This window comes from Spirosoma aerophilum, from assembly GCF_054782495.1.
In genome coordinates this window covers 352,551-467,893 of record NZ_BAAGSJ010000009.1, presented here as the reverse complement: position 1 = coordinate 467,893, position 115,343 = coordinate 352,551, and the positions used below count along the sequence as shown (strand labels likewise).

94 protein-coding genes and 1 pseudogene (2 of these 95 cut by a window edge) are annotated in these 115,343 nt (G+C 51.3%); 29 read left to right on the top strand and 66 right to left on the bottom strand.

Annotated elements, in window-relative coordinates:
- Window positions 1-244 carry the 3' end of a M4 family metallopeptidase gene (locus ACYVK4_RS09660; RefSeq protein WP_461127287.1) on the top strand. The gene continues 3,047 nt to the left of window position 1, outside the view, so the window shows 244 of its 3,291 coding nt (coding positions 3,048-3,291); its start codon lies off the left edge, out of view; the stop codon is at window positions 242-244.
- A 373-nt stretch (window positions 245-617) separates the two neighbouring features.
- Here the strand turns inward: ACYVK4_RS09660 and ACYVK4_RS09655 are convergent, their stop codons facing one another.
- Both ACYVK4_RS09655 and ACYVK4_RS09650 read right to left on the bottom strand, forming a co-directional pair.
- The gene (locus tag ACYVK4_RS09655; protein ID WP_461127286.1) at window positions 618-1,025 is read right to left on the bottom strand and encodes a Dabb family protein; all 408 of its coding nucleotides are present in this window, start codon (window positions 1,023-1,025) and stop codon (window positions 618-620) included.
- A gap of 89 nt (window positions 1,026-1,114) precedes the next feature.
- Entirely contained in the window at window positions 1,115-2,332 is a 1,218-nt protein-coding gene (locus tag ACYVK4_RS09650; RefSeq protein WP_461127285.1) for an NADP-dependent isocitrate dehydrogenase, read from the bottom strand.
- A 499-nt stretch (window positions 2,333-2,831) separates the two neighbouring features.
- On the opposite strand from ACYVK4_RS09650, the gene ACYVK4_RS09645 reads away from it, so the two are divergent.
- Together ACYVK4_RS09645 and ACYVK4_RS09640 are read left to right on the top strand one after the other, a co-directional pair.
- Window positions 2,832-3,590, top strand: coding sequence for a GLPGLI family protein (locus tag ACYVK4_RS09645; RefSeq protein ID WP_461127284.1), 759 nt, complete (start codon window positions 2,832-2,834; stop codon window positions 3,588-3,590).
- Window positions 3,591-3,617: 27 nt separating this feature from the next.
- The gene (locus ACYVK4_RS09640; protein WP_461127283.1) at window positions 3,618-6,314 is read left to right on the top strand and encodes a hypothetical protein; all 2,697 of its coding nucleotides are present in this window, start codon (window positions 3,618-3,620) and stop codon (window positions 6,312-6,314) included.
- 83 nt (window positions 6,315-6,397) lie between these two features.
- Here ACYVK4_RS09640 and ACYVK4_RS09635 read toward each other — a convergent pair whose 3' ends face one another.
- Window positions 6,398-6,814, bottom strand: coding sequence for a hypothetical protein (locus tag ACYVK4_RS09635; RefSeq protein ID WP_461127282.1), 417 nt, complete (start codon window positions 6,812-6,814; stop codon window positions 6,398-6,400).
- Window positions 6,815-7,169: 355 nt separating this feature from the next.
- On the opposite strand from ACYVK4_RS09635, the gene ACYVK4_RS09630 reads away from it, so the two are divergent.
- Together ACYVK4_RS09630 and ACYVK4_RS09625 are read left to right on the top strand one after the other, a co-directional pair.
- On the top strand, window positions 7,170-8,876 hold the full coding sequence (locus ACYVK4_RS09630) for an amidohydrolase (RefSeq protein WP_461127281.1): 1,707 nt from the start codon (window positions 7,170-7,172) through the stop codon (window positions 8,874-8,876).
- A 123-nt stretch (window positions 8,877-8,999) separates the two neighbouring features.
- Window positions 9,000-10,706 (top strand): peptidase dimerization domain-containing protein, encoded by a 1,707-nt coding sequence (locus ACYVK4_RS09625; RefSeq protein ID WP_461127280.1) that lies wholly within the window; start codon window positions 9,000-9,002, stop codon window positions 10,704-10,706.
- Between the two features lie 244 nt (window positions 10,707-10,950).
- Here ACYVK4_RS09625 and ACYVK4_RS09620 read toward each other — a convergent pair whose 3' ends face one another.
- Window positions 10,951-11,793, bottom strand: coding sequence for an endonuclease/exonuclease/phosphatase family protein (locus ACYVK4_RS09620; protein WP_461127279.1), 843 nt, complete (start codon window positions 11,791-11,793; stop codon window positions 10,951-10,953).
- Between the two features lie 283 nt (window positions 11,794-12,076).
- Complete coding sequence (locus tag ACYVK4_RS09615; RefSeq protein WP_461127278.1) at window positions 12,077-12,424, bottom strand: hypothetical protein; 348 nt, start codon at window positions 12,422-12,424, stop codon at window positions 12,077-12,079.
- Window positions 12,425-12,797: 373 nt separating this feature from the next.
- Here ACYVK4_RS09615 and ffh point away from each other — a divergent pair, with 373 nt between their 5' ends.
- Window positions 12,798-14,117 (top strand): signal recognition particle protein, encoded by a 1,320-nt coding sequence (gene ffh, locus ACYVK4_RS09610; protein ID WP_461127277.1) that lies wholly within the window; start codon window positions 12,798-12,800, stop codon window positions 14,115-14,117.
- A gap of 96 nt (window positions 14,118-14,213) precedes the next feature.
- Here the strand turns inward: ffh and ribB are convergent.
- The 15 genes and pseudogenes from ribB to ACYVK4_RS09535 form a co-directional block, all read right to left on the bottom strand.
- Window positions 14,214-14,849 (bottom strand): annotated as a pseudogene (ribB, locus tag ACYVK4_RS09605) (3,4-dihydroxy-2-butanone-4-phosphate synthase); the annotation flags it as partial.
- A 69-nt stretch (window positions 14,850-14,918) separates the two neighbouring features.
- On the bottom strand, window positions 14,919-16,430 hold the full coding sequence (locus ACYVK4_RS09600; protein ID WP_461127276.1) for a DUF1593 domain-containing protein: 1,512 nt from the start codon (window positions 16,428-16,430) through the stop codon (window positions 14,919-14,921).
- A gap of 1 nt (window position 16,431) precedes the next feature.
- A complete protein-coding gene (locus ACYVK4_RS09595; protein ID WP_461127275.1) occupies window positions 16,432-16,569 on the bottom strand; it encodes a hypothetical protein in 138 nt (45 codons plus the stop codon).
- Window positions 16,570-16,576: 7 nt separating this feature from the next.
- Window positions 16,577-18,067 (bottom strand): FGGY family carbohydrate kinase, encoded by a 1,491-nt coding sequence (locus tag ACYVK4_RS09590; protein ID WP_461127274.1) that lies wholly within the window; start codon window positions 18,065-18,067, stop codon window positions 16,577-16,579.
- A gap of 5 nt (window positions 18,068-18,072) precedes the next feature.
- A complete protein-coding gene (locus ACYVK4_RS09585) occupies window positions 18,073-19,053 on the bottom strand; it encodes an ABC transporter permease (RefSeq protein WP_461127273.1) in 981 nt (326 codons plus the stop codon).
- A 19-nt stretch (window positions 19,054-19,072) separates the two neighbouring features.
- Window positions 19,073-20,605 (bottom strand): sugar ABC transporter ATP-binding protein, encoded by a 1,533-nt coding sequence (locus ACYVK4_RS09580; protein ID WP_461127272.1) that lies wholly within the window; start codon window positions 20,603-20,605, stop codon window positions 19,073-19,075.
- A gap of 8 nt (window positions 20,606-20,613) precedes the next feature.
- Window positions 20,614-21,237, bottom strand: coding sequence for a DUF2291 domain-containing protein (locus tag ACYVK4_RS09575; RefSeq protein WP_461127271.1), 624 nt, complete (start codon window positions 21,235-21,237; stop codon window positions 20,614-20,616).
- Entirely contained in the window at window positions 21,234-22,184 is a 951-nt protein-coding gene (locus ACYVK4_RS09570; RefSeq protein WP_461127270.1) for a substrate-binding domain-containing protein, read from the bottom strand. The genes ACYVK4_RS09575 and ACYVK4_RS09570 overlap by 4 nt, the downstream gene beginning before the upstream one ends.
- Before the next feature lie 13 nt (window positions 22,185-22,197).
- Window positions 22,198-23,610 carry a DUF1593 domain-containing protein gene (locus ACYVK4_RS09565; protein ID WP_461127269.1) on the bottom strand — a complete coding sequence of 471 codons (1,413 nt, stop codon included), beginning with the start codon at window positions 23,608-23,610 and terminating at the stop codon, window positions 22,198-22,200.
- 24 nt (window positions 23,611-23,634) lie between these two features.
- The gene (locus ACYVK4_RS09560) at window positions 23,635-25,062 is read right to left on the bottom strand and encodes a DUF1593 domain-containing protein (RefSeq protein ID WP_461127268.1); all 1,428 of its coding nucleotides are present in this window, start codon (window positions 25,060-25,062) and stop codon (window positions 23,635-23,637) included.
- Between the two features lie 64 nt (window positions 25,063-25,126).
- Window positions 25,127-26,089: a transketolase family protein gene (locus ACYVK4_RS09555; RefSeq protein ID WP_461127267.1), complete on the bottom strand. Its 963-nt coding sequence runs from the start codon at window positions 26,087-26,089 to the stop codon at window positions 25,127-25,129.
- 20 nt (window positions 26,090-26,109) lie between these two features.
- Window positions 26,110-26,937 carry a transketolase gene (locus ACYVK4_RS09550; RefSeq protein ID WP_461127266.1) on the bottom strand — a complete coding sequence of 276 codons (828 nt, stop codon included), beginning with the start codon at window positions 26,935-26,937 and terminating at the stop codon, window positions 26,110-26,112.
- Window positions 26,938-27,011: 74 nt separating this feature from the next.
- Complete coding sequence (locus tag ACYVK4_RS09545; RefSeq protein ID WP_461127265.1) at window positions 27,012-28,187, bottom strand: esterase; 1,176 nt, start codon at window positions 28,185-28,187, stop codon at window positions 27,012-27,014.
- Between the two features lie 42 nt (window positions 28,188-28,229).
- The gene (locus ACYVK4_RS09540; protein WP_461127264.1) at window positions 28,230-29,654 is read right to left on the bottom strand and encodes an L-fucose/L-arabinose isomerase family protein; all 1,425 of its coding nucleotides are present in this window, start codon (window positions 29,652-29,654) and stop codon (window positions 28,230-28,232) included.
- Between the two features lie 6 nt (window positions 29,655-29,660).
- The gene (locus ACYVK4_RS09535; RefSeq protein WP_461127263.1) at window positions 29,661-30,425 is read right to left on the bottom strand and encodes a DeoR/GlpR family DNA-binding transcription regulator; all 765 of its coding nucleotides are present in this window, start codon (window positions 30,423-30,425) and stop codon (window positions 29,661-29,663) included.
- A gap of 387 nt (window positions 30,426-30,812) precedes the next feature.
- Here ACYVK4_RS09535 and ACYVK4_RS09530 point away from each other — a divergent pair, with 387 nt between their 5' ends.
- The 4 genes from ACYVK4_RS09530 (at window position 30,813) to ACYVK4_RS09515 (ending at window position 34,262) form a co-directional block, all read left to right on the top strand.
- Window positions 30,813-31,313, top strand: coding sequence for a vitamin K epoxide reductase family protein (locus ACYVK4_RS09530; RefSeq protein ID WP_461127262.1), 501 nt, complete (start codon window positions 30,813-30,815; stop codon window positions 31,311-31,313).
- A gap of 33 nt (window positions 31,314-31,346) precedes the next feature.
- On the top strand, window positions 31,347-31,679 hold the full coding sequence (locus ACYVK4_RS09525; RefSeq protein WP_461127261.1) for an arsenosugar biosynthesis-associated peroxidase-like protein: 333 nt from the start codon (window positions 31,347-31,349) through the stop codon (window positions 31,677-31,679).
- 118 nt (window positions 31,680-31,797) lie between these two features.
- The gene (arsS, locus tag ACYVK4_RS09520) at window positions 31,798-32,844 is read left to right on the top strand and encodes an arsenosugar biosynthesis radical SAM (seleno)protein ArsS (RefSeq protein ID WP_461127260.1); all 1,047 of its coding nucleotides are present in this window, start codon (window positions 31,798-31,800) and stop codon (window positions 32,842-32,844) included.
- Entirely contained in the window at window positions 32,841-34,262 is a 1,422-nt protein-coding gene (locus ACYVK4_RS09515; RefSeq protein ID WP_461127259.1) for a dihydrolipoyl dehydrogenase family protein, read from the top strand. Before arsS ends, ACYVK4_RS09515 begins: the two co-directional genes overlap by 4 nt.
- 89 nt (window positions 34,263-34,351) lie before the next feature.
- Here the strand turns inward: ACYVK4_RS09515 and ACYVK4_RS09510 are convergent, their stop codons facing one another.
- Complete coding sequence (locus ACYVK4_RS09510; RefSeq protein WP_461127258.1) at window positions 34,352-35,119, bottom strand: TIGR04283 family arsenosugar biosynthesis glycosyltransferase; 768 nt, start codon at window positions 35,117-35,119, stop codon at window positions 34,352-34,354.
- A gap of 258 nt (window positions 35,120-35,377) precedes the next feature.
- Here ACYVK4_RS09510 and ACYVK4_RS09505 point away from each other — a divergent pair, with 258 nt between their 5' ends.
- The 3 genes from ACYVK4_RS09505 to ACYVK4_RS09495 all read left to right on the top strand — a co-directional run bounded on the left by ACYVK4_RS09505 (window position 35,378) and on the right by ACYVK4_RS09495 (window position 37,982).
- Window positions 35,378-36,952 (top strand): hydroxymethylglutaryl-CoA reductase, encoded by a 1,575-nt coding sequence (locus ACYVK4_RS09505; RefSeq protein ID WP_461127257.1) that lies wholly within the window; start codon window positions 35,378-35,380, stop codon window positions 36,950-36,952.
- Window positions 36,953-36,970: 18 nt separating this feature from the next.
- Window positions 36,971-37,558: a TIGR04282 family arsenosugar biosynthesis glycosyltransferase gene (locus ACYVK4_RS09500; protein WP_461127256.1), complete on the top strand. Its 588-nt coding sequence runs from the start codon at window positions 36,971-36,973 to the stop codon at window positions 37,556-37,558.
- Between the two features lie 163 nt (window positions 37,559-37,721).
- Window positions 37,722-37,982, top strand: a complete 261-nt coding sequence (locus ACYVK4_RS09495) for a hypothetical protein (RefSeq protein ID WP_461127255.1) — start codon at window positions 37,722-37,724, stop codon at window positions 37,980-37,982.
- Window positions 37,983-38,007: 25 nt separating this feature from the next.
- Here the strand turns inward: ACYVK4_RS09495 and ACYVK4_RS09490 are convergent, their stop codons facing one another.
- From ACYVK4_RS09490 to rplM, 22 genes are all read right to left on the bottom strand, one after another.
- The gene (locus tag ACYVK4_RS09490; RefSeq protein ID WP_461127254.1) at window positions 38,008-38,415 is read right to left on the bottom strand and encodes a hypothetical protein; all 408 of its coding nucleotides are present in this window, start codon (window positions 38,413-38,415) and stop codon (window positions 38,008-38,010) included.
- Between the two features lie 42 nt (window positions 38,416-38,457).
- Entirely contained in the window at window positions 38,458-39,360 is a 903-nt protein-coding gene (locus ACYVK4_RS09485; RefSeq protein WP_461127253.1) for an alpha/beta hydrolase, read from the bottom strand.
- A 79-nt stretch (window positions 39,361-39,439) separates the two neighbouring features.
- Window positions 39,440-41,083, bottom strand: a complete 1,644-nt coding sequence (locus tag ACYVK4_RS09480) for a S8 family serine peptidase (RefSeq protein ID WP_461127252.1) — start codon at window positions 41,081-41,083, stop codon at window positions 39,440-39,442.
- A 402-nt stretch (window positions 41,084-41,485) separates the two neighbouring features.
- Complete coding sequence (locus tag ACYVK4_RS09475) at window positions 41,486-41,947, bottom strand: response regulator (RefSeq protein WP_461127251.1); 462 nt, start codon at window positions 41,945-41,947, stop codon at window positions 41,486-41,488.
- 301 nt (window positions 41,948-42,248) lie between these two features.
- On the bottom strand, window positions 42,249-43,004 hold the full coding sequence (locus ACYVK4_RS09470) for a porin family protein (protein WP_461127250.1): 756 nt from the start codon (window positions 43,002-43,004) through the stop codon (window positions 42,249-42,251).
- Window positions 43,005-43,179: 175 nt separating this feature from the next.
- Complete coding sequence (locus ACYVK4_RS09465; protein ID WP_461127249.1) at window positions 43,180-43,896, bottom strand: DNA alkylation repair protein; 717 nt, start codon at window positions 43,894-43,896, stop codon at window positions 43,180-43,182.
- A 67-nt stretch (window positions 43,897-43,963) separates the two neighbouring features.
- Window positions 43,964-45,400 (bottom strand): cell division protein FtsZ, encoded by a 1,437-nt coding sequence (gene ftsZ, locus ACYVK4_RS09460; protein ID WP_461127248.1) that lies wholly within the window; start codon window positions 45,398-45,400, stop codon window positions 43,964-43,966.
- Between the two features lie 81 nt (window positions 45,401-45,481).
- Window positions 45,482-46,879, bottom strand: coding sequence for a cell division protein FtsA (gene ftsA, locus ACYVK4_RS09455; protein ID WP_461127247.1), 1,398 nt, complete (start codon window positions 46,877-46,879; stop codon window positions 45,482-45,484).
- On the bottom strand, window positions 46,876-47,649 hold the full coding sequence (locus ACYVK4_RS09450) for a cell division protein FtsQ/DivIB (protein WP_461127246.1): 774 nt from the start codon (window positions 47,647-47,649) through the stop codon (window positions 46,876-46,878). The genes ftsA and ACYVK4_RS09450 overlap by 4 nt, the downstream gene beginning before the upstream one ends.
- 37 nt (window positions 47,650-47,686) lie before the next feature.
- On the bottom strand, window positions 47,687-49,072 hold the full coding sequence (gene murC / locus ACYVK4_RS09445) for a UDP-N-acetylmuramate--L-alanine ligase (protein ID WP_461127245.1): 1,386 nt from the start codon (window positions 49,070-49,072) through the stop codon (window positions 47,687-47,689).
- A gap of 74 nt (window positions 49,073-49,146) precedes the next feature.
- A complete protein-coding gene (gene murG / locus ACYVK4_RS09440) occupies window positions 49,147-50,238 on the bottom strand; it encodes an undecaprenyldiphospho-muramoylpentapeptide beta-N-acetylglucosaminyltransferase (protein WP_461127244.1) in 1,092 nt (363 codons plus the stop codon).
- A gap of 128 nt (window positions 50,239-50,366) precedes the next feature.
- Entirely contained in the window at window positions 50,367-51,488 is a 1,122-nt protein-coding gene (locus ACYVK4_RS09435) for an FtsW/RodA/SpoVE family cell cycle protein (RefSeq protein WP_461127243.1), read from the bottom strand.
- 61 nt (window positions 51,489-51,549) lie between these two features.
- Entirely contained in the window at window positions 51,550-52,899 is a 1,350-nt protein-coding gene (gene murD / locus ACYVK4_RS09430) for a UDP-N-acetylmuramoyl-L-alanine--D-glutamate ligase (RefSeq protein WP_461127242.1), read from the bottom strand.
- A gap of 91 nt (window positions 52,900-52,990) precedes the next feature.
- Window positions 52,991-53,323, bottom strand: a complete 333-nt coding sequence (gene mscL / locus ACYVK4_RS09425) for a large-conductance mechanosensitive channel protein MscL (RefSeq protein ID WP_461127241.1) — start codon at window positions 53,321-53,323, stop codon at window positions 52,991-52,993.
- A gap of 105 nt (window positions 53,324-53,428) precedes the next feature.
- On the bottom strand, window positions 53,429-54,385 hold the full coding sequence (locus ACYVK4_RS09420; protein ID WP_461127240.1) for a DUF3078 domain-containing protein: 957 nt from the start codon (window positions 54,383-54,385) through the stop codon (window positions 53,429-53,431).
- A gap of 32 nt (window positions 54,386-54,417) precedes the next feature.
- On the bottom strand, window positions 54,418-55,254 hold the full coding sequence (locus tag ACYVK4_RS09415) for a mechanosensitive ion channel family protein (protein WP_461127239.1): 837 nt from the start codon (window positions 55,252-55,254) through the stop codon (window positions 54,418-54,420).
- On the bottom strand, window positions 55,251-55,454 hold the full coding sequence (locus ACYVK4_RS09410; RefSeq protein WP_461127238.1) for a hypothetical protein: 204 nt from the start codon (window positions 55,452-55,454) through the stop codon (window positions 55,251-55,253). Before ACYVK4_RS09410 ends, ACYVK4_RS09415 begins: the two co-directional genes overlap by 4 nt.
- A 12-nt stretch (window positions 55,455-55,466) precedes the next feature.
- Window positions 55,467-56,081 carry an RNA polymerase sigma factor gene (locus ACYVK4_RS09405; protein WP_461127237.1) on the bottom strand — a complete coding sequence of 205 codons (615 nt, stop codon included), beginning with the start codon at window positions 56,079-56,081 and terminating at the stop codon, window positions 55,467-55,469.
- Window positions 56,082-56,579: 498 nt separating this feature from the next.
- On the bottom strand, window positions 56,580-57,413 hold the full coding sequence (gene tsf, locus ACYVK4_RS09400; protein ID WP_461127236.1) for a translation elongation factor Ts: 834 nt from the start codon (window positions 57,411-57,413) through the stop codon (window positions 56,580-56,582).
- Window positions 57,414-57,635: 222 nt separating this feature from the next.
- Window positions 57,636-58,469 carry a 30S ribosomal protein S2 gene (rpsB, locus tag ACYVK4_RS09395; protein ID WP_461127235.1) on the bottom strand — a complete coding sequence of 278 codons (834 nt, stop codon included), beginning with the start codon at window positions 58,467-58,469 and terminating at the stop codon, window positions 57,636-57,638.
- Between the two features lie 159 nt (window positions 58,470-58,628).
- The gene (gene rpsI / locus ACYVK4_RS09390; protein ID WP_012929223.1) at window positions 58,629-59,015 is read right to left on the bottom strand and encodes a 30S ribosomal protein S9; all 387 of its coding nucleotides are present in this window, start codon (window positions 59,013-59,015) and stop codon (window positions 58,629-58,631) included.
- A gap of 6 nt (window positions 59,016-59,021) precedes the next feature.
- Window positions 59,022-59,465 carry a 50S ribosomal protein L13 gene (gene rplM, locus ACYVK4_RS09385; protein WP_012929222.1) on the bottom strand — a complete coding sequence of 148 codons (444 nt, stop codon included), beginning with the start codon at window positions 59,463-59,465 and terminating at the stop codon, window positions 59,022-59,024.
- 167 nt (window positions 59,466-59,632) lie between these two features.
- Between rplM and ACYVK4_RS09380 the strand changes: the two genes are divergently transcribed.
- Both ACYVK4_RS09380 and ACYVK4_RS09375 read left to right on the top strand, forming a co-directional pair.
- Window positions 59,633-59,845, top strand: coding sequence for a hypothetical protein (locus ACYVK4_RS09380; RefSeq protein ID WP_461127234.1), 213 nt, complete (start codon window positions 59,633-59,635; stop codon window positions 59,843-59,845).
- The gene (locus ACYVK4_RS09375; protein WP_461127233.1) at window positions 59,838-60,302 is read left to right on the top strand and encodes a nucleotidyltransferase; all 465 of its coding nucleotides are present in this window, start codon (window positions 59,838-59,840) and stop codon (window positions 60,300-60,302) included. The genes ACYVK4_RS09380 and ACYVK4_RS09375 overlap by 8 nt, the downstream gene beginning before the upstream one ends.
- A 29-nt stretch (window positions 60,303-60,331) precedes the next feature.
- On the opposite strand, the gene mraY is transcribed toward ACYVK4_RS09375, so the two are convergent.
- The 6 genes from mraY to ACYVK4_RS09345 all read right to left on the bottom strand — a co-directional run bounded on the left by mraY (window position 60,332) and on the right by ACYVK4_RS09345 (window position 68,177).
- Complete coding sequence (gene mraY / locus ACYVK4_RS09370) at window positions 60,332-61,540, bottom strand: phospho-N-acetylmuramoyl-pentapeptide-transferase (RefSeq protein WP_461127232.1); 1,209 nt, start codon at window positions 61,538-61,540, stop codon at window positions 60,332-60,334.
- A gap of 113 nt (window positions 61,541-61,653) precedes the next feature.
- Window positions 61,654-63,123 (bottom strand): UDP-N-acetylmuramoyl-L-alanyl-D-glutamate--2,6-diaminopimelate ligase, encoded by a 1,470-nt coding sequence (locus ACYVK4_RS09365; RefSeq protein WP_461127231.1) that lies wholly within the window; start codon window positions 63,121-63,123, stop codon window positions 61,654-61,656.
- 86 nt (window positions 63,124-63,209) lie between these two features.
- Entirely contained in the window at window positions 63,210-65,327 is a 2,118-nt protein-coding gene (locus ACYVK4_RS09360) for a penicillin-binding protein (RefSeq protein WP_461127230.1), read from the bottom strand.
- Complete coding sequence (locus ACYVK4_RS09355; protein ID WP_461127229.1) at window positions 65,317-65,715, bottom strand: FtsL-like putative cell division protein; 399 nt, start codon at window positions 65,713-65,715, stop codon at window positions 65,317-65,319. The genes ACYVK4_RS09360 and ACYVK4_RS09355 overlap by 11 nt, the downstream gene beginning before the upstream one ends.
- A gap of 93 nt (window positions 65,716-65,808) precedes the next feature.
- Window positions 65,809-67,302 (bottom strand): M20/M25/M40 family metallo-hydrolase, encoded by a 1,494-nt coding sequence (locus tag ACYVK4_RS09350; RefSeq protein WP_461127228.1) that lies wholly within the window; start codon window positions 67,300-67,302, stop codon window positions 65,809-65,811.
- A 191-nt stretch (window positions 67,303-67,493) separates the two neighbouring features.
- A complete protein-coding gene (locus ACYVK4_RS09345; protein WP_461127227.1) occupies window positions 67,494-68,177 on the bottom strand; it encodes a DUF3431 domain-containing protein in 684 nt (227 codons plus the stop codon).
- A 140-nt stretch (window positions 68,178-68,317) separates the two neighbouring features.
- Between ACYVK4_RS09345 and ACYVK4_RS09340 the strand changes: the two genes are divergently transcribed.
- A complete protein-coding gene (locus ACYVK4_RS09340; RefSeq protein WP_461127226.1) occupies window positions 68,318-70,435 on the top strand; it encodes a S9 family peptidase in 2,118 nt (705 codons plus the stop codon).
- 94 nt (window positions 70,436-70,529) lie between these two features.
- The gene (locus ACYVK4_RS09335; RefSeq protein ID WP_461127225.1) at window positions 70,530-72,059 is read left to right on the top strand and encodes an FG-GAP repeat domain-containing protein; all 1,530 of its coding nucleotides are present in this window, start codon (window positions 70,530-70,532) and stop codon (window positions 72,057-72,059) included.
- A gap of 115 nt (window positions 72,060-72,174) precedes the next feature.
- Here the strand turns inward: ACYVK4_RS09335 and ACYVK4_RS09330 are convergent, their stop codons facing one another.
- Window positions 72,175-73,473: a Gfo/Idh/MocA family protein gene (locus ACYVK4_RS09330; RefSeq protein ID WP_461127224.1), complete on the bottom strand. Its 1,299-nt coding sequence runs from the start codon at window positions 73,471-73,473 to the stop codon at window positions 72,175-72,177.
- 593 nt (window positions 73,474-74,066) lie between these two features.
- Between ACYVK4_RS09330 and ACYVK4_RS09325 the strand changes: the two genes are divergently transcribed.
- From ACYVK4_RS09325 to ACYVK4_RS09315, 3 genes are all read left to right on the top strand, one after another.
- The gene (locus ACYVK4_RS09325) at window positions 74,067-76,031 is read left to right on the top strand and encodes a glycoside hydrolase family 127 protein (RefSeq protein WP_461127223.1); all 1,965 of its coding nucleotides are present in this window, start codon (window positions 74,067-74,069) and stop codon (window positions 76,029-76,031) included.
- Window positions 76,032-76,172: 141 nt separating this feature from the next.
- On the top strand, window positions 76,173-77,342 hold the full coding sequence (gene lepB / locus ACYVK4_RS09320) for a signal peptidase I (RefSeq protein WP_461127222.1): 1,170 nt from the start codon (window positions 76,173-76,175) through the stop codon (window positions 77,340-77,342).
- 170 nt (window positions 77,343-77,512) lie between these two features.
- Window positions 77,513-78,370 (top strand): peptidoglycan-binding protein, encoded by an 858-nt coding sequence (locus ACYVK4_RS09315; protein WP_461127221.1) that lies wholly within the window; start codon window positions 77,513-77,515, stop codon window positions 78,368-78,370.
- A gap of 172 nt (window positions 78,371-78,542) precedes the next feature.
- On the opposite strand, the gene ACYVK4_RS09310 is transcribed toward ACYVK4_RS09315, so the two are convergent.
- The gene (locus ACYVK4_RS09310; protein WP_461127220.1) at window positions 78,543-79,070 is read right to left on the bottom strand and encodes a hypothetical protein; all 528 of its coding nucleotides are present in this window, start codon (window positions 79,068-79,070) and stop codon (window positions 78,543-78,545) included.
- A 638-nt stretch (window positions 79,071-79,708) separates the two neighbouring features.
- Here ACYVK4_RS09310 and ACYVK4_RS09305 point away from each other — a divergent pair.
- The 3 genes from ACYVK4_RS09305 to ACYVK4_RS09295 all read left to right on the top strand — a co-directional run bounded on the left by ACYVK4_RS09305 (window position 79,709) and on the right by ACYVK4_RS09295 (window position 88,186).
- Complete coding sequence (locus ACYVK4_RS09305; protein WP_461127219.1) at window positions 79,709-83,875, top strand: PAS domain S-box protein; 4,167 nt, start codon at window positions 79,709-79,711, stop codon at window positions 83,873-83,875.
- 730 nt (window positions 83,876-84,605) lie between these two features.
- Window positions 84,606-86,972 (top strand): choice-of-anchor Q domain-containing protein, encoded by a 2,367-nt coding sequence (locus ACYVK4_RS09300; protein WP_461127218.1) that lies wholly within the window; start codon window positions 84,606-84,608, stop codon window positions 86,970-86,972.
- Window positions 86,973-87,184: 212 nt separating this feature from the next.
- Window positions 87,185-88,186: a glycosyltransferase gene (locus ACYVK4_RS09295; protein ID WP_461127217.1), complete on the top strand. Its 1,002-nt coding sequence runs from the start codon at window positions 87,185-87,187 to the stop codon at window positions 88,184-88,186.
- 169 nt (window positions 88,187-88,355) lie between these two features.
- Here ACYVK4_RS09295 and ACYVK4_RS09290 read toward each other — a convergent pair whose 3' ends face one another.
- From ACYVK4_RS09290 to ACYVK4_RS09265, 6 genes are all read right to left on the bottom strand, one after another.
- On the bottom strand, window positions 88,356-89,795 hold the full coding sequence (locus tag ACYVK4_RS09290; RefSeq protein WP_461127216.1) for an MOP flippase family protein: 1,440 nt from the start codon (window positions 89,793-89,795) through the stop codon (window positions 88,356-88,358).
- 44 nt (window positions 89,796-89,839) lie between these two features.
- Complete coding sequence (locus ACYVK4_RS09285) at window positions 89,840-90,712, bottom strand: alpha-1,2-fucosyltransferase (RefSeq protein WP_461127215.1); 873 nt, start codon at window positions 90,710-90,712, stop codon at window positions 89,840-89,842.
- A gap of 33 nt (window positions 90,713-90,745) precedes the next feature.
- Complete coding sequence (locus ACYVK4_RS09280) at window positions 90,746-92,248, bottom strand: O-antigen ligase family protein (RefSeq protein WP_461127214.1); 1,503 nt, start codon at window positions 92,246-92,248, stop codon at window positions 90,746-90,748.
- A 51-nt stretch (window positions 92,249-92,299) separates the two neighbouring features.
- Window positions 92,300-94,519, bottom strand: coding sequence for a GumC family protein (locus tag ACYVK4_RS09275; RefSeq protein ID WP_461127213.1), 2,220 nt, complete (start codon window positions 94,517-94,519; stop codon window positions 92,300-92,302).
- 3 nt (window positions 94,520-94,522) lie between these two features.
- Window positions 94,523-95,284, bottom strand: coding sequence for a TolC family protein (locus tag ACYVK4_RS09270; protein WP_461127212.1), 762 nt, complete (start codon window positions 95,282-95,284; stop codon window positions 94,523-94,525).
- Window positions 95,285-95,629: 345 nt separating this feature from the next.
- The gene (locus ACYVK4_RS09265) at window positions 95,630-96,622 is read right to left on the bottom strand and encodes a hypothetical protein (protein ID WP_461127211.1); all 993 of its coding nucleotides are present in this window, start codon (window positions 96,620-96,622) and stop codon (window positions 95,630-95,632) included.
- A 287-nt stretch (window positions 96,623-96,909) separates the two neighbouring features.
- Here ACYVK4_RS09265 and ACYVK4_RS09260 point away from each other — a divergent pair, with 287 nt between their 5' ends.
- Window positions 96,910-99,309: a right-handed parallel beta-helix repeat-containing protein gene (locus ACYVK4_RS09260; RefSeq protein WP_461127210.1), complete on the top strand. Its 2,400-nt coding sequence runs from the start codon at window positions 96,910-96,912 to the stop codon at window positions 99,307-99,309.
- A 74-nt stretch (window positions 99,310-99,383) separates the two neighbouring features.
- Here the strand turns inward: ACYVK4_RS09260 and ACYVK4_RS09255 are convergent, their stop codons facing one another.
- The 3 genes from ACYVK4_RS09255 to ACYVK4_RS09245 form a co-directional block, all read right to left on the bottom strand.
- Entirely contained in the window at window positions 99,384-100,376 is a 993-nt protein-coding gene (locus tag ACYVK4_RS09255) for an aldo/keto reductase (protein ID WP_461127209.1), read from the bottom strand.
- 264 nt (window positions 100,377-100,640) lie between these two features.
- The gene (locus ACYVK4_RS09250) at window positions 100,641-100,781 is read right to left on the bottom strand and encodes a hypothetical protein (RefSeq protein ID WP_461127208.1); all 141 of its coding nucleotides are present in this window, start codon (window positions 100,779-100,781) and stop codon (window positions 100,641-100,643) included.
- Between the two features lie 262 nt (window positions 100,782-101,043).
- Entirely contained in the window at window positions 101,044-102,390 is a 1,347-nt protein-coding gene (locus ACYVK4_RS09245) for a Gfo/Idh/MocA family protein (RefSeq protein ID WP_461127207.1), read from the bottom strand.
- 221 nt (window positions 102,391-102,611) lie between these two features.
- Between ACYVK4_RS09245 and ACYVK4_RS09240 the strand changes: the two genes are divergently transcribed.
- Window positions 102,612-104,723: a CehA/McbA family metallohydrolase domain-containing protein gene (locus ACYVK4_RS09240; RefSeq protein ID WP_461127206.1), complete on the top strand. Its 2,112-nt coding sequence runs from the start codon at window positions 102,612-102,614 to the stop codon at window positions 104,721-104,723.
- Between the two features lie 35 nt (window positions 104,724-104,758).
- On the opposite strand, the gene ACYVK4_RS09235 is transcribed toward ACYVK4_RS09240, so the two are convergent.
- Window positions 104,759-105,799 (bottom strand): TIM barrel protein, encoded by a 1,041-nt coding sequence (locus ACYVK4_RS09235; RefSeq protein ID WP_461127205.1) that lies wholly within the window; start codon window positions 105,797-105,799, stop codon window positions 104,759-104,761.
- A gap of 219 nt (window positions 105,800-106,018) precedes the next feature.
- Between ACYVK4_RS09235 and ACYVK4_RS09230 the strand changes: the two genes are divergently transcribed.
- From ACYVK4_RS09230 to ACYVK4_RS09215, 4 genes are all read left to right on the top strand, one after another.
- On the top strand, window positions 106,019-107,206 hold the full coding sequence (locus ACYVK4_RS09230) for an alginate lyase family protein (protein WP_461127204.1): 1,188 nt from the start codon (window positions 106,019-106,021) through the stop codon (window positions 107,204-107,206).
- Window positions 107,207-107,520: 314 nt separating this feature from the next.
- The gene (locus ACYVK4_RS09225; protein WP_461127203.1) at window positions 107,521-108,006 is read left to right on the top strand and encodes a GNAT family N-acetyltransferase; all 486 of its coding nucleotides are present in this window, start codon (window positions 107,521-107,523) and stop codon (window positions 108,004-108,006) included.
- A 19-nt stretch (window positions 108,007-108,025) separates the two neighbouring features.
- Complete coding sequence (locus tag ACYVK4_RS09220; RefSeq protein ID WP_461127202.1) at window positions 108,026-108,418, top strand: hypothetical protein; 393 nt, start codon at window positions 108,026-108,028, stop codon at window positions 108,416-108,418.
- Between the two features lie 77 nt (window positions 108,419-108,495).
- A complete protein-coding gene (locus ACYVK4_RS09215; RefSeq protein WP_461127201.1) occupies window positions 108,496-108,921 on the top strand; it encodes a hypothetical protein in 426 nt (141 codons plus the stop codon).
- Window positions 108,922-108,946: 25 nt separating this feature from the next.
- On the opposite strand, the gene ACYVK4_RS09210 is transcribed toward ACYVK4_RS09215, so the two are convergent.
- From ACYVK4_RS09210 to ACYVK4_RS09190, 5 genes are all read right to left on the bottom strand, one after another.
- Window positions 108,947-109,240, bottom strand: a complete 294-nt coding sequence (locus ACYVK4_RS09210) for a hypothetical protein (protein ID WP_461127200.1) — start codon at window positions 109,238-109,240, stop codon at window positions 108,947-108,949.
- 132 nt (window positions 109,241-109,372) lie between these two features.
- Window positions 109,373-111,391, bottom strand: a complete 2,019-nt coding sequence (locus tag ACYVK4_RS09205; protein ID WP_461127199.1) for an alpha/beta hydrolase domain-containing protein — start codon at window positions 111,389-111,391, stop codon at window positions 109,373-109,375.
- Between the two features lie 78 nt (window positions 111,392-111,469).
- Window positions 111,470-112,426 (bottom strand): D-2-hydroxyacid dehydrogenase, encoded by a 957-nt coding sequence (locus tag ACYVK4_RS09200; RefSeq protein WP_461127198.1) that lies wholly within the window; start codon window positions 112,424-112,426, stop codon window positions 111,470-111,472.
- Window positions 112,427-112,561: 135 nt separating this feature from the next.
- Window positions 112,562-114,346, bottom strand: a complete 1,785-nt coding sequence (locus ACYVK4_RS09195) for an L-lactate permease (RefSeq protein ID WP_461127197.1) — start codon at window positions 114,344-114,346, stop codon at window positions 112,562-112,564.
- Window positions 114,347-114,478: 132 nt separating this feature from the next.
- Window positions 114,479-115,343: the 3' portion of an NAD(P)/FAD-dependent oxidoreductase gene (locus tag ACYVK4_RS09190; RefSeq protein ID WP_461127196.1), read on the bottom strand. 98 nt of this gene lie beyond the right edge of the window; 865 of the gene's 963 nt are visible here — the last part of the coding sequence; the start codon falls outside the window, past its right edge — the gene reads right to left on this strand; it ends in the stop codon at window positions 114,479-114,481.

Below are 115,343 nucleotides of genomic sequence, written 5' to 3'. Positions count from 1 at the left end.
GTCCGAAGCCTTGGTCGTGTACCCGAATCCGGTGAATACTACGCTCACCCTTGAATTACCCGGTACCGAAACCCTCGAACGGGTATTGCTCCAGACCATTACCGGGTCTACGGTCATTCAGCCGGCCATCCAGGCCCGCCAGCGAACGGCCACGCTCGAGGTAAGTCATCTGCCCAAAGGGATGTATTTCCTCCAGATTCAAACGCCAACGGGTACGGCCAGCCGGAAAGTGGTGAAGGAGTAACTAAATAACGTGAATAATGGATGCCTCTGTGTTAAAATTAGCTCGACTTAAGTTCGTAATACTCGCGCAATAGAAAAGTTTTAACCACAGAGACGGTCCGCCGTTGCGGCACAAAGAGCACAGAGGTTGATGGGGGAAGAAAGTGCCCTAATAAACCTCTGTGCTCTTTGTGCCGCAACGGCGGACCGTCTCTGTGGTTAAAACTTTTCTACACGACGCGAAGCAAAACGGTGTCTGAACTAAATTACCCAACCCATTATTCACGTTAAATAGGTACAAACAAACAGAGCGATGCACTCCTTTTAGTGCATCGCTCTGTTTGTTTGTACCAGACAGCAAGCCGGGGGCCGGTGTCATGCTGTCAGGTACGGTCTTATTTCGCCTGATCCGTGAAATCAACTACGGTCACATCGGCCAGCCACGCACCAACGATGCCGCCAAACGCTTTGTGGGCGGGGTGGGGTAGGTAAGCATCCCGGTCCTTCTCATTATCGAAGGTCAGGATGAACGCGTGCGTTAAGCCTTTGTTCAGGTTTTCGGGGCTGTTGTTGGTGCCCCATTTGAATCCTTTGATTTCCTTGATCTTAGACGGCAGTGCTTCAAAAGCGGCTACGATCTCTTTCACTTTGGCCGGTGTTGTCTCGGGCTTGAACTTGAAGAGCACAATGTGCTGAACAGAAGAGCTTTTCATTGTTTTGACAGGGGGTTCCTCGATTGGGGTATGCGCGTACGTTGTCAGCGCGAACAACGACAGCAAAGCGATGGTTAGTAGGTATTTCATAAAGCGATTACAGGTTTGGAGACAAAAGGTAAAAAAAGTGCCGCCCTACTATGGGGCGGCACGTGTCTGAACCGCACGGGCGGTTCGGATTAAGCTAGTTTCGCCTGCAGATTCTCGTTCAACGCTTCGAGGAAATCTTCGGTGTTCATGTAGTGCTCACCAGCCGTTAGCTTCGTGCCGGCTGGATAGGCCGACAGGGCCAGATCCTTCGTCATTTTGCCGCTTTCAACGGTTTCTACGCAAACAGCTTCGAGAGCGTTGGCGAAGTCGATCAGGGGCTGGTTGCCATCTAACTGACCCCGGAAGGCCAGACCACGCGTCCAGGCGTAGATCGACGCGATTGGGTTAGTCGACGTTTTGTTGCCTTTCTGATACTCGCGGTAGTGACGTGTAACGGTACCGTGAGCGGCTTCGGCTTCCATCGTCTTGCCATCGGGCGTAACCAATACCGACGTCATCAGACCCAGCGAACCAAAGCCCTGCGCTACGGTATCCGACTGAACGTCGCCATCGTAGTTTTTGCAGGCCCATACAAAGTTACCTTCCCATTTCAGGGCCGAGGCCACCATGTCGTCGATCAGGCGGTGTTCGTAATGCACTTTACCGGCAAATTCGGCGTCGTAGATTTCCTGGAAAATATCCTTGAAACGACCGTCGTATTTTTTCAGGATCGTGTTTTTGGTCGAGAGGTATAACGGCCAGTTTTTCTGCACGGCCATGTTGAAACAGGCTCTGGCAAACCCACGAATCGACTCATCGAGGTTGTACATACCCATCGCGACACCAGCACCGGGGAAGTTGAATACGTCGTATTCGAGTACGGTACCGTCTTCACCTTCAAATTTCATGGTCAGTTTACCCTTGCCCGGTACCAGGAAATCCGTAGCGCGGTACTGATCACCAAAGGCATGACGACCCACAATGATAGGGGCTTTCCAGTTGGTTACCAGACGGGGTACATTGTTCATAACGATAGGCTCACGGAAAACCGTACCGTCCAGAATATTGCGGATCGTACCGTTAGGCGACTTCCACATCTGCTTGAGGTTGAACTCTTTAACGCGATCTTCGTCGGGGGTAATGGTCGCACATTTGATACCGACACCATATTCTTTAATGGCATTAGCCGCATCAATCGTTACCTGGTCATTGGTTTCGTCGCGATACTCGATGCCCAGATCATAGTACTTAATGTCAAGGTCAAGGTAAGGAAGGATCAGCTTGTCTTTAATGAATTTCCAGATGATACGGGTCATTTCGTCGCCATCCAGTTCGACAACCGGATTTGCCACTTTAATTTTTTCCATCAGACTTGATTATAAACGATTGAAAACGATACGAAAACTTAGCCGCAAAAGTAGTGAATCTAGCCTAAACATGGGTACTTCCTATCCATTGGCTTTGTGAATGGCCTTGCTTGGTCGATTAAAAAACGTATCACAGGTAGTGGCAAGTTGTATAACGATTAACTGTATTGACGGGTAGCCAGATTTTAGGTTAAAGTTTGCTACGCTCGGGGGAACTAAACTATTCAGCGTTATCTGTGTGTGTTGCCTGTTACACGCAATGTGGTTGTTTTGATAAAAGATTTTCTTAATTATATATTGATTATCAACCACTTATCTCCTTTATTATGCGCTAAAAACTGCGGTAAGTATCTTTCATAATAGATGTCTAATAAAAATATTTCATGTTCAGGTATATTTAATTAGTATCTTTTATGCAATATGTCGTATACAAACATCTACAGCTTATAACACAAGCATTGGTGTAAATACGCAACATGAATTAGATATCATTTAAACAATGAAAAGAGAACGATCATTACTTCTTGTTACATTCTCTATTCTCTGCTCAACAAGAATTTTTGGACAGGCCCCATCAGGCATATTAGCCTATCAGCAAATCACCGCTTTTGTAGATACCGCTAAACGATATGCTATTCCGTTTGAATTACGATTTAATCAGCATCAATCAGTATCTATTCCAACGGGTTTAATTAAGAAATTAAATCCTCTAGATTCGTCAAAAATTTTTGGCAAACTTGATAATTTTAAAAGAATCTGGGTTTACAAAGATCTACTTACAAAACGAATAGTTTCTCAACAACGAGCCGATATGGAAAATGTAGTTGTCGACGACACAATAACGCCTATCGACTGGAAAATTATCAACCAATTTCGGACAATTGGGGGAATGAAATGCCAGAAAGCTGAAGCAACAACACGGGGGCGGTTTTATACGGCCTGGTTTACAACCGAGATACCCGTAAGCGCTGGCCCCTGGAAATTACATGGGCTACCCGGGCTGATTCTGGAAGCTTATGATAACAAAGGTGCGGTTACGTTTCAATTCGAATCCTTACGAATGCCGGCACCCTCAGGTACTAGTATTGAAATTCCTATCATTAAACCTGGTATGAATATTTTAACTGAAGAAGCTTTTCTAAAAAGACGTCAAGATAACAACAGTAGGTTCGATAAGATGGCAAGTTCCCAACCGGGTATGGAAGGGACGCAAGTAAAAACAGAAGTTATAGGTATTGAAAGATTTCCTAATCCCTGATAAACCTTGCTTAGGCCCTATAGTAACTTGTTCATTCTCCTTGTCAGCTTTTTGCTGCTGAATAATTATGCATTTGGGCAGCTAACCATACAAATTAAAGGGCATGTAAGTCAAAAAATTACGGGCCAACCTATCCCATCCGTTAGTGCTACACTCTACCGGCTAAAACCTGATACAACGCTGATCGCCTTTGCCTCTACAGACATAGCGGGTAATTACTCGATCAAAACGAGTTCACTGTCAGATTCATACAAGCTGAGTATTCGAGGTTTAGGCTTCGAAACAATTGATACGCTGATTACACCCGAAAAAAACGCCCTGTTCATTCAACTGAATTTCAGTCTAACGACGAAAGCAATCGAGCTGAAAGAAGTATCTGTGAAAGCCATCATTCCAGTACGGAGCGATAATGATACAACAACCTACGCTGTCAAGGCATTTGCAAATGGAACGGAACATTCTGTTGAAGATTTATTGAAGAAACTTCCGGGTATACAAGTAAGCGAAGACGGGAAAATCAAAGTAAACGGTAAAATTGTTGATAAAGTACTGATTGAAGGGGAGGATTTATTTAGTAAAAAATACCAACTTATCACCCGCAATATGGGGGCCGATGTTTTGAAAAATGTACAGGCTATTGATAATTATTCGGAAAATAGTTTATTACAGGGAATTGAGAAATCAGGGCGTCTGGTACTTAATTTAACGATTAAAGATGATATAAAAGTAAAGGTCTTCGGAAATGGTGGTATTGCTGCTGGTACAGCCAAACGATATGAAGGTAATTTAAGCTTATTCTCGCTTTTTAAACGATTAAAGGTAGGCGTAATTGGGAATGCCAATAATGTCGGCACAGATCCTATTGTCAACGCTCAGTACGAACTGGAGTCAGATCAACAAAATGTAAGTTCGATAGAATCGGTTTCGACAAAACCTATTGTCGATAATCAACTTACAACGGTACCAGATTTAGCGGTAAATCGCTATAATTTTAACCGGGTAAGTCTGGTTGGTGCAACGGTAAGCCGAAAACTAACGGAGAATCTCAAGGTTCGTGGCTTTTATTATTTCAGTAGTGATAAGCAATATAACCAGGCCAGTAATAGGTTTAGTTATTTGTTAGACAACAAGGCAATTAATGTGTATGACTCACTAAATAATGTTCGTACGCCAATCGTTTGGGCCGGGAATATCAGAATGGATTATAAAGTAGATGCAAAGACATTAATCACTTTTTCGTCAGATATAAAAAGAACAGTAGCTTCTCTGAAATTTAATACAATTTCAAAAAATGAAATTCTCTCAGAGAAAATTAGTAATGAGGGAATTGAGAAATCTCAGCTAAGTAATCAGCACCTTAGTATTACACGAAGGCTACCCGGAAAAAACGCTTTACTAGTTGACTTAAATTACATTTATAACCAGCTACCACAACAAAATATCTACAATAGCGCACGATACAATTCTTTTTTTGGTGTGTCGCCGGATTACAACCAATATAACCAGGCCATTGCCCGTACCAGCGCCGAAATGAGTGCAGGGCTACGATGGAAAGGCTCATCGGATACCAGGAAATATTCGATAGGGTCAAGCCTGGTCGTTAGAAATGAAACAGCCTCTATTTCGGCGCAGTTACAAACACCGGATCAACAGCCAATCGTACCAATAGTGCCTGATAAAAGCTTCACACGGTACGAAAGCGTGTATTTGACGACAGAAGGGCATTACTTTCAAAAGTGGAATCGTTGGGATTTATCCGCAGATGCTGCTTTACAACATGTAAGGGCCTCTGTTTCTGATAGTACGGATGTGTTGACAAGTAAAAAATTATGGCTAAATCCATCCCTAACAGTTGGGTACGATTTGGGGAAAAGACAAAAAATGCGTTTTACGTATAGCCAGAATAATACCTTGCCAATAATAAACAACCTGATTAGTAGCCGTATTCTGACTGACTACCGAACGTTTAGTCGGTTTATTCCAGCTCTGCCAGTTATTACATCCAACCGGTTGTCATTATCCTATCAATATGTTAACTGGCCTGGTCTATTCTCCTTTTTTACCACAGCCTCATGGGCATCTAACAAACCGCCATACAGCACCCGTTTACAAATTTCAAACACCATTAATCAACAAATAACCAGACCCATAGAAGGCGCCATCGGTCAATGGTTTATTTTTGGGCAATTAGACAAACTTATTGCGCCTATTTCCCTAAAAGTCAGATGGGAGGTAGAGGCTTCGCGAGGTGAACAATTTAACCAGATAAACAGTACAGATCTACAGCGGTCTCAATTTACATCTATTAATAATACCTTCTATTTTATTACGTCTTTTGATCATCCATTCAATGCCGAATTAGGCTTCCGACGGTCTGATTTTACCGTCAGTACGGTGCAGCCTGAGGGGTTACCAGCCTATCAGACAACGCTCATCAAACCTCATGCTGTTTTTACGTTACGTCCCTCAGTTGGATGGTTTTTCAAACTTTCGGCTGAGTGGTATGATTGGCGATTTAAAACAAGTACGAATGCAACTCAATTTGTCGATGCGCTGGTCAGGTATGAGCCCAGTCAATCTAAATGGAGTTTTGGCTTAACAGGTTCAAATTTATTGAACAATCAATACTTGGTTTTCAATCAAGTCAATAATTACTTTATCAGCCAACAAGCCTATACCTTATTACCCAGATTTATAATGATACGTGTCGAACGAAAAATTTGACCTTTGACGCATTCCTTTTATCAGCTGTCAGTTTGTCAGTTAAGCGAAGCTATTTTCCAGGTCCCTATATCAAACCCCATTCCTCAGCGACGGGCCTTAATTTCTACCATACCTCCGCCGGTTTCCGTAGTGGTTTTTATGGCGATGGCTGTGGGGGAAATGGTTCCGATTTTTTCCAGTCCATCGTAAAGACCAAACCGTTGTACACTGTCGGGTTTTAGTTCAACCTGTTTAGGGTCGGAAGTCTGGTTAAAGACTTCTTTGGGCCCTTTTACCTTTACCGAGAATACCATTTTGAGGTGGGTAAAATCGACTTTCTGCATTCGGATCGAGCCCGAGAAGCCCGGCTCGGGCATCACGACGACTTCACCATCCCAGTTCATGTAGGTCATGGCATAAGTACCGACGAGCCCTTTCGTGTAATCGAGGGAGGTGTAGCCCTGGGTTGAATAACCCGACAAGGCAATCGCCAGAGCGGTGAGCAGGTGGGAGCGTTTCATGTTTATGGAAAAAAAGGTGGGATAGAAGCTAAAACAGTCCGTCACAAAACCACAGGTAGTCCTGGGGCGCTTTGTCTTGCTTGCCATGTAAACGTAATGGAAAAAAGATGAGTCGGATTGCATCAGTTCACCAACGGCATGATTGAGTTCACCGTCGGCAGACTTGCTGGCACTTTTCGTGGGTAAAGAAAGAGGAGTCGGCGGCAATACCAACCCCGCTTATTTACTGTGTCCATTCGGCGCATTGATGACTGGCTAACTGTATTTTTATAAAATCATATATGTCTTGCGGGCTATTTTTCAGTACTTTTAGTTGCTCATATCGCAACTACCTAAACAAAATTTGGCAATGCCCATGAAATACTGTACTAATCTGTTATTTGGCCTTGTGCTGCTGCCCGCCCTGCTGTTTGGGCAGACCAAAAAAGGGGCTAAAACGACTGATCGCATCGACAAACTCAAAGCTGAAGCGGTGGCCGCTGTCGAAGCCAACGCCGTGCAGGCCCAGCAAATCAACGACATGCTCTTCAGCTTTTCGGAGCTGGGCTTCCAGGAAGAAGAGTCGTTCAAGTACCTGACAAGCTTATTGGAAAAAGAAGGCTTCACCGTTAAGAAAGGCATCGCCGGTATTCCTACCGCTTGGATCGCTACCTGGGGATCGGGCAAGCCCCTGATTGCCGTGGGCTCCGACATTGATTGTATCCCCAAAGCCAGCCAGAAGCCGGGCGTGGCCTACAAAGACCCCATTGTGGAAGGCGCACCGGGGCATGGCGAAGGCCACAACTCGGGCCAGGCCCTGAACATTGTGGCGGTGCTGGCCGTCAAGAAGCTGATGGAGCGGGAGAAAATTCCCGGTACGCTCATGCTCTGGCCGGGGGTAGCCGAAGAACTGGTGGGCACCAAAGCATTCTACGTTCGGGATGGCTACTTCAAGGATGTGGATGCGTGTATCTTCACCCACGTGGGTAACAACCTCGGCGTTTCCTGGGGCGATAACGGTAATAACGGACTCGTATCGGTTCGCTTTAACTTCGAAGGGCAGGCGGCACACGCGGCCGGAGCCCCCTGGCGGGGCCGCTCGGCGCTGGATGCCGTCGAATTGATGAACATCGGCTGGAACTTCCGGCGCGAGCATCTGGAGCTTACCCAACGGTCGCACTATGTGATCTCCGACGGGGGCGATCAGCCCAACGTGGTGCCGTCCAAAGCCGCCGTCTGGTATTATTTCCGCGAACGGACCTACCCGAAAATCAAGAAACTCTTTGAGACCGGTGTCAAAATAGCGGAAGGGGCAGCCCTAATGACTGACACCAAGTTTACCTACGAGATTCTGGGATCAGCCTGGCCGGTGCATACGAACCGGGTTATCGCTGCTGCCGCTTATGACAACATCAAAAAAGTAGGGTTGCCCACCTGGTCGGATGAAGATCAACTGCTGGCCCGCGCGTCGCAGCTGGAACTACAGGCTCCTAAAGTGGAGGGGCTGGCCACTAAACTCGACTCGATGGGAATGCCGACTTCTTCAGCTCCCGTGGTGATGATGGGTGGTCAGGCCATGACCCCAATGGGTGGCGGCTCCGACGATATTGCCGACATCTCCTGGTCGCTGCCGACCATCGTCCTGCGTTACCCCAGCAACATCCCCGGACTACCCGGCCACCACTGGGCCAACGCCATTTCGATGGCTACCCCCATCGCCCACAAAGGGATTGTCTACGGAGCCAAAGCCGAAGCGATGACTTTGCTGGATTTGTTACTGAAGCCGGAGGTCCTGAAAGAAGCCTGGGCCTATTACAAAGAGGAGCAGACCAAGGACATCAAGTATGAACCGCTGATTTCACCCAGGGAGCAACCGGCCATTTACCTCAACAAGAAGATCATGGCCGAGTTCAAGCCCAAACTGGAGCCCTTCTACTACAACCCGGCCAAGTACAAGACGTATCTGGAGCAGTTGGGTATTAAATACCCAACCGTGCGCGACGACCAGCGCGAAGCGGTGAAGAAAGCCGTCGAAAAAGAGAAGTCGAGTGCGGCTAAAGTTTCCTCGTCCTCTGCGCGGTAGATAGTAGCATGGAGGGGTACTCCGTGCAGCCGCAGGCTAAGTGGCAGCTCATAATTTAGCCTACGGCTGCACAGATGACCTGTCTGCCATACACACTTAACCCAACCTAAAATTCTTCCCCGTATGAAACATTATACAACTTCATTGTTTGCCTTGCTGCTGCTACCGGCTTTGCTATTTGGACAGAGTAAAAAAGGGGCTAAGCCAACTGACCGAATTGACAAACTCAAAGCCGAAGCCGTAGCGGCTGTTGAAGCCAACGCCGTGCAGGCTCAGCAAATCAACGACATGCTCTTCAGCTTTTCAGAGCTGGGCTTCCAGGAAGAGGAAACCTTCAAATACCTGACCAACCTGCTCGAAAAGGAAGGCTTTACCATCAAGAAAGGCATCGCCGGTATTCCTACCGCCTGGATCGCCACCTGGGGATCGGGCAAGCCCCTGATTGCCGTGGGCTCCGACATTGACTGTATCCCCAAAGCCAGCCAGAAGCCGGGCGTGGCCTACAAAGACCCCATTGTGGAAGGCGCACCGGGGCATGGCGAAGGCCACAACTCGGGCCAGGCTCTGAACATCGTAGCCGTACTGGCCGTCAAGAAGCTCATGGAGCGGGAGAAAATTCCCGGTACGCTCATGCTCTGGCCGGGCGTGGCCGAAGAATTGCTCGGCACCAAAGCGTTCTACGTTCGGGATGGCTACTTCAAGGATGTGGATGCGTGTATCTTCACTCACGTGGGTAACAACCTCGGCGTTTCCTGGGGCGATAATGGGTATAACGGCCTAATATCGGCTAAATTCAATTTCGAAGGGCAGGCCGCTCACGCAGCTGGGGCCCCCTGGCGGGGACGCTCGGCGCTGGACGCTGTCGAGTTGATGAACATCGGCTGGAACTTCCGGCGCGAGCACCTGGAGCTTACCCAACGGTCGCACTATGTGATCTCCGACGGGGGCGATCAGCCCAACGTGGTGCCGTCCAAGGCGGCTGTCTGGTACTTTTTCCGTGAGCGAACCTACCCAAAGATCAAGAAACTCTTTGAAACGGGTGTGAAGATGGCGGAAGGCGCGGCTTTGATGACTGACACTAAATTCAGTTATGAGATTCTGGGATCGGCCTGGCCGGTGCACACCAACCGTCCGATAGCCGCTGCGGCTTACGATAACATCAAAAAAGTAGGGTTGCCCACCTGGTCGGATGAAGATCAGCTGCTGGCCCGCGCGTCGCAGCTGGAATTACAGGCTCCCAAAATGGAAGGCCTGGCGACGAAGCTGGATTCGATGGGGATGCCCACTTCGTCGGCTCCCGTGGTGATGATGGGTGGTCAGGCCATGACACCCCTGGGTGGTGGCTCCGACGATATTGCTGACATCTCCTGGTCGCTGCCCACTATCGTGCTGCGTTACCCCAGCAACATCCCCGGACTACCCGGCCACCACTGGGCCAACGCCATTTCGATGGCTACCCCCATCGCCCATAAAGGTGTCGTTTACGGAGCCAAAGCCGAAGCCATGACCCTGCTGGACTTGCTGCTGAAGCCTGAACTAATCAAAGAAGCCTGGGCCTATTATAAGGACGAGCAGACTAAGGACATCAAGTACGAACCGCTGATTTCGCCCAGGGAGCAACCGGCCATTTACCTCAACAAGAAGATCATGGCCGAGTTCAAACCTAAACTAGGGCCCTTTTACTACGACCCGGCCAAGTACAAGACCTACCTGGAGCAGTTGGGTATTAAATATCCAACCGTGCGCGACGACCAGCGCGAAGCGGTGAAGAAAGCCGTCGAAAAAGAGAAGTCGAGTGCGGCTAAGGTTGGCTCCTCACGCTCGGAGTAATGTTTGTGTAGTACCGAGCGTCGGCCCGGCGCTACGTAAAAGCGGCTGGTTGGTGATGTCAGTTTTGAGAAATTGACACCACCAACCAGCATTTATGTTAACGTGAATAATGGCTAAATGCAGGTTAGCATTCGTTTAACTGAAGATCAGAATCCAGGCTAGATCAAAAAGATCTAATCGCTGTATAACGTGGGTGATAACTGCGTATAAGCTAGATTTTAAGCTAATCAACCCATTATTCACGTTATTTTAACACAACCTTGGCCACCACCGGCTGGTGATCGGATGGGTAACGTTGCTCTTTGGCGTCGGTCAAAACACCGTATTTCAACACGTCGAACTGCTTGCTGACGAAGATGTAGTCGATGCGGTTATCCATGGGCGCATCGAACTTGAAACTATTGAACGTGCCTTCAGGACCATAGGGTGGCATTTTTGTGACGTTATGCGCGTCGCTCAGCAGCGTTTGGAGGGTTTTCACCTGCTCTGTTTCGGGGGTGGAGTTCAGGTCGCCGACGAGAATAACCGGCGTATTCTTCGCTATTTCCCTGATCTTCTCCACCATCAGCTTACCCGACTGCCGCCGGGCTTCCACGCCCTGGTGATCGAAGTGGACGCTGAAAAAGTAGAAGTCTTTCTTCGTTTTCAGGTCGTTAAATTTTGCCCAGGAACAGATGCGGTTACAGCAGGTGGCGTCCCAGCCTTTGCCCGGTTTGTCGGGCGTTTCACTGAGCCAGAAGTTGCCGGACTGCAAAACCTTGAAACGGTCTTTTTTGTAAAAAATAGCCGAGTGCTCACCCGCTTCTTTCCCATCATCCCGACCGGCACCCAGAAACGCGAACTCGTTCAGTTCGGCTACGTCATTCAACTGATCGCGGAGGGCTTCCTGTGTTCCGAACAGGTCAAATTCGTGAAACCGGATCAGGGCTTTCACATTTTCTTTCCGGTTTGGCCAGGCATTGATACCATCGCCTTTGTTGTTGTAGCGCAGGTTGTAGGTCGCTACGTTGATGGGGGTGTCTTTTTGAGCAAACGTAGCCTGAGTTAACATCAGGCTGCCTAGTAAAACGAAAATCAGTACGCGCATTCGGTTTGAGTTTAAAATTGTTACTGGTAACGGTTGAGGAGGTGAAGCCGACTTCGGCTGGCGTGGGTTCGAACCGTTCAGGTAGTTCTGCCCTGCCCATCCCACAACTCTATAAACATTCATGAGCCTCTTTTCTACCAGCCGGCCGTTCTCCGGAATGGGGTAGATGTGTAATTTTTTGCGCCATTTTCTCCGGGTAGTCCGATTGTCAATAGCACATAAAACGCCAATGCCCGACAGTCTGATCGACCGTCGGGCATTGGCGTTGGTGAGGGTAGAAAAATTACTTGGTTGTCTTGCTATGGGCGTGTCTTATTTCTCGGGCCATGTTCATTAACCGTTTCCAACACCGGCTAATGGTTTTTTTCTCTTCAACATTTTTTGCTTTGGAAGCTGTCGTGGCTGCAGTGGGCTCTGGCTTAGTAGGGGAGTTGCGAACCAGAACTGCCGTTTTCTCCGCATTAACTGGCCGTGCCTGCGTATCAATAACTGTGCTTTTACCCGATGGCGACTCGATTGTATAGGCATACCGCGAAGCCATCGCGCTTGTCTCCAGTGAGGTCAATGAACAGGCCATCAGCACGGTAATGGCTAAATAACCTGTTTTGTATTTTATTAAATTCGTTCTCATGAGGCAGTTGGATTAAAGTCGCTAAAGAGTACATCGTGACGGCTACAAGTCGGCTGCATTCATCACAAATATATGTAATAGTATTATTGCCTCATATATTTGTATTAAAGTATTTCGAAAGAGCCAATTTTTGAAGACAAAAACAAGGATTGTGCCAATTTATTTTTGCCTAAATGAGCTTATACTTTGTATTTGTTTTGTTAGACCGGCAATAATTTTCGTTTTATATTATCTGGATAGATGTTTGCGCAATTTTCAAATAGCCAATCGGGCCAAATGCATCAAATTAACGTGTAAGTGTGTCGAACTAGTATATCCGGGCAAAAACGCCCGCGAGAAACTGTTATCTTTGTTCCACTGTTTGTGATAGACTATGTTTGAGAATCTTCAGGATAAACTAAATAAGGCCATCAAGACCTTGAAAGGTCAGGGCCGCATTACCGAAATTAACGTTGCTGCGACGATCAAAGAAGTGCGTCGTGCCCTCACCGATGCCGACGTTAACTATAAAGTGGCGAAGGACATAACCGATCGTATCCGCGACAAAGCACTTGATCGGAAGGTGCTGATTTCAGTAGAGCCGGGCCAGCTGTTTGTCAAGATCGTTCAGGAAGAGCTGACCGAGCTGATGGGCGGAGAAGCCCAGAGCATCAATACCAAAGGCGATCCGGCGGTTATTCTGATTGCGGGTTTACAGGGTTCCGGGAAAACAACTTTTTCGGGTAAACTGGCTGCTTTTCTGAAAAAGCAGGGCCGTGGCGTTCAGCTTATAGCCGCTGATATTTATCGCCCGGCAGCTATCGACCAGCTAAAAGTACTGGGCGAGCAGGTTGGGGTTGAGGTATACGCTGAACCGGAGAATAAAAATGCCGTTCAGATTGCTCAAAACGGTATTGCTCTGGCCAAGAAAAACGGGAAGAAGATCGTCATTGTCGATACCGCCGGACGTTTGGCCGTCGATGAAGCGATGATGCAGGAGATCGAAGCGCTTAAAAAAGCCATCGCTCCTTCCGAAACCCTGTTTGTGGTCGATTCCATGACGGGGCAGGATGCGGTCAATACCGCCAGAACATTCAACGAGCGTCTGAACTTCGACGGTGTTGTTCTCACCAAGCTCGATGGTGATGCACGGGGTGGGGCGGCTTTGTCGATCAAAACGGTCGTCAACAAGCCCATCAAGTTCATCAGTACAGGCGAGAAAATGGAAGCCCTCGACGTGTTCTATCCTGACCGGATGGCGAGCCGGATTCTGGGCATGGGCGACGTGATCTCGCTGGTAGAGCGGGCACAGCAGGCGTTTGACGAAGACGAAGCCAAGCGTATCAACGCCAAGATGCGTAAGAATCAGTTCGACTTCGACGATTTCCTGTCGCAGTTGCAGCAGATCAAAAAGATGGGTAACGTCAAAGACCTGCTCGGGATGATTCCGGGTATGGGTAAGATGATCAAAGACCTGGATATCGATAACGACTCGTTCAAGCCGATCGAAGCCATCATCAGCTCCATGACACCCAAAGAGCGCAGCCGTCCCGATATTATCGACGGAAGCCGCAAAAAACGCATTGCTGCCGGTAGCGGCACGAACATTACCCAGGTGAACAACCTGCTGAAGCAGTTCGATGAGATGCGCAAGATGATGAAGAAAATGAACACCATGCAGTCATCGGGTAAGATGAACAAGATGATGCGCTAATACATAGGAGTAGAGTCACTAAAAAAGGGCTGGTCTTTGAGATCAGCCCTTTTTTAGTGACTTGCCGGCCGGGGGCCGTTCTTCGCTGCGTTACGCCTGCTGAATACCCGCCTGTATGTTCTGGCGGTAGGTGATCAACTCGGCAATACTGACCACTTTCAAGCCAAATCGGTCGGCAATCTGTCGTAATTCGGGCAGGCGGGCCATAGTGCCGTCTTTACTCAGCACTTCGATCAACACGCCGGAAGGGGCAAAGCCCGCCAGTTGCGCCAGATCCATAGCCGCTTCGGTATGCCCCGGCCGACTCAATACGCCACCCTCCTGAGCGATCAGCGGAAATATGTGCCCCGGACGACCAAACTCGTGCGGCTGGATGCCGGGGTCGACAAGCGCTTTGATCGTTTTGGCCCGGTCATGAACAGAAATGCCGGTTTCGCAGCCGTGGCCTTTGAGATCGACTGATACGGTGAAAGCGGTTTTATGAGTAGCCGTGTTGGTGGTCACCATCAGCGGAAGCTCCAGTTCCTGACAACGCGCTTCGGTAAGCGATACACAAATCAGGCCCCGCGCTTCCCGAACCATAAAATTCACGATTTCGGGGGTAATGCAGGCTGAGGCACAAATCATGTCCCCTTCGTTCTCGCGATCTTCGTCGTCGACAACGATAATGAGTTTGCCCTGTTGGATATCAGCAATGGCCTCTTCAATACGATCTAATAAACGGTGACTCATAAAAACGTTGACGAATCAACTTGTAGAAACTTGCTGATGATTGATTGAAAAGACAAAGATACGTTACACTCAGTTAGCGACCGTCGCAATCACGCGCTGGTATCGGGTTAGGGTTGGCGTACCGGCATCGGTCACTTCCAGAATCAGGTGAATGGTTTGACCCGGCGCAGCATCGGCAGGTACCGTAAAGGAGGCTTTCGCCCGATTAGCCTGCCGAATGTCTACAGTCCCGGTATAGGTATCCACTTCTTCGTATTGCCACCAGCGGTAGTTCACTGTATGGCCGTCCGGGTCGGTGGCGGCACCGGCGAGGGTCACTGTCTGGCCGGGTTTTACGCGCAGATCGTGGGCCTGACTGAGCGTAACTACCGGCGGGTGATTGGCCTCTTTGTATGATTTGACACACCAGTCGGCGCGGGCGGCAAAGTCATTTTGCAGCACGGGAATCCAGCGTGTTTGCGGGTAAGCGGCTTCCTGCTTTTTCGTAAACGGGTCGTAGTCGGTCACGGTCTTGCCATCTTCCCACCGGTTCGGATTCGCGGCCGACCGAACCATCCGGCCGCCCCATCCGCCGTAGGCCACATCCTCTTTATTCCGCAGGCCAACGTCAATGAGGTAGAAAAACGCGGGCGAATCCCCCTCAGAAATGAAGTCGTACTGGCTGCGGTCGTACTTTTTAGCCTCGGCCATATCGCCATGGGTATGCTCCGGGTCACCGGCTATTTTCTGACCATCGCCCCAGAGGTAATAGGCACTCAGCAGCGGGCCATGCCCGAACTTAATGTTTTGGGCAAACCAGTTGCCGTTCAGATAAGTCTGCAATTCGGCCGGAACCACGCGCGGCCAGAGGTAGGCGAAACTCCAGAATTGATCGGAGTTATACAGTACTTTGATCGTTGGCCAGTTGGGCGCTACGTATTTCTGGTAGGTGGCATCCTGATCGAGCACGGCATAGATGATCGCTTTGTCGCTCACTTTTTTGGCAATAGCCGCCCAGTTCGGTGTGTTCTTGTATTGATCTTCGATGGACTTCAGGGCACGGGCGACGGTGTTGGTGCCGCCCCAGATTTGCAGGTAAACCGGGCTGGGGTCATTGTCCAGCAGGACTTTTTTGATGAGATCCGACCCTTCGGTGTCGTGGCTCATCTCGCCTTCGAAATCAATGTTGCCCACCCGCACCAGACTCTTCAGGTAGGCTGGCGTTGGGAACCCTTTAGCGTGCTTGGTGAGGCTGGTATACACCTGCGCATATTTGTCGATGTACTCCTCCATCCAGGTGGTACCGGGCCAGCGGAGTTCTGTCCGTTCGCCATAGCGCCTGGCTGTACTGGCCATCTCAGAGGTGAATTTAGTGCCTTTTCCATCGCCTTTGTAGTGCCACTGCGAACTGCTGTACACCAACCCGACGAGGCTAAATTCGTTGCTGTACAACAGCAGCCTAATAAACGTGTCAACATCATCGACTTCGCCATCTGTCGTGACAATGGTGCGGGGCTTACCCGAAACGCCCGCGCTCTTCTGGGCCGGTACTGGCAGGGCAAAAAAGGTCAGGATCGTGAATAACAGGAAGTTTTTTTTCATTTTAATGACGGATTGATATGACGAAAACTACGTTTACCTGAACATGCTGCGCCAGCCAGTTACCAGTAATCACCTCTGGCTGGCTGGCGCAATCGGTGGTGTCGACAACCCGAAAGGCTTGACGATGAGGCTGATTCATACGTCTCTTATTGGTTTGTCGAAACGGCCGAGAGCCACCCGGCATACCCTTTATGAACAAGTGAATTATCCGGGCGTGGCTGAATAGCCGAGTGGTTCGTCTCCAACTGTTCCAGATGGGCGAAATCTTTAAAAATACCCGCTTTCAAACCTGCCAGGTAAGCGGCTCCCTTGGCCGACACATCGGGCATGGCTTTGTTGACGACTGGTTTTTCCAGCAAATCAGCCAGAAATTGCAGGACGAAGCCATTGGAAGTTAGTCCGCCATTAACCATCAGTTCAATCAGGGGGATACCGGTGTCCTGCTCCATTGCCAAAACCACGTCGTTAATCTGATAGGGAATCGACTCCAGCGCGGCCCGTACCAGATGCGCTTTGGTGGTGCCGAACGTCAGCCCCGAAATGGACGCTCTGCGATCCATCTGCCAGTAGGGCGCTCCCAGGCCGCTAAACGCCGGAATGAGGTATACGCTTCCGTTATCCGCTACTGAAAGGGCCAGCGCTTCGGTATCGCGGCTTTCAGCAAATAAATCCAGGCTGTTTTTTAACCACTCAATGGTGGCCCCGCAAGTGACAATGACCCCTTCCAGCGCGTAATCGACCCGCTCTTCGGTACTCCAGCAGATCGTGGAGACCATACCGTGACGCGATTCCTTTAGCTCGGAGCCGATGTTCATCAGGATCGAACAGCCGGTGCCCAGTGTCGCTTTGGCGGTACCCGTCGAGAAGCAGCCTTCCCCAAACGCAGCCGCGTGCGAATCGCCGATCATGGCTGTCAGTTGAACGGCATGATCGAAGAGCCCGTTGAATGTAGACTCGCCAAAGAAGGCCGATGAAGGTTTCAGCTCGGGTAGATTGATACCTGATAAGCCGAACAGCGCCAACAGCTCGGTGTCCCAACGGAGGGTTTTCAGATTGAAGAACAGGGTGCGCGACGCATTGGTATAGTCCGTAATGTAGCAGGTACCGTTGGTCAGTTTATACAGTAACCAGGTATCGACAGTGCCGAAAAAAGCGTTTCCTGCCGCCATCGCTTCCCGAACAGCCTCCACGTTTTCGTTTAGCCAGATCAGCTTGGTGCCGGAGAAATAGGGGTCGACAAAAAGGCCTGTTTTTTGCCGGATGAGTGGTTCGTGGCCGTCGGCTTTAAGCCGTTCGCACACGCCGATGGAACGCTTGCACTGCCAGACCAGCGCGTTGTACAGCGGCTCGCCCGCTTTGTTCCACACCACAAAAGTTTCGCGCTGGTTCGAAATGCCGCCCACCGTGATCTGGTGCAGATTACCCCCGGCTGCCGCAAACCCACCCAGGCATTTGCCAACCGACGTCAGTACGTTTCGGTAGATTTCTTCCGGCTCCTGTTCAACGTAACCATCCGGCAGGTAATGCGTTTTGAGCGGCTCCGACGAACGGGCGACAACCTGCCCCACCTGATCGAAAATCAGGGTTTTGGTGCTGCTGGTTCCCTGGTCGATGGCCAGAATATACGATGTTTCCATGCCGACTAGTTCGATTTAGCGTTTGATTTATCGATGATGACGGCCAGTAAAATCACGACGCCTTTGACCACCTGCTGCCAGAATGGCGACACATTCAGCAGCACCAGACCGTTGTTCAGTACGCCAATAATGATGGCCCCCTGCACGGTGCCCAGTATGCTCCCGCGTCCACCCGACAGCGATGTGCCGCCAATAACGACGGCGGCAATGGAGTCCAGTTCGTAACTGACCCCCGCGTTGGGCTGCGCCGAATCGAGCCGGGAAGTGACCAGCAGTCCCCCCACAGCGGCCAGCGCCCCGGCCAGGGTATACACCGTCAGTTTGATTCGGTTAATGTTGATGCCGGACAGGCGCGCGGCACTTTCGCTGCCTCCAATAGCGTATATATAGCGCCCCAGCCGGGTTTTGTTCGTGATGAGCACCGCCAGCGCGACAATGCAGCCCGATAGCCAGACGGGTAGTGGAATGCCCAGAAACCAGCCCGTACCGAGGTAAGTGAACGAGTCGCCCAGGCCCGTAATGGGAAAGCCTTCGGTCCAGAGCATGGTGAGCCCCCTTGCGATGGTGAGCATGGCCAGCGTTGCCACAAAGGGCGGCAGGTTGAAGCGGGTGATGGCCCAGCCGTTGAACCACCCCAGGGCCGAACCCGTCAGGAGCCCGGCCAGCGTAGCCCCCAGCAGTGTAAAGCCAATGAACAGGTTGGCCCCCGGCAGTTCGATACCATTGCGCAGCAGCCCCGCCGTGATGGCACCCGACAAAGCCAGAACCGACCCGACCGATAGGTCGATACCGGCCGTCAGCACAACGAGTGTCATGCCGGTAGAAATGCAGACATTCACCGAAATCTGGCGCAGGACATTCCATAAATTAGCACCGGTCAGGAATTTGTCGGAGAGCAAACTGATACCCAGACAGAGCACAAACAGCGCTATCAGGGATTGAAAGCGAATGAGCGCGGGTCGGTAGGTTTGTAAGGATAACGGCATGATAGGCTGCGTGAACGACTTAAGTTTTAGGAATAGCGGCTTTTAAAATGGCATCGGGCAGGCTTTCGGCCCGGCTGGCATCGTGCAGGTTGATCTCGGCGGTCAGGCTGCCTTCGCAAAGCACCAGAACGCGGTCGGCAAGAGCCAGCAGTTCCGGGATTTCGGAGGAGACCACCACCACGCCCATGCCTTCTTCGGCCAGCTTCCCGATGAGTTTATAAATTTCATTCTTGGCGTTTATGTCGATACCACGCGTGGGCTCGTCCAGCAGCAGAATGGCGGGATGGGTCGCGAGCCATTTCGACAGCACGATCTTCTGCTGGTTGCCGCCACTCAGGTTTTTTACCAGCTGCGTTTCCGACGATGTTTTGATGCGCAAATCAGCTATGTATTTTCTGGCCAGCGTCGTTTCTTTAGCCCGGCTCAGCAAACCGCCCTGTTCGATAGCCGCCAGTCCGGTCAGGCTGATGTTGTTCTGCACATCCATCTCAAGCACCAGACCATCGCGTTTTCGATCTTCGGGTACCAGCGCCAGCCCGGCCTGTATGGCCTGGCTGGGGGCGTTCAGGGTAATGGGTTGCCCGGATACCTGTACGGTGCCGCTGGTCCGTTTGGGATGAAGCCCGAACAGGGTTTCCAGCAGTTCGGTGCGGCCGGCACCCATCAGCCCGAAAATGCCCACCACTTCGCCCCGCTCGACGGTAAAGGACAGGTTTTTCAACTGAAGCTCTTTGGGGCGTATTGGATGGGCGAGGCACAGATTCTCGACAGAGAGCAAGGGCTGCCCGGTACCTGGAATGGCCGGTTGGGTGCCCGCCGACCGGGTCATCAGTGCCACCTCCCGACCGACCATCCGGCGGATGAGGCTGTCGTGGTCGATGTCGTGCATGGCACCGGACTCAATCGACTTGCCATCCCGCAGCACCACGTAGCGATCGGCAATGCTGAACAGTTCGTCCAGTTTATGCGAGATATAGACAATGGCCTTTCCCTTTTTGCGGAGTGCGTCGATGATGCCAAACAGTACGGCAACCTCGCTCTCACTAATGGCTGAGGTGGGTTCGTCCATGATGATCACCTCCGATTCTTCCAGCAGGGCTTTGGCAATTTCAACCACCTGCTGCTGCCCCACTTTCAGGTCGGCAACACGGGTGTCGGGGTCGAGGGACAACTTCAGGTCGTCGAGCAGTTGGCTGGCTTGCTGCCGCATGGCCTTCTGATCGAGCGTGCCCCACCGGGTTGTAATCTCGCGGCCCAGAAATATGTTATCGGTAATGCTCAGGTAAGGAATCAGGGCCAGTTCCTGATGAATGATGGTGATACCGCAGCGCTGGGCTTCCCGGATCGACTGAAACCGGACCGGCTTTCCTTTGTACTGAATTTGCCCTTCGTAATCGGCATACACGCCCGACAGAATTTTCATCAGTGTCGACTTTCCCGCGCCGTTTTCGCCAATCACGGCCGTTACCTTGCCCGCTTCGAAAGTGAGGCATACCCGGTCCAGCGCCGTAACGCCCGCAAATCGCTTGGTGATATTTTCGGCTACCAGCATGCTTGGTCCTAGTTTATGGATATGGGAATCACGGTCAACTCATCCAGATGCAGGTGCGCCCGGTTCAATTCCATCGCCCCGATAAACGACAGTCGGGAGCCGGTTTTTGCCCGGGTTTTTAGTGCCGGAATGACTTTTTTTCGGACGATGTCGTTCAGGTTGGCGGCTACCGCATTGAGGTCGGCAGTGTTGTCGAACTCGGTGATCTTAATAATCCCCGACGCATCGCGCACGGCATTGCCGAAGATAAATTCCGTTGCCAGGTGAATAACAGGACCGGTGGCCAGCGAAACGGTAACGTCGTTTTCGCCAACTGCCGAGACAGTGCCTTCTCCTTTTACCAGAAAATAGCGGATGTTGCCGATACCCAGTGCCTGAGAATGGGTTGCAAAGGCTTTCTCCGGGTCGGATGTCAACAGGGGAAGCAACGTGATCAAGTCCGTAGCCGAGGCTGGAGCCGCCGGTACTAATTTCGCCGACCAGAACGTATCGGCGTAGCGACCGGCATCAAACTTTCCGGTTGCTGCCAGCCCCGTCGCTTTCACGTCATCCAATTTTCGGAAATAGACGGAGTTGTAACCGACAATGCCCAGCAGCAAAAGCCCGGCTACGTATTTCAGGGGCGTGGTCATGGCTTGGCTGTTGTTTGGTAGTCGGCAATATTATTCTGTGTAATCAGTTCGACCGCTACCGGAACGCGCTGGGCAAAATCGCGTTTGCCTTTAAAATAAGCGTCGGCATATTGAGCGGCTGTTTTCGCCATCGTCTGGGGCGATTGAAGCCCGGTGGCTTTGATCTTTTTATCGCGAATGGCGTTCATCACATCGTCGGCCCCGTCGAATCCGTAAACACCCACGTCCTTCGCTTTTCCGGCCGCTACCAGTGCCTGATAAGCACCCATCGCCATCGCATCGTTGCCACAAAAAACCGCGTTGATATCGGGGTGGGCCTGAAGAATAGACTCCAGCACATCCATCGCTTTGTTGCGGTCGAAATCCGCGCTTTGCTGCGCCACCAGATGAAGGCCGGGGTACCGGTCTACCACACTATGAAACCCTTTGGATCGGTTCCAGGTATTGTTGTCGCCCACCAGCCCGAGTATCTCGACGTAGTTGCCTTTCTTATTCAGCCCCCGCACGAAATTTTCGCCGATGGCCACACAGCCCGAGTAGTTGTCGGACAGGATTTGCGACGTTGCCGCCGAAGAGGAGTTCACCTCCCGGTCCATACAGAATACCGGAATACCGGCTTCTTTGGCTTTCAGCACGTTCACGATAGAGCCATCGGAATCAGTGGGATTGAGCAGAATGGCGTTGTAACCCGATACGATGGTATTCTCAAAATGGTCGGCTTCCAGCGCTGTATTGTTTTGGGAGTCGAATATTTTGGTTTCGTAGCCCAACGCTCTGGCCTCGGCGGCCGCTGTTTCGGCCAGCACCACAAACCAGGGGTTGTTGAGTGTCGACACAATAACCGCCACCTTTTTCGGGCCGGTTGCACCCGATTTTGTCCGGCACCCGGCCACGGCCGTAAACAGCAGCAGGAAGAGAAGCAGACTATATGGAAATGGCTTGCTCATGGTTGGAAAATGATCATGGAAAGACGGTCAGGATTACCCGCTGATAGCGCGTCAGGGCAGGAACGCCTTTGTCGGTTACGGCAAGGATAATGTGGATCGTTTCGGGTTTATCGACTTTTGGGGCGACGAAAGTGGCGTTTCTGCGTTGCCTGTCCTGTATGTCCGGCACCCGGTTACTATCAAAAGTGCCCACTTCGCGGTAGTAGATCCAGTCGTAGGTCAGCTCGTTACCATCGGGGTCTGTAGAGCCTTCGGCGCTCAGTTTGACGGTTTCGCCACTCTTTGCCCGTAATTCGCCAGCGTGATTAAGCTTGGCGATGGGTGGGTGATTAGCATCTTTATAGGGCTTGGTCGTCCAGTCCATGCGGGCCGCAAAGTCATGCTGGTAGGCTTGTCGCCAGCGCCAGATGGTGGCTTTGTTGCTGTTATGCCAGGCCCCGTCGATGCCCTGCACTTCATCTTCTGCATCGGTCCAGATGGGGCGGGTTTCGGGTTCCAGAAACCACTTTCGGGTTCGGGGGGTGTAGCGTTCGTAACGTCCGCCCCAACTTCCGTAATTTGGATGTTCAGGATCGTTCAGTCCGTTGTTGACCAAACCCAGAAAGCTCGGTGTATCGCCTTCCATGATGTAGTCCGTATGCGGATGTTCGGCGCCCAGCGGTCCGTGATTTTGGCGAATATTTGCGTCCAGCCAGGCGTTATTGACCAGGCTGGAGTCGGCTCCGTCGAACCCCCGCGTAAAGCCGTCGCCACTGATGCCCCGCCAGGTTGAGTAGTGGTAACCGCCCAGCGCATGAAAGCCTGGGCTAACGATGTAGAACAGGTTAGGAAAGGTTTTCCGAATCCAGGGGCCCGAGTCATCCTGATCGGAGATGGTATACACCCGAAGTTTGGCGACGAATTTGTCAACTTCTTCGGGGGAGCGTGTCTGCCTTACTTTCCAGAGTGCCTGCCCCAGGCAGTTGGCTCCTCCCCAAACCGGTACCCATACCGGCCGGTCGTCTTTCCTGTCGACCACCGAAATGATGTGCTCTGACCCTTCGGAATCGTTGCCCGGCCCAACGGCATTCATGCCATACCGGGGAATGGCCGATTTAATGACACTGAGCAGGTAGGCCGTTTCGGGATACCCTTTTTCGTGTAGCAGGAGGTTCGCTCTGACTTTGCCGTAGGCTTCCACAATGCGCCGAATCCGCTCGGGAGCTATCCGGTTGCGTTGGTGCACGGACGTTGTCGCAACCAGACCTTCCACATCCCATTGATTGGTATAAGTCAGAAAGCGCACCATCGACTGGGCATCGTCCGGCTCGTTTTCAATATCGGTCAGGACCAGAATCCGCAGCTTCGGGGAGCCCGGCTGGTTCTGCCCTAAAGCCGGTGACAGGCACAACAGGCCAAGCAGCGTAAAGAGGTAGGGAAGTTTCATGAGGGTTCAGGTTTTAGGATGCGGTTACGGCACTACGGTAACGATGATCCGCTTATAGCGCGTTAGGGCTGGTTTGCCTTTGTCGGTCACCTTCAGGATGAAATGAAGCGTTTCCGGCTTTGTCACCTTGGGGGCAATAGGCCGGGCTTCATAAATATTCGAGACATAGTTTTCGTACAGAATAACGCCCTGGTAGGTACTGGCTTCGGGATAGAACATCCAGCGGAAACTCAGCGCATCGCCATCGGGGTCGGTGGATTCGGAGGCTACCAGATAAAATTGCTCGCCCGATTTGACGGTCATGTTTTCGGGATGCGACAGCTTGGGTACAGGTGGGTGATTGGCTTCTTTATAGGGTTTGACACACCAGTCCATGCGGGCGGCAAAATCGTTCTGGAATTCGGTGCGCCACCGCCAGATGGTAGCCTGAAGGCTCTTCCGGGCTTTCGGTCCGCTGTTGGCCGAAGCGTTCATAAAGGCAATGGGTGCCAGGACCGAATCGGCCGAGTTGCTCCAGATCGGCCGCGTTTCGGGTTCTTCGGCCGGGGCACTGGCGGGTTTATTCCTGCTGGGCACCAGCGTGGGGGTCTGCAGAACATACCGTCCACCCCAGCCGCCCCAGTCGGGGTGTTCCGGAGCGTTCAGGCCGTTCGGAATCAGGCCCAGAAACGAGGGGGTATCGCCCTCCATACCAAAGGCGACATCGGGGTACAGGGCCCCCATTGGTCCATGCCCCTGCTGGATATTGTCGGCCAGCCAGGCTTCGCTGACAGATTCGGGGTGGGTACCGGGTTCGCCCGTGTTGATACCCCGCCAGGTAGCAAATTCGTAACCGTAGCCGGGGCTCACCACATAAAATACAGTCGGGAACGTTTTCCGAATCCAGGGGCCGCTATCGTCCTGATCCGAGATGGTGTACACCCGCAGTTTTCGGTAAAGCCGCTCGGCCTGCTCAGGGGTGCGGGTTTTCTGAATGGTCCACAAGGCCTGGGCCAGCGTATTCACCCCGCCCCATGCCGATACCCATATCGGGCGGTTGTCAGGTTTTTCCAGTTGCCGGATTATCCAGGCTGAGCCTTCGGACTCTTTTCCCTCGCCCACACCGCCCATGCCGTACACGGGCAGGCCTTTTTTGATCAGTGTTTTCAGAGCCTGCGCAGTCGGGTAGCCGGGCTCGTGTTTGAGCAGGTTGGGCTGCACCCTGCCGTAGGCGTTCACCATCTTGTGAATGGTTTCGGGGGCCACGCGTTTTTGCAGATGAATGGAGGTGGTGGCAATCAGCCCTTCAAGATCGAGGAGGTTGGCGTAGGTCAGCAGCCGCACCAGCGACTGCGAATCGTCGGGTTCATTTTCAATATCGGTTAGCACAATCAGCCGTGTTTTGGGACTGTTGGGCTGCGCTACCGCGATGCCGGTCAGGAGGGTGAGCAGAAGGAGCAAAAACGGTTTCATGTGGACTGTAGATAAATGGGTGATTCGTACGCAGACATTCGCAGAGGGCCGGGAAATACGTGGTTTAGGTCAACAATGTGAGGGCCTGAGCCGCAATACCCGCTTCTGATAATCCGTAATGGTTGAAAATCTCCGGTTGCGAGCCGGTAACGGTGTATTCGTCGGGGATGCCCATGATCCGGAACCGGTTTCGGAAGCCGTTCATCAACAGAAACGACGCACAGGCCTCGCCCAAACCGCCATATACGCTATGTTCTTCCACCGTGACAATGGGGCAGCCTTTAGCCGCTACCGTCGCCAGCAAGTCGTAATCCAGCGGTTTAATGGTGTGCATACTGATCACCGTGGCGCGGATGCCGTGTGTGGCTGCCAGCCGTCGGGCGGCTTGCAGGGCCGGGTAAACGGTTTCGCCGGTGCCGATCAGAATCAGGTCATCCCCCTCGCTGACCACCCGCCCCTTGCCGAACGCAAATGCCCGATTCGTTTCCGACAGCAGCGGCATGGGCTTTTTCCCGAACCGCAGGTAAACGGGCGTATCCATTTGGGCGGCCTGCCGAATGGCCTGCCCGGTTTCAAAATTATCGGCCGGTGCAACGATCGTCAGATTATGAACGGCCCGCAACGCGGCAAAATCATGCAGGCTGTGGTGCGTAGACCCTAAAGCCCCGTAGCTGACACCCGCGCTGATGCCCACCAGCCGAACCGGATTGTTGGAGTAGGCCACATCGGTTTTGATCTGCTCAAACGAGCGGGCGGTCAGGAAACAGGCAGGCGAAACGGCAAATACATTCTTGCCTGTGGAAGCCAGACCCGCAGCGACGCCCACCAGATTCTGCTCGGCAATCCCAATTTCAATCAGTTGCTTTGGGTATTTCTGGGCAAAAGGCACCAGCTTCCCCGACCCGCGCGAATCGCTGGTAACGACCAGCAGGTTACGGTCGGTGGCGGCCAGGTCCTGCAATGTAGCGGAGAAAATATCCAGATTTGCCTGGGCTTCCCGTACTGTTGGCGTCGCAACGTCTCCCATAATGTGTTCAGATTTATGGTTTATTGAATGGCTGAGGCTACTTCGTTCAACTCGGTTAGTGCCTGCGCATACTGCTCCTCGTTGGGTACGCCGTGGTGCCATTTAAGCTGATTTTCCATATAGCTCACGCCCTTGCCTTTTACGGTATGGGCAATGATCAGGCTTGGCTTGCCTGCTTCGAACGGTAAAGCATCGAAAGCCTCCTGAAGAGCTTCTATATGGTGCCCGTCTACGTGGCGAACGGCCCAGCCGAAGGCCTCGAATTTCTGGTCCAGGGGGTCGGTGCTGCACACGTCTGCCGTGGGGCCGGAAATCTGCAGGCCGTTTTTATCGACAATGGCGCAGAGGTTATCCAGTTTGTACTGTGTTGCCAGCAAGGCCGCTTCCCAGTTGGAGCCTTCGGGTAGTTCGCCATCGCCAAGCAGCGTAAATACCCGGAACGACAGGTCGTCAATCTTTGCCGATAGCGCCGTGCCCACACTCAACGATAGCCCGTGGCCCAGCGAGCCGGTATTCTGCTCGACTCCGTTTACTTTTTTTGTGGGGTGGCCAATGTAGTGGGATTGGTACTGACAAAGGGTTTCCAGGTCGGATTCCGGGAAAAAGCCCTGATCGGCCAACACCGTGTAAAGCGCTTCGACGCAGTGTCCCTTGCTCTGAATGTAGCGGTCCCGGTTTGGCGATTTGGCTGTTTCGGGGCTGACATTCAGTACGCTGTTGTACAACACATTCAGTATGTCGATGCACGATAAGCTACCCCCCGTATGTCCGGCTTTGGCCTTGACAATGTATTTGAGGATGTTTTTTCGATACAAAACCGACTTGCGGGCTAGTTCATCGACAGTCATGCTTAGCGATGTATGGAAGATCGAACCGGATTAGTACTGTACTATTCGCGGGGTCAATCGGTTGGAAATTGGTGTTACCGGAAAAGCTTAGGGGCGAGTTCTGTTAAATACAGCCGCCAGTTGACCCAGGTGTGGCCTCCCTCACTTTCCCGGTATGTGTACGGTAAGCCGACCTGATCGTACAGCGCCCGAAGCCGGGTCACCCCGTCGTACAGAAAATCGTCTTTTCCGCAGGCGATCCAGTAAAGGGTTGGTTTAGCCTGTTTGAGTGCATTGAGCTGGTTGATGTGTTCCTGCCGATTGTAGTTTCGCGCCATGGGTCCGTCAAAAACGCCCATGCTCATGACACCAATGTACTTGAACGTTCCGGGGTTGGCATTGGTAATCTGCTGGGTATGGTAGCCGCCCATCGAAAGCCCGGCAATCGCCCGGTGGGCCGGGTCAGCGATTACCCGGTAATTGGCTTCTACGTAAGGGATAACATCCCTGATCAGGCTCGTCTCAAATTTACCCGATGTCATGGCCTGAATGCCGACCAGTTCGCCGGGTGTTGCTTTGGCAAAGGCGGGCCGTTCGCCCGGAGCGGCTGCCACAGTGGGTACCCCGTTGGTCATGACCACAATCATGGGTTTGACCTTACCGGCGGCAATCAGATTATCCAGAATGTAGTTCGTTCGGCCCCGGCTGATCCACCCTTCCTCGTCACCCCCTCCGCCGTGAAACAGGTACAGGACCGGGTAGCTGGTCTTGCTTTTTCCGTAACCTGGCGGGGTGTAAATCTCCATCCGACGGTCCATACCGATGGTAGGCGATGGATACCAGACCGAGGACAATAAGCCGTGGGGAACGGCCTGCACGTCGTACAACTGCGTCAGTGGACCGGGTAGTATCAGGCGGTTTTCAAAAATGGGGCCGTCGCGGGTGACTACGTTATTGGCGGGGTCGAGCACGGGAATACCATCGACAATAAAGCGGTACTCATACATGTCTGCGGGAATCGGCCCCACTTTCGCTTCAAAGACCCCCGAATCGCCGGGCGTCAGGGCGATGGTGTTTCGCAGATCTTTCAGCCACGTTCCAATCAGGCGAACACTTTTGGCGTTGGGGGCTTTGATCCGGAAAATCACCGAGTTATCGGGTCTAACTTCGGGCGATACAACGGTGTTTGGTCGTTGCTGTGCCCATAAGGTCGAGGTTGAAATCAGGCCTATCAGCCACATCAGGTGCGTACTGATTCGATTGGTTTTCATTGGTCAGGTGGTGAAGGGTTGTGCTTTTTGCGTACTGTATGACTACGACTGATGGGTATGTACCTCCCATCCCATGTAATTCGCCATGGCTTCCTGAAGGATACCCGCTGTTTTGGACGCATTCATTACCACGTGGTGTTCGAACCCGTTGCGGCATACGTACTGCATCAGCCCCTGTAAGTTGTCGATCTTCGCCACGGCCCGGTTCCCGAAGGTGTTGAGCGCATCGTCCGTCAGCATGCCTTCGCCGATGTAGGCTTTCATAATGCCTTTGGGGTCATCGGTACTGATGCGGCCAAAGGTGAGGGGAGATGCGGGCGTGCGACCCGCCAGCGCACCGTACGTGTTCTCTTCGCCAACGGTCGTTCCCAGAATGGGAGCGGTGCTGATCTCAATATCGGGAAGGAAGGATTTGGCCCAGTTGCCGCAGTGAAACAGCACACACTTATCCTCGTCGTCGGCATAGTTGTTGTTCCAGTCGACGAGCGCACTCGGCGAGCCGGAGGCCAGTTGCATGGCGTACATACTCAGCGTTCCCGTTACGTCTACCTCGCAGGCGCTGGGGAGCATGTTCTCGCTCATAATGCTCATGCTGGTACAGACGTTGCAGCCGTAATTCTGCTGAAGCGACGTCCAGCACTGAATCGCCGTAGCATCCAGGGCGTGTTCCAACATGAATTCGTTGAGGACAACGTCGAGTTTGGCAATCTGTACCAGTTTATCATCCGGTGTGCGACCGGTAGGGGTGTAGGCCTTTATGGCATCGAGCCGGTCTTTCACCGACTGATCGTCTTTGGTCAGCTTATTGGCCACACCCAGAATATGGGAGAGGTCGACCGTAACGACCGAAATGCCGTTTCGCTGGAGAATCTTTTCGCTGTACCGTACCGTGTTGAACGCCCCTGGCCGGGCACCTACCGCCCCAATTCGAACATTCCGCAGGCCCTTCACGACCCGGCAAACGCCCATGAAGTTTTTCAGATCGGCGGCAAAGCTGGGGTCGGAGGGGTGCACAACGTGTTTGGTGGTCAGGCTGTATTTGATACCGAACTGATAGAGGTTGTTGCAAACCGAGATTTTGCCGCACCAGGCATCCCGCCGACGGGCTACATCCATCCGGTTGAGGTCGTCGGGGTAAGCCTGAACCAGCACCGGTACATCCAGTCGGGCCAGTTTCAACGTTTCGGCAATCCCTTTCTCATCGCCGAAGTTAGGCAGCACGACCAGCACGCCCATGATCTCGTCGGCATGCCGACGGAAGAGGTCAGCACACTTTTGGGCTTCCTGAAAGGTTTCGACTCCGCCCAGCTTCGTGGCGGCTTCGTCCAGCATGATCGGCTTGATACCGGCCCTGGCAAAGGCATCCAGAAGATCGGTACGGCATTCGCCAACCAGTTTATCGGGGAAGAAATCACGGTTGCCAATAATGACGCCCATGCTGATGAGACCACTCGTTTTTACCTGCATGATGGATTAGCTCGCTATAATGAGTTCGATTTCGTTGTCGCGAAATACCTGTTTATGTTTTTCTTCGATTTCGGCGTCGGTAATGATGTAATCGATAAGCGACAAAGCGCCCAGACTGGCGAGTGAGCTTTTACCTATTTTGGTTGAATCGGCAACCAGATAAGTCGTATCGGCCGCATCGATCATGGCTTTTTTGACGACCAGATCGCTGATACTCGGGTAGGTGAGCCCTGACTTGAGCGAGATACCCGCCGTAGCCAGAAAGAGCTTCTGTACATTGAGCCCCTTAAAAAAATCGGCAGCTTTCTGGCCCGTTAGCGACAGGGTCGGCGGTTTGAATTCGCCCCCGGTCATAATCACGTCGATGCCCGGCTCAGCCCCCAGAATCAGGGCAATGTTGAGCGCATTGGTAATGACAGTCAGGTTTTTATAGCCGCGTAATTTCTTGGCAATCTCCGTAGTTGTCGAGCCGGAGTCCAAGATAATGCTGTCGCCACTCTCGATATAGTCCAGGCACCTGGCGGCAATCCGTTCTTTCTTGGCAATGTTTTCCTGATTCGCCAGCGAAACCGTACGAACCTGATCTTCGACATTTTTCAGGTAGGCTCCTCCGTGCTCTTTGACAACCAGTTCGTCTTTCTCCAGTTTGTCGAGGTCCTGCCGAATCGTTACCTCGGTTACCTTAAAGAGTTTGGCGAGGTTAACGACCTTCGCGGAGCCGTCTTCTTTCAGTAATTCGAGTATTTTTTCCCTTCGTTGATTAGCCAGCATAGCAAGTACTATTTCTACTAGTTTCGATTTTTCCGGTAAAAATAAAGAAAACGTAAGTCGTTACGCCAGCTATATCACTCACTTGGATATTGATCCGAAATAAGTGGATTTATCTATGGGCAAATGTACGGTTTTATTAAATAAAAGAAAGTAAAAGAAAAAAATAAAAGAAAATACAAAGTAACTAAAGGGTTAATACTTCGTGACGTGTTACAAATCGTGAGCAGGAGTTTAGGGTCAGTTGAGTCGTAGGAACCCGCTTATGGCTGATCATTTGTCAGGAGTGGACTGGTCGCTAGCTATAGCGAACAATTGGGAAAAACAGCCGGTTATCAGACCAAATCGGCTGAAATCTGGTCGCGATACCTGTAAAAACAAACGAACGTTATGAACCCAATTCAATTAAGTCACGAGTTACGACTGGAGCAGACCGATGATTTGAATCGGCGACGCTGGCTGGTTGGTTTATCCCTGGTTGGTGCCACTCTTGGTCAGGTGGTAAGTCTGTATCAACTGGGCATTATAAAACATCTGCCTGACCCGCCCATTCCGTATATTGACTCAGAGAAGGTAGATGCTTCGGCCTATGCCTACAAACGGTTCGACATTCCCGATGCGCTGCTGATGCTCGTAAATTACGGTGTAACCGCTGCGCTGGCCGGGGCCGGTGGCAAAAATCGGGCAGAAACCAACCCGGCATTACCGGTGGCGATGGGGGTAAAGATGCTGGCCGACACAGCCCTGAATATTCAGCTGGCGCGCGAAGAATGGAAGGACAACAAGGCGTTGTGTTTTTATTGCCAGACGGCAACCGTCGTATCGATTGCTTCGGTTGCCCTGGCTGTGCCGGAAGTAGTAAAAGCCGTTCGCAAGTTGTTCGGGCGGTAGAAACCTGTATATTGATCAACTAAATCATACCTCATGGGTACCTATTACGATCCTGCGGATCTCAAAAAGTTTGGCAACATCGGCGAGTTTCAGAAAGAAATGGCCGATAAATTTTTCTCATATTATGGTGCCGTATTTGCTGAAGGTGCCCTGACCGCCCGCGAAAAATCGCTGATCGCGCTGGCAGTAGCTCACACGGTACAATGTCCCTATTGCATTGACGCCTACACCACCGACACGCTGGAAAAAGGCTGTTCAGAAGCCGAAATGATGGAGGCTGTTCACGTCGCTGCGGCCATTCGGGGTGGTTCGTCGCTGGTACACGGGGTGCAGATGATGAACAAAGCAAAAGAAATATCCATGTAACGAGGGGTGAAAGAGTGAAAGAGTGAAAGAGTGAAAGAGTGCCATGACGTCACGTTAGCAAGCCGCTCTTTCGCTCTTTCACTCTTTGGCTCTTTCACTCTTTGGCTCTTTCACCTTTATGAAATCACTCAAAGCCAGTGGTCATCAGCTGGCCAGCACCGCCCTGCAATTGCAGTCGCTGCACGACGAAGTCGCCGATACATTGCAACTACCGCTGTTCCATCAGAAACTGGATGAGGCCGGGCTGTTTCCGCTCCGACCGGTAGACCCCGTTGTGTTTCAGATCAACGTCGGGAAGATGTGCAATCAGGTTTGTCGGCACTGCCACGTCGATGCGGGACCGGATCGGAAGGAGATCATGACTCGCGAAACGATGCAGCAATGCCTGGACGCGCTGGCGAAAACGGCCATCCCAACGGTCGATCTGACGGGCGGGGCGCCGGAAATGAACCCGGATTTTCGCTGGTTTGTGGAAGAGATCCGAAAACTGGGGCGGCATGTCATCGTTCGCTGCAACCTGACCATCATCGTTGCCAATCCAAAATACCACGACTTGCCCGAGTTTTTTCGTCAGCACCAGGTCGAAGTAGTGAGCTCGTTGCCTTTCTACAACGCGGATAAAACCGACCGGCAACGGGGAAAAGGCGTATTCGAGGACTCAGTGAAGGCGTTGCGCATGCTCAACGCGGTTGGCTATGGCCAGCCCGATACGGGTTTGCGGCTCAATCTGGTCTATAACCCCAACGGCGCTTTCCTGCCGGGAGCGCAGGCTGGTTTGCAGCGCCAGTTCAAGCGGGCGCTGCTCGACGAGTTCGGTATCGTATTCAACGACCTGTACGCGATTACGAACATCCCCATCAGCCGCTACCTGGACTACCTGATCTCATCGGGTAACTACAATGGCTATATGGAAAAGTTGGTGAATGCCTTCAACCCGACTGCCGCAGCTGGGGTCATGTGCCGCAACACGCTGTCGGTTAGCTGGGATGGCTATTTGCACGACTGCGACTTCAACCAGATGCTCGACCTGAAAGTGGCCAGTTCGGTGCAGCATGTGCGCCAGTTCGATCTGGATACATTGAACCAGCGGGCTGTTGTCGTTAATCAACACTGTTATGGCTGTACGGCCGGGGCGGGCTCAAGCTGTGGAGGTACCACCGCATGAGCCGCTATGATCTGATCGTGATCGGTACCGGTTCGGGCGGGCTTAGCATTGGCCTGACCATGTATGAACTGGGCTTTAAAATCCTGTTTATCGAGAAGGATGAACAGAACATTGGGGGCGAATGCCTGAATACGGGCTGCGTTCCCAGTAAGGCCCTCATTCACGTATCCCGACAGGTTCATCAGGCAAAAGCCGCTCAAGCATTCGGTTTAACGGATGGCGGCAAACCCGATTTCGGTCTTGTCAAGCAATACATTCAGGAGCGAATCTCCCGGATCAAACAACACGAAAACGCTGATTTCTTCCGTCAGCAAGGCATTGATGTGGTGATTGGTACGGCTCGGTTCACGGGCAAAAACACCCTCGAAGCGGCTGGTAAAACCTTCACCGCCAAACGAATCGTCATTGCCACGGGCTCTCAGGCAATTCCGCTCAAGGTGCCCGGCATTGAGGCCGTCGCCTTGTACGATAATCACACGATTTTCAATCTGGACGCGCTGCCAAAGCGTTTGTTGGTGGTTGGGGGCGGACCCGTGGCCGTTGAGCTTGGGCAGGCGCTTCATCGGCTCGGGTCAGCGGTGACCATCGTCCAGTCGGCGGGGCGTATTTTAGGAAAAGAGGGCCCCGAGGTTTCGGAACTGTTGATGGAACGTCTTTCGCTGGAGGGCATCGACATTCGGGTAAACACGAAACTGGTTGCTTTTCCATCGGCCACGCTGGCGACGATTGAAGATGCCGCGGGCACACAAAGCCAGTTGGGCTTCGATGCCGTGCTGGTGTCTATTGGCCGTCAGATCAATGTGGATGCGTTACAGCCCGAAGCTGCGGGCATTGCCACTGAATCCGGCAAGCTCAAACTGGATGCCTATCTGCGCACGACCAACCCGCAGGTCTACGCCATCGGTGATGTAACGGGGCAGCTTTACTTTTCGCACACGCCCGAAATGCAGGCGCCCATTCTCATGAATAACTTCCTGTCTCCGCTCAAAAAGAAAGTCTCCTACGAGAATTTTTCCTGGGTCACCTTCACCGATCCCGAAGTGGCGACCTTCGGCCTAAGCGAAGAGCAGTTGACAGAGCAGGGCGTTGCCTATGAGAAGATTGTGTATGGCTTCGGCGAAGATGACCGGGCCGTTATCGACGATTATCAGTATGGCAAACTATGGCTGTACCTGTCGAAAGGGCACAAACTCTTTGGCAAACGCAAACTGCTGGGCGGGAGTCTGGTGGCTCCTCAGGCCGGCGAAATGATTCAGGATCTGATTTTGGCCAATACAGCGGACCTGGGTGCGGGAGCCATCCAGAACAAGATTTATCCCTATCCGGTAGCGTCCCGCGTGAGTAAAATGGCGTTGCTGGAACAGTTGAAAGGCAACATTCCCGGTTGGGTCAAGCAAGTGGTTCGACGGTTGTACTGAGTGGGGGCGGTTGTGTTGAAGTGACTGATGTAAACGCCATATCTTCAAGATATGGCGTTTACATCAGTCACTTCAACACAACCGGTACACTACCGGATATCTTCATATAACTGTTTCAGCTTTTCGGGCGAGTAGCCAATGCCCCACAGCACACCCACATATAAAAACAGGCCGTTGGCTCGCCAGAAGCCCCATTTGGCTACCCGCCGGTCGGAAGATTCGACAATCCGGTTCACCTGCCGAATGCGGCCAAAGCGCACCAGCCGCAGCAGCATGTCGGCTTCTTCCATGATGGGCAGTTCATCGGCAAAACCGCCACAATCAAGAAATTGCTGACGGCGGCAAAAGATGGCCTGATCACCAAACAGCAGCCGGGCCCCGCGTGAAAAAAATAATATCGGCCGGAAAAACAGCGGTGCGTAGTATGTTTTAATGAAGTTGTGAAAAGACGTGAGCCAACTGGTGCGGAGCGGCCCGCGCATGATCGAAATGAAGCCACCCGCTGCCGTTTTGGGTTCAGCCAGCGTCTCGCGAATGACCATCAGGGCATCGTCGGGCAGGGTTGTATCGGCATGCAGAAAGCAAAGGTAATCGCCGGTAGCGGCTCGTGCCCCCAGGTTCATCTGCACCGATCGACGGGCTATGGGGCTTTGTAACAACTGGATGGGCATATCCTGCATCCGCGCCCGTTCCGTCTCCGTATATTGCCTGAGAAACGGAAGCGTTTGGTCGGTACTGCCCCCATCGACTACAATAATTTCCAGCGGTACAGGGTCCAACTGCCGAAGTTGCCGCAACAGGCGTGGCAGGGTTCGGCCTTCGTTGACGGTTGGAATGATGATGGAAATGCTGGACACGGATATAGTTACGAAACAGGGCTTTCTTGTAAAAATGGATTCACCCGATGATGGCTAAAATGGAATCGCGGATAATACAGATCGAACGGATTTGCACTGGTAAAATCTGTAAGCAGCTCGTCTGTTGGTGCAAATCCGTTCGATCTGTATTATCCGTGTTCGTTTCTTTCATAGGAAAACCCTGATTGACCAAATAACCGTTTCACGGCGCAGACGGTTTACGATAACGCGGCTACGACGACGGCCCACCAAAAATAGATGTTTCGATTTATCCCCAATGTACTGCTAAAGCAGCTGTATACCCGCAATAGTCTGCAGAATACACCAACGGGCTTTATGTTTTCGCTGAAGAATCGACTGGCCGACGCCCGCTTTTTGGGCGTTAGCCAGATTCGCATTGACGGTCAATCGTATTCGCCCGACGTGTTTACGCTTGAGTTGGAAGGAAATGCTGCTGTGGAGGTCAGAACGATTTCGTCTGAGAATCCGCTCGACTTTCCCCTGCGCCGGAAGGTAACGGCTTACGCTCAGGCCGCACCACTGCCACCCGGTCGGCATACGATTGAACTGACCCTGCAAACACAGCCGTTTGGTACGTTAACACTGACCGTTGCCGATGAATTACAGGTTCCTAATGCCGAAGCAAAGGCCCTCAATAGTCAACGCCCAACGATTCCGCGTGACCCGGTCGATGACACCTCTTCCGACAGTATCCGGCAGCGACAGAATTTTCTGGCAGACTACACCCAGACCAACCCGCAGTACCTGACAACGTACCCGTTCGACCCGGCGCTCGTTCGGGGCAACTGCGAGCATTTTGTGGGCGTAGCGCAGGTGCCCATTGGTCTGGCCGGTCCCTTGCGCATCAACGGGGAACACGCGCAGGGCGACTTCCTGATTCCGATGGCTACCACCGAAGGGACGCTGGTGGCTTCGTATAATCGGGGTATGAAGTTAATCAACCAATGCGGGGGTGTTACCTGCACGGTCGTCGACGAAGGCATGCAGCGGGCACCCGTCTTTGTCATGCGCGACGCCCGCGCTGCCCGTGACCTCTCCCGCTGGGTCGCCGACAACGAACCCGTCCTGCGACAGGAAGCGGAGTCCACCTCCCGGTTTGCCCAACTGCAATACATAACGCCCCACCAGGCCGGACGCATGTTGTTTTTGCGGTTTGGCTACACCACGGGCGATGCCGCCGGGCAGAACATGGTTACCAAAGCGACACTGGCAGCCTGCAACTACCTCCTGCAGCATGTATCCGGTATCGAGCATTTTTACCTCGAAGCCAACCTGGCCACCGACAAGAAACCGTCGTTTGTGAATACACTGCAAACGCGGGGCAAGCGCGTAACGGCTGAAGTGACCATTCCGAAGGATATTCTTCTGCGCGAGTTGCAGGTTGAGCCGGAGCAACTGGACCGCCACGCCCGAATTGGCAATCTGGGTGCGTTTATGGCCGGAACGAACAACAACGGCCTGCATTCGGTAAATGGGCTGGCGGCTCTGTTCATCGCTACGGGTCAGGATGTGGCCTGCCTGGCCGAATCGTCGGCCGCCATCACCACCTCCGAACTGTTGCCTAACGGCGACTTTTACGGGTCGGTCACGCTGCCTTCGTTGATTGTCGGTACCGTAGGCGGAGGTACCGGCTTACCTACGCAGCAGGAATGCCTGAATATATTGGGCTGTTATGGATCGGGGCAGGTGCATAAGTTTGCCGAAATTGTGGCCGGAGTCGTAGCTGCCGGAGAGTTGTCGCTGGCCGCAGCCATTTCGTCGCTGGACTGGGTGTCGAGTCACGAATCGGCCCGCCAGTCAAAAAATGATTAACGCTTCTTCCGCAAACGTATGGCTTCTGAGCACCTCATTGTTTTTGTGAAAAACCCGATTCCGGGTCAGGTGAAAACACGCATTGCCCGGACGGTGGGCGACGCCAAAGCGGTTGAGGTGTATCAGCATCTGCTTGTGTACACGCAGGAACTGGTTTCCACTTTTTCGGGCCGGTGCGTGATTTATTACGGCGATCACATTAACCCCGACGACGGCTGGAACAACTATGCCAAATACAGGCAGATCGGTGCCGACCTGGGCGAACGGATGCTGAATGCTTTTCAAGAGCAGTTTGCCGAAGGGGCAACGACCGTTGTTATCATTGGCAGCGATTGCCTGACCATCACGCCCGACCACCTACGGCAGGCGTTCGACGCGCTCAAGACCACCGATCTGGTCATTGGCCCGGCCACCGATGGCGGCTATTATCTGCTGGGCATGAACGCTCTGCAACCCTTCGTGTTTGAGAATATGCCCTGGAGCCAGCCCGACCTTTGTCGGAAAACGGAGCAGGTCATTGGGCAAAAGGGCCTGACGCTTACGCGGCTGGAGGCCTTGACGGATATTGACGAATGGGCCGATTATGAACCTTACGCGCATACCTGAGCGGGACTGCTTTGAAAAGCCGTTACCCCATTGAACAGTGGCCAAAGGCAAATGGCGGTGCCTGCCCTCCGTTTACTAAATACACGATGTCGGTGATAGGAATAGAGGAGCCAACCGCGTTAGTATACATGTATTTCCTATTATTCTCTAATTACGTAAGGCCATGAAAGCTACCGACGTTTACAAATGGCAGAAAGTTCGTCGAAAAGGGTTCCCGCGCTACGTGGGTAAATACGGTTCGTTGATTGGTCTGGTACTGGCTCTGAATGACCTGGGCTGGAAAGCAGCCTCCCAATCCCTCACAACGACCGACCTCATCATTAGTGGCTCGGTATGTCTGTTCGGAGGCTTCCTGCTGGCCCCGCTCTTCTGGCTTGTCCACGAATACCAGTATCGGCAATGGTTCGATAAAGATCTTCGGTAAGGCCCTGCCGGGCTTTCACCCCAGGCTAAGCTGTCTGGTCAGCGGGCCCTTCCCCGAGAGGCTCATCCCCACTAAACAGCGAGAAGTTAAGAAGTGGAACGGTTTGGCCGACCGCTGGCTCTGTACCATACTCGAACCAGACCGACAGAGGTTGCTCATTGCGCAGCAGATCGTAGTAAGCGGCAAACTCACTGAGCGGCAGTCGGGCACTCATACGGTAAGCTCCGTTGGCTAATTTGGTCAGGTCGCCCGTATCGGCAAAGGTGGCATCGGGAATAAAGCTCAAAATGAACAGATTATTCGGCTTGTTACCGCTCCCCGCGAACCGAAGGTGCAGAAAGCGGGTACGGCTATGCTGGACAGGACTGCCGGTTCCACGGGTATGGTCAAAGTGAACGTTATAACGCTGAATCAGGTATTGGCTGGATGGCATAAGAACAGGTAGTTTAGCTAGGATTTTGGATGAAACCGGACCTTATCGGACGGCCGCAATTTGTTGCAGTACAAACGTCAGTGCTGGTTTTACCATAGGGTGGTCGGCGCACCAGTACTCCGAAAAATGCCCGGCTTTGGGTTGTTCAAACAGCGTGCTCTTCACACCGGCAGCCTGTAGTTTCTGGTGCATCTGCACACCGTCTTCCCTAATTTCATCGACCTCGCCAACCACGATAGCTGCAGGCGGCATCTTTGCCAACTGCGTTGACGTCAGGGGAGATGCATACGGCTCATTGGCTTTCGACAGGTCCGGCATCCCCCACCGCACAAACATCTCATACGTTTTAAACGTCACTGAGCCGGGCCGTATATCGAGGGCCGGGTTGATGAGCACCTGGGCGGCTATAGGGACCGGCCGGGCTGCTTCGGCGTTCTTCAGGCAGGTCGATGCCACAAAGTTGCCACCAGCGCTGTCGCCCAGCAGGATCAGCGGCCCTTTCGGACTAAGCGTGGCCCGGTTGGCCTGAATCCAGATTAATACAGCCATCGCATCGTCGAGCGATGCCGGGTAGGTGTGTTCGGGTGGACGCCGGTAATCCACCGCCACCACAACCGCGTTGGCATCGCGGCACAACCGCCGACAGATATTGTCGTGCGTATCCAGATCACCCGCCACCCAGGCTCCTCCATGAATTTGATAAATGATGGGGGTGGGCCGTGCCGTGGTCAGGTTACCGGGAGCGGGTCGGTACAGGCGAATGGCTATCGACTGGTTTCCCTGCTTCACAACTTGATTTTCAACAGCCCCAACGGGTATGGGCGGAATTTTTAATTCCGTGACGGACTGGGCAATTGCCTGCCGGACCTGATCGGCCGTAGGGGCCTGGGCTTGTACCAGAGCAATGGTCATTTGACTGATTACCAAAGCAGCTAAGAGCTTCATAAGCAAATAAGGGAGTATAAATTAGACTTGTTTTTGAGGATGCGAGACGTTTGGAGTGGTTCCGCCGGTATGGCTTCCGTTACTTTTTTCTGGCCATCGTTTGTTCGGCCAATGCCCGTTTTACCGCTTCGTACAGGTTAACAATGGCACCGGTATTGGATAGTGTAGCAAAATCGACTTTCTGCTTCGTGCCCGGCTTCACGACCTGCGTATGGTAAGGCACGGCCGATTGTAAAATAATGCGTTTCAGATCGGCCGGGCTTAGTTTCGGAAAATACCATTTTAGCACGGCTGCAATGCCGGCCACTACGGGCGTAGCCATGCTTGTGCCGCTGCTTGGCCCATATGTGCCTTTGGGCGTTGTCGATATAATAAAATCGCCGGGCGCAAAAACATCCACCATCCGCTTGCCATAGTTGGAAAACGGAGCCGCCAGCGTACTATCGTTCAGGCGGCTACTGGCACCTATTGTCATCAGATTCGGGATCGTTTGCCCATTCAGGTATGTGGGTGCAGGATACTGACGGGCGGAGTCGAGGTCCAGATGGTCGTTACCTGCGGCATGGATCAGCAACACGCCCCTGGTATTGGCATACCGGATGGCCTCATCGACTACCGCTTTTTCGGGCGAGAAATATTTGCCGAAGCTCATGTTAACAATGGTGGCGCCGTTGTCGACGGCATACCGGATGGCGTTGGTTACGTCTTTATCGTATTCATCGCCATCCGGTATAGCTACTACACTCATGATTTGCACATGGTCGGTAATGCCTTTCACGCCCAGGCTGTTGTTCCGCTCAGCGGCAATGATCCCTGACACATGGGTACCGTGTCGGGTGCCGCGTTGGGTATAGCCGCCCGTTGCATCGGCGTTTCCATAATACCGTTCGGTCAGGCTGGCCGGGTTGTCCCCTCGCTCATGAGCTGGTTTGTAGTCAGGGTCGTAGTCGTAGTTGAGTCTATTCTTAAGCTGATCGTTGAAGGATGTAAAAACAACAAGCATAGAGTCGAGATCCGCTTTATCAGCTCGTTTTAGAAATTGGTAATACTGCTGCGCATACTGAATCAGAGTAGTATCAGAGAAGGATGGATGGTGGAGCATCGCGGTATCTATTTTGCTCGTACCGAACGCTTTTTTAAGCTTATCAATATGGTCTTTGTCGGCATTCAGCAACTCTGTATCTTTCTGGAATGCCTCGTTGGCTTCGGCTCTTTTTTGAGAGAAGTAAGGCTTCACGATTTGGTAAAGATCGAAATCAGCCCGTTGAGCCGGTAACAGGGATGCCCGGCTTTTTCCTTCATACAGGGGTTTGAGCCGGGCATACAGGCGGGTCTCTTCTTTCGGAAGATAAGCGATGGTGTGCCCGTCTTTCTTCCCCAGGAAGTTCCAGCCATGGCGGTCATCGGTATATCCGTTGTGGTCGTCATCTTTCCCGTTTCCGGCAATTTCGGTTGTATTTGTCCACATCACGGACGTTAGGTCTTCGTGGGCTACATCGACACCCCCATCAATGACTGCCACAATAACGGGACGGGCCGTTTGCGGTGAAGGAAGCGTTTTGAGCAGGTCATAAGCCCGGTCAGTGCTGATGCCTATTACCTGGTCGGTTGCCGGGTCGAGGTGATGCCATTGTGGAGGTAGTGCCGGTTGACGGTCAGGAGCCTGAGCATAAACAGTTAGTGGCAGGATGGCCAGGCACATGAGTGTAGATAAAGCACGCATAAGGGCATCAGGTGTAAATAAAACTAAGAACCGGGTTTAATTAATTCGACGTTGGGAAGCTGTATCTGGGTGCATAAATAGTTGCTCCATTACCTGACCAATAAAGACAGGCATGGTGGTTAGCTTTTACAGTTAAATTCTATCAAGTTCAGACCTTATCGTTGCGGCAAGTGTATAAGTAAATAAGCTGACCTCCGATTCGATGGCCGCTAGTTATCAACAACTCTATAAATATCAATGTATTCTTGATCAGTTGACAATGTCTTTAGGGAACGGTAAATCCGCCCTAACGGCCTGTGGTTATGAACCTCAGCTGTCAGGGCGGATCGGTAACTCCCGGCGACGGGAACAGGAAGATAAGCGGATTGAGTTAAGGCAATCGTATGCAGTTTGCGGGAACGGCTAAATCGTCAGGACATACTTAGACAGTGTTACCGTGCCCAACCAGTATTCGTTGATGGACTGGAATAAAATCTCCCATTCGTCGAGGCTTTGGGGCTTGGCTAAAAACGAATGCGCACCCAATTGATAGGATTTATTAATAACAACGGGTTCTGATTGACTGCTCAGAATTATGACAGGAAGAAGCGGATACTGGGTCCGTAGTTGGCTTAATAACGTAAAGCCATCCGTTAACTCAGGCAAACTGAGATCGAGAAAGACCAGTCTGGGCATATCTCGTTGAAGCGCAAAGGAGCTTTTTAAATAGGCGAGTGTTTCCTGAGCGGTAGCCGCAAAAACGGGTTCAGCCTGCGGAATCTTGGCCCGTAAGCAATAGCAAATAACTAATTGCTGATCTTTGTTGTCTTCTACCACCAAAAGAGGGAAATTTATCTTTTGGTGGCTTCTCTGGTCAGGTTCCATGGGCTAAACTGGATATGAGTTATGACGTACTGATATGGAGCTTTAAAAGCCGATTTGCGAGTTTGACCTATAGATGTGTAAATAGTTTAATTGGATAATATGATCGATTCAATTTCAGGTGCTTGTGGAGTAGTAAAACCTAATTAAACATGCACAGATTTGTTTGATAGAGAGTGACTTATGTTAGGAAAGGGTTAGCCTGTTATGTCTATTGTTTTGGCCGCAAGGCTTTCCTTAACACTTAAGTGATGGTTGGTGATTGAACCGGTGATCTGTCGATTGATTACTACTGTACAAGTATTTAAAAGGTTGCTAAAAGACCTACGGATGCATAGTTGATCCAGGTGAAGTTGTAAATTGTATCTACATCGGCTCCGCCTTCTACCACCCGGTAGCCTCCTTTAACGCCCAACGTTTTACTAAATTGGTAAGCCGCTCCGGCGAAAATATCTTCTGCACGTCCGAATTTGGAGCCTAAGGCGTCTCCTTCCACTATAAAGCGCCAACGGTCCGTGGCCTGATAAGCTACATACAGGTTGACAAGAGGGACGAATCCGACATTGTCGAAGTTGGTATCCTGCTTAGCTGCGTCATTGACGATCCGGACATTGGCATCACGAATTTTAGCCGTCAAGCCCAGGCCAACACGCCAGCGTTGACGGGCTACAATGTCGTACCGATACGTTAGCCGGTATGAATTGAACTGATAAAAAGCCGTTACTGGTTGTTCGGGCGTAAACACCGTATTGTTAAAGTTGACGGGTTGGTCAAAGTTGCCATCGTAGCGGACGGTTAACGGAGCGTAGAGGGCTGATATCGTGTGACGCTTTGCCAGGGTATAACTGAGCCGCAACCGGTAGAATATCTTCGGTTTGATCGTTAGCTCCTTGGCCAGATTAACCAGCGTGCCCCCTGTGTTGGGGATACGAACGTCGTTGTAAGCTGTGCCGGTAACCGCACCTGTTTCAACGTCTGCCACCAGCTGGGCACGGCTCGGCAATACAAGTAGTTGGGCCAGGACTAGGAGTGGTGCCCAGAGGTAGAAACGTTTATGCATCGGTCGTTGTGTATACGACAACTAACTTCAGACAAACGAAATGGTTTGGTGCTCCGGTACCTACAGACTATCCTGCTGCTTTTGTGCCGGGCATCAGTCCACTAGCTGTTTCTCTCGATAAAGCCTTCTTCGTAAGGCATTCTCCGGGAAAGACAAACGGTGTTTACGGGTTACCTCACTTCGTGTGCATGGGATCCAGATAATACGCCCGGCGAGAAGGCTCGAATCGTTCAATAGCGTACCGAAGGGCTGTTCGGGGCATATTCCGGATATGGTCGTGCAGAAACTCCTCCAGGGCGTCCGGGTTCCGCTTGCCAACTTCCCTGAGCATCCAGCCGGTTGCCTTGTGAATAAGGTCATGCCTGTGCGGTAAAAGCAGCTCTGCAATGGCAAACGTATCGCTAAACTGCCCCACCCGAATAAGCGCCAGCGTTGATACGATGGCGATACGCTGGCTCCATAAGTTATCTTCTTTAGCCAGTTCATACAGAATAGCCCGATCTCGGCTGCGAATATACTGACCCAGGATAGCCGGGCACGATACATCCACCAAATCCCAGTTATTGATACACGGGCGGTTCGCCAGGTAGTGGTTCAGGATCAGTGTTTGGTGAGCCGGGCTGGCCTTTTTGAACTGGTCTATCCAGATGAGCAGGCCAACCATCCGGCACTCGTGATAGGGATCGTGAAGAAGTTGTTCCACCTCACTGACCGGAAGGTTAGACCATTGTTTGGCTACGCCATGCTGCTGAGGCATGGAAAGGCCCATAAACTGATCACCTTCGCCATACTGACCCGGCCCTGTTTTAAAAAAGCGGGCGGCCAGAACGGTCCGTTCGGGTTGAGCCAGGGCAAGCAAGGTATTTTTTACGTCGGCAGAGGTGGGTTCCATAGGTGCAAAATAAAAGCAGAGACTCTTATGAATCTCTGCTCAGTAACTGAAATAAGTTTATCGTCGATCAGTCGTTTAATTTTGAGCGGACGAACTCCTGCTCAGACAACATCGGAAGAGAATAAAGCATTGTTTTATTCCGCTCAAACGTGGGCCGGTCGAGGTCGGCTGCCAGGTACTGCCCTTTCACAAAAGCGTCGACTGTTCGCTTAATCATATCGGCATCGCTGGGCCGCTCTTCGTCATCGAAGAAAAGAACTTCTGGCTCTTCGTGCGAAAATGGCCGAATGATACCGGGCGTTTCAGGCCGGATGATCGTTGTCGCGTTATAACCGGTTGGCGTCTGCTTATCGTCTGATTTGACACTGATGCCTACTGGGTTTGGGTCAATCTCATCGCCGTCGGCATCAACCAGTACCAGCTCTTCCTTAGGCTCTTCCTGCTCCAGAACAGACTCCGGCAGTTCGTCGGTTACCACATCAGGACTATCAACGGTATCCTGCACAGTTGTATCCTTAAGTTGGTCCATCAGGGTAGTTGTACCGTCGAAACCAGCCGCAATGATCGTTACCCGCAAGTTCTCGCCAAGGTTATCGTCTGTGATTGCCCCGAACTTGAACATCTTGGCTTCACTCTGAATTCTCTTGGCTACGTGCTCCGAAATAGCCATTTGTTCTTTCAAACGCATGGCGTGTTCTTTGCTCGACGAGATGGTGAGCAGAATCCGTTTAGCCCCCCGAATATCGTGGTCGTTGAGCAACGGTGAGTTCAACGCTGCTTCGATTGCCTTGATAGCCCGATCTTCGCCACCGATTTCGGCAGAGCCCATAACCGATTGACCAGCCTGTTCAAGTACTTTCTTAACGTCGGCAAAGTCAGCGTTTATGTCGCCCTGGGTGGTGATGATCTCGGCAATGCTCTTTACGGCATTTGCCAGCACATCATCGGCATGCGCATAGGCTTCTGTCCAGGTTAGCTCACTATACAACTCCGCGAGTTTGTCATTGAGCACGACGAGCACCGTATCGCAGCTGTTCTTCAGCTTTTCGATACCCTCACGAGCCTGCTCTTTCTTATCGGTACCTTCGTACCAATAGGGCGCTGTCACGACGGCCACTGTTAGCAAGCCCATTTCCCGGGCTACTTCAGCCACCACCGGTGCCGCACCTGTACCGGTACCACCACCCATACCCGCCGTAATGAAAACCATTTTGGTAGGAGGGGCCAGCAGATTACGGATTTCGTCAATACTGGCACGCGCTGCGTCTTCGCCAGCTTTAGCCTCAGTACCCGCTCCTAATCCGTCACCTAATTGTAACTTTGTGGGTACTGGATTACTCATAAGGGCCTGACGATCAGTATTGCACACAGCAAAACTCACATCCTGCATTTTCAGTTTGTGCATGTGCTTGACGGCATTTCCGCCCATGCCGCCCACGCCGACAACCTTTATTATGATCGGGTTGTCGTCTGGAAGTTCGAATCTATAGCCCTGACTATTCATCGTGTGGGTATGTGGTGTCTGTTCGTTATGAAAACTGCCTAATTGCCATCAAACCGGCATAAGGCCGGTTTGTTACGGTCATTAATACGTATCGGTTTCGTTACCTCTGGATGGTTGAAGTGCTTCTTTAAGCTTATCAAACCAACTCTTTTTGGGTTCCGGCTCGGGTGGCTTAATGCCAACCGGCGATTTGGTAACGCTACCTCCTGTTGGATAAACGGGCCGAACGGGACCGATAGGCTGTTCATCTTCTTTATACGCACGATTTGGATCACTGATAAACGAAATACGATTATCAATGGTTTTGTAACCCGCCCATACTAAGCCCACGGCGGTAGCATACGCTGGGTCACCCACCAGGTCGGCGCGGCCATTCGGTTCAAGGTGTTCGGGATACCCGACACGAACCTCCTCTACGCCCGTTACCCGGCCAAAAATATGCTCTACACCCGGAATCAAAGCGGAGCCACCCGTTAGCACAATGCCGCCCAGTAGCTTGCCGTCGTAACCCGACCGGATGATTTCTGCCTGCACAAGTGCTGCAATTTCCCGAAGCCGATCTTCAATAATAACGGCAACATTTTTTAACAGCACATCTTTAGGTTTGCGGTTGCTCAATCCCGGTACGGCTACAACCTCATTGAGGTTATATTCATTGGGATTGGCACTGCCAAATTTTTTCTTGAGAAGTTCTGCCTGGTTCGGAAGGATTTTGCAGCCCGCCTGAATATCAGACGTCAGGCTGTTACCTGCCCAGGGGAAAACGGCTACGTGACGTAAGACGTTACGGTAATAAATAGCCATTTCGGTGGTACCACCCCCAATATCCACCAGAGCGACGCCCGCGTATTTTTCTTCGTCGGTCAACACGGCCAGTCCGGAAGCCAGGGCCGAGAGCATCATCGTATCCTGCGCCAGATTATTGCGTAGAATACACTTGCGGATGTTGCGGGCTGCGTTGGCCTGGGCCGTGATAAGTTGAAAATCGGCACCCAGTTTTACGCCATTACGGCCAACGGGCTGATTGACGCTCGTTTCGTTATCGACCACAAAATCCATTGGCAGCACATGGATAATCTCCTTGTCGGCTGGAATGGAGGTACGATACATATCATTGAGCAGGTGATCGATGTCTTCCGTCTGCACCTCATCACCCGATGATGAGCGAGTGATGCTGCCGGTTGACTTTACCGATGTGACGTGCGACCCGCTAAAACTAACATTGACCAGGTGAATGTTCAGGTTCGACTGGTTCGATGCGTCGGCTACAGCACGTTTAATGGCATTCACCGTGTTATTGACATTCACAACGGAGCCTTTCGCTACGCCATCCGTCAAATTCGTTTCGCCCACACCCAATACCTCGAGTGTTTCCTGTTCCTTATTATTTCGAATCAGCCGTCCGGCCACGGCACACACTTTCGTACTGCCAATGTCCAGACCCACCACTATTTTCTCGTCCATGCCCGTTGATGTCATTCGCAAACTATTTGATTTTTATACTGAACGCTTACCCGACTGTAGTGATCCCAGCCTTTGGCTGGTAAAACGTCTGTATAAACTAGTTTCAATTTCTTAAATTTTTCGTCTAATTCAGTAGGTGGCCCCAATTCAATTTTATGGTTGCCTACCTCCGGCCACATGGTCACTTCACCCTGCTCGTCAACCGATAACTCGGTAATTTGCGCCCGCCAGAACGGATCATCATGAATTCGTTTCAACAAATCCAGTAACGGCCTGTTCCGGTCATTCGCCAGCGAACGATTTGTGGCAAAATAATTGCCTGTTAAAATCGGTACGCGAGCTGAGTAATTCATCGAAATAGGAAAAAAGCGTCCCTCTTCACTAACATACTGTCCTGACACGTTTCGAAGGCCATCTCCTGATGGCATTAAACGAGCTAATGGGCGAGGCTGTTCAATCACGACGAGTAAACTACCGGTTAAGTCACGAAAAACCTGACATTTTTTCACCAAACCATGCTGTTTTAATCTGACTTCTAACTTTCGTAAGTTAACATCGTCAAAATCTTCTCCCAAAACAGGATCAGCTCCACCGTTTGTCAAATAACCTATTACGTCTCGTCGCGTCAAAAAACGATGTCCATCTACCTCATCCAATCGAACGATTACCTCCCGCACACGCTTCTCGCCATGCCGAATTTCAGTGAAAGCGATCAGTCCAAACAGACTAAAAACACCTCCTGCTGTGAGTAACCACTTTCTGAATGATTTAAAGGTAGAAAACATCTGTAAATAAGCTGGGCTGTTTTTATGATATATTTATCTATTGGTCTAAGAGAAGGTTTTTTAAAGGTACGATTAATTGATCAATGTCGCCTGCACCTATGGTGACAAGCAGCGATGGCCTGTCTTCTCGCAGAACGTCGAGCAATTCGGCTTTGGTGCATTTTTTCTTCGTTTTCGAGTGTACGTCACGAAAAATGAGTTCAGAGGTTACGCCTTCCATCGGTAATTCACGCGCCGGGTAAATATCCAGCAGAATAAGATGGTCGGCTAAAGACAGACTTTCGGCAAACCCTTCTGCAAAATCGCGGGTACGGCTGAACAGGTGTGGCTGAAACACCGCTGTCAGCTCCCGATCCGGATAAAGTGCTTTGACGGATGACAAAAACGCCTGCACTTCGGCCGGGTGATGCGCATAATCGTCAATGAACACCGCGGACTCCGTTTTCAGAATGTATTCAAACCGCCGGCGAACCCCCCGGTAACTATTCAGGGCCGACCGGATAGCCTCGGGTGATACGCCTACTGCCAGCGCAACGGCTCCGGCTGCCACGGCGTTTTCAACATTATGAAAACCAGGAATAAGTAGGTGAATATCGGAAATAATTCCATTAGGATGTACCAGATCGAAGATAAAAGTTGCGTTTTCAATCCGCAGGTTCTGGCTGTGATAAGCCCCTTCGTTCAGCGAGTAGGGCCGAACGTCGGCTTTTGTTTTATCGGCGAGTGATAAACCCTGCTTCATGAACAGTACCCCGTCGGGCTCGATCTGACCAACATATTTGCTGAACGATTCGAGCACAGCGTCGTGAGCCCCATAAATGTCCAGATGGTCGGCATCGGTCGAGGTAACGATGGCGTACTTTGGAAAGAGCGTTAGAAAAGAACGGTCAAACTCATCGGCTTCGACCACACACACGACCGACTTGAGATCATCGGCGGGTTGGTTGAGCAGGAAATTGGTGCCATAATTGTTGGTAATGCCTCCCAGAAAAGCCGCGCAGTTGACGCCCGCATCGCGCAGGATATGGGCCACCATCGACGAGGTAGTGGTTTTGCCGTGTGTACCGGCTACGCCAATGGTTGTCATCTGGCCCGCCAGCAGGCCGAGTACCTGCGAGCGTTTTTGCAATGTGAAGCCCTGCTCGGTCAGATAAATATATTCGGAGTGATCTTTAGGAACGGCAGGCGTGTAAATAACCAGCGTTTCGGCCGGGTTTTCCCGGAACTCGGCTGGAATCTGGTTGATGTCGTCGGTAAAGTGAATGACCATGCCTTCCGCCTGCAGCGTTTCCGTCAAAGCAGTAGATGTTTTGTCGTATCCGGCTACGGCATAACCGTTTACCTGAAACCAGCGGGCCAATGCACTCATGCCGATTCCGCCAATACCGAGGAAATAAATGTACTTAAATTGGTCTAGTGTCATTATTTTGGGAAGAAAGGGAGGATGGAGGAGGGGAGTAAGGGGAAATTACAATTAATCCCTCTCCTCCTTTCTCCTTACTTTGTTAGCTTAATTACTTCATTGGCAATATCACGGGCGGCATTGGGTTTAGCCAATGTTTTTATTTGCTGACTCAATTGCTGCTGTCGGGTCGGGTTGGTCAGCAGGTCGAGGGCGGCAGTTACCAGTTCTTCGCGGGCGGTTCGGTCATTGACGAGCAGGGCTGCGTTATGTTCAACCAGGCTCATTGCATTTTTTGTCTGGTGGTCTTCGGCCGCTGTTGGCAGGGGTACCAAAATAGCCGGACGTCCTACCAGACACAGTTCGGACACGGATAAAGCGCCCGCCCGCGATACTACCGAATCAGAAACAGCATAGGCTTTATCCATGTCGTAGATAAAATCATAAGCTTTGATCAATGTTGATCCGGTGGCGGCAATGGCCGTTCGCGCCCGGTCAATGAAGGCTGTGCCCGTTTGCCAGATGACCTGCACACCGGCATCGACAAAGCGTTGCAGTCCCTTTTCGATGCTTTCATTAATCGTGCGGGCTCCCTGACTGCCGCCAATAATGAGCAGCGTCGGACGGTTAGCTTCCAGATTAAAAAACGCTCTTCCGGCAGCCACTTGCTGACTGGCAAACTGAATGTCGCTTCGAACGGGGTTTCCCGTCATCTTGATTTTCTCCGGTGCAAAAAAAGCCTCCATGCCGGGGTAGGCGACGCAAATGCGCTTGGCCCATCGGGCCAGCACTTTGTTGGTCAAACCCGCATAGGAGTTCTGTTCCTGAATCAGCGTGGGAATACCTTTCAAGGAGGCTGCCAGCAGAAGAGGGCCACTGGCGTAGCCACCCACGCCCACTGCAACATCGGGCCGGAAGTCACGAACGATTTGCTGAGCCCGGATCAAACTCCGGCCTAATTTGAACGGAAAGGCGAGGTTAGACAGCGTCAGCTCGCGTTTGATACCTACCACGGGCAACCCCACGATGGTATAGCCTGCGCGAGGCACTTTTTCCATCTCCATCTTGCCTTCGGCCCCAACAAACAGAATGTTTGTTTTCGGGTCAATTGCTTTCAGTTCGTTGGCAATGGCAATGGCCGGATAAATGTGGCCTCCCGTACCACCCCCACTAATAATTACGTTCATTCAGATAAAGGTAAATGATTTGTGGTATACGGTTCCCGGTCTACAGCTTCTGTTTGGCGAAGAGTTTGCCTGATGGCCCTCTGGCTGCAAACGGGAAACGATGTAGGGCTTTCCATATACCAGAATCGTTAAATCTTGCTCTCGTCGGCTTCGTCCCGGCTTACGCTCAAAACAATCCCGATGGCGAGACCCGTAAAGATAAGCGACGTTCCTCCCATACTGAGCAAAGGGAGGGGTTGGCCCGTTACGGGCGCCAGCCCAATGGCTACACAAATACTGGCAAACGCCTGAAAGACAATACTAAACGTTAGGCCCGCTGATAACAGTCCTCCAAAAGGGCGGGTCGCCTTCTGGAGGGTTTTCATGCCTCGCCACAAAAACCAGATGTAGGCCAGCACCACCGGAATACCACCCAGTATCAGCCCATATTCCTCGACAATGATAGCGTAAATAAAGTCAGAAAAAGGGTTGGGCAGCGTGTTGCGCTGGTGGCTGTTGCCCGGCCCCTGCCCCGTAAGCCCACCATTGGCCAGCGCGATATACGACTGCTCGACCTGGTAAAAGATCGTATCTGAACTCATGAAGTTTTTTACCCGGTTGGAGGCCGTGCCGAAGCGTTGACCTGCCGCCAGCGCTATGCCGCCAAACACGACGCAGACGGCAATCATGTAGCCCAGGTAGCGTACCGGCACCCGGCCGATATACATCAGCAGAAAGCAGGTGGCTCCGAGCAAGAGCGCCGTTGATGTGTTTGACAGAATAATAAGCGAGCAGATAACGCCAATCCAGAGAATCAGGTTAAACAAAACGATGGGGTCGCTCATGAAGCGTTGCCGCTTGGCCAGCATGGCTGCCAGATTGGAAATAAGCGCCAGCTTCGCCAAATCGGACGGCTGAAAGGTCTGGTTGATGATCGGAATCGTTACCCAGCGGGAAGCATCATTCAGGGTTGACCCCTTAAAAAATGCCCATAGCAAAAGCGGGATGGAAAGCCAAAGTCCAAACTTCGACAGTCGGGCATAGTACACATAATTGATCTTGTGCGCGAAATAAGTGCAGGCTAAACCAATAAGCAGCAGCGAGCCATGTTTGAGCAAAAATACTTCGGTGTTACCGTCAAGTTCCCGGAAGGCTTTTGTACCGGTCGCGCTGTAAACGACCAGAACACTCATGATGGACAGGTAAAGAACGATCCACCAGATCTGGCGGTCGCCTTTAAGGTTTGTACGGATCCAGTCTCGAAGGAACATGTTTTTTAATGTATGATATAAGATGTAGGATGCATGTGAATGAGTAGTACATATTCCTACATCATACCTCATACATCTTTCTAACGGCTGCTTTGAACTGATTACCCCGGTCTTCGTAATTCTTGAACAAATCGAAGCTGGCGCAGGCGGGCGACAGCAAGACAACATCGCCGGGTTGCCCCCATTCCAGCCCCTTTTTTATAGCATCGGCTATGTCCTGGGTCTCATAAATCAGAGGAACCGTTTGGCCAAAGTAATCTACTAATTTATGGTTGTCTACACCTAAACAAATCAGCCCTTTTACTTTCCGGCGTACCAGTTCGTCGAGCTGACTGTAGTCGTTTCCTTTATCCTGGCCTCCGGCTATCCAGATGGTTGGTGTGTTCATACTCGACAGGGCGTAAAAGACCGAGTCTACATTAGTCGCCTTGGAGTCGTTGATGAACTGAATGCCGTTGAGCGTACCAGCGGGTTCAAGGCGGTGGGCTGCGTTTTGGAAGGTTTTCAGTCCTTCCTCAATGGCTTCATGGCTAATGCCTACCGACTGGGCGGCCAGAACAGCCGTCAGCATATTGATGGCGTTATGGGGTCCCCGCAAGGGTGTGTCGCTTTGGGCCATTGAGAAAGCCAATTCTTTGTTCTGGGTGATCAGTTGTCCGTTGGCCAGATAGCCGCCCGGCGCAGGGGTGGTTTCCAGAGAAACGGGCAGAAGGCGTAAATTCGGTTGGTGCTTCGCCAATCCATCCCGAATGGGCTGGCTCTCCATAAAATAGATGAAATCATCCTCGGGACGGGCATTTTGCAAAATCCGGAATTTCGACGCCACGTAATTCCCGAATTCGTAGTTATAGCGGTCCAGATGGTCGGGAGTTATGTTGAGCAGTACCCGAACGTCCAGATGTGTTTCGTACATATCGTCCAGCTGAAAACTGCTCAGCTCCAGCACGAAATAATCGAAGGTGTCGGTGATGACCTGTTCCGCAAAGCTATCACCAATATTGCCGGCCAGCCCAACGTTCAGTCCGGCTGTTTTCAGAAGGTGATAGATCAGCAGTGTGGTGGTTGTTTTGCCATTGCTGCCGGTTATGCCAATGAGCTTTGCGGTGGTGTAGCGGGCGGCAAATTCGATTTCCGAAATAATGGGTGTTCCCTGTGCTTTTAGTTTTAGAACAAGCGGAACGGTGGCAGGAATGCCGGGGCTTTTGACCACTTCGGTAGCGTCTAAAATGCGCTCTTCGGTATGCTGGCCTTCTTCGAACGGAATGCCCGCTTTCTGGAGGGTAGCCCGATATTCTTCTTTAAGTGCTCCTCTATCGGACAAAAAAACATCGAAGCCTTTGGCCTGCGCCAGTAAAGCTGCGCCAACGCCACTTTCGCCCCCGCCAAGAATAACTATTTTCTGAATTGACATAATAGAACCGTACAGTTGGCAAAATAACGCATAAATGAAGAAGCCCTGACCATAAGTCAGGGCTCTTTGTACAATTTTTTACAAACTGGTTTTATTCTTTGGGAGCCAATGAACTGGATAAGCGTGCTCGGTTCGCCAGTTTAACAATCATAAAAATAACCCAGGCAATGAGTAAGAACTGAATAAAGTTGTTCAGGAAGTTGCCATAACGAATAGCTACTTCGGGTACTGTACCCACCGCTTCTTTCAGAACAATTTTTAACTCACTAAAATCCGTGCCGCCCATTACCAACCCCAGAATTGGGTTAATAATATCTTCGACAAACGAGGTGATGATTTTGCCAAAAGCAGCGCCGATAATAACGCCAACGGCTAGATCCAGAACATTGCCCTGGGCAATGAAGGTGCGAAATTCACTTAACATTTGATTTTTGATTTAGGATTAAACAAGAAACGATAAAGAGAACGGGCAAAGACTGGGTAGCTAAAACCGGCTCACTAAGGCGTGCCGGTTGCTGGTACATGAATGTTATTTCTTCCGAAACGAACTTAAGTTATAGGAAAGGCCAATCGCCAGTGTTTGTTGAATCTGGAGTGACGAACTGAAGTCTTTATTGTAAAGCGCAATCAGCCCGAGTGTTGTATTGAGATACCGGGTAACTTTCGCAGTTAGCGTAAGATCGAGACGGTGGTTAATGTTATCCAGCTGTGCGTATTGAGTAAATAGCTGATAACGCAGATTCAAGGATACATTTTCGCTTACGTTTCGATTGAGCGCGGCTTGTAACTGGAATGCCAGCCACTCTAAACGAACGCTTTTCCCCGGCTCTACCCCGAACGCTTTTTGCGTTGGGTCAGGCACATAATTACCGGTTGTGGCATCCTGACGTACGCGTACACTTTGGTCGGCCAGGAACGTGAAGCGAGGGGCCAGGGGGCTTATTCGCAGGGCGAACCAGTCAGTAGGCTTGTAGGCTGCTCCAGCCGAAAGAGTGAGCTGTGCAGGAGCAAAAAAATTGGATACTTTCAGACTCGTTTGCTCAGCCGGTAATTTATCATACCGATAACCAGCCGCGAAAAACGTATTGAAAGTACTGGAAACGAACAAATCCCACTTGGGGGCCACCTGGTGGCCCAGCACAGAGATGATGATGATCTGGTCGGCGGCCTTACGCGTATTGCCTAATTGAGTAACATAACCCAATTGAAGATCGGCAGTGTTGTCCCACGAAGTTTTGCCTTTTTCATATAACGCACGGGCGGTAACGACGCCACCAATCGCAATGGAATTAACACCGCCACCCGCCCAGTTACTGAACGATGCCTGGTTGAAATTAACGCCACCGCTGAAGGATCGCTGCCAGTAACTGGTGTCAACTTTCACAGCTACGGTATCTTTGAAGTTGGTGGTTACTCTTGTCGAGTCCTGCGCTGTCGCCTGATAGGCGTAGAGAAGGCCAATAAGTAGGTAAAATGTACTTTTCATAGAAGCAGGATAAAGGGAGCCATCAGGTTTCGTTATTCCGTTGTCTGGAATACTTCTACATTTTTTGTTTGTAGAGACTGTAGCGGGATCACTGTCGTTGTATCGCCCGTACGGAGGGTGAGCGATAGTGAGTCAATTTTTATAATCTCTCCTTTTACCTCACCGATCTGAATGATCTGCCCTTCTTTGTATTTATTCTTTGTGTAAAAGGACGAAAGAATATTGGCCATCAAATCGCGCGAGGCAAAGCCGTAACCAGCGGCAAAGGCAAAGATGACGCCACCAATGATCAGGTTGAAACTTGACTCGAGTAACTCGGTATTGATACCTGCCTGCCCCAAGGCGCTAATGATGGTAACTGTCAGGAAGAAGCTAAACACAATCATGCTCAGCAGACGCCCTGACTCAATATTAAATGATTTACAGATACTTACTACCGCTTCCCGTAGTGAATCAGCCAGTAAAACACCCACTTGCAGCATGATAGCCGCGGCTATCAGTTTGGGAATAAACGCTACCAGCGACGACACCATATCGGTGATGGCGGCTACGCCCAGTTTTTCGGTAGCGGTGGTTATAAAGACGAGCAGAATGTAGTAATAGAGAACCTTGGCAATGATTCCGCTGAGCTTGATCTCGGTCTTAAGTTGCTTAATGATACTGATCTCATTAAGTCGATCACCAATTTTGTCGAAGCCTACCCGATCCAGTACTCGGTGGACAATGAATGCCGCCAGTTTAGCGACGCCCACCCCGATAATCATGATGATTATCGCGCCAATGATGCGCGGAACAAAATCACTAAATTGATTAATCAGGTTTTGAAACGTATTGCGTATTATATCAGACAGGTCGAAAATCTGGTTCATAAAGGGGGATTTTGGTCGTTTGGTGTGAGTTGAGGTGGGTTTGCCAATACGGAAGCAAGCCCGAATAAATCACCTATGTACACCTCCACAATGGTGATTGCATTCCGGATAAGATCAATTTCGGAAACCAGCTCATTTTTTAAGTGAGGGGGGCATATTGCGTCTGATTCGAGTTCTTTAAATGGATTTGGGTTTTCCATAACGATTGATTGTTAACGAAAGGGCCAGCGTATAGAAAGAACGGCTTTAATAGCCACCAACAACCAGAATATAGCCCCTTCCAGGTAGTGCTTGCGTAACTTGTCACGTGACCGTTTAAGCCTCATTTTTACGGCACTCTCCGTTAAACCACTTATAGCCGCAATGTCACGGATGCTTACGTCATCCTGATACTTCATCAGCAATATGGTTTGCTCCTCTGCCGAAAGTTGGTGCAGCGCACGCTCCAGTTGCTGAGATTCCATTTCTGCCATTTCTGCCATTTCTGCCAGGCCGTCATCCGTTCCTACGTCCAGCCGCTCCCAGCCCTCATCCATGTGTACTTCCCGTCGTAGATTCTGAGACCTAAGTTGGTCTGTACAATAGTTATAGGTGATGGAATAGAGCCAGGTTGAAAATTTAGCCTGTTCCCGAAAACTACTGAGCTTGACAACCAGCTTCAAAAAAATGTCGTGCGTGAGGTCTTCGGCACGAACGGGGTCTTTGCTGAATGACAGACATTTTCGATACACTTTATCACAGTAGCGTTCGTATAGCGTCTCAAAATAAGTATTCTGTTGTGTGTCGACGTATAACCGAACTAACTCCTCATCTGAAATAGGCTCCATTCTGTACGGTGGTGGTTGATAAGACCGAGGAAGGTGACAAAAGTAACGGCTCCCCTCCTTAATAATGTGTAAAAAAAGCAAATATGTATATTAAGGCTGCCTTAATGGCTAGCTACTAGACCAGTAAGTTATCTTTTCCGGCTAAACCGTTAGCTAAACAAAAGGAGCGATTGGGTATCTTGTCTATTCACCACTGTGAGGACGCATTTACTGAAAACACCTGATATCTGAAACTTATACGGATCTTTTGGGAAAAGCACTACTGTTAGAGGCTACAATATATATATTTATATAGTACGGGTATAATTAGAAAGCTGTATAATAGAGTAAGTGTGTTTACTAACAGATTTATGTCCTGAATTTTGGCCTTATACTAGTAAAACCGTTGAGAAACTATGAGATAAGGTAGTCTGGTTAATTTCCGGTGCCGGAATACCTATGTAAACAAAAATACCCAGCTTATCAGGCTGGGTATTTTCAAAAGGCACGCAAATCGTATTAGCCAATCGCTACGCGCTTAAACGCGTTTACGGTTAAGCCTTTGCTGGTTTTTTCCAGTAGTTGGGCAATCGTTACAGAGCCATCTTTAACAAATTCCTGATTCAACAGCGTGTTGTCTTTGTAGAATTTGTTCAGTTTACCCATAGCAATTTTTTCGAGCATTGCTTCTGGCTTACCTTCCAGACGAGCCTGCTCTTTACCGATTTCAATTTCACGCTGAACGATCGTGGCATCAACACCGTCTTTATCCAGAGCAACCGGCTTCATGGCTGCAATCTGCATAGCGATGTCTTTACCTACTTCCGTTACTTCCGTACCGTTCGTATTGACCAGACCTACTAAAACGCCCAGTTTACCATTCGAGTGAATGTACGATACGACTTGGTCGGCCGAAACGGTTTCGAAAGAAGCAACGTCAACTTTTTCACCAATTTTGCCCATCAGGTCTGTAATATGGTCCTGAAGTGAACGGCCATCAGCCTGTGGAGTGGCCAGCAGCGTGGCTTTGTCCGTTGCATCGGTAGCAACAGCTGTACTCAGGACGGTCATCGCCAGATTTTGAAAATCGGCTACTTTCGACACGGGCTCCGTTTCGCAGGCTAGCGCGATCACTTTACCGCTTTTGCCATCCGGGCTAACGTGGGCCAATACAATACCTTCGGCCGTGGTGTTATCAGCCCGCTTGTCGGCTATTTTCTGACCCTGCTTCCGCAGAATCTCTTTTGCTTTGTCAAAGTCGCCATCGGCTTCGGTGAGGGCCTTTTTACAGTCCATCATGCCGGCTCCGGTCTCTTGCCGAAGTTTGTTTACGTCAGCAGCGGTAATTGCCATAATAATAGGTGATTGTCTAATTAAATTGCCAAAAAAAGTTTGGTACTCAATGAGTTGTATCGTGAAATGGAATAGCCCATAGCGGCTGGCTACGGGCTATTTTCAATGAAGTTATAAAGTTGTTAAGTGCGTAAGACGGTAAGCTAATAACCTGAAATGCGGAAGAATTCTTCTACTCACATCAATTTACTAACGGACCAACTTACTGACTTACTGACTCTACTAGGCTTCCTGCTCGTCTTCAGCAACAGCGGCAGGAGCAGCCGTAGCCTCGGGCTGCGATTCACCTTCGGCTTTAGCCTGGGCAAGATCTTCAGAACGTTTGGCTTCTTCTTCTTCCTGTACGCGCTGATCGTCTTTATCCTGTTTCCGCTCCATCAGGCCTTCTTCGATGGCCTTACCAATGGCAAGCGTGATCAGGGAAATTGACTTATAAGCATCGTCATTGGCTGGGATAGCGAAATCAACCTCTTCGGGGTTCGAGTTCGTATCGCACATGGCAAATACGGGGATACCCAGACGGTGAGCTTCGGCAACAGCAATGTGTTCGCGTTTTACGTCAACGATGAACAGAGCCGCTGGTAAACGGGTTAGGTCGGCAATACCGCCCAATACGCGCTCCAGTTTTTCTTTATCCCGGCTGCGGGTCAAACGCTCACGCTTGGCAATACTTTTGACGGTCTCCTCGTCTTTCAGCATTTTGTCCAGCGTTTGCATTTTTTTCAGCGACTTGCGGATCGTAGCGAAGTTCGTTAACATACCGCCCTGCCAGCGATCGGTAACGTACGGCATTTTCAGGCGACGCGCTTCTTCCGAAACGATTTCCTGAGCCTGTTTCTTCGTAGCCACGAACATCACTTTCCGGCCCGAGCGAACAATACCTTTGATGGCATTGCAGGCTTCGTCCAATGCCGCAACCGTTTTGTTCAGGTCAATAATGTGGATGCCGTTCTTCTCCATGAAGATGTACGGAGCCATCCGGGGGTCCCACTTACGCGTAAGGTGGCCAAAGTGCACACCAGCGTCGAGGAGGTCTTTATATTCAATTTGTGCCATTTCAGACTTTGAAAATGAATGTTGTTAAAAAATACGCAGCACCGCCCGTCGGCATCATCTAAGGGCAGTCTGGACAAATTAGTGGTAAGCCGTAAGTGATGAAGTAGGACGTGTATCGAGTACTTAAAACTTACTACTTGCTTACTTACAACTGTACTATTAACGTTTCGAGAACTGGAACCGACGACGGGCTTTCCGACGACCGTATTTTTTCCGTTCTACCATACGTGAATCCCGTGTCAGGAAGCCTTCTTTTTTGAGGGCCGGACGGAATTCCGCGTTCATTTCGACCAGTGCCCGGGCAATTGCCATACGAGTAGCTTCGGCTTGTCCAGCCACACCGCCACCACGAACGTTCACTTTCACGTCGTAACCACCCACACCATTAACGGTTGCAAAGGGTTGGTTTAGAATGATTTGCAGGACTTCGGTAGGGAAATACTGTTTGTAATCTTTTCCGTTCACCGAGATGGCTCCGCTGCCCGCCGACATGTAGATGCGGGAGATGGCAGTTTTACGGCGGCCAATGGTATTAATACGATCCATTATGACTTAGAATTTAACTGCGGTTGGTTGCTGAGCCTCGTGCGGGTGTTGACCACCGGCGTAAACGTACAGGTTGGTATACAACCGACGACCAAGCCGATTCTTCGGCAACATACCTTTTACGGCGTGTTCGATGATGCGCTCTGGGTGCTTTTCGAGCAACAGCCGGGGCGATGCGAACCGTTGACCACCAGGATAACCTGTGTGGCGGACGTAGACTTTATCGGTCATCTTGGCACCGGTCAGGCGAACCTTGTCGGCATTGATGACAATCACGTTGTCTCCGCAGTCAACGTGTGGCGTGAAGTTGGTTTTGTGTTTGCCGCGAATCAGGCGTGCGATGTTGCTGGCCAGCCGACCGAGCACTTCACCCTGAGCGTCAACCACAATCCACTCCTTCTGCGCCGTTTCTTTGTTGGCAGAGATGGTTTTGTAACTGAGCGTATTCACTATTAAGGAGACTAATTGTTTGATTTATAAGACCTTACCTGCGTAAAAAACAGGCCCGTCCTGAAACGGGAGTGCAAATATAGGAGATAGTAGCCTGAAAAACAAGGGTATGGCCAGATTATGAAAGCAAAGCCGTATTTTTGCCCTATCTAAACTGACTACATCGAATGGCTGATTCTTTTCGACTCGACCGAACCGCGTTTCATATGGGCACCCATGAGGAAACGGAACGCTATCACGCCCGAAATCAACCCGAAACGTTGGTTGACCGATTAAAGGCGGCTGCTTATTTAAATAGCATTGCTTTTCGGTACGATATCACGAATCCTCCCCGATTAGATCGTACTGCTTTCTCGGCTCGAAAACACGAAAATGGCTAATTTATTTAATACCGATTTCCAAGATTTTCTGGCAGCTTTACAGAAACAAAAAGTCCTCTATGTCTTAATTGGAGGATATTCTGTCATTCTTCATGGTTACAATCGAACCACAGGAGATATGGATATTCTGGTTGAAAAATCCATTGACAATTATGAACGTATAGTGAAGGCTTTTCTGGATTTTGGCATGCCAACGTTTGACATGACTGCTGATAATTTTCTTAACAACCCAGCTTTTGATGTATTTACATTTGGTCGACAGCCTGTAGCAATCGATATTTTAACGGCAATCAAAGGGCTTACGTTTAAGGAGGTTTTTTTTCATTCTTCTGAGGTTGATGTGGATGGAATATCTATACGACTTATTCATTACAATCATCTTATTCGTGCAAAAGAAGCAGCGGGAAGACCCAGGGACTTGAATGATATTGAACAGTTAAAAAAGAGCCGGGAATAAAATTCCCGGCTCTTTTTTAACTGTTAAGACTACCGCAACTTCAGCGTTGCCAGGGCCAGTACGGCCAGAATAATACCGACGATCCAGAAACGGGTGACGAGCTTGGCTTCGTGGTAGCCTTTCTTCTGAAAATGGTGGTGCAGGGGCGACATCAGGAAAATTCGCCTGCCCTCGCCATACTTTCGTTTGGTATATTTAAAATAGCTGACCTGCATAATCACCGACACGAGTTCGACTAAAAAAATGCCGCAGATGATCGGAATCATCAGCTCCTTTCGAATAGCCAGGAACAGCACCGCAATAACCCCCCCGAGCATCAAACTGCCTGTGTCGCCCATAAAAACCTGTGCCGGATAAGAGTTGTACCACAGGAATCCAACGCAGGCACCCACAAATGCCGCACAGAAAATTACCAGCTCCCCGGCATTGGGAATGTACATGATGTTCAGGTACTGCGAGAAAACTTTGTTCCCCGACAGATAAGCCAGTACGCCAATGGTAAGCCCGATAATAACGGATGTACCCGCAGCCAGTCCGTCGATACCATCGGTAATGTTGGCTCCATTGGAAACGGCTGTTATAATAAAGATGCAGATGATCACGTAAACGATCCACGTATAGCTCTCAGGGACAACGCCGAACAACAGCGAACTGTAATCGAATTCGTTGTTTTTAACGAACGGTACGGTGGTCAGCGTCGACTTAATGTCGGTGTAGATATCCGGAACGGTTGATGTATTCAGCAATCGGGGGGCGTATTTCCGAATTTTAACGTAATCGTTGAACGACAGGGTCAGGCCAACAATCAGGCCCAGACCAACCTGGCCTACTACCTTAAATCGCCCCTCCAGCCCCTCTTTATTTTTCTTGAAAACCTTGATGTAATCGTCCAGGAAGCCGATCAGACCTGTCCAGACGGTCGAGACCAGCGCGAGGACGACGTAGACGTTTGATAACTTGGCGAATAACAGCGCCGGAATCAGCAAAGATGCCAGAATGATGAAGCCACCCATGGTGGGTGTCCCCCGTTTCTGCATTTGTCCTTCCAGACCCAGATCACGGATCGACTCGCCAATTTGAAGGTTACGTAGTGTGTCGATGATGCGCCGACCGAAAACAGCGGCAATCAGCAGAGACGTGACAACAGCGCCAAGAGCCCGGAAGGAAATATATTGGAAAACTCCCGCGCCGGGGAAGTTATATCGTTCGTCAAGAAACTGGAAGAGGTAATAGAGCATTTTTTAAAGAGCGAAAGAATGAAAGAGTGAAAGAGCGTAGTGAAAGAACCTTTGTTATCGCTCTTTCACTCTTTCACTCTTTCGCTCTTTAAGGCAGGTCAAAGTTACTGATTTCAACGGTCTGCGAAAGCGTCGCGCAATACGACCCGGTCATCGAAGTCGTATTTCACCCCTTTTATCTCCTGATAGGCCTCGTGGCCTTTGCCCGCTACCAAAATAATATCGTGCGGACGGGCCAGCGATACGGCATGGCGAATGGCTTCGTGACGGTCTTCGATGGTGATCGTTTTTTTGAGATCTACGGGCGAAACCCCGGCCTGCATCTGTTCCAGAATCGCCATCGGGTCTTCGTTGCGGGGGTTGTCGGACGTCAGAATAACGCGGTTGCTTAGGCGGCAGGCTATATCGGCCATGATCGGTCGTTTGGCGGCATCGCGGTTGCCCCCGCAGCCTACAACCGTAATGATTTGCGGCAGATAGTCCTGCTCATCGGCATCCCGAAGTTCGTTGATCGTTTCCAGAACATTCAGGAGGGCATCGGGCGTATGGGCGTAGTCGACAATGCCGACAATCTTATCGTCCGAAACCACTTGCTCAAAGCGGCCGGATGGGGGGGTAATGCCCGACAAGGATGTCAGCACTTCCGTTGGATCTTCGCCCATCAGTACGGCTGCGCCATAGACACTAAGCAGGTTATAGGCATTGAAGCGGCCAATGAGCTTGAACCACACCTCGCGGTCGTCGATGAACATGTTCAGGCCAAAGAGGCTGTCGGCAATAATTTTCCCTTTGAACGTGGCCAGCGTCTGGAGGGAGTAGGTTTCTTTCCGGGCGGCCGTGTTCTGAAGCATCACCAGCCCGCGTTTGTCGTCGACATTCGTAAGAGCAAAAGCTGAGGCTGGAAGTTGGTCGAAGAACCCTTTTTTTGCCCGGATGTAGTTATCGAACGTACCGTGAAAATCGAGGTGGTCGTGGGTGATGTTTGTAAAAATGCCACCTACGAAGGTCAGTCCCGCAATTCGCTCCTGAACCACCGCGTGCGAACTAACCTCCATGAATACATGCGTGCAGTCGTGGGCCAGCATATTGGTCAGCAGCTGGTTGATCGTGATCACGTCGGGGGTGGTATGTGTAGACGGAATGACTTCATCGTCAATCTGATTCTGCACTGTCGACAGTAAGCCGCAGCGGTAGCCCAGCGATCGGAATAACCGGAAGAGGAGCGTCGCTACCGAGGTTTTGCCGTTGGTGCCCGTTACGCCCACCAGTTTGAGTTTTCTTGACGGCTGTCCGTAAAAGTTAGCCGCTACCAGGCCCATAGCCCTGGGGGAATCCTGTACCCGAATGTAGCTTACCGCCGGGTTCGTTTGGGCTGGAATTTCTTCGCACAGGATGGCGCTGGCCCCCTGTTGAATAGCCGTTTCTATATAGGCATGGCCATCGGTAAGGGTGCCGCGCACCGCAATGAATAAACTGCCCGGCCCGACCTTGCGCGAGTCCATCGTCAGGCTCGTTACATCGGTGCTCATGCTGCCGGAGGTACCCAGCAGGGGAATTTTATAGAAGAGGTCTTTTAGTTGCATGCACAGGTTGAACGAACAACGGGTTCGTTTGCTGGCTGCAAAAAAAAGGATTCAGGTCAGTACTACCTAATTTTATCTACTTAGGTTTACCCAAGCGTCAGGGTAATGACCTTTCCGATCGTTTTTTCAATGCCCGCTCCCGGCTCGATCGACTGCTCTTTTACTTTACCGCGCCCTTCGACCAACACCTTGAAGCCCCGGTTTTCGAGCAGGAACAGGGCGTCGCGCAGGGGGAGGCCCCGCACATCGGGAACACGATCATCGCGGGTGGGACGCCCTTTCCACCGGCCCGTTGGCGTCGCTTCTACCCATCCCTCTGTGGATGGTTCATTGGTGAGGTTCAGCGCCGAGCTGATGGTGTGCAGATCATCGGCATAACCAGCCACAAGCGCTGTCGATGAAACCGGTTGGGAAGCTCTGGCCCGAATAGGCGCATGCATCTGATAGTCATAGGCGACGATCCGGTCGGCTACCGATTTGAATACGGGTGCCGATACCGCTCCAGCGTATAAGCTACCTTTGTTTTCGCCCTGCTGTGGGTTGTCGACTACCGCAATCATACTGTATTTGGGCTTATCGGCCGGGAAATAGCCAATAAAGGAGGTGTAATACCGACCTACCTGATACTGGCCGTCAATGACTTTTTGCGCGGTCCCCGTTTTCCCCGCAATGGCATAGAATGGATTATTAATGTGCTTGGCCGTACCGTTCGTCACCACGCCCCGCAACAGGTCCTGTGCTTTCCGGGCGGTCTCTTTGGAGCAGATAGGTTCGGGAGCGATGTAGGGCTTGTTATCTTCAATGAGTTCGTCGGCCAGCTTGATCTGCTTCACGATGACCGGCCGTACCCAGTTTCCGCCATTAGCAACGGCATTGTAGAATGCCAGCATTTGCAACGGCGTAATCTGCATCTCGTAGCCGTACGACATGGAGGTTAGCGACACCTTGCTCCAGCCTTTCATATCAGGATTTCGCACCACCGGTACTGCTTCGCCCTTCATGTGAATGCCTGTTGGCTGGGTCAGGTGAAACTTGCGGAGATATTGACAATACAGATCCGGGCGTTTATAGAAATAGCTGCGCATCAGCAGGTGTGTGCCGATGTTAGATGATTTCTCGAACACCTGTCGGGCCGTAATCGTACCTGAACCGCCCCCGTTGGAATCAACGATCTTAAGGCCGTTGTACTTCACGGCATGTTGCCCCGTCTGAACTGTCTGGTTGAGCGAAATGGCTTTTTCTTCCATCAAGGCCATCATCGTCGCCAGTTTGAAGGTCGAGCCGGGGTCGGTTCGTCCTGCCAGCGCGTGGTTGAAATTTTCAACATACTTGTCGCCCTGTCGGGTTAAGTTCGCCATGGCGCGGATTTCGCCGGTAGCCACTTCCATGACGATGACGCAACCCTTGGCCGCCTTGTACTTTTCGAGGGTCGAACGGAGGGCCGATTCGGCCATGTCCTGATAGTTGACATCAATGGTCGTGTACAGATCCATACCCGGTTCCGGCCGCATTTCGGGACCATCATCGACGGGTTTTCGTACCCCTCCCGACAAAACTTCGACCAGGCCCACGGCATTTCTACCCGCCAGAGCAGGCTGAAAACTGGCTTCCAGACCAATCAGCCCGCGACCCGTTTTGGCGTCCAGATTACCAATGGTTCGTTCGGCCATCTGGCCGTATGGGTGATAGCGTTCATAATAAGGACGCAGTACGCCACCCCGTGCCGCTACTTTGGACGACGACCGGAAAAAGGGCCATTTGAGCATTTTTTGCCGTTCCTGGAAGGTAACCCGCCGGCGGTTGAGCAGTACATAGCGCCGTTTGCGCCGTCGGGCATCAACGATAAGGTCGGTGTAGTCGCGGGGGGAACGATCGCCATAAATGCGGGACAGCAGTAAGCCCAGCGAGTCTACTTTCTTATTAAAGTAGTCGGGTTTGGCCATGGTAGGGTCCAGTCCCACCACGTAGGTTGGCAGGGAGGTGGCCAGTAGATAGCCGTCATGGGCGTAAATGTTGCCCCGCATGGCCCGAATGGTATCCCGCTGGATCAGGGTGGCGGCAACGCGTTCGCGCCAGAATTTCCCTTTTAAATCCTTTTTGAAATATTGTACGGATACGAGCCGAACCACAATACAGACCGCCAGCACCAGAACGATGTAAAAGACGTGGTTGGCCCGCTGAATAATGTCCTGTTTAATGTTCATCGGTCTTGACAACAATTTTATGGGGTGGGGTCTGGCTGTCGGCGAGACCGAGGGCCGCTACACGCTTACTGATTTCTGATTGCTTGCCGCTTTTGTTAAAATCGGCCTGGAGAACGGTAAACTGCGATCGAAGCTCATCGACCTGCGCTTTGGCCCGCTGGGTTCGCCGGACCAGTCGTTCGGCGTTGTGATTTAGTCCTATGTAGAGAATGAGCAGGAATGTAACCCAAAGAATGCGGTCGATGTGCTGGATGGGCCAGGCATTATCTTCCCCAAACAGCCGGTCCAGCCCAATGAAGTCATTGAGCCAGGAGGCCAGCTTAAGTTTACGGCGCTGTTTCTTCTGCTTGGCTACCCGCTCGGGTTCGCGGAAGGTATTTTTAGCCATGTTGGGTTAGGTGATGATCGTAGTACAAAGAAACGAAATCATCGGTAGGGGTACCTTCCTGCAACGACTAAATTTTAGCGAAAGTGTATTTGCTTATTCTTTCCATCGCCATTCGTTGGCAATTTGTAAAGGTGTACGCAGACCCTGCGCCACGAGGTAGTCGCGGGTTTGGGTATCCGTCTGGCGCGTGGTTGGGATCGCATCGGCATCGGCCAGCGCATAGAGCAGCATGGTCGAATAGCGCACCGTGTTCTTTAACTGGTTCGCATTTACCAGGTTCATCCGGTCGCAATTGGCGTGGTAGCAGTTAAGAACCTCGCGGGAGAGGTGTCCGTTCATACCGACCACCGGAACTCCTTCAAGCATAAACGGCTGGTGGTCGGAGTGAAGACCAGCCTGGTTCTCCATTTGATTGGCGAAGGTGGGTTCCACTTCTTTCATCGTTTCGCCAATGGTATTCAGGAAGGGGACGATGTCGCTCCGGCCAAAGGCGTTCAAACCTGTAGGATCATTGGTCATATCCAGGTTCATCATGTAGCGTACCTTGTCCAGTTCTCCCGACTGCTTCAGCTTCTCGACCATAGCCCGTGAGCCCAGCAGGCCCTGCTCTTCACCCATAAACAGCACAAATTCAACGGTTCGTTTGGGTTTTAGTTTCAGGGCTTTAAATGTGCGGGCAATATCCATAATCGCGAATGACCCAATGCCGTTGTCGATTGCGCCCGTGGCCAGGTCCCAGGAGTCGAGGTGGCCGCCGACAATAATTTTCTCGTCTGGATAAGTCGATCCTTTCACCGTGGCAACCACATTCCGGGCCCGTATCTTACGGCTCGTGTTGGTCATGTTGATCTGGGCCCGCAGTTTTTCATGTTCCTCCTGCATCCAGGCCCGTATTGCCTGGCCACTTTCGAGTGAGATGCAGACCGATGGGATGGGGATCAATTTACCCGTTACCGACGCCGTACCCGTGAGCAATACATTGCCCGGCACCAGATTGACCATGATCACGCCGGAGGCACCATACTGAATGGCGAGCGCCGTTTTTTCGGAACGGTGTAAATTTCGTGCCCCCTGGGTGGGAGCCGCCAGACCGATATTGACCAGAACGACTTTTCCTTTGAGCTTGTCCTTTACGGCAGCGAAATCTCCTTCAAGACCATTGCCCACATCGATGATCTCACCATTCACGTGCGCTTCTACAGGCGAGTGTGCCAGTGCTACGACAGGCACATCCCGGAAGTTGTCGCTTTTGTTGGGCACAATTGCCAGCGTAACGGTATCGCGCATCCAGGATTCTACTTCAAACGGTTCATAGCGAACCTCCTTAAATCCGTAAGACGACAACAGGTTAAAGGCGTAGGTTTCAGCACGGGTTCCATTGGGGCTACCCGTCAGGCGATGCCCCACCCGTTCCGACGCATCAGCAAGGGTTTCGTAGGCCCGACTGTGTGCACTTACCTCCGTGTTGATGCGGGTAAATGTCTTTTTTAAGGAAAGTTTGTCCGGGTAAAAAGCAGTGAGCGTACCAGCCGTACCGATACAGAACAGCACGAGCCTAAAGCGGGGCACGTAAAATGTGCGGGCCATGATAGAATTGTAAAATTTCCTGATAAAGATAAACGGGACTGTTGTTTTATGATGCCGAATAGTTAGACGCATTGTGTGCCTAAAGCGTTCGGACGTTCTTAATAATATCGCTATTATTTATCTAAATGAGCTTATTTCTGCTACTTTCTTATTTAAAGGATACGTATTGACCCGGGATGAACGGCTCGCCTTTACACAAGTCGATCTGTCGGCTGATATTTCATTTGTTTAAGATGGACGGTTAGCCGTCCGGCCAGCCAGTCGGGATCGATACCTGTAACATTGAAAACGCGATCCCAACTCCGTTCGAAACAATGAGCTGCGTCCGGGTATGATACCGAAACCGCTAGTGCGTGTTCATAAAACGATACGGGACGTTGCCGCAAAAGGTTGCGGTGGACCGCAAATTGAGCCCCCAGCACAAAGGTATACAGCTCCGGGCCGTCGGTGCCAAACAGGGCGCGGTGGAATCCATGAATATCCAGACCGCGGCCATCCTCATTTTTACTCCAGGGTTGAAACAGCCGATGCCCCTGCTGATCGTCGGTGTCGATCAGGTGCCCCAGCCAGCGAAATCCGGTTGAACTGATGGCATCGGGATGGGCTACAAATTCGTGCATCGTTTTCTTGAAGTCGTAGGCATGATCGAAAGGCTTTCCCTGACAGAAAACGGTCCACTCGGCCAGAGAGTCGTACCGATTGACGATGTGGTGCAGATAGGTGTGCGCTTCCCGCCCAACGTTCGGTAGGGGAATGGCGGTGTGCTCAGTCATCAGTTCGGAGCCTTTGGTATAGATCGTTTGCATTAACGATTTCGGCAGGTTCCGTAACCAGTTCAGGTTTTCGGTATAGTGGGCAACGACGAGTTCTGGCATGAGGCATTCAACCGCGGGGGAAAGCGCAAAGGTCGTAAAGAATTAAATGACCTCTTTGCGCTTTCCCCTGCGCCTTTGCGTTTAGATAACCCTTATTTTTACAAACATTCTTCAGAAACAAACTGAACCGACGTCCTCTTATGAAACGGACCTGTCAATTAGTTATTTTTTCTCTCACGCTCTACAGCATGACCCAGGCACAACCGATAACCCCGCCCAAAGCGGCTATCAAACCCAAAGAATTGATTACGAACGGTCATAAACGGATCGACAAGTATTATTACCTCAACGATCGCGAGAATCCGGAGGTGATCAAGTACCTCAACGACGAAAATACGTATCTGGATAACGTACTGGCGCCCGTAAAGGACCTGCAAACGAAGTTGTTTGAGGAAATGAAGGGCCGGATCAAACAGCAGGATGAATCGGTGCCCTACAAAGAAGGGGACTATTATTACTACACCCGCTTCATTACCGGGGGCGAATACCCCATCTATTGCCGCAAAAAAGGCTCCCTGCAAGGCACCGAAGAAATCATGTTCGACGGAAATGCCATGGCCAGGGGGCATAACTACTACCAGATTGGCGGTTTTGAGGTGTCGGATAATGACGAGCTGGCCATTTTTGCCGAGGACACCGTTAGTCGACGCATGTATACGTTGAAGGTCAAGAACCTCAAAACGGGTGAATTGTATCCCGAAGCGATTCCGAATACCGAAGCGGGCAGTTTTGCCTGGGCTACAGATAACAAGACGCTTTTTTACATCAAAAAAGACCCGCAAACGCTGCTGGGCTATCAGGTGTACCGGCACATACTGGGTACTGACGCCAAAACCGATGTGCTGGTCTACGAAGAGAAAGACAACCAGTTTTACATGGGGCTGGGCCGGTCGAAATCCAAGAAATACATCACCATCGGCTCGGATCACAACGGCGTTGCAACGGAATACCGATTGCTGGAAGCCAGTAAGCCGATGGGCGAGTTCGTAACGTTCCTGCCCCGCGAAAAAGGGCACGAATATGACATTCTGCATTATAAAGATAAGTTCTACGTCCGCACGAACTGGAAGGCCGAAAACTTCCGGCTGATGGAAGTGCCCGAAGGAAAAACGGCCGACCGGACTGCCTGGAAAGAAGTAATTCCACACCGGTCGGATGTGTATCTGGAGAACATGGACATTTTTGCCAATCACCTCGTGTTAGGCGAACGTAAAGCCGGACTGACCAACATCAGGGTCATCAATCAAAAAACGAAGGCTGATGAATACCTCGACTTTGGCGAACCGGCTTATGTGGCAGGCATCAGCTACAACCCCGACTTCAACACCAACGTGCTGCGCTACGGATATTCGTCGCTCACAACGCCCAGCTCCACCTTCGATTACAACATGGATACGAAGGTGAAAACGCTGATGAAACAGCAGGAAGTGCTGGGCGGGTTTGATAAGAACAACTATGTATCGGAGCGCTTTTACGTCACCGCCCGCGATGGCGTGAATGTGCCCGTTTCGCTGGTGTACCGCAAGGGTACGAAGAAGGATGGTTCGGCTCCGTTGCTTCAGTATTCGTATGGTTCATACGGCTACTCCACCGACCCCGGCTTTAGCTCGACCCGCCTGAGTCTGCTCGACCGGGGCTTTATTTTCGCCATTGAGCACATTCGGGGTGGGCAGGAGATGGGCCGACGCTGGTATGAAGATGGCAAGATGCTGAAGAAGAAAAATACCTTCAACGACTTTGTCGACGTGTCGCAGCACCTCATCAAGAACAACTATACCAGCGCCGATAAGCTGTTTGCTATGGGCGGCAGCGCGGGTGGTTTGCTGATGGGTGCCGTGATCAACCAGGCTCCGCAACTGTACCGGGGCGTGGTGGCGGCTGTGCCCTTCGTGGATGTTGTGACGACGATGCTCGACGAAAGTATCCCGCTCACAACGGGCGAGTTTGAAGAGTGGGGTAACCCCAAAAACAAGGAATATTACGACTACATGCTCTCGTATTCACCTTACGATAACGTGGAGAAAAAAGCCTACCCAAACCTACTCGTGACTACCGGCCTGCACGATTCGCAGGTGCAGTACTGGGAACCCGCCAAATGGGTGGCCAAACTTCGGGAAATGAAAACGGACCAAAATCAATTGCTTCTTCATACCAACATGGAGGCCGGACATGGCGGGGCTTCGGGCCGGTTCCAGGCGTTAAAGGAAATCGCGCTGGAGTATTCGTTCATACTTAATCTGGTGGGCGAGCGGCAGTAATAACAGAACGCGGATGTTTATGATTTTCAGGGTGTATCATGACCTTAGAAATCATGAACATCCGCGTTCTATTTCGTGTGAAAATGATGAATAGATGACAACGCGACCTTTCCTTTCTTACTATTACTTCTCATTTCTGGCCCTCGCTACTTTAGCTATACTCGTTGGCAGCTGCCAGTCAGGACAGGAGAATGACCCGCTTATTGTGGAGGGGAAACAGCTGGCGGAACAACATTGTGGCAGCTGTCATATCGTGCCCGCCCCTGAGCTGCTGGATAAGGAAACGTGGGTGAAGCATGTGCTCCCCGCTATGGCCTCCAATCTGGGGCTGGAGGTCTATCCGGATGGTTTGTATTATGCTGGTCAGCAGGCGGCTATTTCCTTCGAAAACTGGCAGAAGCTGATGGCTTATTACCAGACGCTGGCACCCGAAACGCTCAAGCCTGCCAGTAAGCCGGAGCCGTTTACTGATGACTGGGCCATGTTTTCGCTCGAAAAGCCCCAGCTCGATACCACGCAAACGGCCATGACGACGATGGTAGCCATGGATACCATCGGGCAATACCTTTACACGAGCGATGCCTTCCGTAGCAACCTAACCCGCTGGAATCAACAGTTAAAACCAACGTTATTCCATCAATTCAACTCGGCGGCTGTCGATGCGCAGTTTTTTCGGGATGACAAAGGGAATGAGCGGAGCCTGTTTACGATCCTGGGTACGATGCAGGCGGCCGATATTGCCAGGGGAGAGATGATTTCGCTAACGATGAACGGACAGCATGGAACGGACTCGTCGGGCATTGCGACGCTGCTTCCCCGCCCACTGAAATCGGTGCCGGTCGATGTCGATAAGGATGGGTTGATGGACTGGGTGGTTTGCGGTTTCGGTCACAACATGGGTGGATTGTACTGGCTAAAACAACAGCCTGACCATCAGTTTGCCAAACGACCGATCAAAGAAGTACCCGGCGCGAGTCAGGCTATCACGGGAGATTTTAACAAGGATGGCTGGCCCGACCTGATGGTTTTGTTCGCCCACGCCGACGAGGGAATCTGGCTGTTTCAGAACGACAGAAAGGGTGGTTTTACGGAGAAGAACCTGCTTCGATTTCCGTCCGTCTACGGCTCTACGAGTTTTCAACTGGTTGACTTTAACAAAGACGGTCGGCTGGATATTCTGTACACCTGTGGCGACAACAGCGATTACTCGAAAGTGATGAAGCCCTACCACGGGTTATACATCTACCTGAATCAGGGCGATTTTTCGTACAAACAGGCTTATTTCTATCCTGTCAACGGCTGCACCAAAGCCATCGCCACCGACTTTGATAAGGACGGCGACCTGGACATAGCCACCATCGCGTTCTTCGCTGATTTCAAAACGAATCCTGCTGAAGAGTTTCTCCTGTTCGAGCAGCAGAAACCTTTACAATTCCGACCCCATGCGGTGCCCGTCAGTGCCTATGGTCGCTGGATTTGTATGGACGTGAACGACATTGATCGGGATGGAGACGCCGATATTGTGCTGGGAAATTTCGCAAAAACGTTTGTAATTCAGGAAGGGTTAAAGCCCACCTGGGATACGCACCTGCCGTTTGTCGTGCTGAAGAATAAGACGCGGTAATTTTACCACCCCCAACCCCCTCCTAAAACAGGAGGGGGCTAAGATAAGGGTAGTCCGTTACAAAGCCCCCTCCTGTTTTAGGAGGGGGTTGGGGGTGGTAGCTTTTGTCGTCCGATTACACTAAATTCCACTCCTTCCGGTAATCCCGCGACAACATGGCGTTGGCTTGCTGGTTGTGCCGGAATTTCTCCTTATGGGCGTTCCACTCCAGGGGTTGGCCGAGCCGGTAGGAGATCAGGCCGAGGTGCATGGGCATCGTCATCATGCGGGCATAGGCCAGATTGGATTCTGGCTGTGTACGCGCTTTTACCGCATCAACGAAGTTCTGCTGGTGGCCCGGCGACCGCTGGATCGTGATGGGTATTTCGGCAATGTCGTTCATGACCACGCCATTGATGGTGATTTCGCGGGTGCTGTAGTCGCACAGCAGGGTGCCTTTATCGCCTTCAAAATACGCGCCGATACCCCGTTTTTCGGCACCGGGTACGTTGGGCGGGGTGCTGGTCCAATGGAGGTTGAGTCCATCAAATTCGTAGTCGATATCAATCCATTTCGGGGCGTCGCCAATACCTTCGGGGGCTTCGCCCTTGGCGCTGATGCGCTTCAGGCCGGTTGGGTTGATGGCCCACCAAACCACATCGGCAATGTGGCACCAGAAGTCCTGAAACACGCCCCCCGAATAATCCAGAAAATACCGGTACGTAAAATGGCAGCGTTCGGGTGTGTACAGCGACACCGGCGCGGGGCCCTGCCACATGTCCCAGTTGAGCGTCGAGGGGGGCGTTTGGTACTGTGCCGGGCCTAGAACCGGTGGAAAGCCCGTTTTCCAAAGCCGAACGGTATGTACTTTACCAATGGCTCCGGCCTGGATAAGTTCGACAACCCGATGGTAATTGTCGCCCGCGTGTATCTGGGTACCGAGTTGAAAGATACGGTCGTAGCGTTTCTGGGCTTTCAGCATCTGCTGTCCCTCGCGCACATTATAAGACAGCGGTTTTTCGCCGTACACATCCTTCCCAGCCTGAAACGCCATGATGGCTACCTGCGCATGCCAATGGTCGGGGGTGGCGCAGGTGATGGCGTCGATGTCCTTGCGATCGAGGAGGTAGCGGAAGTCGGAGTATGTTTTCGCTGTGGTGTCAGGGCGGTCCGTCGCACGGTGGATCTTTTTAAGGGTGTCTAAGGCTTTATTGAGGTGGGTCTGGTCGAGGTCGCAGAGGCCTACCACTTCGACTTCGGGCAGGTTGGCAAACCAGTTGAGGTGGTTGGTACCCATCCCGTTCACGCCAATGTGGGCTACCCGGAGCTTGTCGCTGGGTGCCACTTTTCGTTTGAAGCTCGGAAACAGGGCTAAACTTAAGGCAGCCGCGCTACCTTGTTTAATAAAATCACGGCGGTTCGAGTGGAGCGTCATGGCAGTATACGCAGAAGGATTAACAGGCTTGACTGGTTCTTTACCTCTAATGCCAAAGATGCGGTTTATCTACTCAGTATGAGCTTATTAATTCTGCTTGTCCTGGGTGTGTCACCTAAGCCATATTACCATACCGAATAAAGTGCCTATCCTGTCAGAAATGGACTCCACCAAACCAGTAAACTCAGGCTGGACCATGTATAATAATGACGATTTACGATGGCGGCCTGGGATCGGTAAAGTTGATGGGTTCGCTGGTTTACCTGTAAAGAGTACATGGCTTGTTTTGATAAACCACTGGTGAGCCCACTGCGCATTTTCAAGCCAGCCTGAAAGGCTTTACAACTGTGCGAGGGGTAGAATATCACGCCTGTACGCCTGCTAAAATTCCACCTCAAAAAGACGGTAGGTTTTGTGTTAAACCTGCTTCATCTATCTGATCGGGCTAACGCTTAGTTTTCTGCTTTGGCTTGGGAACTAGTTGGTTTAGTAGTTCATTCTTCATCTTGCTTTCTGCCAGCGGTTGGTAGTAGGCAAGATGAAAGTTTATAGACATTAGCCCTGTCGGTGAGCGTAATAAACTGGATGTTAAGGTGAAAAGAACAGCTTTATTCATAGTCATGACGCTTGGGGCACTGGGGGCTCGTGCGCAGGATTATCCCATTGTGCCAGTGCCCTTCACCAGCGTGACCATCAACGGCGGGTTCTGGCAGCCCCGGCTGGCCACCAACCGCACCGTTACCATTCCCTTCGACTTTAAGAAATGCGAAGAAACCGGCCGGATCAACAATTTTGCCGTAGCTGGCGGGCTGGCAAAAGGAACGTTTAGGGGAATCCGGTACGACGACTCGGATGTATTTAAAGTTGTGGAAGGAGCGTCGTATTCTCTGCAAACGCAGTACGACGCCAAGCTGGATCGTTATCTGGATAGCCTCATCACGCTGTTTGCTGCGGCTCAGGAACCGGATGGGTATTTGTATACCATCCGCACCATTCTGAAAGACAGCGCGAATAGTAAAGACAAACAGGTTGGGCCAACGCGGTTTTCTTATGTGGCGGGGAGTCACGAACTCTACAATGTCGGGCATATGTATGAGGCCGCCGTGGCTCATTTTCAGGCTACCGGCAAACGGTCCTTTCTGAACGTAGCCCTCAAAAATGCCGATTACCTGATGCGAACCATCGGTCCCGATAAACTTATTGTGGTGCCGGGGCATCAGGAAATCGAGATCGGTCTCGTTAAACTTTACCGCGTGACCAAAGACAAGCGCTATCTGGATTTCGCCCGTTTTTTGCTGGATATGCGCGGCCGGTCCGACAAGCGGCCTCTCTTTCCCGATCCCGCCAATACCGGTCAGGGGGCAAGCTATTTACAGGATCAGGTGCCCGTTACGCAGCAGAAAACCGCCGTTGGACATGCCGTGCGGGCGGGTTATATGTATGCGGCCATGAGCGATATTGCCGCTATCCAGCAAGATAAAGCCTATATGGATGCACTGCTGGCCATCTGGAGCGATGTAGTCGAGCGGAAGCAGTACCTGACCGGTGGCCTGGGTGCGCGCGGGCATGGCGAGGCCTTCGGTGAAGCCTACGAACTGCCCAACGATGTGGCCTACGCCGAAACCTGCGCGGCTGTCGCCAACCTGCTCTGGAATCATCGGATGTTTCTGCTGACAGGTGAAGCCAAGTATATGGACGTGTTTGAGCGGGTGCTCTATAACGGGTTCCTGGCCGGTGTATCGCTCGAAGGAGACTCGTTTTTTTACGTCAACCCGCTGGCATCGGATGGAAAACGCAAATTCAACGTTGGGCAGGGCGCCACGCGGGCACCCTGGTTTGGCACGTCCTGCTGCCCAACCAATGTCGTGCGTTTTCTGCCCTCCTTACCCGGTTATGTATACGCGACAAAGGGCGATAATCTGTTTGTCAACCTATTCCTGACCAGCCAGTCGACGGTAACGGTAAACGGTAAACCGGTTCAGATAAAACAGGTGACAAATTACCCATGGGATGGCAGCATTTCGCTAACCGTTCAGCCAAAGCAGGTACAGGCGTTTGCTATCCAGATGCGGCTACCGGGCTGGGCAGCGGGCAAACCTATGCCGGGCCAGTTGTACTCGTATGTGAATACGGCTGCTAAAGCACCTGTGCTGCTGGTGAACGGAAAACCGACCCCCTATACAACGGAGAATGGCTACGCCCGTGTCAGCCGCAGCTGGAAACCCGGCGACCGCCTGGAGTGGACACTCGACATGCCCGTTCGGGAAGTGAAAGCCAATGATCAGGTGGCCGATGATCGGAATAAAGTGGCCATTGAGCGGGGTCCGGTTGTGTATTGCGCCGAAGGAGTGGACAATTCGGGTAAGGTACTATCGCTGGCGCTGCCTGCCGGTACTGCTTTTCAGCCGGTAAGGCAACCTGAAAAGCTGGGCGGCATTGTTTCGCTCAGCGGTCAGGTGACAGGAAATACAATGACGCTAATTCCTTACTACGCCTGGGCGAACCGGGGACCCAACGAAATGACCGTCTGGTTTGGGCAGATGCCGCCTTCAAAATAATACGCTTCACCCATCTATAGCGCCATCCCTGTAATAAAATATCCCTCCGGCAGGGCCGACCCGTATCTTTCGATCACCCGTTACAACTTGCTGATCAGCAGGCTGTGGCGGGTGATCGTTTTACGTTTAGTCTGTCAAGCTATGGTTAAGAAAGAAACAAAGGCTGGTAATACACCGGCCAGACCGAAAAAAACGGCAGGTCGGGAATGGTTGGATTCCATGCTGTTTGCGGTGATAGCCGCCACACTGATCCGATTTTTGACGTTCGAGGCTTATGCCATTCCAACGCCATCCATGGAAAATAGCCTGATGGTGGGTGATTTTCTGTTCGTGAGCAAGCTGCATTACGGCATCCGGACGCCCCAAACGCCTTTACAGGTGCCGCTGACGCACCAGAAGATATGGGGTACGGAGATACCGTCCTACAGCACTGCTATCCAACTGCCGATTTACCGGTTGCCGGGTTTCACAACCGTGAAAAACGGGGATGTGGTCGTCTTCAATTACCCGCCACCGAAGGCCAATGAGCCCGCGTATCCAACGGATCTGAAAACGAATTTTATCAAGCGATGCATCGGTATTCCGGGTGATGTGCTGATCATCCGCCAGACGCAGGTGTATGTAAATGGCAAACGATTCCCAACGCCCGCCCGCTCCGAAACGACCTATTTTGTTAAAACAAGCGAAGTGCTGGACGACCGTTTCTTTCGGAAATTCGACATCGTCAACGATTTTAAATCGACGGAGGGCCCCTTTATAAACTGGCAGCCGCTGGAAACATATAACGACTCAACCAAACAATCGGTACAAGTGGGCTACCGGGTGAACATGACGGCCGGGGTGATGCAAAAATTCAAGTCGTTCGATTGGGTGAAATCCGTCGAACCGATCGTTGAACCGGCTGGCGAGACCGGGCCCGGCATCTATGGCAGTTTGGCCAACGCCTGGAATCAGGACAATTTCGGCCCCCTTATCGTGCCGAAAAAAGGAATGGCCGTTCCCATCAACAAGCAAACGATTGCCGTCTACAGTGATGTCATCAAACGGTACGAATACAACAACGCGGTGGAGGTCACGCCAACATCTATCCGGGTGGACGGGCACCCAATAACGACCTACACCTTTAAACAGGACTACTATTTTATGATGGGCGACAACCGGCACAATTCCGAAGATTCCCGTTACTGGGGCTTTGTGCCCGAAGACCATATTGTTGGCAAAGCGGTGTTTGTGTGGATGTCAATTGATCCCGTCCCGGCCGACATATGGCACAAAATCCGCTGGAACCGGCTATTTAAATTGATTGGGTAAGGGCTGAAAGGTTGCTTTAGAAAGGTAGGAAACGGGTAATGCACAGAAATCATACCGTCAAATAACAACTTAGCCGCACGGTAGCGTATTTGTCTTTACTTAGGTGTGTTACTGCTCTGTTAATGAGTGGTTTATTCTGATCAATTCACACCCTTTCTCACTTTTTCTTTATGCAGCCCCTTCAACTCAATGCCGCTGGTGCAGAGGTCTTTCAGTTACAGGAAAAATTAAAATCCCTGGGTTTCAATCCTGGCAAAATTGACGGCGAGTTTGGTCCCGGCACCGAAGCCGCCGTCATCGCTTTTCAACGGAGCGAGATGTTACTTGCCGATGGGATCGTTGGTGTAAAAACATTGCAGGCCCTGAGCTTCGAGCCAGCACCCGAAGCCGTTACGGCTAACTCGGTGTTGTCGCAGGTAACGGTCAGTATCGTTTCGCAGATGTTTCCGTTCACGCCACTCGACAACATAAAAAGGAACTTACCGGCCGTGTTGCTGGCGTTGAAAGAACAGGATTTGACGGAGCGCAATATGGTGCTTATGGCGCTGGCTACCATTCGGGCCGAAACGGCAAGCTTTATGCCCATTGATGAAGGGAAATCCCGCTTCAATTCTTCGCCGGGTGGTAAGCCATTCGACCTGTACGATAACCGAAAGGATCTGGGTAATCGAGGGCCATCGGACGGCGCTGATTTCAAAGGTCGTGGTTTCATTCAACTCACGGGTCGGAGCAACTACAAAACTATTGGCGACCAATTAGGGATCGATCTGATTGCGGCCCCGGAGCAAGCCAACAAGTCGTCTGTAGCCGCTCGTATTCTGGCGCTTTTTCTGAAGCAGAAAGAACTCAAGATTAAAGAAGCCTTACTCGAAAACGACCTTCGGCAAGCCCGTCGGCTGGTCAATGGTGGGAGCCACGGGCTGGATGAGTTCACGCGAACCTTTCGTAAAGGCGAAAGTCTGCTGCCACAAACGTTACAGATCGCCATTGCCGATGCCCGCCCTTCAGAGGTGCGGGTGCAGGCGTAAGTTGCCTGGTAAAAGATATTGGGTGAATGTTCGCCGGGCTACCCTGGTTTGTTCGGACCTGTGGCGTGTTTTAACAGAGCGATTGGCAGGTAATCGCGGCCGACTGCCGAACGTCAATCCTATTCAATGTTTGCCAATGCCCCCGCTTGCCTATGTTGACCAGGATTGTCAATTATTCCTTTAATAAGTCTGGCTTTTCAACCCGCTTGAATTCGATCACCCAAACCAGCGGATTTCGAATCCATGAATCATAACCAGCCAGCGATTCCCATAAGGTTAGGTAAGAGTGAATGGGCGACGAAACGAGTGTAGAAGCCCCATAATTTCGGTAGCTGTACACCGTTTTGTCGCCAACTGTAGTCGTTATGGTCTCAATGCCCTCTGCAATGGCATCCTGTTCGCTAATGTCATTTAAACGTTCAACGCGTACCGCTTCAATCTCCAGAAATAGTCTACAGGCCTCGTAAGGCATAAAAAGCGCGGGTTGCCATCCGTTAAAGTGGCCTTCAGAATCAGCCTCTGCCGCCTGACCGTTGCTCGCCTGATAGCGGTAGGAAACCGTTTGCCCCTCTATTCCGCAGGTACCGAATACCTCCCGAACCCATAATATATCGCCTGGTTGCCCATAGGGACAGTCGGCGATGGACGGCACATGATCTGCTAATGGCGGTTGAAAAGTGCCGGATTCCGCTTTTTCCATATCTATTGGAAGTTGCGGTTTAATAAGTCGGCGGGTCTGCGTTTTAGTGCCTGACAACAAAGCCTGGACCATGAGCTTTGAAAAAAGTATTGGGTGTAGTTTCATGAAGTGTATTCCTTTTTTTACGGATTCTCCTCATTGGCAACGACAATTCTGGCTTGCGAACGACTAACTTTCGGTTGATTCCACTCGAATGCCAATCCATTAATCGTCTGGTTTATCGTATTTGTTCCGCTTCGAACAAAAGAAAAAAGAAATGTCAGGTGTTTATTTATATGAATAATTGATACAGCTTTCTTTTAAATGGCTGGTGTTTAGTAACATTTATATTAAATTTGTAATGATTACTCAACATCCTGTCGAGCCTGAAATCTAAAGGCTCTGTGTCCATCAGGGCAGTTTTAAGACTTTTTTTGAAGCATGGAAACAAGATAGGTTTATCGGGTTCGTGCTGTTCAATTGCCTGATTTTTTTGCTAAAAAGCTTCTTGTTGGATAAAAGAAAAATGTCGTAGGCAGTTTCTGTAGAGGGCTCATTGGTGTAAGGTGGTTGACAATGAGCTTATTGGTAGATTAACGCAGCCAGAATCAGCATCAATTATTGGGACTACCCACCTGACACAATTAGTTTGTTTTGACATGGAGAAGCTTTTACGGCTGTGGTTTGAGACGTCTTCGGCAGGCCTGGCTTTACTGGATTATGCGGTTGATGGAGAGGCAGACGTGGAGGTACTTCATTGTCAGTACGTTAATGCCAGGTTTGCTCATTTGTTAGAGCAGTTGCCGGAAGACCTTATCGGGCATCCCATTAGCCGATGCTTCCCATCTATTCCCGAACAAGAATTCGTTCGGCAAGCGCAAATCGTTCATCAGACCGGAGAAACCTGTCAGTGGGATTACTACAATCCCGACAAGGATCGCTGGTTTGCCATTTCGCTGAGTCAACTTGCTGATTATATTGCCGTTAGCCTTCAGGATATTAGCGAGCAGAAAAAGGTAGAACGCCAGCAACAGCAACAATTAGCGAGGGAGACTCTTATTGCAGGCCTATCGATCAGGCTGGCCAGGCTACCAGCTTCCGAACTGGATAGTTATATTCAGGATGCGCTTGCCCAAGTCGGTGCTCATATGGATGCCTGGCAGACGGTGCTATTTCTATATCCGGGTAGCGATCAGCATAGCAGGCAAACGTATACATATCACTGGTGTTCGCCAACACCTGCTTACCCCCGGCAAGCCGACCTGCTTATACCCGTTACAAACTTTGCCTGGACACAGCAATGCATGATGGCTGGTCAGCTGATTCGTCTGAATACCGATGCACTACCTCCTGAAGCTACAGAGGAACATAACGCCTTTGCGATGGCACAGGTCCGGGCAATGATTCTGGTACCGCTGGCTGAAGAGGGGAAAGTTATCGGTTTTATGGGCTTATACACCCGGCATGACATCCCGCGGGTTGATCAGGAAACCATTTTTCTACTGGAAAATGTCGCTGCACTCCTCGCGTGTGCGCTGGGTAGGCAGCAGCAGGAATGGGTTATCCGGCAAACTACCCGGCAGCTGGATGGGCTGAATCAGCTATGTAATGCTATGTTCACCAGTAGTATCGACAGTGAGAAGCTTGAAGATATGGCGCTGCAATACTTGTACGGTCTGATTCCCTGTGAGTTGGCGGTTGTATTGCGTATCGATTCCGCTGGTGAGAGAGCTTATACGAATAGCCGTTACCGGCATGGAAAAAGGGAAGAGTGGGGGGACGTCCAGATTCCGCTGAAATACATTCATCCCTCCTTGCTTGACCAGGGAAAAGAACTACTGATCAATCGGCTTGAAGCCGATACCATTGGTTTTTCGGCTGATCTTCACCCCTACAAATGGGGCTACCGTTCCTTGCTGGGCCTGCCGCTGGTTGAGCAGCCCCCTGGCTATCTAATCTTGCTGCTGGATAGAACACCTGATTTTTTCAGCCAGGAGCATGTTTGGGCGGGTCGGCAGGTAGCGGGCCTGATCGCACTTATATCCGCTCTGGAAAACAGCAGTCAACCAACGAACAAGCAAACCAAAACACAAAACGAAGTAGACCCGCTGTTACTGGCCGTTGTGAATACCAGCCCGGTAGGCCTGGCTCTCTTGCGGCCCGTTTACAAGGATAGCCAGATTGTTGATTTCACGTATTTATTGACGAATCCGGTAAATTCGCTGATTACCGGGATAAGCCAGGAGGAAATGATGGCGAAGTCCCTCGTCACCATCTTTCCGTTTGTTCGCACCAATGGCATGTTTAACCGGCTGGCAGCGGTTGCTGAAACAGGCCAGCCGCAAAAGTTTCAACTTTGGGCAGACCTGGAGCCGGGTGAACTCTGGGGTGATTACACTATTAGTCAGGTGGGAACCGATGTGCTCCTGACCATTAACAACATTACCCCCATTAAACAAATAGAAGCTGAACTACGCAAAACCAACCTTGACCTTGAGGAGCGGGTGGCCGAGCGGACGGCACAAATTCAACAGCTTTCGGCCATGCAGCGCGCTATTCTTCAGTATGCCGGGCTAGCCATCACGGCAACGGACGTCAACGGGCTGATTCAGCTGGTCAATCCGGCTCTGGAAGAGCTAACCGGCTATCAGGCTGATGAGTTAGTGGGTAAGCGGAATGCCGGTGAGTTGCGGGAGCCGTCTTTTCATCAGAAACAGATCGACCTCCTGAAGCCCGATGTAAACGACCTGTCGCTGGTGGGCGAGGATGTTGTGGCTGCCTATGTGGACAAGCATAAGTTTTTACGGCGTGAAAACATGATGCTGACCAAAGAAGGGAAGCAGATACCGGTTCTGTCGACGGTGAGTGGGCTCTATAACGAGGATCACACCTTGACCGGCTTTGTCGATATCATAACGGATATTTCCTATCTGAAAACGATTGAGCAGGAACTGGTGCAGGCCCGGTATCGTGGCCAGATAGCGACCAAAGCGGGTAAACTGGGTATTTGGGAATGGAATCTGCAAACCGATGAACTGGAACTGGAAGAAGATTTCTATGCCTATTTCGACTTGCCGAATAATACCCGTATTCGGCACGTAGACGATCTGAAATCCCTTATTCACCCGGCTGATCTACTGTATTTCAACCAGTACATAGACGAAATCAAAACCGGGCGAAAAACCTTCGACGTCGAATTTCGCGTTATTCTGCCCATAACGAAGGTGTTGCTGTACATAAAGGCCGATGGACTGTTTCTGGAAAATGAAGATGGAGGCCGTAATCGAATGATCGGAGTGATTCGGGATCGTACGGCCAAACGACTGGCCGAACACGCTCTCCGGACGAGTGAACAACGCTATCGGTCGCTGGTAGACCAGTTAAAAGAGGTTCTTTTCCAGACCAACGAACGTGGCCTATGGATTTATCTGAACCCTGCCTGGGAGCGAATCACGGGTTTTACCGTTGAGGAGTCGCTGGGTGGTTTTTTTCTGGACTCCATTCTACAGGACGACTGGAAAGAAACGCAGGAACTGTTTGAGGCAATCAGAGCACGTCAGCAAACGCATATCAACCACGTAATTCGCTACATTCACAAGGATGGAGGGTATCGATGGATTGACGTGGTTGCCGAGATTAACCTCGATCAGGACAATCAGTTTGCGGGTGTAACGGGCACGTTAACCGATATTACGGCACGTAAAGAAGCCGAAGAAGCCATTAAGGAAAGCGAGCAGCGATTCCGCGAAATTGCCGACAATGTGGATGAGCTGTTCTGGATACGGGACATTAATGAGCCCAGGTTTCTGTATGTGAACAAGACGTTTGAACGCTATACCGGGAAAAGTGTAGAGCAACTCTATGCGGACCCTTTCGCCTTTTTGACCTTCGTACTCGAAGAAGACCGTCCTACGCTTCTGGATGCGTTTCTGAGCCGTGAGCCGGGTACTGGTTTCAAATTCAGAACCCGTCATCAGAGTGGTAGTATCCACTGGCTGGAAGCCCGTATTTTCATTGTGAAAAATGAAGAGGGCGCCCTTACCCGACGGATAGGGGTCGCTACCGACATTACCACCGCCATCGAGAAAGAACAGATTCTGGAGGAGTCGCTGAACAGGGAGCGTATGTTAAATACGTTGAAATCGCAGTTTATTTCGACTGCTTCGCACGAGTTCAGAACCCCTCTGACAGCCATCAGCTCCAGTATCGACCTGGTGAAGCACTACCTTCAAATGGACTCGGGAAGTCCGTTTGTACCTTTGATCAGTAAACATGCGGATACGATTTCTCAGAAAGTGATTTCGCTCAATGACCTGATAACCGATACGTTGACAATCAGTAAGATAGAGGAAGGTATGGTAGCTGTACAACTGGAACCTACAGATCTGGTTGCGCTGAGTGAAGAACTGGTAAGCTATTCATTCCACGATCGGGAAGACCGGCGTCAGGTTGAGATTCTGGTTACGGGCCAGGTTGTTGAGGTTAACCTTGATAAAAAGTTAATGAACCATGTCTTGACCAATCTGCTGACCAACGCCTTTAAATTCTCTACAAAAAACCCAATCCTGAAGATCACGTTCTGTGGAAAAGCTGCCGCTGTTTCAATTAGTGATAAAGGCATTGGCATACCCCCGGAAGAACTGGGTAATTTATTCAGCAAATTCTTCAGAGCAAGCAATGCCGTAGGCTTTCAGGGTACCGGTCTTGGGCTGGCCATCTGCCAGGAGTACGTACATCTACAGCACGGTCATATTAAAGTTAATAGTACAGAAGGCGTGGGAACTACCGTTACCGTTGTGCTCCCGCTTCCGACGACCAGCGTCTGATAAACGCAGCATCAGTACCGGGAATTCGGGATTATAAACGGCCTCAGTAGGCCAAACAAACTCAGGTACATCCCGAATTTACACTCTAACCGGATACGGACAAATTCTCTAAAATTCCTTCAACCTGCCTGTTCGCAATGACCGGTTCAAAACCGGTCATTGCGAACAGGCAGGCCTTTTTTTTGCCTACTGGCTGATCTTGTGTTAAATAGTATTTTTCCGTGAAGTCGGGTTGTTGTCTTCTGTCATGCTGGATACACGAAACGGGTCTTTTCGAAGGAGTGTTGTCTACCTCTTAAAACAGTTGTAGATAGTTAGTGCTGTATGAAGACGGAAAAAATATCTACTTAGACTAGGTGACTTTTTGATGCAGTTTACGTAACCGAAGAAAGTTCTTATAATCGTAATTATAAAGGAATAATCTATTTATTATTGTTAGAGTATCTATTATTTGTATATATATCACAAAGTGTATACTTATATTCAATTATAAATATGTAATAATAAGCATTCATTACTATGTTTGTCATCCTGATCCGCAGTCCGCATTTGTGATTTAAAAAATCGTGGTGCAAATTGATTGTAAAGGTGTAAGCAATAGGAGATTTAGTTGAAACTAATCAATCAACATGAGTACTTGTTGTCTACGCTTAAAAATAGTATTTTTTGTATATAGTAAAAAGATTTCAATAAAAACAAGTTTAAATAGGGCTCGACTCGGTGACTTCTTATGAAAAACATTTTCTTATCAATTGGATTCCTTCTCTTCATTTTTCAAATCGCCTATTCGCAATCAACGTCCAACTGCAACTGTGATGTTACGTTAACACAGGCGGGTACTTACGACAACAACAACCTGAAGGTGAAACCTGGTCAGACCGTTTGTATACGGGCAGGTAGTTATGTCGGTTTTCTTTTCAAAAATTTTACCGGTACTGTCGATCAGCCCATTCGATTCGTCAATTGTGGCGGTCAGGTAAATCTCGGACAGGAAACCGCGGGTACGGCTTTGGAATTTAACAAATGCAGCTACTTTGTCCTGAGCGGTTCGGGCGACAGCACCATCCGGTACGGGTTTGTGGCGGGTAAAGTTAAAAGCGGGTCATCGACCGTGGTGGTGAATGGCGTCTGTACCAACTACGAAGTCGAACGGGTAGAAGTGACCGGGTCAGGATATGCCGGCTTCTCCATGCGACTCGAACCGGGCTGCGACTCGATGACCTATCAGCCCAACTTCAGGGTCCAGAGCGTGAAGATTCATGATAATTATATTCATGACGTACCCGCTACCGCTATGTTCTTAAGCAGCGGCCAGTCGGCCACCAATGGGGTAGTTATTACCTGTAATGGTGTGCAGAAACGAGTTTATCCTGTGCAGATGGAGGGTCTGGAAGTGTATAATAACCGCATTGAGTATATCCGGGGAGCGGGCCTGACGATCAACAATGCGCCGGGAGCCAGTATTCACGACAACTCCATTCTTTACACCAATCTTGGGGCTGATCCGGCGGGCTGGCAGGTAGGAGGTTCGGCAGATTGTGGCTGCGATTACACCATTACACAATCGGGTGTTTATAACAACTACTTACTCCGGGTGGCTCCCGGAAAAACGGTTTGTATTAAGGCTGGCTCATACAATGCACTTGTTCTTGGTAATTTTATTGGTACGCCCAGCCAACCCATTCGGTTTGTTAACTGCGGAGGGCTGGTAACGTCAGGGTCGACAAACATCAACAGCTGTCTTCAATTTTCGGGAAGCCGGTATGTATCACTCAGCGGTAGCGGTGATCCCAACTACCAATATGGTATCAAACTGGCCAGCGCTACATCGGGAGCCGCTTTGAGTGTTGGGGGGCTGAGTTCCGACTGTGAAGTTGACCACGTAGAAATAGCCCAGTCTGGTTTTGCCGGGATGATGCTCAAAACCGATCCAAGCTGCGACTCGACTACCTGGCGGGGTAATTTCACTATGTATAATGTGAATGTGCATGACAACTACATTCATGATACCAAGGGCGAGGGGATTTACGCCGGTAATTCATTTTACGGTTCGGGCATGACCGTGTCCTGTAGCGGGGTTCAGAAACAGGTTTACCCACACCTGATTTACGGACTGAACCTCCACCATAACCGAATCGAACGAACGGGCGCTGAAGGGCTGCAATATGGTTGTGCTCCGGACGCTACCGTACACCACAACTCACTGTATAATACGGGTATAGATCCCTTTGCCTATGGCCAGGCAAACGGCCTTCAGATCAGCGGAGGGGCCGGGGGCGACTGCTACAATAATATCATTCAGAATGCGGCTGGTATGGGTATTATGATTGTTGGGCACCTGGGTAATAATCGCGTTTTCAACAACATCGTTAGCCAGTCAGGTGCCGATGGTATTTTTTGCGATGATCGGGTTGGCTCGTTGCCGGGCACGTTCGTGCAGCTAATCAACAACACCATTAACGGTGCCGGACGCGATGGAATCCGGCTCTATAATGAAATCAATACCAATACGATCATCAACAACGCGATCAGCAATTGGGGTAGTTCGGGGGGGAAACCGATCGTTTTTGCGCAGGGAGCCACCGCCACCGTGTCGAACAATTACACGGCTGTTTCTTATCAGACGCTGGGCTATGTTAATGCTGCCAACGGCGACTTTACCTTATCGTCGAACTCACCACTCATCGACGCCGGCATGAACGCATCCAGCTGGGGTGTTGAGACAGACCTTAATGACCATGTTCGGCCGGTAGGGAACGGCTACGACATTGGGGCCTACGAGTATGTGCCTGCCAGTAATAACGGTTTTCGGGTTGGTATTGTGGAGGAGCTGGCGGGAAACCCGATAGCCGACGTGTCGAGCACCATCAACTATCCATCGCCCTGCTACGACCAGGTCACTATTCGGCTTCAGACCGGTGAGCTGATCGAGCAGATCGATGTCTATTCCCCGCAGGGACAACTAATTAGCCAGACCCGATTGGCTACCGGCCAGGAGACCGTTTCGCTCTCAACCCATACGTGGGGGGCGGGCGTATATACCTATCAGATCCGTACGGGCAGCCAGGTGGTGCCGGGTCGGGTCGTGAAACTATAAATCAACCCGTAGATCAATACTGGAAGAGGGGTGCCATAGACAGACGTCATGGCACCCTTTTTTTACGCGGTAAGTACGCCAGACAGAGGGGAAGAGCAGATTTTCTTTACAAATTACTATCCCTTAATGCATAAATTTATAACTACTTGTTTATTAAAATTAAAAATAGTAAATAGCATGGCTATTTTATACGACTAAATTTATTCTAGAATATGGGTACTTTTTCTATAATTATTTGTACATATAATCCTACTCAAGCATTATTTCAGGAAGTTATAGAGTCAGTCTCCAACCTGGTCATTCCGGAGGGGCACGGCGTAGAATGTTGTATTGTCGATAACAACAGCACAACACCTGTAAAAGACTTACCATTCATAAAATCTTTTGTTAGTAAGTACGACTGGGTTCGGGTAGTTACCGAGACAAAGCAGGGGCTATCTGCGGCCAGAACGACCGGTATTAAATCGACGAAAAATCCAATCGTTGTCTTTTTTGACGACGATAATAAGCCGGAGCCCGCTTATCTGGTTCATCTGGTAACACTTCTTGAGAAGTATCCACAAGTGGGCGTGTGGGGGCCGGGCCGGATTGCGGTCGAGTTCACCGAACAGGTAAGTGATTGGGTAAAATCACGGAAGTTTCTGTTTCAGGAACGAAATAACGAGACCATTGCTTTTGGCAATGAGCAACACTGGACCTCTTATTATCCACCCGGCACCGGACAGGTCGTTAAGCGGGAGGTTCTGGAGCACTACATCAATATGGTTGAGCGTGGCGAATCAAGTATTACGGGCCGTAAGGGAAAGGCTTTATCCAGTGGTGAGGATGCCCAAATTGTGTACACGGCCATTAAGCATGGCTATTCGGCTGGTGTCTCGCCAGACCTGATTGTAAAGCATTTGATACCCAGAAAGCGAACCGAAATAGGTTATATTAAACGATTGCAATACAACATAATGGCATCGGGAGCCATTGCTAATGTTGAGATATTTCCGAACCAGAAAGCCTTTTACTACGAGAATATTCGCTCCAAAAGCGCCATTGCTTTATCCCTGATCCGGATCATCGGCTCCAATGTCCGAAGTATGAGTGCCGATACGTTTCAGATGCATTCGGCTGTTTATCTGGGCAAGCTGGCCGGCAGTTACGAAGTTGTTTCAGGCAGAGTACCCCTGTGGATTAACGTACTGGCTAAAGTGTTGAAACTGAAGTAATCTCTTAAACGTATCCGTCTGGAGTTTGGTGAACACAGCGGCACGGAGAATACAGAAGCTTTTTGATTAACATGAACAATGGGTGCGTAAGCGCTGATTTTTGCGCTGGTCAGCCCACTATTCAGGTTAATTAAAAAAGGCTCTGTGTTCTCCGTGCCGCTGTGTTTAATTAAGACAGCGCCTGTCGAAAGGTTTTAATCTCCGAGAACGATAGTTTGTACATGAGCGTAAACCCGACATACACCAGGCCGCCCAGTGCGATCTCCACGGCTGTATTGAGCAACCCTTCATAGCCGATATAGTGCTTGTACACATAGATCAGGCCAATCATCAGCAGGCAAAATGTAATGGGCAAGGCAATGTTGGACAGAAATACCTTCATAAAGTTGCCAATGAGCGACTGAACAATAATAAAGCTGAAAACCATATTGATGAACGTCGTTAGCGTGAAGGCTACGGCAATGCCCGTCAACTGCCAGTAATGCCCGAGTACGTACAGCAGGGGCACTTTAATGAGTAGCGTAACGAGGTTTAAGTAGAATAATATTTTAGGTTTCCCTTTTGTATAGGCGAGTATGAACAGGGGATTGCTCAGGCAGGAAAACAGGCTCAGAAACACGAAAATGCGCACCAGATGCTCGGCGCTCTCCCAGCCGGGGCCGTACAGCAACGGAATAACGCTGTCGGCAGTAATGAACAAACCCGCCAGGAGCGGCAAATTGCAATAGCTGACAACATCCAGAATCTTAAGGTATGACTTCTTCAGCTCGTCACTGTTCTCTTTCATACGGGCAAACAGCGGGTGGGCTATCTGCAGAATGATGGGATTAAGCTTCGTGACCGGGAAGATAGCCAGCTGATAGGCAATGGTATAATAGCCCAATATTTTCACGCCCAATAAACCACCGATCACAATGTTGTCGGAATTGAACTGCGTAAATCCCAGCAAACCATCCCCAACGCTGTACAGGCCTATGATCAGGTGTTCTTTGGCGGCTTTCAGATTGAAAGAAAGAACCGGGACAAAGAAGCGAATACCCTGCGCTACCTGCAAAATCGTTTTTGTCAACTGCATGGCGAGCTGGCCGATAATCATGGCCAGTTCCTGGAAATTTTGATAAGCGAGAACAATGGTGACGGTCGTGCCAACCAGCGAGCCCATGATGTCTGTGATGGCAACGGACTTGAATTTCAGCTCTTTCTGAAGAATAAAGGAGAAGATTTGTCCTATATAAACGATCAGAAAATAACAGGCTGCCAGACGGATAACTTTAGACAGACGTACCTCTTTGTAATAGGCAATGATCAGGGGGGCGCTGATGTAAATAATAACAAACATGAGCAGGCCCAGCAGCAAGTTCAGAATATACAGCGTAGACAGAATTTTTCGGTCGTTCTCCTGCCGTGAGATAATGGAGTTGGAAAACCCCACATTCGTAAAAATGGTGAAGAAACTGATAATCATGGTACTGATACTGACAATACCAAAAGCCGAAGGGTCGAGCAGACGGGCCAGAATGGCAACCTGGCCAAACTGACATACGGTGGAGATAATGGTCGAGCTGGTGATCCATTTGCCCCCGTTTATCGCTTTATTAATTGTACTCATCAGATAACGTCAGTATGTGGTGGATGACGGGTTTATGTCTATACTTATAGTTTCAGCCAGGAGGCAGGAATCATGTCTTTCGTATCAATCTCGGGCTTATTCTTGTACCATCGCTGGGGGGCAATAACCAGTTTTTCGCTGTTGCTATTCAGCCAGGCGCCCCACCAGCTATAGGAGCTGTTGGCAATGATATTATGCCTGCATAAGCTCATTAACTGTAGATCGCTGATGTCGCTGTTCGGTCCTTTATTATCGACGAAGGTGTAGTTCTCTAAAAAAGAGAAGTTTTCATTCACCCATTTTTTGTCATCGCTGAAAACGAAGAAGGCGCAGTTGGGATACCGGTTTTTCATGATCTCTATCCCTTTCTGGTAGTAGTCAAGGCCAATGAAACCGAACGTTTGGCTAAACTCAGGATGATGGACATAGTCGCCCCGGCGGATGTGCACGCAAACGGGCATTTCACTGGCTAAAATGGCCTGTTTGTACCGTAAAAAATCAGCGTCTGTGTTTGCCTTGAAGACCAGGTCTTGTCGGATAATGTCCGCTACCGCACCAAAGTATTTTTCAGACTGCCAGTAGCCCTGCAGCGTAATACAACCCGCTTTGGTTGCCAGTACCGAGTCGTTATAATGATGGTAAGGTTCTTTGTGCCAGACAAAGAGTGGGCTAAGGCTACGATTGGGGAAGAGTTTGGTGGCTTTGGACCAGTAAATACTCTTTGTTCGACTGATCGTTTTGTAGTCGATGCTGAACTGATCGAGCTTGAATTTCCGAACCGTATTGTTGGGGTTCTCCATATCGAAAAAACTCAGATCCAGATAGAGTGGCGTATTATTTTTTATAGCTAGATGGCGGGCCAGGGCATATTGAAACAGCTGATTCCCAAGGCCGCTCGTTATTTTAGAAATAATCATGTTCGATCAGTAAGAATAGTTAGGGTCATATAATCAGGAAATGGCCAGTTTCCGGCTGGCTGGCTCATTTGCGGCCTGTTTTGCTCGTTCAGCCTCTTCAGTATCGGTGATGTCTTTGTCCAGAACGGGCGATATCAGCAGCAGGACCATGGTTAGGTACATGACCAGATTCGTTGGAAACTGACCCAGCAGCTGGTTGCCATAAGAAGCGCCCACAATGCCCACAAAACCGCATAGTAATCCCTCCATGAGTGTTTTGAGTCGGGCGTTTTTTAACTTTTTGATGCGCAGATACCCAAGGATGATCATCATGATCAACGGGTAGAGGTGTATACATAGGCCAATGACACCCGTTTCGAGCCAGATGCGCACATACCAGCTGTCGATGCCCAGTTCGGCCAGTGGACCCGTCATGCCATATTTGGAACTGCCCACGGTCATGCCAATGCCTACACCAAAGGGCTTGTTCTGCATGATGGCTCTAAAAGTCCGCTGGTTGTTTAACCGTACTTGAAGAGAAGGGTCGTTGGGGTCGAGCGAACTGCGCATCCGCTGGACCTGATAGTTACTCTGCCCGATCTTGGTGAATTTCAGCACCCCATAGGCCGCTACGAGACAAACACCGCCAATCGCCAGAAACGTAATATTTCCTTTTATGAGCAGATAAACGATGAAGCCAAGCCCCAGCACCATAACCGGCCCGCGGCTGCCCGACACGGCAAAACCCCAGAAATACACCAGGGTAGCGATGCCCAGCACGACCTTTCGGGATAGTTTTGGCTCCTGAATGGCCCGGATAAGGGTAAACAGCGTTATATGGGCCATAACGGCCCCAAACTGACCGGCATCGGAGCAGAATGAAAAGCTACGAAGCTGGCCCTGCAGCATGTGCGTCACGTAGCCAACCGTATCCATCCATACTTTTTCGGGCCCTAATAAGCCGATATACTGCTGCTCGAAGGACCAGATGGCCAGAATGAACGAACTACCCGACCAGATCCGGACAATCCGTTCCAGATCGCTCATGCGGTTGATGGTAACCAGCCCTACAATGAGCACCTGGATCATATAGAACGAGAATCCGCGGGCACTATAAAACCAGGCCTCTGCACTGCGCGATTCGGGATTGGCTAACTGAAGAATGGTAAAAAACAGCCAAAGCACCACGCCATACGTAACAGGGTTATGCAATTGCGAAAAGTCCCGTTTGCTGGCCGTAAATAAGATGCTGAGCAGTGAAATGGTCAGTAAGCAGTCGACACTCAGGCCGAAGGGTATCGCTACCGGCGACCAGCGGCTGATGCCCCCCAGAAAAAAACCGATGTAAAAAGACGTGATCAGTCCTACTTTCGGGTCTTTAAAGCAAACCGTTAGAAAATAGATCATGGGCGGCAGAACGATAGCGGCTATGGCTATGGGAAGCCCCGCTTTGCTGATGGCAAAGCCCAGCCCTAACCCCGAGACAAGCAAGGCCGCCACGTTGAGCAGGCGACTTAAGGTCAGGTGGTTATCCAGAAAAGTGGCGCGGCCGTTCATGAAGCGTCAAACGTGTTATAGGTTGTGTATGGGCGTTTGGGTAGAATTCGGTTAAACACGGGTCAATACGGGCTGAACTTTATCCTTTTTTTTCCGGGCCAGCTTTTTCTTTATGCGCTGAACCAAGCCTTCTTTTTTGCTCAATGATCCCATCAGGGCTTCCAGGCGGTCGGGCTCTACGTCGTTCAGCACGGCCACGATGGGCCCATGTGCCGCCCGCCGGTAGAGGGTGCACAATTCCTGGTCGGATTTGCTCCACGACGCCCGGGCACTAACAACAAAAAGCGACAAGTCGGTTTTGGTGATCAGCTGAACCGGTATCGGCGTGTTGAGTAAACTGGGTAATTCGAGAAAAACGTAGTCGAACGTTTCCGTTTCCAATTCGGGTATGGCCGTCAGCCACTTTGTGTTGCTGAAATCGGTTGTTGCCGGATAGGCAATTGAACGCGCTTTGATTGTATCTTTTTCGGGCTCCTGACCAGCGTCGGTGGCAGCATGGATATAAGCAACCCGATGGCCATTTTCTGCAAATAGATCGCTGATACGACTTCCTGTCCATGTTTTACCCTGCTGAGGGCGGGTGCTGAACACGGTGATCAGGTGATAGGGGTAATTTCCTTTGCCCGTCTGCTCAAGCTCGACCAGAATGCGGCTAAGCAATTGCTCCAGCATACAGTGCTCGGCGTAGTCCAGATTATAGTGCTTCAGGCGGGGCAGACGAAGCGGAAGGGCCGCGGCTACCGGAATGCTGGTGAGGGTTTCCACGCGCTCGGGGGCGGCAATGGAGCTGTTGAGCAGGACGCGACCAAACGATACGGCTAGCACCAGCACGATCCCGCCCAGACAGGCGGCAATGATAAGCATCCGTCGACTCGATGGCTGGGGCTTCATGGGTAGGGAAGGCGCGTCGAGTATCGTCATAGCTCCGCTCATCTCCAGATCTTTCTGTCGAACACGGGACATATTCAGGCTATGCAGTGCCGCCAGGTATTCTTTTTCCGCCACGCCGATTTCCCGTTGCAGACGACCTACCGCCGACCCCAGCGGAGCCATGACATCGTACACCTGGTCGAACTCCCGAATGCGTTCCTGCATCGTTTTGAGCCGGGCCGAAGATCCCTGGTTTTCCAGTGTATTGTCCAGATACTTGCCGATCAGCTCCCGCTGAGGTACCGATTGCAGCGTGTGGGTACTGTTGTAGTAGCGCTGGACCATCACCTTCAGCTCATCGGAAACCCGGTTGAGGGTGTTCCGCAGCACAGAGATGGTATCTTTTGAGTACCCATACACCATTGCATTTGACAACCGGGTTTGAACAGCCGCCAGCTCAGCCCGTTTGGCGTCCATAGCCTGGTTGGAGGCCAGTATGGATGTGCGGTCATCCAGGTTTCCATTCAGGGCTTTCAGAGACGCATTTGCCGTTTCGAGGGTTCGCTTTTCCTGATAATACTCCGAGGTAAGGGCTTCTTTGGCCGCAGCGGTAAATTTCGACTGTTCAGGGTAGTTGATGATTTTGTTCTGGATACTATACTTGGTGAGCCGGTCTTCGGCTTCCTTCAGGTTCTGGAAAGCTTTTTTTGTCTGCTCTTCAAAGTACCAGACGACACTGCCGGTTTCGGATGTTTTAAATGAAATGTACCGCTGTTTGAAGCTCTGGATGAGGTAGGTGAGCGTTTGCTGGCAGATGGCCGGATCGTTCCCTTTGCTCGTCAGATCCAGCATATCGCTGTTTGCTTTTCGAGTACTCGAAACGCGACCCATGATGGATTCGAGCGAATAGGGCGTGCTGGACTGATACAGGATCGACTGAACCGTATTGCCCTGCGGCTGCTTCAGAAGAGCATACAGGCGCTGATAAGTGGCCTCTTCATTCCCCGGTACGGTGGCCTTTTTCAGGGTTGGATTGAGCAGGCTTTTTAAGGCTTTATAGGACTTCTGACTGAGCTGATCGGGGCGGGGAGGCTTCGTTAGCGAGAGATGGTAAGCCAGCAGATGGACGCCCACATCCGTCAACGTCTCCCGCGACCGGATGGTCGTCATCAGGTTATCGAAGGCATTGTTAACGGTTGTATTATCAATTTTTTCGTTCTCCGAACTGGTAATTGAATAGCCCGAAGCGATACCTGTATAGACCGTTGCGGTAGAGGTAAACTCAAGGGGCATATCGCGGGTAAGATAAGCAACCGTTCCGCCCAGCACAGCCGGGAACAGGAGCAGCCAGAGCGCAGCCCGTTTGAAAATCTGAATAATGGTGGACAGCGTGATCGTCATACGTTAGTGCGCTTTTAAACGGATCATGTCCACCCCAATCAGGGCGCTTAAATCATATAAGGTGCCAATCAGGCTACCCCTGGCCGTTTCTGTTTTAATATGCGTATCAGTGTACCGGCTGCTGGCTCCGGCATATTCACCCATATCGGAGCGGCCATTATGCCAGTCAATTTCAGCCGTCTGAAAAACGATCAATGCTTTCTGCTCTTCACCGATGTAGGCGTTAACGATCTTCTGATTCGTCAGCAGGGTTTGATACAGATGACTGATTTCCCGGCGCAGACCCAGCTTGATGCCGTCCTGTTTAGCAATGGCCGAACGATACGAGGCCTGCCCCTGCCGGATCGTAGACCGATAGCCAAGTACATTGACCAGGGAAATACCAACCTGAAAACCCAGCCGGTATCCATTCGATACCGAGATACCCTCTGAATTGGTGATCGAAGCTCCCGAACCTCCCGAAGCCAGCAGTGACTGGTTACTTTTTGAATAGCCGCCCGATACGCCAATGCCAGACAGTAGCCCTAATTTGGAAAGCCGGTTCGTTTCTACCTGAATATCGATTTGAGCATTCATTTCCCGCATCAGGGGTGAATTCTGCAAGGCCAGTTGATAAAGTTCATCAATAGACAGGATCTGATCGGCCAGATCTTTTGTCAAATTAAACTGTATGGTATCGGCCTGGCTCTTTTGTGCAACAGCTGTTGAACACCAACTTAAGTTTACTGCTAAAACCAGTAAACACAAATATCGGAGATAGTCCATAGGGTATATTATGAGCAATTAATGTGCCTATTTTGGCAACTATTTATTGTTATATATAGTATTTTATTAACTATTAATAGGTATCGATTCATTACCCAACGGTCATTGGTATTGGGTCGTGTGGGTGTAGTTACTTTGGTTGGCTAAGGTTATCAGCTATACTAGTTTAAACGAGCGGTCCGACTCTAAAACGGGAGCCAAAATTCCTGTGCGAACCAATGCTTCTGCATGAAGGTGCGGGGGTTTTGCTCCCTGTACCGACCTGCAGTAAGCAGAGATAAAGGTCTCATTGCCAGGGTATATAGAGACGAGTTTCGTTCGGAAAAAATGGGCTCAGGTCAACCCTTAAACGGTCACTGCATTGCTGGTTCGCCGACTGTTCAGGAAGTGTGTTTGCACGTACTGTCGAACGTCGTCATCCGTTTTTGCGTGCAGGATCTTTGCCCCCGAAAACTGTGGATACAATGTCTGGTAGCAATTAAAGTGGTGTTCAGGCCCTTTTTTGGAGAGAATCAGATTCACCCCCCCGAAATAACTGGCCAGTACCGATGTACCACCGTGGATAGAAATAAAGTGGTTGGCGTTGGCGTAGAGCTGCAACTGAAAATGATTGTAGTTGCGGGCTTTTCCCCGATTTTCCTGGTATAAATCATCCATTAACAGGACTTCAGGGTGTTCACGCCGGAGCCAGTCAAATTCGCCAAGATCATTGATGTCACTATTGTCCATGACGATCTGCCCTGATTTGGGCCGATTGTAAATAATCGTAAACTGATCCTTTAAAGAAGAGATGACGTAGTCGAGCAGCTCAACACTCAGGAAGCTGATGGGCGGGCCATCCCACTCCTGGTTATAGCGGTTGGCGATGATAAGTATCGGTTTATCAAATACATACACGTCATTGCGATACATGTCTTTGAGCGGTACAGCTGTCCACTTGCTCATGTCATAGTTCTGGCTATGTAAGGTGCGGGGCAACTCAAAATTGTAATTGCCGGCCAGCTTTCGTTGATCGAAACTCGCTTCATGATCTGGTGAGAAGAAGTAAAACTCCTCCATTAGCGGAGCCGAGCGGGTGGCTTTCAGCGTCCCGTTCTTATAATGCCAGTAAGCATGGGGGATGGCAAATTGTAGCTCTGCACCAAACTCACCGGTATAGGAAATGACCTTGTAGGGCTTCCTGCGGATGTAGTCTGCATAAAAATACTTGATCTGGATTAGTTGGCAGATGTATGTATTGCGGTAGAAATAAGAATAGCCTTTGGGTAAATTGGAATAGCGTAGCAATACGTAAAGGCTTGACAGTTTGGTTATTAAGCTAATAAAAGATAGTTTCATCGTCGTATGCTAATGTATACTATTAATATAGGGTACTTCTATAAATCACTCCGCGGCATAGCCTAAATTCGTTCCGTATGGGGTCGATCTGTTGGCTATCGGGTTAAAATCAAACAAATTTAATTTATTTATTTAAACAATAACTCTAAGTTTAATTTTATTTATATATAATAACTTATTATTTATTTCAATATCTTTGTAAAAAACGCTGTTGCATCAATCAGATAGCAGCCTTTTACTTCTCCTCTCAAGTCCTGAATACTACCCAGTCGCTTCGGCTTTTTTCAATGAAGCAATTACTATTTATCGTTTGTTTGCTGGTGGTTGGCGGGATAGCTCGGGCTCAGTCACAAACGGATTGCCAGTGCGATTATGTGATCAATAAAAGTGGAAACTACGACAACGCCATTCTGAAAATCAAACCCGGACAGACGGTTTGCATTCAGAACGGCTATTACGATAATTTAAGGTTTAGCCGGTTCGTTGGGACTCCGGATCTGCCCATTCGCTTTATAAACTGTGGTGGTCAGGTACTTATCGGCTCAGACAATGCCGCAACGGCCCTCGACTTTCAGAACTGCAGCTATTTTGTATGTAGTGGCTCGGGTGATGCCAGTCTCCGCTATGGTTTTTTCCTGAACAAAAACAACACGAGCAGCGCCATGGGCGTATCGGTGAGTGGGTTTAGTTCAAACTACGAAATAGAGCGGCTGGAGATCACGGGGATTACGTATGCCGGTTTTTTCTGCAAACTGGATCCCGGCTGCGACCCCACCAGCTGGCGTGGAAATTACGCCATTCAAAATGTCAGTATTCATGACAATTACCTGCATGACATTAATGGGTTAGGCATGTTTCTGGGTAGTGGCTACTCGGCAAGCAACGGCACGACCGTTATCTGCAACGGCATCAGCCAGATTGCCTATCCGGTCGAGATGCTGGATTTGCAGGTTTATAACAACCGGGTTGACCGAACCGCCAGTGCAGGCATTCAGATATCCAACGCGCCCGGGTCCAGGGTATACAACAATACATTGACGAATAATGACTTAGGTTCCCGGTCAAACGGTCTTCAGAAAGGCGGATCAGATTGTGGATGTGACTACACGATGACAAAGGCTGACTCGTATAACAACGCCTGGTTTGGGGTTGAGCCGGGCAAAACAGTTTGTATTCGGGCGGGCCACTACAACTATCTTCGTCTGGCCAACTTTGTTGGTGCCCCCGGACGCCCCATCCGATTCATAAACTGTGGCGGACAGGTTACCGTTGGCTCTACCCTGGGCGGGTCAGGCATTACGGTATCCAACAGTCGATATTTTGCCATCAGCGGTACAGGTGATACCAGTAATCATGCGTATGGTATCAACTTCACCCAAAGTAACAGCAGTAGCGGAAACAGCATGGGTTTGACGGTTGGTGGCCTAAGTTCCGACTGCGAAATTGACCATATAGAGGTGGGTGCCGCTGGCTTTGCCGGTATCATGGTGAAGACCGACCCCTCCTGCGACTCGTCTACCTGGCGCAGCAATTTTACCATGTACAATGTGAAAGTGCATGACAACTACATTCACGACACCAGTGGAGAAGGTCTGTACATTGGCAATTCCTTTTACGGGGAAGGCATGGCGGTCAATTGCAACGGGGTTCAGAAGCAAGTGTTGCCGCATTTGATCTACGGCCTCGAAATTTATAACAACCGCACCCTCAGAACCGGCTGCGAAGGTATTCAGTATAGCTGTGCGCCAGACGCTCAGGTGCATGATAACTTCATTCAGACAACGGGGGTGTCGCCTTTTGCTGCCTATCAGAATAACGGCCTTCAAATTAGCGGGGGGGCTGGTGGCGACTGTTATAACAACACGATTATTGACGCACCAGGCATTGGCCTGGCGGTTATTGGCCACCTGGGCGGTAACCGGATTTTTAACAATGTTATTTCCGGGTCGGGGGCCGATGGTATTTTCTGCGACGACAGACCAGGCTCATTGAGCGGAACATCTGTTGAAATTGCGAACAATACCATTAATAATTGCGGGCGTGATGGTATCCGGCTGTATAATGAAATCAACAACAATCTGGTCGTTAATAACGCCATCACCGGCTATGGCATGCGAACTGGTATTGCCGGAATTAATGGCAAACCAATGGTCTTCGAGCAGGGAGCTACCGCCATCCAGATCACAAACTTTTCGGCCCGCTTAGCACAGGCCGCGGGTTATAAAAATGCTGCCCAAAATGACTTTACACTCCAGATCAAATCCCCGTTGATCGGTGCGGGTATTCCTGCCCGCCGGTGGGGCGTACTAACCGACCGGGCGGGGAAAGGTCGGCCCGTCGACGGTTTTTATACTGTTGGTGCCTATGAATTTGCGTCCCCTTTTCAAACGGGCAGTTCACCGGTTAAAACACCGGCATCCGTCATCGACAAAGAGCCGGTTGTCACCCAGATATCCATCTATCCGGTACCGTTTACCGACTGGGTAACCATTCAGCTGCCAACCAGCCCGGTCGTTCAGAAATTCGTGATCTATTCCGTTACCGGCCAGATGATGGGAGGGTGGTCACCGGATCAGGCAGGGCAAACGACGATAGACATTCCAACCGCCAACTGGCCCGCTGGCGTATATACTTACCAGACACAAACAGAGCAGGGCGTAAGCGTTGGCCGACTCGTAAAACAGTAAACGTTTAAACAGCCCCAAAACGAAAAAGCCGGTCATTCCACTGACCGGCTTTTTCGTTTTGGGGCTACCTGACTTTACACCAGTTCCAGCTCTTCCAGCTGCTGATTTATGAACTCAATTTCATCGGCAGACAGGTGAATATCAATGGCTTTGGCGTTCTGCACAGCCTGTTCGGCATTGCGGGCACCCACCAGCGCAACGGTAATGCCCGGCCGTTCGATGGTCCAGCGAATGACCAGCTGGCTCAGGCTGGCGTTTTTACTATCGGCCAATGGCTTGATCTTCTGGAGAAGATCGTCTGTGGTTTTAATGTTATCTTCTTTGAAGAACCGGTAGCCCGCCCGGTGATCGCCGGGAGCGAACTGATGGCCGGGCTTGATCTTACCCGTCAGCAGACCGCGTTCCATGGGGCTATAGGCCAGAATAGCTTTCTTATTTTCGAGGCAATACGGTACTACTTCCGCTTCGATACTTCGGTTGATCATGCTGAACGGCACCTGGTTCGACGCCAGTTTGAGCACCGTTTCGGCTCGCTTCATCTGCTCAACATTGTAATTACTGACACCCGCCTGACGAACCTTTCCCTGCTCGATCAATCGAAGCACGGCCTCCATGCTTTCCTCGATGGGCGTCGTTACGTCGGGCCAGTGCATCTGGTAGAGGTCGATGTAATCCGTTCCCAGTCGCTTCAGGCTGTCTTCGCATTCTTTGATGATACTTTCCTTACCCGAGTATTTGTAAACGTCGATGGGGTTGCCGTCGTTGTCCTGGCTTTTAAAGCCAAAATCACCTTTGGCCAAATCCCAGCGCATGCCGTATTTGGTCAGGATCTGTACCTTGTCGCGGGGGATGCCTTTGATGGCTTCGCCCACGATTTCCTCGCTGGTGCCCTGTCCGTAGATGGGTGCCGTGTCAATGGAGGTTACGCCCAGGTCGTAAGAGGCCCGGATGGCATTAATGGCCCCCTTTCGTTCGGTGCCGCCCCACATCCAGCCGCCAGCGGCCCATGCGCCAAAGGTTATAGCGGATACGCTTACATCTGATTCGCCAAGTTGTCTGTATTCCATGTGTGTATACCCGAATGTCATCCGGGGTTATCTATAGTTAACCCCTTCTGGGTTGATCTTTGTGCTGTTGTTTCTTTGTAAAAGCGACGGGAGCTATGTTTTGTTAGGCTGATCAGCTCTATTGTGATTAACGCACACTAACATACACCACCGTACAGCCAGACGATCACTCCCAACCCCGAAGGGGTTGACTATAGATGACCCCGGACGTCAGTCCGGGGCACCAACGGGTACCGACCTCAGCACCAACCCCGAAGGGGTTGACTATGGATAACCCCGGACGCCAGTCCGGGGCGAGAGGCACACCGCCCGCTCACAACCCCAAAGGGGTTGACTGTGGCTAGCCCCGGACGCCAGTCCGGGGCGAGTGTAGGTGGTCCACTGCTGGTCTGATGTCTCACCCATACTACGTGTGTGCTAAGCTATAGTCAACCCCTTTGGGGTTGGTGCGGGCGGTGTGCCTCTAGCCCCGGACTGGCGTCCGGGGTCATCCACAGTCAACCCCTTTGGGGTTGGGGGCGGGCGAGTGTGCCTCTATCCCCGGACTGGCGTCCGGGGTTATCCACAGTCAACCCCTTTGGGGTTAGGGGCGGGCAGTGTGCCGCTAGCCCCGGACTGGCGTCCGGGGTTATCCATAGTCAACCCCTTTGGGGTTGGGGAGTTCGGGTTAGACGACCGGTAACTTCCAGCCGTTGTGGTAGTGGGCGGCAATCAGGGCGTTGGCCTGCTGGTCGTTCTTGAAGCCTTTGGCGGCTGCATCCCAGTACACTTTTCGGCCGGTTTTATAGGCGATGTTGCCCATGTGCGCGTTGATGGCCGCAACGCTGCCCGTTTCGATGCCGCACTTCAGGAGTTTCGGATCGTTGGCTTTTATCGCCTGCACAAAGTTCCTGGTATGCTCGTTGAGGTATTCGCCGTTGCGGGCCTGGTCCGGAATGTCCTCCACTTTATATACCTTTATCCCGTTCTTCGTCTCGGTTTCGGGTAGGATAGACCAGCCGTCGCGGTTGAGAACGAGCGTGGCGTTATTGCCGATAAAGGCGATGCCCTCCGTCCGGCCATAGTTACCGCCGTCGATACCCGTAGCGTGTTCCCAAAGCATGTTGAACCCATCGTATTCATAAACGGCCTGCAAGGTATCGGGCGTTTGGGAGGCATCGTCGGGGTAGGCCAGCTTGCCACCCGAGGCCATCACGGACTTGGGGGCTTTGGCATTCATGGCATAGAGCGCAATGTCGATTTCGTGAACACCCCAGTCGGTCATGAGTCCACCGGCATAATCCCAGAACCACCGGAAATTGAAGTGGAAACGGTTAGGGTTGAAGGCCCGTTTGGGGGCGGGTCCCAGCCACATGTCGTAGTCGACACCGGCCGGTGGTGCACTGTCGGGCAGAACGGGAACGGGTTTCATCCAGCCCTGATAGGCCCAGACTTTCACCAGCCGGATGTTACCCAACTTGCCCGAACGGATGTACTCAATGGCCTTTTCGTAGTGCGAACCGCTACGCTGCCATTGGCCCACCTGCACAATCTTGTTGTGTTTTTTGGCCGCAGCCAGCATCAGATTACACTCTTCAATGCTGTTGGCCAGCGGTTTCTCTACATACACATGCTTGCCCGCCGATACCGAGTCGATCATGGCCATGCAGTGCCAGTGGTCGGGGGTGCCGATAATGACCGCGTCGATGTCTTTGTTTTCGAGCAGTTTGCGGTAGTCTTTGTACAGTTTCGGTTTGGTGTGCTGCATGGCTTCCACATCGGCCGAGCGTTTGTCGAGCACGCTCTGGTCTACATCGGCCAGGGCCACACACTGCACGTCGCTCTGCAACAAATGCGACCGTAAGTCCGACCAGCCCATGCCGTTGCAGCCAATCAGACCCACCTGAAGTTTGTCGTTGGCAGAAATTTGTTTTCGCTGGCTGGCAATGGCTTCGATCGTCGGTAAGCTGATGAGCCCGGCGCCTGTGGCGGCTACGGCAGATTGACGTAAGAAATTTCGGCGTGTTGGTTTCATGGGGATATAGGGGTTTAAGAATAGAGATATATGGTACGCGGATGGTACGGTTTATACAGATTCCCGCCGATAAAATCTGTGTAGATCTGTGTAAACCGTATCATCTGCGTGCTCTGCTTTTTCACAAGCGATTCACTTATATTAATACGCCCGTTCGGGTAGATTTTCGCTGTCGTTCGGTTACGTATAGACTGTCTTCTGTCTTTGCTGTACTATTGCTTATGAAAGAACGTCTGCTCCTTCTATTACTCATAATGGCCACCCTGACGTATGGGCAAACGCCCGTCGATCTGTCTGGTTTTCAGCAGAAAAGTGGCGTAACAGCCATCCGTCAGGGCAATGCGCTCACCCTAAGCTGGCCCGCCAGGTCGAAAGAAACGGCCAAGCTGGTCCTTGACCTGACCAATGGGAAGCCGCTGTTCAGCAGCCTGCAACTGACGCAAAAAGGGGTGTTCAAAGAAATCGCCAAAGCCCTCGACCCGGCTTTTGTGCTGACCGTCGGCAAGCGGGATCTGGTATCGCAAAACGGCTGGAATATATTCTTCGACAAGACCAACAAACTGCCTCATAAATCGTACGCCGTTGACCTCAATAAACGAACGGCCAGTGTGCGGAGCCAGGGTTCCCGAACGGTCGTCCGGGTGTCGGAGGTGCAGGCGGCTACGTTTACCGGGGCTATCGAAATTACAGTGTATACCGGAAGTCCGCTGATCAACATTGCGGCTGTGATGGCAACCGACGTCGATTCGACCGCTATTCTGTACGATGCGGGGCTAACGAGCAAACAACCCGTCTGGAATACCATCGCCTGGTCGGATACCGATGGAAAGATGCAAAGCGTACCGGCCGATCTGAACCAGCTCAACAAGGCACAGGGCGTGAAATTTCGGACCATTATCGGGTCAGGAGCTACCGGGAGTCTGGCCGTTTTTCCGGCTCCGCACCAGTATTTCTATCCCCTGGACGAAGCCTTCAACCTCGATTTTACCTGGTATGGCCGTGGGTATCGAAGTTTGGTGCCCGATTTCGGCATCGGCATCCGGCAGGATCTGATGGGCGATAAACGATGGGTGCCCTGGGTGAACGCCCCGCCGAAAACGCAGCAGCGACTTAATTTTTTCTGCCTGCTCAGTACCGATACGCCTGCTAAAGCACTGGACGAGGTGAAGAAGTTTACGCACACCGATAAATACCCCGCGCTGCCCGGCTACAAAACCATGTCGAGCCACTTTCATAACGAATACGTGATGAGTGTGTTACTAGCCGGGAAGCCGGTCGCCGGGAAGCCGGTCGCCGAGAAGCCAGTGCCGGAGGTGCCTAACTTCGTGAAGGTCTTTAAAAACTCGGGCGTCGACATCGTGCATCTGGCCGAGTTTCACTACACGGCACACCCCAAAGGCCCCGACGAGCAGCGACTGCTGGAACTGAAAACACTGCACGACATGTGCCAACGCTGGTCGGACAAGGAGTTGCTGTTGCTGCCCGGCGAAGAGCCCAACGAGTTTTTTGGCGGGCACTGGCTTGACTTCTTTCCGAAGCCGGTTTACTGGATCATGTCGCGCAAGCCGGATATGCCCTTTGTAACGGACGACCCGAGGTACGGAAAAGTGTATCGCATTGCCGACAAGACCGACATGCTGAAGCTGCTTGAAGCGGAGAATGGGCTGGCCTGGACCGCTCACGCCCGCACCAAAGGCTCGACCGGTTTTCCGGATAAATACAAAGACGAGGAGTTTTATCGATCAGACCGGTTCTTCGGCGCGGCCTGGAAGAACATCCCTGCTGATCTGTCGGAGCCGCGGCTGAGTCGGCGCGTGCTGGATCTGATGGACGATATGGCCAACTGGGGATTGAAAAAGCATGTCATTGCCGAAGCCGATCTGTTCACGGTGGAGCCGGAGAATGAAATGTACGCTCACCTCAATGTCAACTACCTGCAACTCGACCAGCTGCCCGACTACAAGCAGGGCTGGCAGCCGGTGCTGGATGCGATGCAAACGGGCCGGTTTTTCGTATCGACCGGCGAAATACTGATCCCGAAATTTACCGTCAACGGCAAAGGCACCGCCGATTCGCTGTTGCTTGCCCCGGATGGCAACGCCCGTGTGGTGGTCGACCTGGACTGGACATTTCCGCTAACCTTCGCCGAGATCATTTCGGGGGATGGCAAACAAATATTTCGCGAGCGTATCGACCTGACCAGAACGCTGCCTTTTGGCAAACAGACCTTTACGTTCAACACCAACCTGAAAGGCCGGAAATGGGTACGGCTGGAAGTGTGGGATGCCGCCGTCAATGGCGCGTTTACGCAACAGGTCTGGATTGGTAAGTAGTTGTAGGGCCGGGCGTCGGCCCTACAACTACATTCCTAACTCAACGCATTCCGGCAGAAGTTCAGGCATTTCTTCACTTCAGCTACCGAGGTAGACCCGGCGGGTACTTGGTATTCCAGCTCGATCGTGGCCGGGAAGGTGTATTTCTGGTCGCGCATGAGTTTCAGCACCGGCAGCAGGGGTGTATCACCCTGGCCCCAGGGAAGGTTACCTTTGCCATTGGCCGGCAGTTGCCGGTCTTTGATGTGCATGCTGGAGATACGCGTGTGTTTTTGCCGGATAAGGCCCAGCGGATCGGGTTGACCGGCCGCCAGATAGTGACCCAGATCGAAGTTCATCGCGTTGCCCGGCGATTGCGCCAGCGCCGTATCCCAGAAGGTGGGCGTTTGCTGTTCATGACCATGATAACCGATCCGGATGCCGTGTTTCTCGGCCATTTTTCCCAGTTTGAGCGTTTGCGCGTCATTGCCGGGGTGCTCAACGGTTACCTGGTTAGCGCCCAGCGTTTTAGCCGCCTTCATGCCATAGTCAATATCGGCGTCGGTGTTTTGCATACCAAACGCATCGGGCTTAAATCCATAGATGGTCACACCCGCCTGGTTGTACATCTTCCGAACTTTCTCGAACTTATCCATCGGTGCCGAAAGCCGCCATTTGGCTACCTCGGCCCGGTAAGCTTTGGTTTGTGCATCGGCTTCGGCCAGTATTTTCTGCTCGTCCTCCGTGAGTGTCTGATTTTCGCGTCGTTTCCGCATCAACGGGAAGATGGTCCGCATATCGACCGAGTTTTTGGGGGCACCGGCAAACATCTCGGCGGGGCCGCCCATCAGTTCAATGGCACTCACGCCCGAATCCAGCACGTACTGCAGGGTCGCTTCGGCACTCTGGTCGGGCATGTCGCGGAACGAATAGGTGATGAGCCCAATCTGAACGCCGTCAATCAGCGAATTGGGTTTGTCGCCCAGGCTACGAACCAGCGCGGGTGCGCCAAAAAGTTTGTTGCTGCCGAGTACGGCACTAGCTGCCAAAGCGGCTGTAGTGCCCAGAAACTGACGGCGTGTTGGTTGATTTTTCATGTGTTTATTGGTTTAGGACTGACGGGATTTACGATAATAATGGGCTGACAACCCGCTCGGTTTAATGCTGGTCGGCGAGTAAAATCAGGTGGCAATTCCATTCTGTACTAATAACATACTGAACGGCTGATTTTACTCTATTTCAGACCGCTTATAGTTGTGATCTTATACAATCCTGGTAATCGTCCTACCCTACAAAACCCTAAACTTACTTGTACGTTGGCTTTCTTGACCAATATCTCACTCTATCTGATTATCCTACTTACGTCGCTGGCTGAACCGGTGGCTGGGCAGGTGACTAAAGACGTCGTCAAACGGGAGGTCAGTCAAACCCTACGGAAGCAGGTGCTGAAGCAGGCAGCCTGGGCCATGCAGCAGGAACCCGTTACCGTTACGGCGCAAACGAGTCCCCGGTCGGCGGGGGGGGAGCATGATTTTTTCTCGGAAGGGGACTACTGGTGGCCCGATTCCCTAAATCCGCAGGGGCCGTATGTGCAGCGCGACGGGATGACTAACCCCGATAATTTTGTTGCGCATCGGCAGGCCATGATCCGGTTTAGCCGGGTGGTGGGTGCGCTGGCATCGGCCTATAAACTAACGGGCAAAGAGGTCTATGTGCGGCAGGCGCTCCGGCATCTAAATGCCTGGTTCGTAGATAGCACTACCCGCATGAATCCGTCGTTACAGTACGCGCAGGCGATAAAAGGGCGGGCTACCGGACGGGGTATCGGCATTATCGACACCATTCATCTGATCGAAGTGGCGCAGGGACTGCTATTGATGGAAAGCGCAAAAATCGCTGATAAGCAGATACGGTCAGAATCGCATATGTGGTTCGTCCGGTATCTCTACTGGTTACTGACGCATCCGTACAGCGACGACGAAATGAAAGCTGCCAATAATCATGGCACCTGCTGGGTGATGCAGGTTGCCGCGTTTGCTCGGCTAACGGGCAATGAAGACGTGCTGGAAGCCGCCCGAAAACGGTACAAAACTGTTTTGCTGCCGAACCAGATGGCGGCTGACGGAAGCTTTCCACTGGAACTGCGCCGGACGAAACCTTACGGCTACTCGATCTTCAACCTCGATGCGATGGTAATGATCTGCCAGATTTTATCCGATAAAGACCACGATCTCTGGACCTATCAAACCCCCGACGGTCGCAGCATGGCGAAGGGTATTACCTACCTGTATCCTTACGTTGCGGATAAATCCAAATGGCCCCTAAAACCTGATGTCATGTACTGGAATGACTGGCCCGTTGCACAGCCGTTTCTGGTGTTCGGCGCAGCTGCTTTCAATAATACCAACTGGCTGGCCACCTGGAAAACCCTCGACCACGACCCGCAAGTGGAGGAGGTATTGCGCAACCTGCCCATCCGAAACCCGCTGATCTGGCTGGATTGATGGAAAGAGCCGTATTTTGTAGCCATTATCGCCAAACCTAGGGGTAGTATTGTTCCAACGCTCTAATAGCCTGGTCGTTACGTTTAAATCCCGAAGGGATGACAGGATTATAGTATAACGTAATTTGAATTTCATGTAGAACCCTGAAGGGCCGGGCCGCTGGTGGGGTGACATTATTTGACGCTATAAACCTGGCATCCCTTCGGGATTAAAACGTAATAACAATATCCTAAAGGGGCTTTAGTTGAGAATAAGCGATAAAACCCCTTTAGGGGTTGGGGTAAGACAAAAGGTTTACTTTCCATACAACCGAAATGACCGAAATCCGTAAAGCCACTGCCGATGATCACGAAGCGATCTGGCAGATCATCAGACCCGTCATTGCCACGGGCGACACCTATTGTTTTGCCCCGGATTCATCAAGAGAAAAGATGCTGAATTATTGGTGTAGCGATGATAAGTACACCTACGTCGCTACGGTCGAGGGTAACGTGGTGGGAACATTTATCATGAAGGATAATCAGGTTGACCTCGGCTCGCACGTAGCGAATGCGTCGTATATGGTTTCCGCTGCGTATGAGGGGCAGGGAATAGGGCAACGTATGGGCGAGTACTCCATTCAGGAAGCCCGGCGATTAGGCTACCGAGCCATGCAGTTCAATATCGTCGTCAAGAGCAACGAACGGGCCGTCCGACTGTGGCAAAAACTGGGGTTTGTCATCATTGGCGAAATTCCTGATGCGTTTAATCATGCGCAGCTTGGTTACACGAACGCCTACATCATGTATCGGAAGCTTTAATGTAAACCTTAGACCATAAATGATTCTCCGAAAACCACACCTGATTAGCTGGCTGGCCATCCCTGCACTTGTTTTGATAGGGCTTTGGTTTCGGCAGCATACGGTCGATGTTCAGCTATATGATACGTATTATGTGATTGATAATGGCCACTTCGCGTTGGCTGAATCGGCTTTCCTGCTGGTTGCCGGACTGGGGTACTGGTTCCTGCAACGCACCGGCAAAACACCGAATGGAGCCCTGACTGCGGTTCACCTGTTGCCGACCATTGGCCTGTTCATGCTGTTGGTGCTGCCGATATCCGGTAGGGGTAATTCAATAAGTGACCAGGGCCTACTGCTGGGTCTAGCCGCTTTTTTGTTAGGACAGTGTGCTTACGTTGTCAATATCCTGATTACGTCATTGCGGAAGTGATAAACGATACATGTTCGCCGTATAACCTCCAGTCTGTTTCCAACGTTTACTGGTTGCTGGCTTAAACCGCAAAGCAAATGGCAACTGCAGGGGTTTATGGAGTACAGCGTCAACAAATACTATACGTTATGGCTGGTGACTGGATAATTTTACCCCCTTTAGGGGATGAGCATTACCCCCGTGTTTTGCCGGGATCAATGATCAGAGACGACTTTGACATTGTCAACTACACCTCAGATGTTGAGCGTTTAACCTGCCTGCACTGGACCGGATTATCGCGTCAGGAAATTTCGCACTTAAGAAACCTGTCTCATTCGGATGCACTGAGTGCTTTTGTGCGCCCATATGGTTGCGGAATTGGTTCCGGCTCCCAGGTGGACCTTATGTCTGAGGAAGACCCCAACAGCGCAGAATTCGATCTGATGATTAGCTCAGATGATGACCTTGCACCAGCCTTACTAGGCGATATAATCGATTTCGTCAAGCGGTATCGGATACCTTGATAGAAGTCCGCTCCGGTAGCAATGGTTACCGCTGATTACTCTGCGAACTCCGCTTTACTTTTCGGGTAGACCGTTCCTGACTTTTTACCGACGAGGCCTGCGCTGTGGTGCTCGATGGGATAGCCATCGGTCGGCCGCTTTGTCCACTGGCGCCGTCGTTGGTAGCCCCGGCATTGGATGCACTATCGATGACGACCGTTGTAGACGTGGTGCCTCTGGCTGACTTAGGCTTGCTCGTTTTGGTAGCTCCAGACTGCGCCTGGGCCTTAAAGGTTAGGGTAGTTAGAAGTAGTATAGGTACAATTATAGACTTGTTCATCGCCGTAAGTTGTTATTTGTTAATGATAACAACTACATGTATTGGCGATAAGCTATGAAAAGGCGGGATATTGATTGTGTGGGAAAGAAACTGTAGTGCCGACCGGGCGCTCCAATGCATCGGCGGTCAGTACTACAGTTTTCTCTCCAGAGCAGTCTTGATATAGGCCTGTCCGTCTTCCGGTAGCAAAAATCGCTGTTCAATTAGCAACTGTACCGACTTGCGAACGGCTTCTACATAGCCCTCATGCGTTTTGTAACGCTCCTGTAAAGACAGCCGTGGGTCGTTGGCAACAGTGCGTTCGGCTTTTGTGGCCTTGAACGGAATGTATTGCCCGGCCCCTTCACAGCCGTCATTTTCGCCGTAGTCAGATCGTCGCAAGGCCCAGCCGGTTGTTGTGGCAGTGGGTACAGCAACCGGCGGCAGGCGAATGCCTGCTATTTCATTGCCGTCTTTATCGACTTTCGATACGAAACTTACGTATGAGGGGCGGTTGGCTACGCTGGTCGGGAAGCTGGTAATAACACCGGTATTGAAAGAAGAACCGAAATCGAGGAGGTATCGGGTGGTTACAAGACCCGTATACGTCACGCCCGGAATGGTGGGCCAGCCGAGAGCCGCCTGAGGCACTATCCCCGTTTGAGAACCGGGTTGCGGAACAGCCAGTGCGGCCGTTTTGGTGGACTGCCGGGGCACCTGACTGGCGGGGGGCGTAACACCTTTTGTTACCCACATGTCGAGGGCCATAAAGAGCGCCCGTAAGGTCGGCTCCCCGTTGGTCGGGTTCTGAAACTGCTGACAAGTGCCCTTGCTGGTTTCGTTACCCGTTCCGTGCTGCGCGCCCGACACCAGATAGAACCGGACGTTATCGGGGTCGGGGAGGTCGTTGCCTTTGCTGTCGGTATGCAGAAGGGAAGCGGCTTTCACCCAGTATTCGTTGGCCGAATTGATCTCGAAGACTTTCGGGCAGGTATTGCTGGCGGTGCAGCGGGCCAGTCGACCGGCGGTTTTTCCGGTCAGCGGATCGGTCAGGATGGGGTAGGCGAAGGGGAAAACGCCTTCCGGGTACAGGTGATTCTGGCGGTTGCGTTCCGTTCGCGAAGGCTGGGCGAAACGATAGTTCAGGGCAATGCCACTCGCCCCGCCGAGCCAGTTTTCGATGCCGTCCAGCACCCGCCGGTTCTGTTCATCGGCATTGAAGCCCAGCGTCTGGAAATCATTGACGTAACGGGCGGGTTGCGAGAGTGAATACGAAAAGGTGTACTGCACGTCGTTTGCCAGTGGATTCGGATGGCCGAAGTCATCGGCTTTGGCATAGCGTAGAAACGAAACGAAATCGCGGGTAGCGGCAAAACCTATCCCGGCTACAACGGGATCTTTAGCCGTGTAGGTAAATTCATAAATGGCACTTTGCCGGAAGGGCGTTCCGGTCGGCAACAACCGAATTGATCTGTCGCTGGCATATTCCCAGCCATCGGCCGGGATAACCGTTGGTGTGTCGCCCAAACGGTCGCGCACGGTGAGGGTAGCCTTCGATTTCTCCGGCGTGGCGGCCGGGTAGGCGAGCGAATACGTCAGGGACGTGGCATTGTCGAACGAGATGTATTCGTAGGATGGTCCCGTAATGGATGAGCCATCGGCGTTATGAGCAATGGGTACGCTGATGGTTAGATTATTGTTGACGGGCGCGGCCGAGCAGTCCCAGCCGTTCCAGACGAGGGTGTAGCCCATGTTCATCAGAAAGGCTTCGCCAGCCTGGGCCGCGGTGGTTGGGTCATTGCCGCCACTGCTTTTGTTGAACCCACCGAAAAGCTTACCGCCCCGGTTGTTGATTTCCAGAAACAGCTTGTGATTGCCGGTAGCAAGGTCGACGGGTTTGAGGATATAAATATCCATTACGTAGTCTACCATGCCTTTTGCATTGCGCGGAGCCAGAGCAATATCCGTAATGAGCGCATTCTGTGGGCTGTTTGGGTCGAGTTCGCCATAGGCTTTACCCCGTAGCTTTTCATAAGCCCCCACCCGCCCGAACGTTTTCCCCTCAAACGTGGGCGACTGAACGCTGGTGATTTCGATGCGGATGATCCGCGCCAGTGTTGGGGAACAGAGGCCGATCAGGGGGAGCAGCGTGAAGAATAAGCGAGTGAGCATAGCTATGTCTTGGCCAGACTCCAGCCTGGCCCTTGCCATAAAGAGAACACGGCCAGGCTGGAGCCTGGCCAAGACATATTAATTCACCACGTTCACCGGCTTGCCGTTCAGGAATGCGGCCAGATTATCGACCGTGATGGCCATGAGCCGGGCGCGGGCTTCGGTGGTGGCCCAGGCGATGTGTGGGGTGATGAGGCAGTTTTTAGCCGTGAACAGCGGGTTATCGGGCAGGGGCGGCTCTTTGGACAACACGTCGATGCCTGCCCCGGCAATGACGCCGTTGTTCAGCGCATCGGCCAGATCCTGATCGACGATGATCGGGCCACGGGAGGTGTTGAGCAGAAACGCCGATGACTTCATCAACGCCAGATTTTCCTTGTTAATAAGCCCCTGGGTTTCGGGTACCAACGGTGTATGGATACTCACCACATCCGACTCCGCCAGCAGGTCGGGGATCTCTGCCCACTTGAAATTCGGCCGGTGCGACTGGTCGGTGCGGTGCCGTTTGGAGCCGATGATGTTCATGCCAAAGGCCGTGGCCACGTCGGCCACTTTTTCGCCGATACTCCCGAACCCAATGATGCCCATCGTTTTGCCCGAAAGTTCGATAAGCGGATAATCCCAGAAACAGAAATCCACCGACCGCGCCCACTTGCCATCCCGCACGGAATCGCTGTGCCGCTGTACGTGCAAGGTCAGTTCGAGCAGCAGCGCAAAGGTCAACTGAACAACAGAGGGCGTGCCATAACCGGGTACATTACTCACCACAACACCCTTCTTTTTGGCGGTGGCAATGTCGACAATATTGAACCCGGTAGCGAGTACGCTGATGAATTTCAGGTTGGGTAACTGGTTGAGAGTAGCCTCATCCAGCGGTGTTTTGTTGGTAAAAACAATGTCGGCCTCCTGCGCCCGTTCCACGATCTGATCGGCGGGTGTCCGGTCATAGACCGTTACGTCGGCCAGTTGTTCAATGCCTTGCCAGGATAAATCACCCGGATTCAGGGTATAGCCATCTAATACGACAATCTTCATTATTGAGTTTTCTTTTGTTCGTTTGATAAACGGTTGATCATCTCACCACCCCCCCAACCGAAGCGTCGGCCCGGCCCCTCCTATTTTAAGAGAGGGCTAAAAAAAGGGTCCCTCGTTACAAAGTCCCCTCCTGTTTTAGGAGGGGGTTGGGGGTGGTGAGAGGGGTCGTAAAACAGCTTCCTTTCCCGCCATCGCTCTGATGGTAATGCCGATCCCAACCAAAACCACCGCTAAGATACCCAGATACAGATACCCTTTCGTCAGATCCGGCAGAACGGATGCTTTCTTCCCGTCGAGCATTTCGTAGACCGGAATTATCCATTTCAGGACGTAGGCCTGGGCCAGCGTCAGGAAACAGATAAAAATCAGCATATAAAAGCTGTGCTTCACCGTAAAACGGAACAGCTGCGACTCCTGTCCCACCAGATTACCCGCTGCGGCAGCTACGGCAATGGATTGTGGCGAAATCATCTTGCCAACCACCCCCCCCGACACGTTGGCCGCTACCGTCACCACCGGGTTGACACCGATGGACTGCGCCGTAGCGTACTGAAGCTTACTGAACAAGGCATTGGCCGAGGTATCTGAGCCGGTGATGAACACCCCCAGCCAGCCCAGCACGGGGGCGAAAAAGGGAAACAGCAGACCCGTACTCGCCAGCACAGCGGCCAGCGTGAGCGTGATGCCAGAGTCGTTCAGAATATACGCAAACGCCAGCACCGAGGCCACCGACAGAATCGGGAACCGCAGTTGGCGGAGCGTCTCCCCAAACACAGCTGCTCCCGTTTTGTATGTCAGCCCAACGAGCGGAATGGCGATGAGGGCAGCCAGTAAAATAGCCGTTCCGGCTGCCGAGAGGTAATTGACCTTGAAGAGCTTGGGAATCGGGTTGCCATCGCTGCCCAGAATGGCGTTGTGCAGCCCCGGAAATTCGAACTGGAACATACCCGCCGAGTTGAGCACGTCTTTGATGGGCTGCATCCCCCAGGAAATGATGATGATCGTCAGAACAATAAACGGCGACCACGCCCGGATGACCTGCCCGGCGGTGTAACGGATGGACATATCGACGGTGGCGGCTGGTTCATTGGCAAAACGCCAGATGGTTTTTGGCTTCCAGACCCGAAGAAACGCCATCAGGCAGATGATCGACCCCAACCCGGCAATGACATCGGGCAACGCAGGGCCGAGGAAGTTGGATGAGACGTACTGTAGAAACGCAAACGAAACGCCCGACACCAGCACCGCCGGCCAGATCTCCTGCGCTTTTCGGAAGCCCGCAATGATGCTCACCAGATAGAACGGCAGCATGACGGAGAGGATGGGCAGCGTTCGGCCTACCATCTGCGAAATCGGCAGCTCTGGAATGCCCGACACCTGCGAGGCCACCGTAATGGGGATGCCGATGGAGCCGAAGGCAACGGGAGCGGTGTTGGCAATCAAACAAATGCCCGACGCATAGAGCGGGTTGAAGCCCAGCCCCACCAGCATAGCCGCCGTAATGGCCACGGGCGCACCGAATCCGGCGGTACCTTCCAAAAAGGAGCCGAAGGAGAACGCAATCAGCAGGCCCTGCAACCGACGGTCGGCGGTGATGGACCCCATGAAGTACTTGATGATTTCGAACTGGCCGCTTTTAACGGTGAGGTTGAACAGAAAAACCGCCATGATCACCAGCCAGCAGATCGGAAACAGACCATACAAAGCTCCATGAGCCGCCGACAGCAGAGCCAGACCAACGGGCATGCCGTAGACCACCGTAGCAATGAGCATGGCCAGGCCCGTAGCGATCAAACTGGCCTGATAGCCTTTCATCTTTCGGATGATCAGTGCCCAGAAAATGAACAGGATGGGTACTAACGCGATCAGAACGGATAACGCGATGTTGGCAAACGGGTCAATAACTTGTTTCCAGACCATAGGGAAGGGGAGGTGCTATTGGGTTTGGTTCAGGTTCAAACTCAACTAGTCAGAGCTTCTTCGGGCTGTATTCTACTCTGTAGCAGGTGTATGATAGTCCGAAAGGCCATCGATCAGGCCACCTTACACCCGCTACAGCGCCCCCGCCATCGCCATCCCTGACGTGAAGGCGCCTTCCACATTACCCGCGCCGAATCCATCGCCCCCAAACAGCAGCGGGAGGGCGGCTTCGGCCTTCAGAAACGGGGCCGGATGCCGCTGGTCGGCCAGGCTGTAGCGCCAGCGGTGTACCTGAATGGCACTGATACGGTCGGCAGGGAGTACATAGGATAGCTGATCGGCCAGTTGCCGGCCAATGGCGGTCAGGTCACCGTCGAAATGTACCCGGCTGAAGTCGGCGCTGGCGTGAATCGTAACGGAGGGCTGACCGGGTGAGATGCCTTTCTGCGCATTATCGACGACCCACGCGATGTTACCTGTTTCGTAGCGAATGGCACCGGGGGCGGGCAGTTGGCTGGGTTCCGTCAGCGCCACCATCACCGCTATGCAGGGCTGATAATGGATGGCCGAGAGTGCCGACACCTCAGCCGCCGACAGCGCAAAGCCACTCTTCTCGACAAGGGCCAATGCCTGCGGGGCCGGGATGGTAATCAGCAGCGCATCGGCCCGGTACTTCCCACCCGATTCGGTTTCCACAAGCCATTGCTCCCCATCGACCCGGAAGAAAATGACCGTTTCAGCCGTCAGCACGGGTAGCTTTCGGGCCAGGGCTTTCGCCACGGCGTTCATACCGTCTAGCCCAACATAATGCGGTTTGTTAAGGGTTGAATCAGTCGGGCTGGCCGGTTCGGGTTCCCACTGGGTAATGACGTTGTCGGCCAGCAGTGTCTCAACGACCTGCTGGAATTCGGGCGTGGTGGCGGAGAAATACTGAGCACCATGATCGGCACGGGCCTGTTCGATGCGCCGGGTTGCCAGTCGACCGCCAATGCCCCGA

What these genes read in the sequence shown, in the direction of transcription:
- ACYVK4_RS09655 (WP_461127286.1), bottom strand. Translation starts at nt 1,025, where the DNA reads ATGAAATACCTACTAACCATCGCTTTGCTGTCGTTGTTCGCGCTGACA.
- ACYVK4_RS09650 (WP_461127285.1), bottom strand. Translation starts at nt 2,332, where the DNA reads ATGGAAAAAATTAAAGTGGCAAATCCGGTTGTCGAACTGGATGGCGAC.
- ACYVK4_RS09645 (WP_461127284.1), top strand. Translation starts at nt 2,832, where the DNA reads ATGAAAAGAGAACGATCATTACTTCTTGTTACATTCTCTATTCTCTGC.
- ACYVK4_RS09635 (WP_461127282.1), bottom strand. Translation starts at nt 6,814, where the DNA reads ATGAAACGCTCCCACCTGCTCACCGCTCTGGCGATTGCCTTGTCGGGT.
- ACYVK4_RS09630 (WP_461127281.1), top strand. Translation starts at nt 7,170, where the DNA reads ATGAAATACTGTACTAATCTGTTATTTGGCCTTGTGCTGCTGCCCGCC.
- ACYVK4_RS09625 (WP_461127280.1), top strand. Translation starts at nt 9,000, where the DNA reads ATGAAACATTATACAACTTCATTGTTTGCCTTGCTGCTGCTACCGGCT.
- ACYVK4_RS09620 (WP_461127279.1), bottom strand. Translation starts at nt 11,793, where the DNA reads ATGCGCGTACTGATTTTCGTTTTACTAGGCAGCCTGATGTTAACTCAG.
- ACYVK4_RS09615 (WP_461127278.1), bottom strand. Translation starts at nt 12,424, where the DNA reads ATGAGAACGAATTTAATAAAATACAAAACAGGTTATTTAGCCATTACC.
- ffh (WP_461127277.1), top strand. Translation starts at nt 12,798, where the DNA reads ATGTTTGAGAATCTTCAGGATAAACTAAATAAGGCCATCAAGACCTTG.
- ACYVK4_RS09600 (WP_461127276.1), bottom strand. Translation starts at nt 16,430, where the DNA reads ATGAAAAAAAACTTCCTGTTATTCACGATCCTGACCTTTTTTGCCCTG.
- ACYVK4_RS09595 (WP_461127275.1), bottom strand. Translation starts at nt 16,569, where the DNA reads ATGAATCAGCCTCATCGTCAAGCCTTTCGGGTTGTCGACACCACCGAT.
- ACYVK4_RS09590 (WP_461127274.1), bottom strand. Translation starts at nt 18,067, where the DNA reads ATGGAAACATCGTATATTCTGGCCATCGACCAGGGAACCAGCAGCACC.
- ACYVK4_RS09585 (WP_461127273.1), bottom strand. Translation starts at nt 19,053, where the DNA reads ATGCCGTTATCCTTACAAACCTACCGACCCGCGCTCATTCGCTTTCAA.
- ACYVK4_RS09580 (WP_461127272.1), bottom strand. Translation starts at nt 20,605, where the DNA reads ATGCTGGTAGCCGAAAATATCACCAAGCGATTTGCGGGCGTTACGGCG.
- ACYVK4_RS09575 (WP_461127271.1), bottom strand. Translation starts at nt 21,237, where the DNA reads ATGACCACGCCCCTGAAATACGTAGCCGGGCTTTTGCTGCTGGGCATT.
- ACYVK4_RS09570 (WP_461127270.1), bottom strand. Translation starts at nt 22,184, where the DNA reads ATGAGCAAGCCATTTCCATATAGTCTGCTTCTCTTCCTGCTGCTGTTT.
- ACYVK4_RS09565 (WP_461127269.1), bottom strand. Translation starts at nt 23,610, where the DNA reads ATGAAACTTCCCTACCTCTTTACGCTGCTTGGCCTGTTGTGCCTGTCA.
- ACYVK4_RS09560 (WP_461127268.1), bottom strand. Translation starts at nt 25,062, where the DNA reads ATGAAACCGTTTTTGCTCCTTCTGCTCACCCTCCTGACCGGCATCGCG.
- ACYVK4_RS09555 (WP_461127267.1), bottom strand. Translation starts at nt 26,089, where the DNA reads ATGGGAGACGTTGCGACGCCAACAGTACGGGAAGCCCAGGCAAATCTG.
- ACYVK4_RS09550 (WP_461127266.1), bottom strand. Translation starts at nt 26,937, where the DNA reads ATGACTGTCGATGAACTAGCCCGCAAGTCGGTTTTGTATCGAAAAAAC.
- ACYVK4_RS09545 (WP_461127265.1), bottom strand. Translation starts at nt 28,187, where the DNA reads ATGAAAACCAATCGAATCAGTACGCACCTGATGTGGCTGATAGGCCTG.
- ACYVK4_RS09540 (WP_461127264.1), bottom strand. Translation starts at nt 29,654, where the DNA reads ATGCAGGTAAAAACGAGTGGTCTCATCAGCATGGGCGTCATTATTGGC.
- ACYVK4_RS09535 (WP_461127263.1), bottom strand. Translation starts at nt 30,425, where the DNA reads ATGCTGGCTAATCAACGAAGGGAAAAAATACTCGAATTACTGAAAGAA.
- ACYVK4_RS09530 (WP_461127262.1), top strand. Translation starts at nt 30,813, where the DNA reads ATGAACCCAATTCAATTAAGTCACGAGTTACGACTGGAGCAGACCGAT.
- ACYVK4_RS09525 (WP_461127261.1), top strand. Translation starts at nt 31,347, where the DNA reads ATGGGTACCTATTACGATCCTGCGGATCTCAAAAAGTTTGGCAACATC.
- arsS (WP_461127260.1), top strand. Translation starts at nt 31,798, where the DNA reads ATGAAATCACTCAAAGCCAGTGGTCATCAGCTGGCCAGCACCGCCCTG.
- ACYVK4_RS09515 (WP_461127259.1), top strand. Translation starts at nt 32,841, where the DNA reads ATGAGCCGCTATGATCTGATCGTGATCGGTACCGGTTCGGGCGGGCTT.
- ACYVK4_RS09505 (WP_461127257.1), top strand. Translation starts at nt 35,378, where the DNA reads ATGTTTCGATTTATCCCCAATGTACTGCTAAAGCAGCTGTATACCCGC.
- ACYVK4_RS09500 (WP_461127256.1), top strand. Translation starts at nt 36,971, where the DNA reads ATGGCTTCTGAGCACCTCATTGTTTTTGTGAAAAACCCGATTCCGGGT.
- ACYVK4_RS09495 (WP_461127255.1), top strand. Translation starts at nt 37,722, where the DNA reads ATGAAAGCTACCGACGTTTACAAATGGCAGAAAGTTCGTCGAAAAGGG.
- ACYVK4_RS09490 (WP_461127254.1), bottom strand. Translation starts at nt 38,415, where the DNA reads ATGCCATCCAGCCAATACCTGATTCAGCGTTATAACGTTCACTTTGAC.
- ACYVK4_RS09485 (WP_461127253.1), bottom strand. Translation starts at nt 39,360, where the DNA reads ATGAAGCTCTTAGCTGCTTTGGTAATCAGTCAAATGACCATTGCTCTG.
- ACYVK4_RS09480 (WP_461127252.1), bottom strand. Translation starts at nt 41,083, where the DNA reads ATGCGTGCTTTATCTACACTCATGTGCCTGGCCATCCTGCCACTAACT.
- ACYVK4_RS09475 (WP_461127251.1), bottom strand. Translation starts at nt 41,947, where the DNA reads ATGGAACCTGACCAGAGAAGCCACCAAAAGATAAATTTCCCTCTTTTG.
- ACYVK4_RS09470 (WP_461127250.1), bottom strand. Translation starts at nt 43,004, where the DNA reads ATGCATAAACGTTTCTACCTCTGGGCACCACTCCTAGTCCTGGCCCAA.
- ACYVK4_RS09465 (WP_461127249.1), bottom strand. Translation starts at nt 43,896, where the DNA reads ATGGAACCCACCTCTGCCGACGTAAAAAATACCTTGCTTGCCCTGGCT.
- ftsZ (WP_461127248.1), bottom strand. Translation starts at nt 45,400, where the DNA reads ATGAATAGTCAGGGCTATAGATTCGAACTTCCAGACGACAACCCGATC.
- ftsA (WP_461127247.1), bottom strand. Translation starts at nt 46,879, where the DNA reads ATGACATCAACGGGCATGGACGAGAAAATAGTGGTGGGTCTGGACATT.
- ACYVK4_RS09450 (WP_461127246.1), bottom strand. Translation starts at nt 47,649, where the DNA reads ATGTTTTCTACCTTTAAATCATTCAGAAAGTGGTTACTCACAGCAGGA.
- murC (WP_461127245.1), bottom strand. Translation starts at nt 49,072, where the DNA reads ATGACACTAGACCAATTTAAGTACATTTATTTCCTCGGTATTGGCGGA.
- murG (WP_461127244.1), bottom strand. Translation starts at nt 50,238, where the DNA reads ATGAACGTAATTATTAGTGGGGGTGGTACGGGAGGCCACATTTATCCG.
- ACYVK4_RS09435 (WP_461127243.1), bottom strand. Translation starts at nt 51,488, where the DNA reads ATGTTCCTTCGAGACTGGATCCGTACAAACCTTAAAGGCGACCGCCAG.
- murD (WP_461127242.1), bottom strand. Translation starts at nt 52,899, where the DNA reads ATGTCAATTCAGAAAATAGTTATTCTTGGCGGGGGCGAAAGTGGCGTT.
- mscL (WP_461127241.1), bottom strand. Translation starts at nt 53,323, where the DNA reads ATGTTAAGTGAATTTCGCACCTTCATTGCCCAGGGCAATGTTCTGGAT.
- ACYVK4_RS09420 (WP_461127240.1), bottom strand. Translation starts at nt 54,385, where the DNA reads ATGAAAAGTACATTTTACCTACTTATTGGCCTTCTCTACGCCTATCAG.
- ACYVK4_RS09415 (WP_461127239.1), bottom strand. Translation starts at nt 55,254, where the DNA reads ATGAACCAGATTTTCGACCTGTCTGATATAATACGCAATACGTTTCAA.
- ACYVK4_RS09410 (WP_461127238.1), bottom strand. Translation starts at nt 55,454, where the DNA reads ATGGAAAACCCAAATCCATTTAAAGAACTCGAATCAGACGCAATATGC.
- ACYVK4_RS09405 (WP_461127237.1), bottom strand. Translation starts at nt 56,081, where the DNA reads ATGGAGCCTATTTCAGATGAGGAGTTAGTTCGGTTATACGTCGACACA.
- tsf (WP_461127236.1), bottom strand. Translation starts at nt 57,413, where the DNA reads ATGGCAATTACCGCTGCTGACGTAAACAAACTTCGGCAAGAGACCGGA.
- rpsB (WP_461127235.1), bottom strand. Translation starts at nt 58,469, where the DNA reads ATGGCACAAATTGAATATAAAGACCTCCTCGACGCTGGTGTGCACTTT.
- rpsI (WP_012929223.1), bottom strand. Translation starts at nt 59,015, where the DNA reads ATGGATCGTATTAATACCATTGGCCGCCGTAAAACTGCCATCTCCCGC.
- ACYVK4_RS09380 (WP_461127234.1), top strand. Translation starts at nt 59,633, where the DNA reads ATGGCTGATTCTTTTCGACTCGACCGAACCGCGTTTCATATGGGCACC.
- ACYVK4_RS09375 (WP_461127233.1), top strand. Translation starts at nt 59,838, where the DNA reads ATGGCTAATTTATTTAATACCGATTTCCAAGATTTTCTGGCAGCTTTA.
- mraY (WP_461127232.1), bottom strand. Translation starts at nt 61,540, where the DNA reads ATGCTCTATTACCTCTTCCAGTTTCTTGACGAACGATATAACTTCCCC.
- ACYVK4_RS09365 (WP_461127231.1), bottom strand. Translation starts at nt 63,123, where the DNA reads ATGCAACTAAAAGACCTCTTCTATAAAATTCCCCTGCTGGGTACCTCC.
- ACYVK4_RS09360 (WP_461127230.1), bottom strand. Translation starts at nt 65,327, where the DNA reads ATGAACATTAAACAGGACATTATTCAGCGGGCCAACCACGTCTTTTAC.
- ACYVK4_RS09355 (WP_461127229.1), bottom strand. Translation starts at nt 65,715, where the DNA reads ATGGCTAAAAATACCTTCCGCGAACCCGAGCGGGTAGCCAAGCAGAAG.
- ACYVK4_RS09350 (WP_461127228.1), bottom strand. Translation starts at nt 67,302, where the DNA reads ATGGCCCGCACATTTTACGTGCCCCGCTTTAGGCTCGTGCTGTTCTGT.
- ACYVK4_RS09345 (WP_461127227.1), bottom strand. Translation starts at nt 68,177, where the DNA reads ATGCCAGAACTCGTCGTTGCCCACTATACCGAAAACCTGAACTGGTTA.
- ACYVK4_RS09340 (WP_461127226.1), top strand. Translation starts at nt 68,318, where the DNA reads ATGAAACGGACCTGTCAATTAGTTATTTTTTCTCTCACGCTCTACAGC.
- ACYVK4_RS09335 (WP_461127225.1), top strand. Translation starts at nt 70,530, where the DNA reads ATGACAACGCGACCTTTCCTTTCTTACTATTACTTCTCATTTCTGGCC.
- ACYVK4_RS09330 (WP_461127224.1), bottom strand. Translation starts at nt 73,473, where the DNA reads ATGACGCTCCACTCGAACCGCCGTGATTTTATTAAACAAGGTAGCGCG.
- lepB (WP_461127222.1), top strand. Translation starts at nt 76,173, where the DNA reads ATGGTTAAGAAAGAAACAAAGGCTGGTAATACACCGGCCAGACCGAAA.
- ACYVK4_RS09315 (WP_461127221.1), top strand. Translation starts at nt 77,513, where the DNA reads ATGCAGCCCCTTCAACTCAATGCCGCTGGTGCAGAGGTCTTTCAGTTA.
- ACYVK4_RS09310 (WP_461127220.1), bottom strand. Translation starts at nt 79,070, where the DNA reads ATGGAAAAAGCGGAATCCGGCACTTTTCAACCGCCATTAGCAGATCAT.
- ACYVK4_RS09305 (WP_461127219.1), top strand. Translation starts at nt 79,709, where the DNA reads ATGGAGAAGCTTTTACGGCTGTGGTTTGAGACGTCTTCGGCAGGCCTG.
- ACYVK4_RS09300 (WP_461127218.1), top strand. Translation starts at nt 84,606, where the DNA reads ATGAAAAACATTTTCTTATCAATTGGATTCCTTCTCTTCATTTTTCAA.
- ACYVK4_RS09295 (WP_461127217.1), top strand. Translation starts at nt 87,185, where the DNA reads ATGGGTACTTTTTCTATAATTATTTGTACATATAATCCTACTCAAGCA.
- ACYVK4_RS09290 (WP_461127216.1), bottom strand. Translation starts at nt 89,795, where the DNA reads ATGAGTACAATTAATAAAGCGATAAACGGGGGCAAATGGATCACCAGC.
- ACYVK4_RS09285 (WP_461127215.1), bottom strand. Translation starts at nt 90,712, where the DNA reads ATGATTATTTCTAAAATAACGAGCGGCCTTGGGAATCAGCTGTTTCAA.
- ACYVK4_RS09280 (WP_461127214.1), bottom strand. Translation starts at nt 92,248, where the DNA reads ATGAACGGCCGCGCCACTTTTCTGGATAACCACCTGACCTTAAGTCGC.
- ACYVK4_RS09275 (WP_461127213.1), bottom strand. Translation starts at nt 94,519, where the DNA reads ATGACGATCACGCTGTCCACCATTATTCAGATTTTCAAACGGGCTGCG.
- ACYVK4_RS09270 (WP_461127212.1), bottom strand. Translation starts at nt 95,284, where the DNA reads ATGGACTATCTCCGATATTTGTGTTTACTGGTTTTAGCAGTAAACTTA.
- ACYVK4_RS09265 (WP_461127211.1), bottom strand. Translation starts at nt 96,622, where the DNA reads ATGAAACTATCTTTTATTAGCTTAATAACCAAACTGTCAAGCCTTTAC.
- ACYVK4_RS09260 (WP_461127210.1), top strand. Translation starts at nt 96,910, where the DNA reads ATGAAGCAATTACTATTTATCGTTTGTTTGCTGGTGGTTGGCGGGATA.
- ACYVK4_RS09255 (WP_461127209.1), bottom strand. Translation starts at nt 100,376, where the DNA reads ATGGAATACAGACAACTTGGCGAATCAGATGTAAGCGTATCCGCTATA.
- ACYVK4_RS09250 (WP_461127208.1), bottom strand. Translation starts at nt 100,781, where the DNA reads ATGGGTGAGACATCAGACCAGCAGTGGACCACCTACACTCGCCCCGGA.
- ACYVK4_RS09245 (WP_461127207.1), bottom strand. Translation starts at nt 102,390, where the DNA reads ATGAAACCAACACGCCGAAATTTCTTACGTCAATCTGCCGTAGCCGCC.
- ACYVK4_RS09240 (WP_461127206.1), top strand. Translation starts at nt 102,612, where the DNA reads ATGAAAGAACGTCTGCTCCTTCTATTACTCATAATGGCCACCCTGACG.
- ACYVK4_RS09235 (WP_461127205.1), bottom strand. Translation starts at nt 105,799, where the DNA reads ATGAAAAATCAACCAACACGCCGTCAGTTTCTGGGCACTACAGCCGCT.
- ACYVK4_RS09225 (WP_461127203.1), top strand. Translation starts at nt 107,521, where the DNA reads ATGACCGAAATCCGTAAAGCCACTGCCGATGATCACGAAGCGATCTGG.
- ACYVK4_RS09220 (WP_461127202.1), top strand. Translation starts at nt 108,026, where the DNA reads ATGATTCTCCGAAAACCACACCTGATTAGCTGGCTGGCCATCCCTGCA.
- ACYVK4_RS09215 (WP_461127201.1), top strand. Translation starts at nt 108,496, where the DNA reads ATGGCAACTGCAGGGGTTTATGGAGTACAGCGTCAACAAATACTATAC.
- ACYVK4_RS09210 (WP_461127200.1), bottom strand. Translation starts at nt 109,240, where the DNA reads ATGAACAAGTCTATAATTGTACCTATACTACTTCTAACTACCCTAACC.
- ACYVK4_RS09205 (WP_461127199.1), bottom strand. Translation starts at nt 111,391, where the DNA reads ATGCTCACTCGCTTATTCTTCACGCTGCTCCCCCTGATCGGCCTCTGT.
- ACYVK4_RS09200 (WP_461127198.1), bottom strand. Translation starts at nt 112,426, where the DNA reads ATGAAGATTGTCGTATTAGATGGCTATACCCTGAATCCGGGTGATTTA.
- ACYVK4_RS09195 (WP_461127197.1), bottom strand. Translation starts at nt 114,346, where the DNA reads ATGGTCTGGAAACAAGTTATTGACCCGTTTGCCAACATCGCGTTATCC.